Consider the following 83,805-nt stretch of genomic DNA (forward strand, 5'->3'; position numbering starts at 1 on the left):
CGGAGTCGTGACGGGTCGGTGGGACGGCAGCGCCGAGTACATCGCTTGAGCTGACCCGGTCGGACCTCCTCCGAGGTTCACCGCACGACGGAACGACGAAATTCGTGGACGGCGCGTCTCGGTCGTTTGGAAACATACGGCTGCGCCGTGCTTTGGAACCTGACATCTACTCAATACGATGGGAGTATGCCAACACCAACACCAACAGCGACGCCGACGCCGACGATCACCCCGCCGGTAAGCGTGGATCCGACCACCCTCACGACACCAATCCCAGTCGAGCTCATCTCGCACGCGCAGTGGTTTGATGCTTTCGTCAGCCCACTGGGGGCGCTGATCGGTGCAGCGCTCGGCGGTCTGATCGCCTTCATCAGTGTCCGGGCGAGCGACAACCGGAAGCGCGTCGCAGACGACCAACGCCGGTGGGATGAGCGTGTACTCGACATCTATCTTGAGGTGGACAACGCGACCGCTGCCTTCTACGAATCTCGGTCGTTCAACACCGGCGACGGGAAACATTTCACCGACCATGAGCCGAAGATGAGCGCCGCCTACAATCTGATCAAGTCGAAAAAGCCAATCTTACAGGTCGTCGCTGCCGGTTGCGTGCCCGCTCTAGAAGCTTTGATGCTCGCGGGTGAAGAGGCAATCGACGACGCTCGCCGCAATAAGCCAATGCAACGCGGGCCCTTCGACGCTGCGCACATGAACTTCCGATCGGCGGTGCAACGGCAGCTGCGCATCTCGTTGCACCTGGAGGGCGCATCGCCGACGGAAGAACAGGCCACCGAAGCTGGCTAGGAGTATGCCACGGAGGACCCCTGGACGCACGAAGGCGTGATCGAATTCGCACTGTCTGCGAGGCGTTCGACCAACAGTGCCCGGACTATGCAGATATGGTCTGCCAGGCACGGTCGAGTCCTTCTGACCCGAGCGCATTGAGATACCTCAGATCGGGTCGAAGGAGCCTGCTCTGGCGCGGCGGATTGCTTTCGCCCCTGCGGTGCGCTTCTTGCATCCACATGGGCGCGACCCGAGGCCTACTTCTTGCGGTTACGTCCGTGCCAGGTTGCCTGCACTTTGCCTCCGAAGAGTCGAAGAGTCACTGATGCGGGCGGCTGGCGGTTCAATCCGTCGCTGGCACGGGTCAGTTCACGGAGCGCATCATGATGTTCGTCCAGCAGGTGGACCATCTCGAGTCGTGCATCGGCAGCGTCCCGCCGTCGCGTTTCAACACCGATCGCGGAGCTGAGCAGGAGCAGGCCGACCCATTGCACTAGCGCGAACACGAATACGCAGAACTCTGCGTACTCGCTCCCTGGCGCTGAAGACACGCCGAAAGTTACCCCGCGAACGAACACCGCCGCCGCCGAGTACACGCCCTGCAGGATCCGAAGGGTGACGACAGGTGGACGGCCCTGTTTCTGCTGACGTCTCAGGCGCGAATCGATCCGTCGTTCCACTCCTATCGCGATCATCGGCAGGAGCACGGCTATGGTCACTAACAGCGTCATCCCGAACTGGTCCCCTGGGGACTTCGGGGCCACATCAGTCGAGGACGCCCTCGCGCAGCTGAACGAGATCACGCCGCCGAACATCCAAAAGATGACACCGGAGAGTATGTTCACGCGGGCAAACTGAGGCACTCCGTGGGGTCGACACTCACACTTCTCCTATCGGACGGCACCGACACTCCGGAAGGCATCCGACGAACTACGGCTCACATTCGGCGCTCGGCATTTGGGCTGCCTGAACCGTCCGTCAGGACGGGGGATCTTGCCCAGGGACAGAACTTTCGGCACCTGCTGGCTTCGCGATACTCCGAAGCAGTTCAGCCCCGGTGTCGGTCAACCGATACTCCTCATCAGCCTCGACACTGGTGTCCTCAAGCTCGTCCTGTATGTCGGCCGTCGCTCGGCGGACCGTTGCATCCTCAAGACGCCATTCCTGGTTGTGGACTATGAGTCCGAAGCTTGCGAGGTCTATCGCGGATGTTCGCACCTGCGAGGAGGGCAGCTGAGGCTCCCTGGCGTTCACCCGCTTCTCCACCCTGCTTGGCGACACCGACGTGAACCGTCCCGACGTCGTCGTGCCCAGGGCACGGATAGCCGCGAGTACACGCACGTGGTGGTCATCAAGCCGGTCGACGAGTCGCAGGGTCACTTCCGGATCGACGCACTCGTCACTGGCGCCGGCGACAAGTGCCCGACGAAGGCGGCGGCGCCGCACCTCCGATGCCGTCTCTTGCGAGCGGCGAACCGCGAACTGCAGCCCTGCGAGGAACGCCTCCGACGTCAGCGCACCCTCAACGTCGCCGATGCGACCGGCCGCGATCGCCTGTTCCAACTCAGTCCGGATAGCATGGATGTCCCGCTCGAAACGGCGCATTTGAGCGGAGCCGGCGAAGAAGGACACCCCCGCTTGCAGAAGCGGTCCGACAATCGGAACAGCTCCCGCCGTGATCGCGGCCAGGGACGTCGCGACGTCCTCGACGGAATCCTTCCAGCGATCGTCCATCACCGAAGTCTAGAGATCACCCACGCGCCGCACATCGGCTTAGGCTCAAGCGCCCGACAACGTCCGAGGGCAAGCTAACGTCGGAGGCATGAGCGACAGTGCGTCCCCTGGCTTGGATCCGACGACGCAGCTGCTCTTGACGATCTTCGGGGCGGCGTTCCTGACCGCCCTGGCTGGATTCGCCGGTGCCTGGTTGCAGGGCCGGCGAGAGCATCGTCGATGGCTGCGGCAGGAACGGCTCGGCGCCTACCTGACTTTTCTGCGGTTCGTCCATCGCCAGTGGAGCGCCGCCGATGACCTCGAGCGGACGCAAGCTCGGTCCCTGCAATTCCATGCTGATCTGACCCAAGTCCGCGAGCAGATCGCAGCGGCGTCGGACGACGCGGCACGAGCAGCCCTCATCACCGAGCAGGAGCGGCTAGATACCGTTCACACCGACCTGCTCGTCGAAGTCGAACGGCTACAAGCGGAGATGGGCATGCAACTCAAGGAGGTCATCGACGCCGGTGCGGCCTGCTTCCTCCTCGGTCCGCGCTCGGTCGTCGACAACGCCCACCGCGTCGCCGAAGGAATGATGTTCGGCAGTGAGGCGATGGCACGCCGGATCGAAACGATGGAGACGGCCATGCGGCGGGCACTCAACATCAAAGTGTGACCCTGAAACTTTGACGCTCGGCACGGGCACAAGTCGCCCGACGAGCACAAACACCGGCGTTCATTTCCCCCAAAATGCGCCTCTGAGACGTTAAGGCTCGGTCTGGACGCAGCCCAAGGCGCGGCATACGCAACCCAACCCAGATGAGTCGGGATGCTCGCAGGCGCTCGAACGTGGCCCTGAACAGGACTTTCCTAACCGGGGGGAATCCCGCCACCTCCCGGGGGGAACCCGGGTTCAGGCGCCCGGGCAGCCCCAACAGCTGCAAGGCATGCAGGGAAAACGCAAAGAGCCCGCCAACGCAAAGAGCCCCAGATCCCCGTCACAACGGGGATCTGGGGCTCTTTCGCTCTGTCCCGGGAAGGTGTGAGCAACCGCAACTTCCGGGCCGTTACTCGGTGGCCGTCGTCTTCCTCGACGAAGGTGACACCCGACTCCGTTGCGGTCGTGGGCTCCGGAACTTGCGATAGGTGGCACTATGCGTTGGTTTGAGTCCCACCCTTTGAAGTGACCTGATGCTGCGTCTGTCTGCGGATATCGACGACGTCGATCGCTCCGGCGGTGTTCGGTCGAGTGCCCGCGGCTCCTAGGCTCGACGCATGGGGATGCACAGGGACCAACGACTCGCCGTGATCATCGGGAGCGCCACGGCGGTGCTCGTCGGTGGCGGGCTGGTCATCGCAGTGGCTCTCGGCCTGATCGGCTCGTAGCCTGAGCAGCGAGCACGAGGAGGGGTGATGGCGCAGACGGCAGAACCGCCGGCGGCCGCGGATGGTCATCAGCAGCTCGGCTCGAGGCACAAGAACGGCGATCGTCGCTTCGGTGTCGCGGGGCTCATGGCAGGTGTGTACGCCGGCCGAGGAACGCCGATGCTGTCGAGCCTGTACCACTCGACGGTCACCGAGCACATCGGATCAGTCCGCGTCGGCGACGAGCTCCACGTCGAGTGGCGAGGGACCCACTGGTGGGCGTCGTCGGACGAAGGCGCCGTCGGCCGGCTCTCCTGGTCGAAGGGGCTTCGCGAGCAGACGGCGTACGCACCGGACGGGCCCAGCCCCTACGACTTCGACGACGGGACGCTGTACGTGCAGCACGTCACGGTGAACGCCGCCGGCGAGGTCGTCGACTGCGGCGGGTACGTCGTTCCGGACAACTACGAGCCGTCGGACTGGCCGATGACGCCGATCCCGGACCCTGCGGAGCGCGAGCTGACCATCACGATCGGCGCGCCGGCGCCCATGACTCGGCCCGTGCCGGCGGCGGGGGAGTCACCACCCCAGGCGAGTAGCGAGACCACTACGCGCTCCGGCTGGCTTCGGCGGCTGCGCGGGCGCGGCTGAGAGGGAGATCAACCGATGACGACGTACACACCGCGAGAGCTGGCAGCCGAGCTCGGCTACACGAACGAGTCTCGTCCGGGGCGGGCCGTGCGGGCCTACCTGCGGGAGCGTTACCCGGAGCACACCGGATTCTGGGTGCTCGACGAGGCGCAGGCCGACGACGTGCGCGCGAACGTGCCCCGCGCGTCGTGACGTGCGTCAGCCGCTGCGACGGTGCAGATCTCGCCCGTCCGAGGGCTTCACGGCGCGGCATTCGGACACGTCATCGGAAGCCGACGAAGGTATCCACTTCGCTGGTGCTGCGCGTCCAGGACCGATAGACAAGGAGCTCCGGGGAACGAAGGAGTTGCCGATGCTGGTTCAGGTTTGTGGTCTTCCCGGCGCAGGGAAGTCGACGCTGTCTGCTGCGATCGCGGAGCTGACGCCTTCACTGACGCTTCGCGTTGATGCGATCGAGGGCGCGATGTGGAAGTACCAGATTCCGCCCGAGCAGTCCGGGATCACCGCCTACTCGATCATGCACGCCATCGCGGTGCCGAATCTGCTTCGCGGACAGGTGGTCATCGCCGACGCGGTGAGTGGTGTCGAACCCGCTCGGGCTGGATGGGCGTCGACAGCGGAAGCCGCCGGGGTTCCGCTGCGCGTGATCGAGGTCGTGTGTGCGGACGTCAACGAGCACCGTCGCCGGGTGGAGCAGCGTGCGAACGACCTGCCCGGGTTCATCTTGCCGACGTGGGACGAGGTACAGCGGGCCGCCGACGAGTACGAGCCCCGCACGGACGATCGACTCGTCATCGACAGCACCCGCCCGCTTGAAGAGACGGTGCGCCGGGCCCTCGACTACCTCGAGCTCCACGTCCGGTAACGGACAGTTCGACGGTCCGGCAGGAGTGACGGGTGCGCGGCTACTTCCTCTCGTACCTGCTCCAGGAGCGCGCGAGCGCCGCCTGACCCGGTCGCGCCGTTGTGAACAGGAGCAGAGCAAACCCGACGAAGATGACGAGAACCGCCGCCAGACGGTCGAACCTGCCGGCCGAGTGGGCCATCAACACGAAGCCGATGATGATGACCAGCAGCCCCAGCGTCATGAGTACAACGCGTCGAGGGGTCACGAGTGCGAACCCATCGTCGCCGTACCCGGAGGCGTCCGTGGTGAGCAACAGCAGCGAGTACGGCAGCGGTTCACGCACCTGCCACTTCCGGTTCACGGGCCTGCGCCACGCTTCTGCTCTGTGTCACCGAATCGTGTGACCACGCCCCGAGTGGAGAGAACGCCATGCGCCGGTTCCAGATCGCTGTTCCCAGACGTCGGGCCCGCACGGTGCTGGGGGTCCTGGCGGTCGCGTGCGCTGTGTCCTTGATCGCTCCGGCGGGAGCGTCCGCGGCGACATCGCGGACCGCGCCGCGTCCAGGGGCCTACGGGTACTTCGTCGACACCTACAAGACGAACACCCCTGCTGCCACGACGCCGGAGACGAACGCTGCGACCGGGGTGCTGTCGCAGTTCGGCACCCTGTGGCGCCCGGGATCGTCGTGGGACAACGGGGTCGCAACCAGTGCCGCAGCGCAGCGGATCCTGGACTCGAACATCGCGCAGGCAGCGCGGACCACACAGACCCGCACGGATGCGCAGGGGCACGAGGCGTACCTGATCGACCGACGGAACCAGAGCTACTCGGCCATCGCGGGGTTCGGTGACCTGTCCGACGCGGTGCGGACCGCGACGAACGCCGGTACCACGATCCCCGACGAGATCCCGGCGGATGCCACGACGAAGCAGTACGTCGACCAGGGCAACGCGAAGGGCTCGTGGGCGGACACCGATTCGGAACTCGGCGACGTCGTCCAGCTGGTGAACACGCTGCGGGGCGACTACTCCTCTGCCAGCAACGCGAAGAAGTACTACCAGTACCCGCGGCCGTACCGGCAGAGCCAGGACGTCAAGGTGCTGCCGCAGCTCGTCCCCGAGAAGTCCCCGACGCCCGCCACCGACGGCGGGTTCCCCAGCGGACACACCAACGCCGGCTACCTGGCCTCCCTGGCGTTCGCGTACGCGTACCCGGAGAAGTACACCGAGCTCCTCGCCAACGGCTCGGAGATCGGCAACAGTCGGATCGTCGCGGGGATGCACTCACCGCTCGACGTCATGGGTGGGCGGGTCCTGGCGACTGCGCTGGCAGCGGCCATCCTGGACGACCCGGCCAACACGCAGCTCGAGCAGCAGGCGCACCAGCAGGCGGAGAAGGTGCTCACCGCCGCCAGCCCGAGCGCCGTCGATCGCTACGCGGACTACGCGTCGGACAAGAAGGACTACCGCGGGCGTCTGACGTACGGGTTCACGCGGACCGGCACGAAGACGATCCCCGCCACGGTGCCGAAGGGTGCTGAAGCGCTCCTGCGGACCCGCCTGCCGTACCTCAGCGACGACCAGATCCGAGAGGTGCTCCGGACGACCGCGCTGCCGTCGGGCTACCCCCTGCTGGACGACGCGGAAGGGTGGGGGCGACTCGACCTCTTCTCGGCAGCGTCCGGCTACGGAGCGTTCGACAGCGCGGTGACCGTCTCGATGGACGCCGCCGAGAAGGGCCTGGACGCCGCCGACACCTGGCGCAACAACATCGGCGGGAACGGGTCACTGACCAAGCGGGGGACCGGCACCCTCGCCCTCGCCGGCTCGAACCGCTACACCGGCGGCACCGTCGTCCGCGGTGGGACGCTGATCGCGGACTCCGCTGCTGCCCTGGGCAAGGGGTCGGTGACCACTGTCTCCGGCACGCTCGCCGAGGCCAGCAAGAGGGTGATCCGCATCGGCGGCAACCTGACGCAGCGCTCGCACGCCGCACTGTCGCTGAGCGTCTCCGGGCCCCGTCCCTCCCTGCGCGTCGAGGGCACCGCGTCGTTCGGCGGAACGCTGCGGGTGCACGTCGCCAAGGGCACGGCCGTGGCGAACGACGTGGTCCTGATCACGGCGGACCGGATCGCGAAGGGTTCGAGCTTCAGCCGGGTCCGCGTCGCCGGCCTGCCCGCCGGGTACGAGCCCGTGGTGGAGCGCCACGGCAACGAACTGCACCTCGTCAACGCCAACGCGACGAAGCACGGCCACGGGCACAGCCGGGGCCACGGCGCCGCCTGAAGCGGAGCGCGTCAGGTCGGCTCCGAGTGCGGCCAGCAGGGCGGACTGTGCTCAGGCCGCCCCGTCACCGAGGCCGAGCAGCAGCTTCCGGAGGAGCCCGGCCAGCTGCTGCTCCTCGTCGCTGCTCAGCGTGCCGAGCAGCTCTCGTTCGTTCTCGACGTGCCGGGCAAGCGCCGCGTCCACCACCGTCAGGCCGTGATCGGTCAACGTGACGAGCACACTTCGTCGGTTCGAGGGGTCGGTCTCCCGCGTGACGTAGCCCTTCGCGACGAGCCGGTTCAAGCGGTTCGTGACGGCGCCCGAGGTCACCATCGTGGCGGCGAGCATCTGCCCGACGGTCAGCCGATGTGGTGATCCCGAACGTCGGAGGGTCGCGAGCAGGTCGAACTCACCCGGCAGCAGGTCGTGCTCAGCGAGGACGGCACCGACCCTCCGGTCGAGGATCGCTTCGGCGCGCCCGATGCGCCCGATCACCGCCATCGCACGAACGTCGAGGTCCGGTCGTTCCCGGCCCCACTGGGCCACGACTCGATCGACGGCATCCTCCATCAGAGCACTCCTTCACGCTGAACTGTTTGACGCGAGCCTATCGGGGCCATAATGTCTCAACGTTGAGAAGTTCAGCATGAAGGAAACGAGGCTCCGGTGACCGATCGCTCGCTGTCCACGTCGGCGGCGGCCGGCCTCACGCTCAGCGCGGCAGTGGCACCGATCGTGTGGGGGTCGACCTACGTGGTCACCACCGAGCTCCTGCCCGCCGATCACCCGATGACGGCGAGTGTCCTCCGTGCGCTCCCGGCCGGCCTGCTGCTGCTCGCGCTCCGGCCGGGAGTCCCACCGCGGGGCTGGCGCCTCCGGACGTTCGTGCTCGGCATGCTCAACATCGGGTGCTTCTTCCCGATGCTGTTCGTCGCGGCCGACCGGCTGCCGGGTGGCTTGGCGGCCATCGTCGGTGCGCTCCAGCCGCTCGTCGTCGTGGCCCTCACCCTGGCGCTGCGGTGGGGGCGGCCCGCGATCACCCACGTGGTGTGGGGAGTCGTGGCCCTGGTGGGCGTCGCGCTCGTCTCCCTCAGCGGAGGTGCCGTGTTCGACGTGCTCGGGCTCGCGGCGGCGGCACTCGGCACGGTGTCCATGGCGCTGGGGCTCCTGCTCACTCGTCGGTGGGGCACCCCGGAGGGCACACACCCCCTGACCTCGACCGCGTGGCAACTCATTGTCGGGGGCGTGGTGATCGCCCCGCTCATCCCGATCGTCGACAGCGGGCCGTGGCAGCCGACCGCCGCTGGGTACGCGGGGTACGCCTGGCTCACGCTGGTCGGTGGTGCCCTGGCCTACAGCGTCTGGTTCCGAGGCGCACGGGCGCTGCCGTCGGCCCGGATCGCGTTGTTGGGCGTCCTCAGCCCGTTGACCGCTGCGGTGCTCGGGTGGGTCGTCCTCGGCCAGGCGCTGTCGCCGCTGCAGATCGTCGGCTTCGTCGTCGCGCTCCTCGGTTCCCTGGGTGGGCAGCTCGGACGAGCGGTGTCTCGGGGGCCTTCCTCCGAGCCGCTCAGCCGTAGATCGAGTCCGGGATCTCCGGGCAGGCGGTGACGAGCTCGTAGTACTGGGACTGCGGCAGATCGACCGACCGGTACGGCGACCACGCCCCGTCGCTGTCGACGAACTCCTGCTCGCTCGGCCCACGCTCCACCGAGATGCCGTGGTCCTGCAGGCACTTCGTGAGCTCGCCCGTGGAGTAGCGGTAGAGCCACTCCAGCTGGGACTCGTTGAAGGCCGTTCGGTACTTCGCGGCCATGGGGTACTCGACACCGCACGTGTACTCGGCGACCGCGAACGGCTCGGACTGTTCCGCCGGCACCTGTCCGGAGACGAGGCTCGCGTCGGGCATCGCCTTCGCCTGCGGGAACCCCGCGGCGCTCATGCAGCGTTCCTGCGTCGGGGCCCAGTCGGCGTGCGAGACGGTCCGGACGCGGTCGACCACCGGCCGCTCGAGCCCCGGATGGTGGGACGCGACCAGCTGCCATGCCTGATCGGCACTCGCGTCGAGGATGGTCTCGGCTCGCACTGCGCTCAGCGCATCGGGCTCCGGTCCGGAGGCAGCCCCAGGCGTGGCACATGCGGACAATCCGGTGACCACTGCGATGCAGACCACGCCCGCCGCTGCGGTGAGGAGCTGATGGTTTCGTCGTCGCAAGTGTCCCCCTGGAGCTGCGATCGTCAGAACTGCCGGTTCGCCACATCCGCCCGGTGCGACACCGCCAGTATGTCCCGCAGCCGCGCGGCGGGCAATGGTGCTCCCTGATCCGCCAGGTAGTCCGCCGCGAATCCCTCGGCACTCGCCGCGTAGATCCCCGTGTACGCCCCGGACTCCGGCTCGAAGCGCCACGAGTCGGCCAGGGTGCCGGCGTCCACGGTGTCGAACCCGAGCAGCTGCACGAGGTCGGCGACCACGGCCTTGGCCTGCTCGTCGTCGCCCGCGATCGGCAGTGCGGTGCGGGGCGCGGAGCCGGCGAGGTTCGGGATGTGGTGCGCGACGATGTTGTTGAACGCCTTGACGATCCGCGTGCCGGGCAGGAGCGTCTGCTCGTACTCCGCCGTGGTCGTCGCGAGGCTGTCGAGCTGCTCGATCCTGCCGTCGCGACCGGGGTAGTAGTTGCCCGTCGACAGCACGGTCCGCCCGGCGAAGGCGTCGAGGTCGGGGGCGAGTGCCGGGTAGGCGGTGAGCGGGATCGCGAGGACGGGCACGTCGCCGAACTCGACGGCCTGTCGCACGGTGCCGGCCTGGGCGTGCGGGCCGAGCTCGGCGACGAGGTCCTGCAGCGACTCGGGGCCGCGCGAGTTCGCGATGAGGACGTCGAGGTCGGCGGCGACGGCCAGGCGTGCGATCGCGGTGCCGATGGCTCCGCTGCCGATGATGCCGATGCGGTTCATGTGGTGCCCTTTCAAGGAGGTGGACGTCAAGGGAGGACCGGGGCTTCCCAGCCCCGCCGCGACAGGGCGGAGAGCGCGGCGGACGACGAGTCGTCGGCCATCGCGGCACCCCGGACCCAGCTGGTCGCCAGCGCGGCGAGGAACAGGTCCCGCGCGCGGACGTCGGCACGCGCACGACCGGAACGCTGCGCGGCGCGGAGGAACTCGTCCGTGGTGGTGATGAACCCCTGGCACGTCAGGGCGAGCGGCGACGAGTCGGACGACGCGGCGGCACGGAGCGGTTCGGGCAGTCCGTCGAACGTGCCGGCCCACTCGGTGACCGCGTCGAGCCAGCCGTGCAGGGCGTCGCCGGTGTCCACGGAGCCGTCGCGCAGTGCTTCGCGACGGGCCACCAGGTGCTCGTCGCGCGCGGCGAGGAGCTCGGCGAGCAGGGCCTCGCGCGTGGGGAAGTGCCGGTACAGGGTGCCGGCGCCGACGCCGGCCTGCTTGGCGATCGCGTCGAGCGAGCCGGTCACGCCGTGCTCGGCGAACGCGCGCTCCGCGACCCGCAGGATGTGGTCCCGGTTCCGCAGCGCGTCAGCACGCGGCGCGCGCCCGGCGGGAGCGGTCTGCTCGGGCATGGCGGGCCTCCAGGCTGTGGTGTCGAGTACCGGAGAGGCTCTCCGGAATCACCACAGTACAGGAGACCCTCTCCGTTTCGACGCTGCAGCGCGACGCCCGGGCGTCAGGACTCCTCGGCAGCCTCCGCCGCGTCCGCCAGGTCCGACCGCGTGTTCGCGTGGATCGGCTCGCTGTGCCCGAAGGTCTTCGCGGCGGCGCGCAGCCGCCCGACGAACTCCCCGTTGTCCATCTCGAGTTCGTCCTCTTCCGCGTCCTCGATGACGATCTCGCTCGACGGCCCGATGAGGATCTTCGTGGTGGTCATCGTCCCGTCGTCGGCGACGGCGGGCACGTCGACGGTGTCCGCTCGGTCCCCGCCTGCGAGAGCCGCGGCGTACTCGATCACGGCGTCGGCGACGTCGTCACCGACCAGGATCGTGGTGGCGTCGTAGTGGATGTGCTTCATCGCGTACTCCTTCCCGGACCCATACAAACGCGCGGCGCGGGAACCGGCTTCAGGATGACCGCTGCACGCGGTGGTCCGGGGCCGGGGACTCCAGGGCGTTCCACACGTCGCCCCAGATCAGCTCGAAGTCGACGGGGCGGATGCGGTCGGCCCGGAGCGCCTGCTCCAGGATCGACAGCGCGTCCAGGGAGCCGGTGAGCAGGCGTTCGTCGCCGTGGACCTCGCGGCGGCCGTCGCCCAGGAACGTCGTCACGGTGACGGACCGCACCCGCGGTCGCAATGTGCGGGTGGCGCGGGCGAGGACCGCGAAGCCGCCGCCGTAGAGGAGCAGCGCGGTGGTCGTGCCGACGGCGGGGACCGAGACGGCGAGCACCAGGGTGGCGAGGGCGACGACCGCCCCGACGGCCGGCCAGACGTGCCAGGCACGCAGCAGCAGGCGCTCGCCGGTGGTCGTGCCGGGCGGGAACACGACGAGGGTCCGCGAGCTCCACAGCGTCCGCCCGACGGGTCGGATCGTGTACCGGCCCCACAGGTGGGTGCCGTCGAGCAGCCGGGTGCGGACCGGCAGCGCCGTGGTCATCGATCGACCGGCGCGAGTTCCGTGCGCACCGGCGCGAGTTCCGCCCGGACCGGCGCGAGTTCCGCCCGGACCGGCTCGATGACGTCGCGGTGCCGGACGGTCGCCAGGCACGGGAAGCAGACCAGGTCGCCTTCGCGGACGTCGGCGGGCAACGGAGCCGGGAGGCGGTGGAACGGACCGTCGGCCTGACCGTCACAGCGGGTGACGACGTACATCGGGGAGAGGGGAGCGGTGCTCCGGCGTCCGATCAGGCGCACCTGGTCGAGCACGGCACAGGTCGGCAGGACCGCGTCCAGTTCCAGGAGCACCACCCCGGTGCGCGGTCGCCGCACGCGGGTGACCGACGCGACGGCGACGCTCACGTCCCGGGGTGCCCAGCCGCGCGGGCGGTACCGGGGCGGGGACTGCTCGGCGGTGTGCACGGTCGGGGTGCCGGTGAGGTCGGCGAGCCGGACCATCGAGATCGCCGAGACCAGCAGGTCGTCGGTGGTCGCGACGGTGTGAGCCGGCCAGAGGAACGGGTCCATCGGATCGGGGAGCGACGCGCGGAGCGTCGGCATGATCGCAGTCAGTGTCACGACCACACGCTCTCGCGGGCTCGAGCAGCGCGGAAGGCCTCCTGACGGAACCCCTACGGCCGGAGGCGGAGTCCTGACGGAGCGCTCACCGGCGGGTGGCCGAGCGGAGTGCCGCGGTCCACCCGAGGGAGATCACGCCGGCGCCGATCAGGGTCTTCACCACACCACCGAGGACGAACGGGTACAGCCCGTACTGCAGGGTCTGCTGCAGGTCGAGGCCGAGTGCCACCGCGAGCCAGGCCATCCCGGCGACGAAGCCGACGATGTACCCGCCAGAGGGGCCGACGAGCACGCCGACCCCGGCCGAACCGTCCGCGAAGACCGGCAGCCCGACGACGCCGAGCAGTGCGTAGACGAGCATCGACAGGGCACCGCGACGGGCACCGAGGGCACTGCCGACGAGCAGCACGGCCAGGGTCTGCCCGGTGATCGGGACGGGCCAGATCGGCACGGACACCTGCGCGGCACCGGCGGTCAGCAGCGCGCCGCCGAGGACCAGGGCGGTGCTGACGACGGCGGTGCGGGGGAGCAGGGCGTCGGCGAGCGGACGGTGTGCGGCGGGGGTGATCGTGGTCATGGTGACTCCTTGCAGAGGGGAGAGGGAGGGTCAGACCGCGACGGTGGCCAGCAGGGACTCGGCGTCGCGCCGGGCCTCGGCCACGGCGGCGGTGTCGAGGCCGCAGGCGCGCAGGCAGGTCGCGACGAGGGCGTCGCGATCGGCGTCCTGCACGGGGCCGGACCGGCGGAGCTGGATGACGGTCTCGGTGATCTGGATGAGCACCGCACCGAGGCGCGACGGCGAGACACCGGCGGCGACGTCCGGGGCGGCAGCGCGCGAGCCGAGGCGCCCGTAGGCCTCCTGCAGTTCGACGCGCTCGGCCCGGAACCCGTCGTAGCGCTCGCCCTGCACCTCGGGCAGCAGGTAGAGCGTGCCGATGTTGTGCGGCGTGCGGGCGAGGGTGTCCACGTCGGCGACGACCAGCGCGGCGAGGGCCCCGGCTGCAGAGGCCGACTCCGGCACGAGCTGCTCGAGGCCGCGGACCAGCTCGAGGCTCGGGCGCACCGAGGTCGTGAGCAGCTCGACGAGCATGTCGTCCTTGCCGGCGAAGTGGTAGTACAGCGAGGCCTGCCGGATCCCGACCCGTTCGGCGATCGCCCGGGTCGAGGTCGCGCTGATGCCGTTCTCGACGAACAGCGCGGCGGCGGCGTCGAGGATCTGGTCGCGCGGGCTCAGCGCGGAGTCGGCGTTCGGCACGACCCGCGGTCGGCCGGGGCGCACGGGCCGGTCGTCGGGGGACATGCCCCCATCCTGACAGCCGGTGTCCGTCACGACTGCTCCCGGTACGCGCGCCAGCCGCCGTGGTGGGTGATGTCCTCGGCCCCCTCGACCGCGAACGGCTCGACCAGGAACCCGGTGACCTCGGTGCCGTCGTCGAGTGCCACGGTGCCGATCGCCATCGGTGCCGGCAGGGCCGCGACGAAGGTGCCGAAGCCGGCGGCGGGCAGACGCCAGACCTCCCCGACGATGCCCGAGCCCGAGCCCGAGCCCGAGCCCGAGCCCGAGCCCGAGCCCGAGCCGGAGCCGGAGCCCGGCGCGGCGGCGCCGGACGCGACCGGACCCACGCGGACCAGCCCGGGCTTGGGCGGCACCGTGTCGAGTGCGTACAGCCGGTAGTCGGACGCGGTGCGGGCCTCCCGGACGAACGATCCGCCGGACGCGACCAGCTGTCCGTTCAGCGGCTGACCGCGCAGGTGCGCCCCGACGACCAGCAGGTCGACGGTCGGGGCGACGAACGCGGCGGCCAACGCCGCCAGGCGCCGGTCGCTGAACGCCGGGCCGGTGAGCATGACGCCGAACGGCAGGCCGTCGACGAAGCCGGCGGGCACGGCGAGCGAGGCCATGTCGAGCAGGTTCGCGAAGTTCGTGTACCGACCCATCCGGCTGTTCGCGCCGATCGGGTCGGCCGCGACCTGCTCGAGCGTCGGGTGCCACGTCGTCGTCGGGGTGAGCAGTGCCGTGGTCCCCTCGAGTGCGGCGCGACCCGCTGCCCCGAACGCGTCGAGTCGTTCCTGGTCGGCGAAGAGCTCCGCGGCGGTCGGCCGTGCGCCACCGAGCACGATCGCGGCGACCGACGGGTCGAGGTCGGCACCGACCTCGTCGCGGTGGGCCTCGATGTGGGCACCGACGGCCGCGTACCGTTCGGCGACGAACGCGCCGTCGTAGAGCAGCGACGCGGCGTCGAGCAGCGGTGCGATGTCGACCTCGACCACCTGGTGTCCGAGCGCACGGAAGCGATTGACGGCCGCGGCGAACGCCTCGGCCCAGCCGGGTGCGAGCCCCTGGAGCTGCGACGGCAGCGGCACCGCGATGCGCGGGACGGCGGGCAGGTCGGCGAGGGCGAGGTCGGGCCGCGCGAGCGGGTCGACGCCGTCCGGACCGGCCATCAGCTCCGCCGCCGTGCGCGCCAGGTCGAGCGACCGGGCGAACACCGTGACGCAGTCCTGCGAACGGCAGGCGGGGACGACCCCGGTGTTCGGCACGAGCCCCTTCGTCGGCTTCACCCCGACCAGGTTGCCGAGCGCGGCGGGCACCCGGCCGGACCCGGCGGTGTCGGTGCCGAGCGCGAAGTCCACGATGCCGAGGGCGACCGCCGTGGCGGAACCACTCGACGACCCGCCGGAGACCCGCGTCGGGTCCCAGGCGTTCCGGACCGCGCCGAACGGCGACCGGGTGCCGACCAGGCCGGTGGCGAACTGGTCGAGGTTCGTCTTGCCGACGACGACCGCTCCGGCGGCGCGGAGCCGGGCGACGGCGGTGGCGTCGGCGGCGGGGTCGTGGGCGTAGGAGCGGGCGGCTGCGGTGGTGGGCAGGCCGGCGACGTCGATGTTGTCCTTCACGGCGAACAGCAGGCCGGCCAGGGGCAGCGACGGGTCGACCGCTTCGGCCTCGGCCAGCACGTCGGCACGGTCGCGCAGGGTGATCCAGACCTCGGGGCGGTCGACGGCGTCGATGCGGGCGAAGGCGTCGCGGACGCGGGCGGCGGCAGTGGCGGTCGCGGTGGCGGCGGTCCCGCCGGCGCTCGCCGCGCTCGTCCCGCTCACGCTGCCGCTCCGATCGCGGCGAGGACCTGGCCCGGCGCGACCTGGTCGCCCGGCTTGATGTACACCTCGAGCACGTGGCCCGGCACCGGTGCGTGCACCATCGACTCCATCTTCATCGCCTCCACGGCCAGCAGCTTCTGCCCCTCGTCCACGCGGTCACCCGGGCGGACGTCCACCTGCCACACGGTCGAGGTGAAGGGGGCGTACACGGCGGTCGACCCCTCGGGCACGGTCACGGCGTCGGCCACCACGGCGGCCGGTTCGTCACGGACGTCGAACTCGCCCGATGCCCGCCACCGCTCCTTCTCCTCGCCGAACGCCTGCGCCTGCTGCGCCCGGAAGTCGGCGATGGACCCGGCGTTGTCGGCCAGGAACCGGTTGTACGACGCGATCGAGAACTCGCCCTCGACGGTCTCGAACGAGCCCCGTCCGGCGTCCGTCTCGGCGCGCAGCTCGAGCAGCTCGTCGGCACCGACCGGGTACCACTCGATCCGGTCGAAGAACCGCAGCGCCCACGGGTTCTCCTGGAACAGCCCGCCCCGGCGGAACCGGTTCCAGATCTGCACCGTGCGGCCGACGAACTGGTAGCCGCCGGGACCCTCCATGCCGTAGATGCACAGGTACGCGCCACCGATGCCGACGGAGTTCTCGGCGGTCCAGGTGCGGGCCGGGTTGTACTTCGTCGTGACCAGGCGGTGCCGGGGGTCGAGCGGGGTCGCGACCGGGGCGCCGAGGTACACGTCGCCCAGGCCGAGCACCAGGTAGCTCGCGTCGAACACGGTGCGGAAGACGTCGTCGACGCTCTCGAGCCCGTTGATGCGACGGATGAACTCGATGTTCCACGGCGTCCACGGGGCGTCGTTCCGGACGCCGTTCATGTACCGCTCGATCGCCAGCCGGGTGGCCGGGTCGTCCCACGACAGCGGCAGCTTCACGGTGCGCGACGGCACGACGAGCTGGTCGGTCGGCGGGATCTCGTCCTCGAGTTCGCGGAGCAGCCCCGCCACGTCGCGCGCCTTGAGCACGGACGCGTCGGTGTGCACCTGCAGCGAGCGGATGCCCGGCGTGATGTCGAGGATCCCCTTCGGCGTGTGCTCCTGCAGCTTCGTCATGAGCGCGTGCACGCGCATCCGCAGCGCGATGTCGAGGGTCATGTCGCCGTACTCGACGAGCACGTTGTCGTCGCCGTCGCGTCGGTACGCGACGCTCGGCCGCACGTCGGTCGCGTCCAGGCGGGCGATCACGCCGTCGTCGCCGTCGCCTCCGGTGCGCGGCACCGTCCTGGAGGCCCGGTGCGCGTCGAGCGCGGCGGCGTCGGCTTCGCGGACGGGGACGAACCGGACCGTGTCACCCGGTCGGAGCTGGCCCAGCTTCCACAGGTCGCCGCTGGCGACCACGGCGGGGCAGACGAAGCCGCCGAGCGACGGCCCGTCCGGTCCGAGGATGATCGGGGTGTCCCCGGTGAAGTCGATCGCACCGACCGCGTAGGGGGTGTCGTGGATGTTCGACGGGTGCAGACCGGCCTCGCCGCCGTCGGTCCGCGCCCACTCCGGCCGCGGCCCGATGAGCCGGATGCCGGTGCGTGCCGAGTTGTGGTGCACGGCGTAGTCGGTGGCGTAGAAGACGTCGAGGTCGGCGCGGGTGAAGAAGTCCGGTGCGGCGTGCGGCCCCTCGGTGACGGCGATCTCCCACGCGTCGGTCAGCGCGGTGCGGCGGTCGGCCGGGGTCGGACCGCCCACCAGGCCCAGACGGGTGCCGGACGGGAACGCCGGGTGCGGGGCGTCCGAGTCCGGGGATCCCGGGCGCAGGACGTCGCCGGCGAGCAGGGCCCGACCGGCGTGACCGCCGAAGCCACCGAGCGTGAAGGTCGCGGTCGAGCCGAGGTAGGTCGGCACGTCGAAGCCGCCGCGGACCGCCAGGTAGGTGCGGAGGCCCGGACCGGGGGCCGTGCCGATCGCCAGGGTCTGCCCGGCGCCGACCTCGACCGGCTCCCACAGCGCCACGGGTTCGCCGTCGAGGGTGACCGGCGCCGGCGCACCCGTGAGCGCGACCACCGCGGCGGCCGAGAACCGGAGCGTCGGGCCGGTGGCGGTGACCTCGAGCGCGGGGGCACCGTCCGGGTTGCCCACGGCGCGGTTCGCCTCGGCGAAGGACGCCGCGTCGAACGGGCCGCTCGGCGGGACGCCCACCTGCCAGTACCCGACCCGGCCCGGCAGGTCCTGGATCATCGTCATGGTGCCGGGCGCGACGACGTCGATGCGCGGGTCCGGGTCCTCGGTCGCGTCGAGCGTCGAGGTGGAGTGCGTGGCGGTGCGGAGCTCGAGGTCGTCGGTCAGCGCGCGGAGCAGCCCGGCGTTCGTGACGATGCCGTCGATGCGGGTGGCCGCGAGTCCGTCGCGCAGCAGGTCGAGGGCGTCGTCGCGGGTCTCCCCGGTGGCGATCACCTTGGCGAGCATCGGGTCGTAGAACGCGGACACCTCGGAGCCGGTCTCGACCCAGCCGTCGACGCGGATGCCGGTGCGCTCGCCGGATGCCGTGGTCGCGCTCGGGAACACGGCCTGGGTGACGAGGCCGCTCGAGGGCAGCGAGCCCTTCGCCGGGTCCTCGGCATAGACGCGGGCCTCGACGGCGTGGCCGTTCGGCGTCCAGGTGCGGTCGAACACGTCGGGGTCGATGCCGGCGGCACCGTCGCGGGCCAGGCGGAGCATGAGCTCGACGAGGTCGACGCCGAACACTTCCTCGGTGACCGGGTGCTCGACCTGCAGGCGGGTGTTCACCTCGAGGAACGACGCCTCTTCGCGCACCGGGTCGTAGACGAACTCGACGGTGCCGGCGCTGCGGTACCCGACGCTCTCGGCCAGGCGGCGGGCGGACGCGTGCAGCTCGGCGCGGACGTGCTCGGGGAGCGCCGGTGCCGGGGCCTCCTCGATGACCTTCTGGTTGCGGCGCTGCAGGGAGCAGTCGCGGTCGCCGATCACCGCGACGCGGCCTTCGCCGTCGCCGAAGAGCTGGACCTCGACGTGCCGTGCCGGCCGCACGAGCCGCTCGAGGAAGATGCCGGCCGACCCGAAGTTCGCGGTCGCCAGGCGGACGACGCTCGTGTACGCCTCGCGGACCTCGTCGAGGGTGGAACACGCCTGCATGCCGATCCCGCCGCCACCCCCGGTGGCCTTGAGCATGACGGGTAGGCCGATGCGCTCGGCCTCGGCCACGGCGTCGTCGACGCTGGCGAGCAGCCCGGTGCCGGCGAGCATCGGGACCCCGGCGGCGGCGGCCAGCTCGCGGGCGGTGTGCTTCGCGCCGAACCGGACGATCTGGTCGGCGGTCGGCCCGACGAACCGGATGCCGGCGTCCTCGCAGGCCTGGGCGAAGTCGGTGTTCTCGGACAGGAACCCGTAGCCGGGGTGCACGAGTCCGGCGCCGGTGTCCTTCGCGGCCTGCACCACCGCGTCGATGCGCAGGTACGAGTCGCGGGCGGGTGCGGGTCCGAGCCGGACGGCGGTGTCGGCCTCGCGGACGTGGGGTGCCGCGCGGTCGGCGTCGGAGTAGACGGCGACGGTGCGCATGCCGAGTGCCTTGGCGGACCGGATGATGCGACGGGCGATCTCACCGCGGTTCGCGACGAGGACGGTGTCCGTGCTGAGGGCAGGGGTCTGGTTCACGGTGGCGGTCCCGGTGGGGTCGGGCGCGGCGGTCACGGCTGGACCACGATCATGCGCAGCGGTGTGCAGGAGAAGTCGTTGCAGGGGTTGTTCATCTGCGGGCAGTTCGAGACGACGACGAGCACGTCCCGCTCGGCCCGGATCGCGACCCGCTTGCCGGGAGCGCTCATGCCGTCGACGATCCCGAGGGCACCGTCGGCCTCGACCGGCACGTTCATGAACCAGTTGAGGTTCGACACGATGTCGCGGGCACCGAGTCCGTGGCGGCCTGCCTCGGCCAGGAAGTTCTCGCGGCAGCCGTGCTGGTACTGGGTGTGGTGCCCGTACCGCAGGGTGTTCGACTCCTTCGAGCACGCGCCGCCGATGGTGTCCTGCCGGTCGATCTCGTTCGCGACGACGGTCATCAGCGGGCGGCCCTCGTTCGACATCAGCACGGTGCCGGTCCGGACGTACGCGTTGCCCTGTGCGGCGAGGGTGTCCGGCACGCTGTACCGCTCGTCGGGGTCGTGGGCGTCGTAGAGCAGGCAGTCGGCGCTCTGGTTGCCGCCGACGTCGACGATGGTGAGCACCTCGCCGGCGCGGACCACGGCGGACCACGGTGCGAGCGGGGCGACCCGGTCGTCGCGGACCACGGTGCCCGGCACCAGGGACTCGCTCCAGTCGAGGGCGACGTCCGGGTCGTGGACGGCTCCGACCGGGACGGTGGAGGTGGAGGTGGGGGTGTGGGTCGTCGTGTCGGTCATCACAGGCCTCGGGCTTCCGCGTGGTCGATCGAGTTCAGGTAGGCGCGGGTGAGCTCCGGCGTCGCGGTGAACCGCTCGTCGGCCGCGGTCGTCGGGGCCCCGCGCCAGGCGTGCACCCGCAGTGGTCCGACCAGGTAGTCCGGGCGGGGGTCGATCGGGTGCGCGACGTTCGCGACCAGCACGAGCAGCGGCAGCTCGGCGACGAGCGTGACGTGGGTGCCCGCGCCGGCCGAACCGGTGAAGGTCATCGCCCCCTCGGCGTCGATCCGCACGCCCTGGAAGAACGAGATGCTCGGCGGCAGGTCCCGCTTGGTGAGCCCGTGCTTGGCGGCGGCCTTCGCGAACAGCGACCGACCGCTCGGGGTGCGCCCCTCGGGTGCCGCGTCGCCGTACTTCCGCTCGTTCCAGGCGTCGGTCGAGGTGCCGCAGAACGCGTCGTGGTGCCCCGAGGTGTCCTCGAGCACGGTCGCCAGCGCCCGACCGTCCCCGCTCAGCAGCGGCGAACCCTGGCCCAGGTACGCCTGCCACGGGATCTTCTGGGTGTCGGCGACGTTGAGCCGCTCCCACGGTTCGAGCGCGTTGAACACCAGGACGTTGGCGCAGGCCTGACCCGTCGGGTCGTCGAACCGCAGCCGTGACCCGCGGGCCAGCACCTTGTGCGTGTACCCGCCCGGCGCCACCGTCTCAGCCCAGACGAGTTCTGCGGGGTCGACGCCCTCGGGGGCGAACGGTGACGACGACGCCGGCAGGTACGGCATGTACTCGGACTGCGAGCCGGCCTGGGCGCGTGCGTCGGACCGGGAGGCGAGCACGCTGTCGGTCTGGTGGAGGTCACGCATGGGGTTCCTTCCGGATCAGGCTTCGACGGAGGCGGCGGTCGGGCTCGCCACAGTCGCGGCTGCGGGGACGGGTACCGCCGCGGTGGTGGGCACCTCGGCCAGGGTGATCGGCCCGTGTGTGCGGTGCCGCCAGCTCGACCACGCCCAGCCGACGAGCAGCACGCCGCCGATGAACAGCAGGGCGCTGTACTGCAGCCACCACGAGGTGCCGGTCAGGTCGTAGATCTCCGGCCGGGGCCAGATGAGGTTGATCGCCATGCCGATCTGGAACGCCACGGCCAGGGCGTTCAGCGGGATGCCCCAGCGACCGAGGGTGAACAGCGGCTTGCCGTCCTCGTCGACCCCGGTCGGCAGCCCGGTACGACGGAGCTTGATCCGCTGGACCAGCAGCGGCCCGGTGACGCCGAGGTAGGCCAGGTAGAGCATCGCGATGCACAGGCTCGACAGGGCGGTGAAGATCGCGGACTGCCCGATGTTGACGGCGAGGGCCAGCCCGGCGCCGACCCCGACGACGATCGACGCGGCGATCGGGGTGCCGGTGCGGGGCGAGACCCGGGCGAGGGTGCGGTGGAAGGGCAGCGCCTTCTCGCGGGCCATCGAGTAGACCATCCGGGCGCCGGCGGTCTGCACGGCGAGGGTGCAGGCGAAGACGGCGACGGCGACGGTGCAGAGCAGGAGCCGGCCGAAGACGTCGCCGAGGGTCGAGGTGATCACCCAGGCGAGCCCCTGGGTGGCGAGCTTGCCGTCGGTCAGGCTCGGGGCGGCGACGAGGGCACCGATGATGAGCAGCCCGCCGCCGAGGCCCGAGACCGTGAGTGCCCGGACGATCGTCTTCGGGGTGGTCCGGCGCGGGTTGTGGGTCTCCTCCGCGAGCTCACCGGCCGAGTCGAAGCCGACCATCACGTACGCGGCCATCAGCGAGGAGGCCAGGAACGCCCACACGTACGGCTCGGTGCTCGTCGACCCGGCGGTCGTGAACACCACGGACGCGCTGCGGTGCGGCAGGAGGAACAGGGCGCCGATGAGCACGACCACGCCGATGATCTCGATGAGCACGCCGAAGCTCGTCACGCGGGCCATCAGCCGGACGCTCGTGATGTTCACGATCGTCGTCACGGCGAGCATCACCAGCCCGAGGACCACCGCGTTCGCGGCACCGGTCGGCGACGCGACGGACGGGTCCGCGCCCGGACCGCCGACGACCTGGAACCCGTCCCAGATCGCGGGGAGCACGGCCTGCACGGCGATGGCCGCCACCGCGACGGTGAGGATCTGGCCGATGATCATCGTCCAGCCGGTGAACCACCCGAACCGGGCTCCGGCCAGGCGGCTCGACCACTGGAAGATCGCGCCGGAGATGGGCCAGCGGGCCGCGAGCTGCGCGAAGTTCAGCGCGACGAGCAGCTGGCCGCCGAAGACGAGCGGCCACGCCCAGAAGAACGCAGCACCGCCCAGCCCGAAGCCGAGTCCGAACAGCTGGAAGACCGTGGTGAGGATCGAGACGAAGGAGAAGCCCGCCGCGAAGGAGGAGAACGAGCCGACTCCGCGGTGGAGTTCCTGCTCGTAGCCGAGGCGGGCGAGCCCCTGGGTGTCGACGTCGGACGTGGCGCGCGGTGCGTGGAGCGGTGCTTGCGGAGAACGCATGACTGCAGACCTTTCGCGGAGTACCTGTCGGGTGACAGGTAGTGCGACAAGTGTCTTGCGGCCCTGTGTCGGCGCCGTTGCCCGTCTGTTTCGAGTGCGTGACGGCAGGCCCCGGCGTGTAAACGTTCCGAGTCGGCGGGCGGATCAGCGGCGGGGGATCACTGGCGAGTAATCACCGGGGTCACTCGACGTCGACGTCCCGCTTGCCGCGGCGGACGATGAGCGGGTCCGGCTTGCCGATGACGTCGGCGGCCTTGTCCGGGTAGTCGAACTGCGTCAGGAAGTACCGCATCGCGTTGAGCCGCGCGCGCTTCTTGTCGTTCGACCGCACGATCGTCCACGGTGCGTAGCGCTTGCTCGTCCGGGTGAACATCGCCGTCTTCGCCTCGGTGTAGTCCTCCCACCGGTCGAGCGACAGCAGGTCGATGTCGGACAGCTTCCACCGCCGCACCGGGTCGAGCTGGCGCATCGCGAACCGGGTCCGCTGCTCGCGCCGGGTCACCGAGAACCAGAACTTCGTCAGGTGGATGCCGGAGTCCACGAGCATCCGCTCGAACTGCGGCACCTGGGTCATGAACGACTCGTACTCGTCGTCGCTGCAGAATCCCATCACCCGTTCGACGCCGGCACGGTTGTACCAGGAGCGGTCGAACAGGACCATCTCGCCGGCGGCCGGCAGGTGCTGCACGTACCGCTGGAAGTACCACTCACCGCGCTCGCGCTCGGTCGGCTTGCTCAGCGCGACGACCCGCGAGGTCCGGGGGTTCAGGTGCTCCGTGAACCGCTTGATCGTGCCGCCCTTGCCCGCGGCGTCACGCCCCTCGAAGAGCACCACGACCTTCTGGCCGGTGTCCTCGAGCCAGTACTGGCACTTCAGCAGCTCGATCTGCAGCAGGTACTTCTGGTACTCGTACTCGTCCCGCGGCAGGCGCTCCGAGTACGGGTAGTCGTCCTGCCAGGTGAGCACCGGGTTGCCGTGCGGGTCGATCAGCTCCGGGTCGGCCGTCTGACCGTCCGCGACGCTGTACCCCTCGGTCCGCAGCTGTTCGATGTACTCCCGCAACGGCTGCGAGTACGGCGCTGTGTCCACGGTGTCCTCCCTCTGCGAGCCGATCGGCTGTCGGCCCCAGGGCCATCCTGGCCCGGCCACCCGCGCGACCGCCCCACGCCTCGCCCTGGACGCGACCCGATGACGGCCGGGAGGCGCGGTGCGGGCCCGCCCCGTGCCTCCCGACCGCATGTGGCCCTTCACAGGCATGATGGGGCCATGACGGACCAGGCCGAGATGATCCACCCCGAGATCGCACCGAGCGGAGACGGGTGCGTCGAGTGCGACGCGACCGGTTCGTGGTGGGTGCACCTGCGCCGCTGCGCGGCGTGCGGCCACGTCGGCTGCTGCGACGACTCCCTCAACACGCACGCGACGCGGCACTGGGAGGAGACCGGGCACGCGGTCATCCAGAGCTACGAGCCCGGCGAGACCTGGGCCTGGGACTACCGCGACGACACCCGCTCCGAGGGGCTCGAGCTCGCAGCCCCCACCAGCCACCCCGTGACGCAGGCAGTCCCCGGGCCGGCGGATCGCCTTCCCGGGGACTGGTTGGAACTGCTCGGCGGATCGCGCTGATCCGCGGCGGTCGTCAGGTCAGTTCAGCCCGACCTGCGTCGCCGCGTACTCGGCCTGCGGCTGCGTGAACTGGTTCCCTGCGGACGACGTGAGCTGTGCGATGAGGCTCGCGCGCGAGAAGCCCATGCCCGAGGACATGTAGCCCTCCGCGGCGGTGACCGCCTGTGCGTTCCAGTCGGCCCCGGCCTTCGCGACGGCGTCCTGCGCCTGCTCCGGGGTGAACTGGTTGCCGGCGCTCGACGTCAGCTGACCGTTCAGGCTGGCCTCGGAGAACCCCATGCCCGAGTCGAGGTACCCCTTGGCTGCGGCGAGTGCCTGCGCGTTCCAGTCGGCACCGGAGTGGTCGATGGCCCACTGTGCGTCCGCCTGGGCGAACCCGTTGCCCGCGCTCGAGGTCAGCTGCTGGAGCAGGCTGGCGGCGGAGAAGCCCATGCCGGAGTCGAGGTAGCTCTTCGCAGCGGCAGCTGCCTGCAGCTGTCCGACGGTTCCGGATGCCTCGGCGGGCTTCTCGGCGGCGGCCTTCTCGGGGGTCTTCGGCTTCTCCGCCTTCTTCGACTCCTCGGTCGCAGCGGCCGGGCTGGCAGCGGCGACCTCGGTGGCGGCGGGAGCGTCAGGGGCAGCAGAGTCGTCGGAGGAGCCGTTGTAGACGCCCGCGAGCATGCTGCCGAGGATCACTGCGACAGCGCCGACGACGGTCCCCGCGACGGCACGGCGCCCCTTGCGACGGATGCCGATGATGCCGAGCACCACCGCGACGACGCCGAGGAAGATGCCGAACCCGTTGGTCGGCGGGATCACCGCGAAGAGGATCCCGAGGACCCCGAGGACGACCGCTGCGGTGCCGAGGCGGCCTCGTGCCGGACGCGGCTCGGGAGCCGCGGGAACGTAGGCAGGAGGCTGCTCGGTGGGGGTGGTCTCGGGCATGTCGGGTTCTCCGGAAGTTCTGAGGATCAGCAAAGGCGAGCAAACGTTACAACCGGTCCGGACCCCGGTGCACCGCAGAGATCGAGTCAGCTCTGAACCTTGCGCGAACCCGCAGCGATGTGGTTCGGCGACCACCCAGAACTGGGGGACCACGCCGCTTTCGCCGCTCGCGTTCGGCGGACACGGCAAAAGGAAGAGGCACGGAGCCAGCTGGCTCCGTGCCTCTCGATCGTTCGTCAGGTCAGACGGCCGCGGTCGCCTCGTCGCGGTGCGGGAGCTTCCAGCCCGGACGCACGAAGTGGCAGGTGTAGCCATGCGGGTTCTTCTCGAGGTAGTCCTGGTGCTCGTCCTCGGCCTCCCAGAACGGGCCGGCCGCGGTGACCTCGGTGACGACCTTGCCGGGCCAGATGCCCGACGCGTCGACGTCCGCGATGGTGTCGAGCGCGACCTGCTTCTGCTCGTCCGAGGTGAAGAAGATCGCCGAACGGTAGCTCCGACCGATGTCGTTGCCCTGGCGGTCCTTCGTCGACGGGTCATGGATCTGGAAGAAGAACTCCAGCAGGTCCCGGTACGAGATCTGGGACGGGTCGAAGACGATCTCGACCGACTCGGCGTGGTCGCCGTGGTTGCGGTACGTCGCGTTCGGCACGTCGCCGCCGGAGTAGCCGACGCGGGTGCTGACGATGCCGGGACGACGACGGAGGAGCTGCTGCGCTCCCCAGAAGCATCCGCCGGCGAGGATGGCGGTCTCGGTGGTGGTCATGGTGGCCTCCTGGGCTCTCGTGTCACTGGCTGCGACACCGTGTGGTGCAACCGGCAACAGGGACGATCTGTTCCCGTCGTCAGGTCCGCTGTGGGGCGCGGACCCACCCGGGTGTGCGGTCGGTACGACTCGACCCTACGAGCCCGTGCTCCGTGTCACCCCTGCGGTACGGTCGGGCCACATGAAGCGGTCATCGGTGCACGACGAAGTCCAGCGCCGTCAGGAGACGAACGCGTGCGGCAGCCGCTCCGTCGCTGAGCTCCTCGGCGACGCCGGTACCGCAGACGGCGACCTCACGGCACGGCTGCGATTCCTCTGATGAGCCAGCAGTTGTGGCAGGTCTTGTTCAGCATGCTCGTGTTCGGGGGCGCTGTTTCGTCGGGTATCGCGGTCCTGAGTTCCGCTCGGCGCGCACGGAGTCGGCCACGAGGGCAGAAGCATCGCAACACCCCGATCGAGATCGTGCTGATCTGCCTTGGGTTCCTCTTCATCGTCACGGCGTTCTCCGTCGCGGTGACGAAGGCCTACGCATGACACCCTCGACTCGACGTGATCAGCATCGCAGCGGAATGACCTTGCTCGTGGAAACACGTGGACGTCTGTCGCGTTCGCGGTCGAGGGTGCCCAGAGACTCTCTCGGGAGACGTCGGCGCGGTACGGTCAGCCTCACATGAAGCGGTCATCCATCGACGAAGTCCAGCGCCGTCCACGTGGTTGGCGGCTGCTCGGACTCGCGTTCTGTTTCCTCGTCTTCCTCGAGGTGTTCGTGGCGATCGGCTCGCTGCCGGGGATGCTCGCCGCGCAGCTGCAGTACACCCCGTGTGGCTCCGACGAGACGATGCGGTGTTCGTACGCCGTCGGGGAGACCGCACAGTTCCTCGTGCCGCTCCTCGCACTCGTCGTCGCGATCACGACCTGGGTCATCGGGGCGTCCGGTGCTCCCACGGTGCGGCGACAGGTGCTGATACCCACGATCGGCCTCGTGGTCATCGTCCTGATCTTCGTGCTCGGTGTCGTCGCGATCGATCTGTCGATCCGATGACGGTCGTGAACCGTAATCGCCGCCCCACCCTCCCGAGGACCTGATGCCGTTCACTCCAGAAGAAGCCGCCGAGCAGTCGGCGATCCTGGCCGACCTCCGAGCGCTGGGGTACGACTTCTCGAACCTGTCCGCCTTCGCCCAGGCCGGTGTCCGGTACAAGGACGCGGTACCGACGCTGATCGAGTGGCTAGGGAAGGCGCGGACGCCGATGATGCAGCGGGCAGTCGCTCGTACGCTGACGAACCCGTCGGCAAAGGGCGCAGCCATGCCCGCGCTGGTCGAGGCGTTCCGGAACTTCACCGACGAAGCGGGCACGCGCTGGGCGGTGGGGAACTCGATCGAGACCGCGTACGTGGACACGTACTTCGATGACGTGGCAGCGCTCGCGCTCGATCCGCAGTACGGAGGAGCACGGCAGATGGTGGCCCTCGCGCTGGGGAAGTCGAAGCGGCCCGAAGCGGTCGATGTCCTCCTGCAGCTCATGGACGACCACGACATCAGCGGGCATGCGGTGTTCGCGTTGAGCAAGCGGCCGAACCCGCGAGCGCGGGCGGCGTTCGAGGAGAAGTTGACCGACGACCGCCCGTGGGTGCGGAAGAAGGCTGCGCTCGGGCTGCGGAAGATCGGATGAAGCGCGCCGCGCTTGCGAAAGGAACCGTAGGAATGCCGGATGACACCGTCGTCACGCACGACAACCCAGTGCTCGGAGTCGAGAAGGTCGTCCGTGTGGAGCTTGATCCGTCGTGGGACCCGATCCGCTACGAAGACCTGACGATCATCGTCCTCGACGACGGCCGCAACGTCGTCAGCTGCGTCCCCTTGTTCGCGAAGGACGTCCATCTCGGAGACATCATCGACACGGTCGAGAACACTTCAACCGGACAGCTTGAGTACGGAGGTCGTGTCGAACGGGGACAGTCGTGGGTCTTCAGGGTCAGCCCTCGTGATGCACGCGCCTTCCGCATCGCTCACGATGTCATCCACGAATTCGGCGGAGCCGTCGAGACGTGGGGCTCGATCACAGGAGTAGCGATCCGAGGGGATGCGGCCGCCGACCAGTTCGCGGACCGGTTGCAGCGGCTGGAAGACGACGGACTCATCGAGTACGACAGCGCAGAGCGCTGAGCGGGCGGGCGCGCCACGGGCTGGCGAGCCCTTGAATCGGTGCAGGACGCCGGACGGGAGGCGCGGTGCCAGCTGGCACCGCGCCTCCCGTCCGGGGTAGGGCCGCGTCAGCTCGCGGTGTCCTCGAGCGCGTCGAGCGCGGCCACGTCCTCGGCGGCGAGCACGAAGTCGACGTCGGCGTTCTCGGAGATGCGCGACGGGGTCGTGGACTTCGGCAGGGGCAGGACGTCCTTCTCGAGCAGGTAGCGGATCGCGACCTGGGCGACGGTCTTGTCGTACTTCGCCGCGATCTCGGCGATCTGCTCGTTCTCGAGCAGGCCGCCGGTGGCGAGCGGGGAGTATCCCTCGGTCAGGATGTCGTGCTCGCGGTCGAAGGCGGTCGTCTCGTCCTGGGTGTTGCCGATGAACCAGCGGATCTGGTTGGCGTGCGGGACGACGTCCGTGCGGCCGAGCAGGTCCTCGAGGTCGGCGACGGCGAAGTTCGAGACACCGATGCTCTTGGTGCGGCCGGCGTCGTAGAGCTCCTCGAAGACCTTCCACACCTCGACGTTGCCGTCGCGGTGGTCGGAGCCCATGTCGCTCCAGGGCCACGGCGCGTGGATCAGGTACAGGTCGACGTGTCCGAGGTCGAGGTTGCGGCTCGACTCCTCGAAGGCGTCGCGGGCGCCCGAAGCCGTCTTGATCTCAGCCGGCAGCTTCGTGGTGATGAAGAGCTCGTCGCGGGGGATGCCGCTGTCGCGGACGGCCTCGCCGACGCTCGCCTCGTTGCCGTACGCCAGGGCGGTGTCGATGTGGCGGTAGCCGAGGTCGAGGGCGGTCTTCGTGGCGTCGTACGCGTCGGAGCCGGACGGGATCTGCCAGGTGCCGAAGCCGATCTTCGGGATGTGCAGACCGTTGGACAGGGTGAACGTGTCGATGAGTGCGGGCATGCAGCGGACAGTACGCCGGTCGGGTTCAGCCACGGTCACGGTGCGGAACTCGGTGCCGCCGCGCATCGCGCCCCTGTTCGGGCATCGCGCCCCGACTCACACGGGCGCGATGCCTGCCAGGGGGCGCGAACGGGGCCAGCGACGGACGGGAGGCCCGTGGCGGTGTCGCCACGGGCCTCCCGTCCGTCGTGTGCTGCGGTTCAGCGCGCGGTGCGCGTGCCGATCCGCGGCAGGACGAAGCCGAGCACGATCATCGCGACGGCCAGGAAGGCGTGCAGCACGTTGTCCGCGCTGTTCAGCGGCACGAAGTTCGCGCCACCGGCCATGCCCGCGGTGAAGAGCCCGTAGACGAAGAGCACCGCGTAGACGATGCCGCCGGCGACGAGGTACAGGCGTGCGGAGGCTGCGCGGCGGGCGGCGAGCAGCCCGACGATGCCGAAGAGCAGGTGCACGATGTTGTGCAGGACGGACACCTGGAACAGGCCCAGGAGCAGGGCCATGGAGCCGTGGCCGGCCATGGACATCGAGCCCATGTCCATGGTGAGTCCGGGGATGAACCCGGCGATGCCGACGATCAGGAAGACGACACCGAAGACGAACGCGCCCCGCTGGGTCCACGTCGAACCGGAGGTGGTGCGTGCGGTTGCTGCGCTGCTGGTCATGATCAGCCCTCTTTTCTGTACGCGCCGCAGTGTGCGGCACACATGACATTCGGAGCGCTTCCCCGGTCGGTTTGCAGGTCAGCGCTCGGCGGTCACGGCGGCGGTCACCGCCGCGGTCACCGCGGTGGTCAATCCGCGCACCAGCAACGCCCGCGATCGGGCGGTCGCGGTGCCGTCCGGATCGCTCCACGCGGCGCGGGCGAGCCCGTCCACCAGGGTGATCACGGCGTCGGCGACCACGGGCACCGGCTCGGACGGCGTCGCCCCGTGCCGTGCGGTCCAGCGGTCGATCCCGGCCACCACGCCGTCGCGCCAGAGCCGTCGTTCGGCGTCGAGCAGGTCCCCGTCGCCGTCCGGGGCGAGGGACGTCGCGCTCAGGGCTTCGAGCACCCGGAACCGCTCGGGCTCGCGCCGCACCAGGTCGAGGTACGCCGAGATCCCCGCCTCGAGCGCCGCGGCGAGGTCGTCGTGCTCGTCGGCGGCCGCGAGCACCGGCGGCAGGACCGCACGTGCCTGCCGTTCGAGCAGCGCGACGACCAGGTTGCGTCGAGCACTGAAGACGTAGTGCACGACACCGTGGGCGACGCCGGCGCGAGCGGCGACGGCCCGGGTGGTGAGGCCGCGCAGGCCGTCGTCCCGCACGACCAGGGCCGCGGCGTCGAGCAGTTCCGCGCGGCGGTCCTGTCGGCTGCGGTACCCGCGCGACTGCTGGTCCTCGGTCATCACAGGAAGCGTACGGGGCGCGTGCAGGACCAGCCGGGAAGATGAAGTCGGCCACGTGGCCAAATCAACGAGCACCCGAGGAGTCAGCATGGAGACCGTCGTCCGAGCAGCAGGACCCGCCGAGCTCGAGGCGGCCGCGGCCGTCCTCGCCGAGGCCTTCGCCGACGACCCGGTCCTCGCCGAGTTCCGGCCGCCGCGATCCGGTGAGGACCGCTCCGCCGTGCTGACCGGGCTGTTCGCCGCGCTCATCCGGTCGGTGCCGATGCCCGCGCGGCGGGTGGACGTCGCCACGATCGGTGACCGCGTGGTCGGCGCCGCCTTCTGGCAGGCACCCGGTCGGCAGCCCGGTGGCGTCCGCGCCTTCGTGCGGCAGGTACCGGCGTTCCTCCGGACCCTGGGGCTCGGCGGGGCGCTCCGCGCGGTGGCCCACCTGCGGCGCATGGAGCGCGCCCGACCGGTCACCCCGCACTGGTACCTCGCCGAGATCGGGGTGTCGGCGTCAGCACGTGGTCGGGGCATCGGCGGACTGCTGCTCGGCCACGCACTCGAGCGCGCGGACCGGACGTCGGACGGCGCGTACCTGGAGTCCTCCACCCCGGTGAACCGCCGGCTGTACCGACGGCACGGGTTCGCGGACGGCGCGCCGATCGCGGGGTTCCGCGCGGCGACCCCGATCAGCATGTGGCGTCCGGCCGCCGGCTGACCCGACCCCGGGGGACACCGACCCTGTACCGGCGTGCACGAGCCCTGCCTACCGTCCACGGCACACCACGACGAGAGGAAACACCATGGCAAGTGGAGTCGCAGCAGTCTGGGTCCCGGTCAGCGACATGGAGCGCGCCGTCGCGTTCTACCGCGACACGCTCGGTCTCACCGTCAAGGACCAGTCCGACGACTGGAGCGAGATCGACGCCGGCGGCCTGATGATCGGCCTGAACGGGCGCGAGTCCGCCAGCCAGGCGAGCGACGGCGGCGCCGTCGTGTCGTTCCAGCCGGACGGCAGCATCGAAGACGAGGTCGCCGCGCTCAAGGAGCGCGGCGCGGACATCCAGGGCGAGATCAGTGAGCACCCGTGGGGCAAGATCATCCCCTTCAAGGACAGCGAGGGCAACGACCTGCAGCTCTACTCGCCGCCGCAGGGCTGACCCAGCGGGTGCGAGACGCACCCACGGACGGACGGGAGGCCCGTGGCGACGCCGCCACGGGCCTCCCGTCCGTTCTGCGGCCGGCTACGCGGACCCGCGCCAGACGACCTCCGTCGGCAACAGCAGACCGCGTGGACCGTCGTCGGTGCCGCCGATCTGTTCGAGGACCTGGTGTGCCGCCTGCTCGCCGAGCAGGCGCGCCGGCTGCCGCACCGTCGACAGCTGCGGGTCGCACCGCAGCGCCCAGGCGCTGTCGTCGAACCCGACCACACCGACGTCACCCGGCACGCTCCGGCCGCTGCGCTGCAGGACGTCCATCGCACCGGCGGCGACCGCGTCCGACGCGGCGAACACGCCGTCGATGTCCGGGGCCCGCTCGAGCAGCTCGCGCATGCCCTCGGCGCCGGCGGTGTAGCTGAACAGGGGGTTCCGGGCGACGAGGTCGGGGTCGAAGCGCTCGCCGAGTGCCGCGGTGAACCCCGCCAGGCGGTCCTGCCCGGAGTCGCGGTCGAGCCCCGACGCGAGCATCCCGATCCGGCGTCGACCGGTGTCGACCAGCCGTCGGGTGATCTGCTCGGCGGCGGCGCGGTTGTCGATGCCGATGTACGAGATGTTCGCGGCGTCGGACGGGTGCCCGACGAAGCACGCGGGCATGCCGATCTCCTCGATCGCGCCGGTGATCGGGTCGCCGTCACGGGCGGACAGCACGATGGCGCCGTCGACGAAGCCGCCGCGCAGGTACTCGACCACGCGCTCGCTGTCGCGGGCGGAGTCGACCATGATCGTGACGAGCTGCTGGTCGGCGTCGGACAGGACGGCGTTCGTGCCGATCAGGATGTTGCCGATGTTGGGGTCGTCGAGCACCACGACCGAGGGTTCGTGGACGATGAGCGCGATCGCCCCGGACCGCCGGGTGACCAGGCTGCGGGCGGCGGCGCTGCGCACGTAGCCGACGCGTCGGACGGCGTCCTGCACGGCCTCGCGCGCCTTCGGTGACACGTACGGCTCGTCGTTGAGCACCCGTGAGACGGTGCCGCGGGACATCCCCGCTTCGTCGGCGACGTCCTGGATCGTGGCGCGCTGACGAGCGGATCGGACCTCGGACATGGGGCAACCATATCCGCCACTGAGGAGCCCTCGGAACGCCTCGCAGTTGACAGGGTGCAGCCGCTGGTGTTTGATCTGGGAGCGCTCCCAGAAATGTCCGGCCCCGATCGGCCGGCGTGGACTGGGAGCGCTCCCAGAACACTGGGTGGCCTTCGCCGTCGAAGGGGTCGCACGCGACCGAGGCGGCCGGGGTCGCCCCGATCAGCGAGGATCCCCGTGACGACCACCACCCTGCCGACGACCGCCACCGGCGCGCTCGGCCTCGGCTCGACGGGCCTCGCGTTCGGGTGCGACTACAACCCCGAGCAGTGGGACCCCGAGGTGTGGGTCGAGGACGTCCGGCTCATGCGCGAGGCCGGCGTGAACCTCGTCGCGATCAACGTCTTCGGCTGGTCGCACGTCGAACCCCGCCAGGGCGAGTACGACTTCGCCGCGCTCGACACCGTCATCGAGCTGCTGCACGGCGCGGGCATCGGGGTCGACCTGGGCACCGGCACCGCCTCGACGCCGCCGTGGCTCACCACCCGGTACCCCGAGGTCCTGCCCGTCGTCGCCGACGGCACCACCCGCTGGCCCGGTGGCCGCCAGGCGTTCTGCCCGAGCTCGCCGATCTACCGCGAGCACGCCCTCGCCCTGGTCCGCGCCACCGCCGAGCGCTACGGCGACCACCCCGCCGTGCGGCTCTGGCACGTGTCGAACGAGCTCGGCTGCCACAACGCACACTGCTACTGCGACGTCTCCGCCCAGGCGTTCCGCGGCTGGCTGCAGGCCCGGTACGGCACGGTCGACGCACTCAACGCCGCCTGGGGCACCTCGTTCTGGAGCCAGCGCTACTCGGCGTGGGAGCAGGTGCTGCCGCCCCGCGCGACGCTGTCGTTCACGAACCCGGCGCAGACCATCGACTTCGACCGGTTCTCGTCCGACGAGCTCCTCGGCCACCACCGCGCCGAGGCCGCCGTCCTGCGCGAGCTGAGCGACAAGCCCGTCACGACGAACTTCATGGTCGCCGCGCACATCACGGCGCTCGACTACTGGTCGTGGGCCGGCGACATGGACCTGATCGCGAACGACCACTACCTGGACCACCGTCTGCCCCGGCCGCACGTCGAGCTCGCCTTCGCCGCCGACACCACCCGTGGCCTGGCCGGCGGCGCCCCCTGGCTGCTCATGGAGCACTCGACGGGCGCCGTCAACTGGCAGCCGCACAACGTCGCGAAGGCCCCGGGGGAGATGCTCCGGAACACCGCGGCGCACATCGCCCGCGGTGCCGACGGGGTCTGCTTCTTCCAGTGGCGCGCGTCCGTGCAGGGCAGCGAGAAGTTCCACTCGGCGCTGCTGCCGCACGCCGGCACCGAGTCGGGGACGTGGCACGACGTGGTCGCGCTCGGCGCCCTGGTCGAGCGGCTCGGCGAACTGCGCGGGTCACGCGTGGTCGCCGACGTCGCGCTCGTCTTCAGCTGGGAGAACCAGTGGGCGGCCGACCTGGAGGCCCACCCCAGCACCGCGCTCCGCTACCTGGAGCAGGTCCACGCCTTCCACGCCGCGCTCTGGGACCTCGGCGTGACCGTCGACGTCGTCGCCCCCGGGGCACCGCTCGACGGGTACGCGCTCGTCGTCGTCCCCGAGCTGTACCTGGTGCGCGACGAGCACGCGGCCGTCATCGCCGACCACGTCGCCGGCGGCGGGCACGCGATCGTCAGCTGCTTCAGCGGCATCGTCGACGAGCGCGACCGGGTCCGCACCGGCGGCTACCCGGGCGCCTTCCGTGAGCTGCTCGGCGTGCGGGTGGACGAGTTCCTCCCGCTCGCCGCCGACGCCACGATCGCACTGTCCGACGGCACGACCGGCAGCGTCTGGTCGGAGCCGGTCGAGCTGCGCGGTGCGACGAGCGTCGTCGACTACGCCGAGGGCTCGCTCGCCGGCCGCCCGGCCGTCACCCGCAACGAGCACGGCGCCGGGACCGCCTGGTACACGTCCACGGTGCTCGACGCCGGTGCGCTGGGCGGCTTCGTCCACCGCGTCCTCGACGAGGCCGGGGTGCACGCCGACCCCGCCGTCCGCCCCGGACTCGAGGTCGTGCGACGCCGGGACGACACCCACGAGTGGGTCTTCCTGCTGAACCACTCCGACCGCACCGTCGAGCACCACGAGGCCGGCCACGAACTCGTCGCCGACCGCCCCGTCACCGGGACCACCGCCATCGCCCCCGGCGGGACCCAGATCATCCGCACCGACAGGAACCGCTCATGACCACCACCGCACAGTCGCCCAGCGCGACCCGACGACGCCGGGGCGGCGGGTTCCGCTACCGCCGCGCCATCGCGATCTTCGTCCTGCCGTTCGCCGTCCTGTTCACGGCGTTCTACCTGGTCCCCATCCTCTACGCCGTGTGGGAGTCGCTGCAGAAGATCGAGCGGCAGGGCACGTTCGGCGCCCCGACGCAGGTGTTCGGCGGTCTGAGCCAGTACGCCCTGGTGTTCCAGGACGGCGAGTTCTGGAGCTCCGTGCTCCGCGTGCTGCTGTTCGGTGTCGTGCAGGTGCCGGTGATGCTCGGGCTCGCGCTCCTGTTCGCCCTGCTGCTCGACTCCCCGCTGCTGCGCGGCAAGCGGTTCTTCCGCCTGGCGTTCTTCGCGCCGTACGCGGTGCCCGGCGTCATCGCCGCGATCATGTGGGGCTACCTCTACGCCCCCGACCTGTCGCCGTTCTCCGCGGTGACCTCGCGGGTCGACCTGCTCGGCGGCAGCACCGTGCTGTGGGCCGTGGCCAACGTCGTGACCTGGGTCTACGTCGGCTACAACATGCTCATCATCTACTCGTCGCTCCTCGCGATCCCCGCCGAGGTGTACGAGGCGGCGAAGCTCGACGGTGCGTCCCAGCTCCGGATCGCCCTGTCGATCAAGATCCCGCTCGTGGTGCCGGCCATCGTCCTCACCGCGGTGTTCTCCGTCATCGGCACCCTGCAGCTGCTGACCGAGCCGACCGTGTTCCGCCAGTTCACCTCGACCATCTCGTCGACGTTCACGCCGAACATGCTCGTCTACTCGACGTCCTCGGTGCCGAACTTCAACCTCGCCGCGGCGTTCTCGGTCGTCCTCGCCGTCGCCACGTTCGTCCTGTCGATCGGGTTCCTCCGACTGACCCAGCGGAAGGCCGCCGAATGACCGTCAACGCCCCGTCCCAAGGTGACCTCGTCCGCGACGTCGGCCGACCGCTCGAGCCGAACCGGGCCTCCCGTCCGCACCAGCGCGGAGCGCGTGGTCCCCGTGAGAGCGTCATCTCGCGCAGCGCCGCGATGATCGTGATGGGGGTCTTCACCCTCTACTTCCTGCTGCCGATCTTCTGGCTGCTGGTCTCGTCCACCAAGACCGCCGCGAACTTCAACTCGACGTTCTCGCTGTGGTTCAGCGCCACCTCGGTGCAGGACTTCTTCGGCAACCTCGTCGAGCTGTTCACGCGGCAGGACGGCATCTACCTGCGCTGGCTGCTGAACAGCATCGCCTACGCCGGGGTGGCCGGCCTGCTCGGCACCGTGCTCTCCGCGATGTGCGGGTACGCCCTGGCCAAGTACCGGTTCCGCGGCCGCGAGGTCCTGTTCAACGTGTTCCTCGGCGGCGTGCTCGTGCCGGCGACCGCCCTGGCCCTGCCGCTGTTCCTCATCTTCAGCCAGGTCGACCTGACCGACACGTTCTGGTCGGTGTTCCTGCCGAGCATCGTCAGCCCGTTCGGCGTCTACCTGTCGCGGTTGTTCGCGGCGTCGAGCGTGCCCGACGAGATCATCGAGGCCGCCCGCATCGACGGCTCCGGCGAGGTCCGGACGTTCTTCACCGTGGCCGTGCGGCTCATGTCGCCCGCGCTCGTGACGATCTTCCTGTTCCAGTTCGTCGCCGTGTGGAACAACTTCTTCCTGCCGCTCGTGATGCTCCGCGACTCGTCGCTGTTCCCCGTCACCCTCGGCCTCTACACGTGGAACTCGAGCGTGAACCAGTACCCGGACCTGCGCACCCTCGTGCTCATCGGGTCGTTCGTCTCGATCATCCCGCTGCTCATCGCCTTCCTGAGCCTGCAGCGCTTCTGGCGCTCCGGCCTGGGTTCCGGCGGCCTGAAGTAGCCCCTCGACCCGCACCCCTTCCCGCACCAGCTCTCCCCACACCACATCCGAACGGAAACAGCATGAAGACAACGAAGTTCCTCAGCGTCGCCGCGATCGCCGTGGCCGCCACCGTGGCCCTCGCCGGCTGCAGCACCGGTGGCAGCAGCAGCGGCGGTGGATCCGACACCGCGGCCGCGAGCTGCAAGCCCTCGGACGGCAAGGTCACCCTCGACTTCACGACCTGGGTGCCGAACATGGACAAGGTCGTCGCGATCTGGAACAAGGCCAACCCGGACATCCAGGTCAAGGTCTCGATCGTCGCGAACGGCAACAGCGGCACCTACCAGAACTTCTTCAACCAGCTGAAGGCCAAGCAGGCGCCGGACATCGGCCAGGTCGAGTACGACACCCTGCCGGCGTTCCGCGTGCAGGGCGGCCTCGAGGACATCGGCGCGTGCGCCGGCATCAGCGACGCGAAGAAGGACTTCTCCGACGGCCTGTGGAACCAGGTCACCTTCGGTGAGTCGAAGTCGGTCTACGCCGTGCCGCAGGACTCCGGCCCGATGGCGCTGTACTACCGCAAGGACCTGTTCGAGAAGGCCGGCCTCGACGCCCCGAAGACGTGGGAGGAGTACGCCGAGGACGCCGTCAAGATCAAGAAGCTCGGCGGCAACATCACCAACTTCGCCAAGGGTGACGTCAACCAGTTCGCCGGGCTCGTCTCGCAGGCCGGCGGCCAGTGGTTCGAGAACTCCGGCCAGGACTGGAAGGTCAACCTGGACGACGCCGCGTCGAAGAAGGTCGCCGACTACTGGCAGGACCTGATCGACAAGAAGCTCGTCAACACCCTGCCGAGCTTCACCGACCAGTGGAACAACGCCTACGACAGCGGCAAGGACTGGACCTGGGTCTCCGCGGTCTGGGGTGCGAACACCATCTCGAGCGGCGCGCCGTCGACCTCGGGCAAGTGGGCCGTCGCTCCGATGCCGCAGTGGAAGTCCGGCGAGACCAAGTCGGCCGCCTGGGGCGGTTCGTCGAACGTCGTCTTCGCGGGCAGCAAGCACCCGGCCGAGGCGTCGAAGTTCCTGGTCTGGCTGAACACCTCGACCGAGGCGCTCTCCGCACTGAACAAGGAGGCCAACCTGTACCCGGCCTCGACCACCGGCGCCGACCTGCCGGCCCTGACCGAGGGGCTCGACTTCTACGGTGGCCAGAAGATCTACGAGGAGTTCGCCACCGCGGCGAAGGACATCCAGCCCTTCACCTGGGGTCCGACGATGACGCAGACCTACTCGGACGTGTCCGACGGCTTCGGGCAGGCGGCGTCCGGCTCGGGCACCCTGAGCGAGGCGCTCGAGTCCGGGCAGTCCAAGACCATCGCAGCGCTCAAGGCGCAGTCGATCCCGGTCAAGGGCTGACGGACGGCGGCTGACGTCGCGCGGTCCACGCGTTGACGACGGACAGGAGGCCCGTGGCGGGATCGCCACGGGCCTCCTGTTGCGTCTCGGGGTCGTGTTCCGGACCCCGCCGCGCGCTCGCAGCGCGCTCGTCGCTCGCTCGTCGCTACGCGACCGCGATCTCGTTGGGCACGCCCGGCAGCTCGTCGCTCGAGGCGATGACCTTCCCGGTGGTGAGGTCGACGGCGTGGATCTTCCGCTCGGCGGGGTCGGTGACGTAGGCGACGTCACCCTCGACCTTCAGGGCCGGGTGGGCGTCCTGCCACTCGGTCGGGCCCTCCCACGCGTCGATCACCGGGTACGACTCCAGCTGCTCGCCGGTCGTCTCGTCGAAGCTGTGCAGCGCACCGTCGTCGCCGAGCACGACGGCCTCGTCACCGGGGCCGCGGGCGAGGTCGCGGAACGTGAAGCCGACGCCGTCGGGCATGTCCGCGACGGTGTACTTCCCCGAGGCCGCGTCGATCAGGGCGATCTGGTCGAGCAGGTACCCCTCGCTGTCGGGGTCGTCGTTGTAGTCGCCGACGGCGACGGACGAGTCCTCGGTGGTGAACAGGTTGCCGGTGCGGCCGTACTCGGTCGGGGCGTCGATCTTCTCGAACGCGCCGTCCTGGTAGACCAGGGCGCCGTCGGTGCAGCCGAACACCGCGACCTCACCCTTGACCGCACCCTCGCCGTGCACGTCGGGGCACTCCTCGGACCGGGTGATCTCCGTGCCGTCGGCGTCCAGGGCGCGCACGCCGGAGCGGCTCTCCTCGGTGCCGATGGTCGTCAGGAGCGTGCCGTCCTCGAGCTCGATCGCGACGCCGTGGTGGGCGGCCTCGGACTTCGTCGTCTCGACCTCGGGCAGGTCGGCGCCGTCGAGCTCGGTGTGGTCGAACGTCGTCACGTCGCCGGTGCCGTCGGCGAACAGGGCGGTGCGGTCGCCGTGGACGACCGCGTGGCCACCGGTGTCGGCGGGGAAGACCGCGTCGGTCAGGGCCGGCTCGGCCTGCGTGTCGAGGACCCGGAAGCCCTCGGGCACGGTGACGAGCACGTGGCGTCCGTCACCGGCGGGGTTGACCCGGGTGAAGCCGTCGATCGCGTCGTCGGCCACCACTCGCAGGTCCTGGTCGAGGACGAGCAGGCCGCCGTCGTAGGTCAGGGTGATGCGGGTCCCGTCGGCCTTCGGGGTCGCAGTGGTGTCGGACCCGGCGTCGGTGTTCGTGGCGCACCCGGTCAGGGCCAGGGCGGCCGCGCCGAGCAGGGCGGCGGGCCACGCGGCCCGGAGCGTGATCGTGTTCGTCATGTCGCTCACTGTATTGATTCTCATTCTCAATTACCAGTCGACAGGCCGTCGACGATGGCCTCGGTGTTCGAGCGCATCATGCCGAGGTAGGTGGAGGCGTCGCCGTCCTCCGTGAGGGACTCCGTCGCCAGCGGTCGGATCTCGACGTGCAGGTCGACCTCTTCCGCGAGCACCTCGGCCAGTCGCGCGGGCTGCGAGGCGTCGGCGAAGATCGTCCGGACCCCCGCCTCGTCGATGGCGTCGGCCAGGTCACGCAGGTCGGCGGCGCTCGGGGAGGCCAGGGTGGTCCCGCTCGGGATCACCGCCCCGACGACCCGGAAGCCGTAGTGGTCGGCCAGGTACCCGAACACGTGGTGGTTCGTGACGAGCGCCCGGCGTTCCTCGGGCACGGTCCGGAACGCGGTCGTCATCGTGTCGTCCAGGTCGCGGAGCTCGTCCAGGTAGGCATCGGTGCCGGTCGGCTCGATGCCGGCGTCGCGCAGGTCCTGGTCGAGGGCCTCGACCACGTCGACCATCCGGGCGGGGTCGGTCCAGAAGTGCGGGTCGGGGCCGCTGTCGTCCTCGGTGGTCCACTCCAGCGGGTCGAACGCGTCCCCGGCGGTGGAGACCGGCACACCGTCCTCGGCTGCCGCTGCGACGTGACGGGCGACCCCTTCTTCGAGTCCGAGCCCGTTCTCGACCACCAGGTCGGCGCTCCGCAGTCGTGCGGCTTCCTGCGCGGAGACCTCGAACGAGTGGGGGTCGGCGCCCGGGGGCATGAGGACCATGACGTCGGCCTGGTCCCCGACGACTTCGCTGACGACGTCGCCGAGGATGTTCGTCGTCACCGCGACGAGGGGCCGGTCCGAGCCGGCGGTGGTGCACCCCGTGGCGACGAGGGCGACGATCGCGGCGACGAGACCCGCGGTCAGGATCCTGGTGCCGGTCACAGTCCGACCTCGGCGAAGGCGACGGGGGCGGCGGGGAGTTCGATCGTGCGGGCGACCCGGGCGCCGTCGGCGAAGTCGATCTCGTGCACGGTGCCGTCCGCGGGGTCGGCCACGTAGGCGCGCTGGGCGTCGAGCTGCAGCATCGGCGCGGGGTCGTCTGCGCCGATGTCGATGAGCGCCGTCGTCGTGGCCACCTTCCCCGTCGAGGCGGTCACGACGACCACCCGCCCGGAGTCGTCGACCCCGACCACGTGCTCGTCCTCGTCGTCCACCGCGACCACGGCGCGCAGGGGCCGTTCGGTCGGCACGAGCCGCCACGAGCCCTGTCGCACGTCGAGCAACCAGAACCCGGTGGTGCCGGCCAGTCCGGCGACGGTGGGCCGGCCGGCGCGTGCGGCGAAGGCCGTCGGGCGCTCGGCACCGTCGGGCAGTTCGACGAACGAGGGCTCGCCGGCGTCGTCCACCACGACCGCTCCGTCGGCGCAGCCCACGACGGCACCGGCGCGGGTGACGATCCCGCCGGCGGGGTCGGTGCACGCTTGCTCGGCGGCGGCGCCGGCGGCGGTTGCTTCGCCGTCCGCGTCGAGCACGCGGACCGTGTCGCCGTCGGCCGCCACGAGATGCTCGCCCATCGGCAGCAGGACGCTCGCGTCGATCCGTGCGGTCTCGTCGACCTCGCCCTGACCCAGCGCCTCGCGGTCGAGCACGACGGCCTCGGCGCGGTCCGGCCAGGTGATCGTCGTCATGGTCTCGGACGAGTGCACCTCGACCCGGCCGCCACTGTCGATCGTGCCCACCACCCGGGGCTCGGCTGCGTAGTAGTGCGTGTGGTCGCCGTGGTCGACGGTCCAGGACCCGCCGTCGACGATCGTCGTGCGGTCGGCATCGCTCGTCACGAGGAACCGGCCGTCGGTCGCCGAGTCCTCCGGTGCGTCCACGTCGTCGAGTTCGGTGGTCTCCTCGGTGAGCAGGTCGTGCAGCGCGGTCGCGCCGGTCGCCGACACGGCCAGGAGGCGCACCTGGGGTTCCTGGGACTCGCTCGCGCCCGCCACGTAACCGTGGGGACGGGCGGTGCCGGTCGAGCTGTCGGCCGACGGGGTGCCCGTGGAACAGGCGGTGACGGTGAGGGCCAGGCCGGTGGCGAGGCCGATGGTGGGCAGGAGGCGCGCGGGGGCGCGGCTGGTGGTCGAGTGCTTCATGCTCCCTCTCGAGACGGTGCGGCGGATCGTGGTGCTGCCGGCGCGGCCGCGCGCGCCGGTGTGGGGATCGGGGTGCGCCGCAGGACGACGGCGGCCAGGGCGCGTGAGGCCACGACGCCGCCGACGGCGACCGCGGCGATGCTCGCGCCGGCGGCGGTGCCGGCATGCCAGGAGACGAGCAGCCCGACGAGGACGGCGGCGGCACCGATGCCGGCGCCGAGGAGCATCGTCGAGGCCACGTGCCGGGTCCAGGCGCGGGCGGCGGCCGCCGGCGCGAGCAGCAGGCCCACGACCAGCAGGGTGCCGACGGCCCGGTACGAGGCGACGACCGCCAGGGTGACGAGCCCGATGAGCACGACCTCGGCCAGTCGTGGGTGCAGTCCGAGCGTCGTGGCCTTGCGGGTGTCGAACGCCAGTGCGGTGAAGGGCCGGTGGAACGCCGCGGCGACGGCCAGGGCCACGGCTGCGGCGATCGCGAGGCCGCCGACGTCGGCCCGGGTGACGGCGAGGACGTCGCCGAACAGGATCGCGGTGACGTCGGTGGCGAACGACCGCGAGGACGACACGATGATCACGCCGAGTGCGAGCATCCCGACGAAGAGCAGGCCGATCGAGGTGTCGTACGACAGTCGGGCACGACGACGCAGCGCCCCGACGCCGAGCACCATCACGCCCGCGCTCACCGCGGCACCGAGCACCGGCGGGATCCCGGTCAGGGTGGCGATCGCGACGCCGGGCAGCATGCCGTGCGAGAGCGCCTCGCCCAGGAACGCCATGCCCCGGACCAGCACCCACGTGCCGACCACGGCGCAGAGGACCGCCGCCAGGGAGCCGCCGACCAGGGCGCGCAGCATGAAGTCGACGGAGAACGGATCGGTCAGCCAGGTCACGGTCCGAGACGCTACATGAAAACGAGTATCGATACTGATAGCGTGCTGAGGTGCCTGCGACCGAGCCGACCGACCCCGCCGAGCCCCGATCCGCCGTCCACCTGGACCGGGTGACGGCCGTCCTCGGCGACCGGACCGTCCTCGACATGCTCGACGTGACGTTCCCCGCCGGGGTCGTCACCGCGCTCACCGGACCGAACGGATCCGGCAAGTCGACGCTGCTCGACGTGGTCGCGGACGTCGTGCGGCCGACCGCCGGGCGGGTGACGGGCCTCCCGTCCGACGGCGTCGCCTACGTGACCCAGTCCGTACCGCCGACCACGCTCCCGCTCACCGTCCGCGCGGCCGTCACGATGGGGCGGTGGCGGCACCGCGCGTGGTGGCGGCCGCTCGGACGCGCTGACCGGGCTGTCGTCGACGCGCAGCTCGAGCGGATGGCGATCACGGAGCTCGCCGATCGGCCGATCGAGGAGCTCTCGGGCGGGCAGCGGCAGCGCACGCTCGTCGCGCTCGGGCTGGCGCAGCGTGCCGGGGTGCTGCTGGTCGACGAACCGACCGCGGGGGTCGATGCGGAGTCCGCGGCGCTCGTGGTGGCGGCGCTCGCCGACGAGGCCGCGGCCGGCGTCGTGGTGGTGCACGCGGCCCACGACCCGGTGGCGATCGCCGCAGCCGACCGCATCGTCACGCTGACCTGACCCTGCTTCCGTCGGGTCGATTCCGCAAAACACCGGTGTTCACCCGTCGAACCGCGGTTTGCGCGTGTTCAGAGCACGAACACCGGTGTTTTGCGGGCCCCGGAACGGCGGTCAGGGGCACGCGACGGCCACCGGGCCGGTCGGCGTCGGGTCGGCCGCGACCGGCTCGACCGCCGGCACGGCGCTCGACTTCCGCAGCCCCATCGCGACGAGCACCACGGCACCGACGATCGCGACCCCGCCGGCCAGCCAGAAGTCGGCAGCCAGACCGAACGACGACACCGCGGCACCGCCGAGCACCGAACCGGCGGCGATCGCGAGCTGGATCGTCGTGACGAACAGCGCGAGCCCGGTCTCGGACCCGGCCGGCGACGCCGTCGACATCCACGTCTGCATCCCGAGCGGCAGCGCACCCCACACCAGGCCCCACACGACGAGCAGCACGAAGACCCCCACGACGGAGTGGGCGAGCAGCGGGAGCAGGACGACGGCCGCCGCGAGCACGAACTTCGACGCCCCGATGGTGCCGAGGACACTGCGGTCGAGCGTGAAGCCGGCGGCGAAGTTCCCGACGATGCCCGCGACGCCGAACACCAGCAGCGCGATCGTCACGGTGTCCGGGCCGACACCGACGAGCTGCTGCAGGTACGGCGCGATGTAGGTGTACGCGGCGAACTGGGCCGCGAAGACGAAGGCTGCGGCGATGAGCCCGACCCGGGCACGGGGCACGCGGAGCAGCGACCCGAGCGTGGCGAACCGCACCCGCTGCTGCGCGGGGATCCTCGGCAGCATCGCCAGCTGCAGGACGAGCGCGACGAGGCCGAGCGCCCCACCGATCACGAAGCCGAGGCGCCAGCTGGCGAGCGACGACACGAGGGCGCCGAGCGGCAGGCTCACGACGGTCGCGACGGAGACGCCGGCCGTGATGAGCGAGGTCGCGCGGATCGTCAGCTCCGGCCGGACGAGTCGCCCGGCGATCCCGGCACCGATGGCCCAAAAGCCACCGATGCCGACCCCGAGCAGCATCCGTGCGATCAACAGCACCCAGAACGACGGCGCGATCGCGGCGAGGCCGTCGGCGACGACGAGCAGCACGGTCAGGGACACGAGCACCACCCGGCGGTCGAGTCGCGAGGTCAGGACGGTGACGACCGGTGCCGCGACGGCGCCGACGAGTCCGGTGGCGACGACCATCAGGCCGGCGGTGCCGATGCCGACGTCCAGGTCGTCGGCGATGGCGGGGAGCAGTCCGATGGGCAGGAACTCGGACAGGACGAGCACGAACGACCCGAGTGCGACGGACGTGACGCTGAGCCACCCGCGGCGCGCTGCTGACGATGTCATGGGGGCATCAAGCCCCGGAGTGCGACGATCCATTCCCGGCCTCGCCGAGTCCGCTCCACAGGTGCGCTATCGTCGCCGCACCGTCGAGCAGGGTGCGCAGGTCGACGCTCTCGTCGCTGGCGTGCCAGTGGTCCTCCGGCAGCCCCGTGCCGACGAACAGGACGGGGGCGTCGAACACCCGGCCGAGCAGCTCCGCGGGACCGCCCCCGGCGTTGCCCATCCGGCCGGCGGTCTCGGTGCCGTGCCCGAGTTCCATCGCCCGCACGAGCGCGTCGAGCTCGGGGCCCGACGGGGTCACGTACGGGTCCTGCCCGGTCTCCTCGGGGATCGTCAGCTCGTAGGTCACTCCGTCGGGCATCGTGTCCCGGACGAACCGGCGCAGCTGCTCGGCGACGGCCTGCACCTGCTGCCCCGGCACGGTCCGGATGCTGATCTCGGCCGTTGCCTCACGCGGGACCACGGCTCGTGGGAACCCGGTGGGGTCGCCTGCGAGCAGGGTCAGCACCTCGATCGACGGTCGTGCCCAGAGCCGCTCCTCGACCGAGTACCCCGCCTCGCCGGTGATCGCCCGGGTCTCGGTTCGCTCGACCCAGACGTCGGGGTCGAAGTCGAGCGCCTGCAACTCGGCACGGCGTTCGTCCGTGAGCGCGTCGACGTCGTCCAGGAACCCGGGGATCGTGATGCGGCCCTGGTCGTCGTGCAGGGCCGCGAGCACGGTGACGAGCGCGTGCACCGGGTTCGGCGCGGGGCCGGACACGGCGCCGCTGTGGACGTCGCGCGCTGGCCCGGTGACGGTGAGGGTCGCGCCCGTCATGCCACGCATCGACGTGACGACGGCGGGATTGCCGGCCTTCCACTGCAGCGTGTCCGAGAACACGACGACGTCGCACGCCAGCCGCTCCTGCTCGGCGTCGAGCAGGTCGGCGAAGTGGCTGGAGCCGAGCTCCTCTTCTCCTTCGACGAGGAACTTGAGGTTCACGGCCGGGGTGCCGTCCGGTCGGGTGGCGAGGTGCGCGCGCAGCCCCCACAGGTGGGCGAGCACCTGCCCCTTCGCGTCGGACGCCCCGCGCCCGTACAGGCGTCCGTCACGGAACACGGGTTCCCACGGCGAGGTCTCGTGCCACTCCTCGGGCTTCGCGTGCCGCACGTCGTGGTGGCTGTAGACGAGCACGGTCGGCAGCGCCGGGTCGACGTGCAGCTCGGCGTACATGGCCGGTGCGGGACCGGCCTGCAGGATCTCGGTCTCGAGGCCGAGCTCGCGCATCGCTCCGGCCAGCCAGTGCGCGGACCGGTCGACGTCGATCGCGCGCTCGGGTTGCGATGCGACGGACGGGATCCGCACCCACTCGCTGAGTTGCCGCACCAGGTGTTCGCGGTGCTCCTCGAGGAACCGCGCGACCTCGGCGCGACGGGTGTCGGGTTCGGTGCTGTCGGTCACGGGAGCGGACACGGTTCTCCGTTCGGTCAGGTGGTGCCGACCGTAGGAGCGGGTCCCTACGGGTGGTCCCGGATTGGCCTGGAGGCGCGGTGTGCGTCCGCTACGCGCCGCACCTCGGACCCGGTGCGGGTCCGGAGCCCGGTGTGGGTCCGGGACTCGGCGCGGGTCCGGAACGACTCAGGCGTCGAGCGCGCGCCGTGCGGCCGCGACGACCTCGGCGTCGGTGACGAAGTGCGCGGAGCCGTCGTCCCCGGCGCCCATCGGCACCCCGGTGTGCGTGCTGTCCGCGGCCGGACGCTTGGCCGACAGGTGCACGGCGGCGGCACCGGTGGCGAGCAGTGCGCGGACGTCGGCGGGGGTGACCCCGGCGCCGGCCATCACCTGCACGGGCCCGGCGGCCTCGACCATGCGGGCGATCGTCTCGGCGCCGGCGACCGCGGTGGGGGCGGCACCCGAGGTCAGGACGCGGGTGAAGCCGAGCGCCGCGAGCGACCCGGCTGCGGCGACGGGGTCGGTCGCGTGGTCGATCGCGCGGTGCAGGGTGACCTCGGCGGTGGCGCTGACCGAGCGGGCGGCGTCCACGAAGCGGCGGAGGGCGTCCTCGTCCAGGGTCCGGTCGGGGCGCAGGGCACCGACCACGACACCGGCGGCCCCGGAGCGCAGGACCGTGCGGACCTCGCGCACCATGAGCTCGACCTCGTCGGGGGAGTGCACGAACCCGCCCGGGCGGCAGCGGACCAGCGCGTGCGCCGGGATCCCGGTCTCGTGGGTCGTCTCGACCAGGGCCTGGGACGGGGTGAGCCCGCCGAGCTCGAGCCCGACGCAGAGTTCGACGCGGTCGGCGCCGCCGTCCCGCGCGGTGATCGCACCCGCCGGAGAGGTCACGGCGATCTCGAGTGCGGCGGTGGTGCTCATGCAGGGGCTCCGAGCGGTTCGTTGGAGGCGGGGACGATGCGGGCGCGGAGGTCCGGTGCCGTCGGGAACACTCGATCGTAGGGGAACATCGGCCGCTCTATCCTGTGGTGCCCGAGGCGCAGCAGGTCCTGGTCGACACCGCCCGGGGTGAGCGCGAGCATCCAGTCGGCGGACATGTCGAACAGCTCCGGTTCGAGGTACCCGATCTTCACGATGACGACGTCCGCCTGCCGCGGCGCCAGGTCGAGGTCGGTGAAGTCGTGCTCGTGGTGGTACGGCTTCCGCAGCTTCGTCAGGATCGCGAAGACGCTGCCGACCTGCAGCACGACCTCGGTCTCGGCGTCTCGGTCGCCGTGCTTGATCGCGTGCACCCGCCCGGTCATCGTGATCGGGCCGGCATGCACGTGGTCCACCGACGCACCGGCGGTCACGGTGATCGTCGCACCGACGCCGGCGTCCACCGCCGCGGCGACCGCGGCCGGTCCGGGCACGCTCGCGTAGATGACGGTCGGGCCGGACGGGTCCTGGAACTCGGGGCGGGCGAGCACCTGCGTCAGGCCCCAGGTCATGTCCCCGGAACCGCCCGCCGTGGGGTTGTCGCCCGAGTCCGAGACGAAGTACGGCTTCGCGGCGCCCGGGGCGAGCGCGGCGTCGAGGCACTCCTCGAACGTGCCGGTGGGGGCGACGAACACGAAGTCCTCGCGGACGTCCCAGAACGCCGCCGCGAGCCGTTCGGCACCGGCGGTGACGGCTGCCTCGTCCCACCCGGTGACGACGGTGACGGCCTGGTCGCGGGGCTGGTCGGCCCACGCGTACCCGACCCAGATCGCGGCGTCGAGCACGCCCTCGGTCTGCTCGACGAGCGGGACCTGCGCGTACAGGGACTTCGCCGGCTCGAGACGGGTCGAGGTCTGCTCGCCGGGCAGCAGGACGGGGATCGGGATCCAGGCCTTCACGGGTCGCTGCGCACCGACCGGGCGTTCGGTGAGCACGTCGACGAGGTTCCGGACGGCGCGCTCCTTCGTCTCGAGGGTGTCCTCGTGCGGGGCCATCCGGTAGCAGGTGACGAGGTCGACCTGGTGGGCGAGCTCGCGCGTGACGTTGCCGTGCAGGTCCATCGACGCGGACACGATGACGTCGGGGCCGACGACCGCGCGGATGCGACCGAGCAGGTCCGTCTCGGCGTCGTCGAGCCCCTCGACCACCATCGCGCCGTGGATGTCGTACCAGAGCCCGTCGACCGGACCCATCGCACCCAACCGCTCGACGATCTCGTCGGCCAGGGCTTCGTACGACGCCCGGTCGACGATCCCGCCGGGCAGCGCGTGCCCGATGAGCGCCCCGCGGAAGTCCGCCCGGTCCGCCATGGCCGCCAGGAACGGGTACCGGGCGACGGCCTCGTCGCCGCGGTCCGGGTGGAACGCGGGGGCGTGGGTCCGGGTCGGCGTGAACGTCGACGTCTCGATGGCGAGCCCGGCGATGGCGATGACCGGGCGACGGGCACCAGCGGCGCTGGCGGGGACGGCGGGGGTGACGGGACCGGTCTCAGACACGGACGCTCCTGTTCCTGGTGGTGGACTGGGGGATGGGCGCGGAGAGCTCCTCGAGCGAGGCGGCGAGGCCCCGCTGCAGCGCGAACTGCCCGGCGCCGACGAGCCCGGCGTCGGCGCCGAGCGACACCGGCTCGATGGCCAGGTGCTGGGTCATCAACGGGTGGCAGCTCTCGTAGAGCTGGCTCCGCACGGCGGCGATGAACGGGTCGAGGGTCGACAGGATGCCGCCCAGGTAGACGGCGTCCGGGTTGAAGAAGTTCACGTTGGCGGCGAGCACCTCGCCCAGGTACTTGCCCGCCATCCGCACGGCACGGGTGGCCTCGGGGTGCGCGTCCGAGGCGAGCCGGACGACGTCGGCGGTCGACGCGACGTCGACCCCGGCGTTCGACAGGATCCGGACCAGGGCGGCCCCGGACGCCACCGTCTCCAGGCATCCGGTGTTGCCGCACGAGCACGGGGTGTCCCCGGCGGCGTCGATCCGCACGTGCGTGATGTCCCCGGCCGCGCCGGTCGACCCCCGGTAGAGCCGGCCGTCGATGACGATGCCCGCGCCGATCGCCGACCCGGCCTTGATCGTGATGGTCTGGCGTCGAGCCGGATCCTGCACGGTCTGCTCACCCGCCGCCATGCAGTTCGCGTCGTTGTCGACGATCGCCGGCAGGCCGAACCGGTCGCTCAGCCACGCGGCCACGGGGAACCCGTTCCACCCCGGCATCCGGCTCGGCAGGTCCACGACCCCGGCGACGACGTCGACGGGCCCGGGCAGGCTGAGCCCGACGCCCCGCAGCCCTTCGCGACCACGGTCGTCGGCGAGCCGCTCGAGCAGCGCGGCCAGGCGCTGGAGCCCGGCGGTCGGACCGTCGGACAGCGCGAACGGGACGTTGGCGACCGACTCGAGCGCGCCTCCGGGCAGGACCACGCCGATGCGCGCGTGCCCGCCACCGACGTCCGCGGCGACCGCGTACTCGTCGACGCCGCCGATGCGGAGCACCTTGCGGGGGCGCCCGCCGGTCGAGACGTCCGTACCTTCCTCGGCGAGGATCCCGTGCTCCAGGAGCTGGCCGACGACGTGCGAGACGGTCGACGGGGCGGCTCCGAGCACCTTCGCGATCTCGGTCCGGCTGGCGGCCTGCCCCGATGCGACGAGCTCGAGGACGCGGGCGCTGAGATCGGCCACGACTTTCTCCAATCCGGGCGGAACGGGAGCGGAACACCGGTCGATGGTCCGTTCTGCCGCGAGCCTACGGGGCGGATCGAGCGGTCCACCCTTTCGTCCGTTCCGCAGTAACGCAGTTTTTACATCGAGATGTTTGTTTTTCCAATCGCTTTGGTCCTTGACTGTCCTCGTGCCGCTCGGCACCCGTGCTCCACCTCCCCGAAGTCCCTCGCACAAGGAGACACCGCATGTCCAAGCCCCGTCGCTGGGCGCTCCTCACCGGAGCTGCGATCGCCGTGAGCGCGCTGCTCGCCGGCTGTTCCGGAGGCGGCAACGCCTCGCAGGGATCGACCGACGAGATCGACTACGCGCTCCCCGCCAACTTCACGCCGAACTGGATCCTGCCGATCGGCACCGCCGCGCACCTCAACACGAACAACGGCTCCATCGCCCAGTCGCTGTACGAGCCGCTCGTCGCCTACGACGGCTCCACCGGCAAGATCGCCTGGAACAAGGCCGGCTCCGTCGCCACCGACGCGAAGTTCGCCGACGACGGCAAGAGCGTCACCATGACGCTCGGCGACCGGCACTGGTCGGACGGCGAGGCGATCACGAGCCGCGACGTCGGGTTCTGGTTCAACCTGATCAAGGCGAACAAGGACCAGTGGGGCTCGTACTCCAAGGGCAAGGCACCGGACAACTGGACCTCGTTCAAGGCCGTCGACGACACGCACTTCACCATCACGTTCGACAAGGCATACAACTCGGACTGGATGCTCGCCAACCAGCTGAGCCACATCATCCCGCTGCCCCAGCACGCCTGGGACAAGACCAGCGCGACCGCGAAGGTGACCGACGCCGACGAGACCACCGCCGGCGCGAAGCAGGTGTGGAAGTACCTCAACACCGCCGCCGGCAAGATCTCCGACTACGCCACCGACGACCTGTGGAAGACCATCTCCGGCCCCTACGGCGTCAAGACCTTCACCACGGCCGGCAAGGTCACCCTGACGGCGAACAAGAAGTACGACGGTGGTGAGAAGCCGTCGATCGCGACGGTGAACCTGCTGCCCTTCACCACGGCCGACGCCGAAGTGAACGCCGTCCGCTCGGGCGAGGTCGACTACGGCTACATCAACGCCACCGACATGGACCAGAAGTCCGCGTTCACGGCGAAGGGCTACTCCGTCGAGCCCTGGACCGGCTGGGCCATCACGTACATGCCGTACAACTTCAACAACCCGACGATGGGCGCCGTCTTCAAGCAGCTGTACGCCCGTCAGGCCGTCCAGATGTCGATCGACCAGACGTCGCTGTCGAAGGTCGTCTTCAACGGCACCGCCACCTCGACCTACGGTCCGATCCCGCAGGCGCAGGAGTCCGACTACGTCTCCGACGTGCAGAAGTCGAACCCGTACCCGTTCAGCACCTCGAAGGCCAAGGACCTGCTGACCAGCCACGGTTGGGAGGAGCAGGGCGGCACGATGGTCTGCACCGACCCGGGCACGTCCGCCAGCCAGTGCGGCGAGGGGGTCAAGGAGGGCACGAAGTTCTCGATGCAGGTCCTGTCGCAGTCCGGCTCGACCGTGACCGACAACATGATGAGCGCGATCCAGTCCTCGCTCGCGAAGACCGGCATCGACTTCACCATCAAGACCGCGCCGGTGTCGAGCGTGCTGTCGCAGACCCCGACCTGCACCTCGGACGAGGCCAGCTGCGACTGGGACCTGTCGTTCTTCGGCACCGCGGGCAGCTGGTACTTCCCGGCCTACCCGACCGGTGAGTCGCTGTTCCAGACCGGCGGTTCGGCGAACTTCGGCAGCTACTCGAACAAGGAGGTCGACTCCCTGATCGACGCGACCACCACCTCGACCGACGCCACCGCCGTGCAGGACTACAGCGCAGCGGTCGCGAAGGACCTGCCGGTGATCTGGCTGCCGAGCCCCGACTACCAGATCTCGGTCGTCAAGAAGGGCCTGTCCGGCTTCGACCAGGACTCGCTCGCCAACTTCCACCCGGCCCAGTGGAAGTGGACCAAGTAGGAAACCGACCCTGGAGGCGCGGTGCGCGACCGACGCGCACCGCGCCTCCTCCCCGGCTCACGTCTCCAATCCGACCATCGGAAGCCGCATGACCACAGCTCTCTACCTCACCAGGCGCGTCCTGCAGGCGCTCGCGGTGATCCTCATCGTCACCGTCGTGGTGTTCTGCCTGTTGCACGCGCTGCCCGGCGGCCCCGCCCGCGGCGTGCTCGGCGTCTCCGCGACCCCCACGCAGATCGCCCAGTTCAACCAGGCGCAGGGGCTCGACCAGCCGCTGCCCGTGCAGTACCTGCGGTTCCTCGGTCGTCTGCTGACCGGCGACCTCGGCACCTCGTACACGCTCAACGAGCCGGTCTCGCAGCTCATCGCCGAGCGCCTGCCGAAGACCCTCGTGCTCACCGGCATCTCCGCGGTGCTCGGACTCGTCGTCGCGATCCCGGTCGGGATGCTCCAGGCGGCCCGCCGCAACGGTGCGGTCGACTACGCCGCCACCGCCCTGGCGTTCGTCTTCTACTCGACGCCGGCGTTCTTCCTCGGCCTCGTCCTGATCATCGTCTTCAGCCAGCAGCTGCCGTGGCTGCCGTCCCAGGCCCCGAGCGGCACCACCCTGGCCGAGGTGTTCCAGGACCCGGCCGGACTCGTGCTGCCCGTGGTGACCGGAGCCCTCGCGATGATCGCGGTGTTCAGTCGGTACATGCGCGCCTCGACGCTCGAGAACCTGCAGGAGGACTACGTCCGCACCGCCCGTGCCGGCGGCGCCTCGACCGCGACGATCCTGCGGCGGCACGTGTTCCGGAACTCGCTGACCCCGGTCGTCGCGATGCTCGGGTACTACCTGCCGGTGCTGTTCGGTGGCGCGCTGGTGACCGAGCAGCTGTTCAACTACCCCGGCATGGGGCTGCTGTTCTGGAACGCCGCACAGTCCTCCGACTACCCGACGCTGCTCGGCTGCGTGCTCGTCATCTCCATCGCGACCGTCATCGGCACCCTGCTCGCCGACGTCGCACAGTCCCTCATCGACCCGCGAGTGAAGGCGAGCCGCGCATGACCGCCGTCCAGATGGCCCCCGAAGCCCCGGGCGCCCCCGTCACCGTCGCGGCCACCGGGTTCCGGCTCGCCGCCCGCCGGTTCCGGAGCAACACCCTCGCCGTGATCGGCCTCGCCCTGATCGTCGTCATCGTGCTGTTCTGCTTCGTCGGCCCGTTCGTGTACCCGACCGACCAGACCCACACGCTGCTCGAGCAGGCCAACCAGGGCCCGAGCGCCGCGCACTGGCTCGGCACCGACGCCGTCGGCCACGACGTCCTCGGCCGCCTGATGTACGGCGGCAAGGTCTCCCTGATGGTGGGCATCGCCGCCGGGGTCCTGGCCACCGTCGTCGGCACCCTGTGGGGTTCCGTCGCCGGGTACGTCGGCGGCTGGGTCGACGCCCTGATGATGCGCGTCGTCGACGCCGGCATCGCGATCCCGGCCCTGTTCATCCTGCTCGTCATCTCGGCGATCACGAACCCCGGCGTCGGCGGTCTCATCGTCATCCTCGGTCTGGTGTCGTGGCTCGTGCCCTCCCGCCTGATCCGCGCCGAGACCCTGACGCTCAAGAACCGCGACTACGTCCTGACACTGCGCGCGATCGGCGGCTCGCACGCCCGCGCCATCGGCAAGCACCTGCTGCCGAACTCGGTGTCGACGATCGTCGTCGCGGCGACGTTCCAGGTCGCCGACGCGATCCTGCTGGTCGCCTACGTCTCGTACCTCGGGCTCGGTGTGCAGCCGCCCGCGACGGACTGGGGCGGCATGCTCTCGGCGGGACTCACCGCCGCCTACTCCGGACGCTGGTGGCTCATCGTGCCGCCGGGTCTGGCCGTGATCCTGGTCGTCTGCGCGTTCAACGCGGTGGGCGACGGACTGCGGGACGCCTTCGACGTGCGGGGCCGCTGATGACCAACGAACCGATCCTGCGGACGACCGACCTCGGCGTCTCCTTCAGCACCGAGTCCGGCACCGTCGACGCCGTGCGCGGGGTGTCCCTGTCGGTCGCCCCCGGCGAGACCCTCGCCCTGGTCGGCGAGTCCGGCTCCGGCAAGTCCACCGTCGCCCTCGCCGCGATGGGCCTGCTCTCCGGCAACGCGACGGCCTCGGGCAGCGCCGTCGTCGCCGGACACGAGGTCGTCGGCGCCCCCGAGCCCGAACTCCGGGCCCTGCGCGGCTCGACCGTCTCGATGGTCTTCCAGGAGCCCGCGACCGCCCTCGACCCGCTCACCCGCGTCGGTGCCCAGATCGCCGAGGTGATCCGGAACCACCGTGACGTCTCCGCGTCCGCCGCCGCGGCCGAGGCCGTCGACCTGCTGCGCCGGGTCGGCATCCCCGACCCCGAGTCGCGCACCCGGTCGTTCCCGTTCCAGCTGTCGGGTGGGCAGCGTCAGCGCGTGGTCATCGCGATGGCGATCGCGAACGCGCCGAAGCTGCTCATCGCGGACGAGCCGACCACCGCCCTCGACGTCACCGTGCAGGCCGAGATCCTCGAGCTCCTCCGTGCGCTCGCCGTCGAGACCGGCACCGGCGTGCTGCTCGTCACGCACAACATGGGGGTCGTCGCGGACTTCGCCGACCGGGTCGCGGTCATGCTCCAGGGCGAGATCGTCGAGACCGGTGGGGTCGAGGACGTCCTGCTCCGCCCCGAGCACGAGTACACCAAGCGGCTCCTCGCGGCGGTGCCGCGGCTCGACGTGGCGGGCGATCGTCCGTCGGCTCCCGTCACCGACGCGGAGACCGAGCCGGCCGGGAGGCCCGGTGCGGCCCCGGTGGTCGACCTGCGGGACGTCTCGGTGACGTTCGGGCGCGGGGCGCGCGCCGTCCACGCGCTCGCGGGCATCGACATCGCGGTGCACGCCGGTGAGACCGTCGGCCTGGTCGGCGAGTCCGGCTCCGGCAAGTCGACCGCGGCCCGGGTGGCGCTCGGGCTCGTCAAGCCGACGTCCGGCACGGTGTCGCTGTTCGGGCAGGACCTGCGGACCGCGAAGGGCCGTGACCGACGTGCACTCCGCTCCGGCATCGGCGTCGTGCTGCAGGACCCGGTGGCGTCCCTCGACGCCCGGATGTCGGTGGCCGAGTGCATCGCGGAGCCCCTCGCCGTGCACCGTCGCGGGATGTCCTCGGCCGATCGTCGTCGTCGCATCGACGAGGTGCTCGACGCCGTCCGGCTGCCGCGGACCCTGGCGTCCCGTGCCCCCCGAGAGCTCTCCGGCGGGCAGCGCCAGCGGGTCTCGCTCGCTCGGGCTCTGGTGCTCGAACCGCGGTTGCTCGTCGCCGACGAACCGACGTCGGCGCTCGACGTCAGCGTGCAGGAGACCGTGCTCGAGGTCCTCGGCGAGCTGCAGGACGACCTCGGCTTCGCGTGCCTGTTCGTCTCGCACGACCTGGCCGTCGTGCAGCACTTCGCCGAGCGCGTCGTCGTGATGCGCCAGGGCGTCGTCGAGGAGCAGGGCACCACCGGCACGACGCTGCTGCACCCCACCACCGACTACACCCGGCGTCTGCTCGCCGCGGTGCCGGTGCCCGACCCCGTGCTGCAACGGCAGCGTCGGACGGAGCGCCTCGCCTCACTCGCGGCGGTGACCGCGTGACCCGGGTCCTGGCCGGGGTCGACGTCGGCGGTACGAACACGAAGGTCGTCCTGACCACGCCCGACCTCGAGGTCATCGACCGCCTCGACCTGCCGACGCCCGCCCACGCGGGCGGGGCGGCGATCGTGACGGCCGCACTCGGGGCCGTGACGGGTCTGCTCGAGACGCACCGGGCCTCCTTGGCGGGTGTCGGGGTGGGCGCGGCCGGCGTCGTCGACCGGACCACGGGGACCGTCCTGGTCACCGGCAACTCGTTCACGGGATGGGCCGGGTACGGCGTGACCCGCGCGGTGACGGACGCCCTCGGCGTCCCCGCGACCCTGGACAACGACGTGAACGCGTTCCTGCTCGGCGAGATCGCCACCGGCGCGGTCGTGGGGGAGTCCGACGTGCTCGGGATGACCCTCGGCACCGGCGTCGGCGGCGCGCTCGTGCTCGACGGGCGGCTCTTCGCCGGCCCGCGCGGTGCCGCCGGCGAGATCGGCCACGTCCCCGGCTTCGGCGACGCCCGGTGCACCTGCGGGCAGACCGGGCACCTGGAGACCATCGCGGGCGCGCGCGGCATCGCCGACCGCTACGCCGAACGCTCCGGGCGGATGCTCTCGGCACGGGACGTCGCCGTCGCCGCACGCGGTGGGGACGCCGACGCGGCCGCCGTCTTCGCCACCGCGGGGTGGGGCCTGGCGCGGGCCGCACTGCTGACCGCGGGGATCCTCGACGTCACCACCGTCCTGATCGGCGGCGGGATCGCTCGGTCCTGGGACCTGCTCGAACCGGCCATCTCGGCGGCGATCGCCGCGGAACCACCCGTCAGCGGGGCGACGATCCGGCTCGCGCAGTCGACGCTCGGGTCCGACGCCGTGGCACTCGGCGCAGCGGCGCAGGTGCGGGCGCGCGTCCTGGAGCCGGAGACCGCGTAGCGGGGGAGCGCCCGGTCAGGGCACCCAGACGACGATGCCGCGCAGGTCGTGGAGCACGGCGGCGAGTCCGGCGCGCAGGCCGCGGGCCGCGCGGTCCTCGGTGAAGGTCTCCGGGTCGTAGTGACTCGACGGCCCGAGGCCCTCGCCGCGGAACCCGCCGCCCGTCCAGTCCGCCGCCGTGACGTTCGACGTCGGCTCCGCGATCTCGGCACCGACGACCAGGAACTGCTGGTGGAGCGCGGTCGGCGAGACGGCCGCGAGCGGGTCGACCATGTGGTTGCCGACGGTGATGACCAGGTCGGGCTCGGCGTCGACGGCGCGCAGGACCGCGGCGATCCGGTCGTCGGGGCCCTTCGCCGAGACCGGGTTGACGGTGACGTCCTCGTCCGCGGCCCACGACTCGACGGCGTCGAGCAGGGTCCGGGTCGGAGCGTCGGCGGCGTCACCCGCGTCGGAGAGCAGCACGACGTCGTAGCCGGCGGGGGCGTGCACCCCGGACCACGAACCGGGCTCGGGGTGGATGGTGGCCTCGGGTGCCGGCGGCTGGTCGGGGTCGGAGAACCCGGTGCCCAGGACCCCGGCCGAGGCGTGCGCCGACGCGGTCGCCGTCGGGGCGGTGCCGGTACCGCCGGTGGTGCCGTTCGACGCCCCGGAGCAGCCGGCCAGCAGCGCGGTGCCGGCCGCGGCGAGGGCGACGGCGGTCAACAGGGAGGTCGTCCGGGTGGCGGGGCGGATCACGGCACCATGCAAGCACGCCCGACGGCCGCTCCGGGCTGGTACGGGGACCTGTCCGACCGCCGTCCCGTTGCTGGTCACCGGTTGTTCACCTGCCGGTCGTCTGCGGGCCGGATCGTCTGCGCGTGCCCTCCGGAACCACCGCCGCGCTCCTGCGCGCCCGCCCTGCCCGCTCCCTCCCCCTGTTCGCGCTCGTCGGACGGGTCGTCGCCGCGCTCGTGCTGCTCGGGGTGGTCGTGATCGGCGTGCTCGCGGGCGCGGCACCGGCGTCGGCGCACGGCTTCAGCTCGGTGGTCTACGCCGACGTCACGTCCACGAAGCCGACCGTCGTGCAGGCGAAGCTCGGGCTCGAGTACGACCTGATGCTCGTCTCGGTGGCCACGAGCGAGCACGACGACGCGCTGCACGAGCAGGGGCAGCAGGCCTGGGACGACGGGGACTTCCCCGGCATGGTCTCGGCTGCCGAAGCCCACACCGACGCGATCGGGAAGTACGTGTTCGACCGGTTCCGGGTGACCGGAGCCGGTGGGCAGGCCTGCACGGGCACGCTCGACGACACCGTCACGGTCGACCTGCAGGACGAGGTGCCGTACGCCCACGTGACCGCGGACTTCACCTGTCCGGAACCGTCGGAGACGCAGTCCGGGCACGTGGTGTCGTCGGAGCTCTTCCCCGACGACGAGACCTTCGTGCGCGACACCAAGACGATCGTCACCTACGACGTCGACGACCGGACGGGTTCGGCCACCCTCGACGCCTCGCAGCGCACGTTCTCGACCGAGCAGTCCGCGGGTGAGCGCTTCTGGGAGTTCTTCCGGCTCGGCGCCGAGCACCTGCTGACCGGGATCGACCACATCCTGTTCCTCGTGGCGCTCATCGCCGGGTCGCGTCGCCTGCGCGAGGTCGTCTACACGGCGTCCGCGTTCACGATCGCCCACTCGATCACGTTCATCCTCGCCGCCCTCGGTGTGGTCAGCCCGCCCGCGATCGTCGTCGAGCCGCTCATCGCCCTGTCGATCGCCGCGGTCGCCGGCTGGTACCTGTGGCGGCTCTGGCGTCGTCGATCGCGGGCCGACGAACTGGTGGTCGGCGAGCACGGACACTTCTCGCTCGACCGCGCCGGCTGGACCCGCCTGGCCGTCGTCTTCGCCTTCGGGCTCATCCACGGGCTCGGGTTCGCCGGGGCCCTCGGCATCCACGAGGCGTTCTCGTGGCAGCTGCTGGTCTCGCTCCTCATCTTCAACGTCGGCATCGAGGCCGTGCAGCTCGCGATCATCGTCATCGTCTTCCCGCCGCTCTCGCTGCTGCGGCGGAAGGCGCACCGGGTGTCGCTCTGGGTGACGGGCGCCGTGACCGCCGGCGTGTTCGTGATGGGGATGATCTGGTTCGTCGAGCGGCTCGCGGCTGGCTGATGCTCGCCACCGAACTGCTGGCACGTCGCGTTCGTTCCTGAACAGCGACGAACTGTCACTCAGCGTTTACCAAGACGTTTTGCAGTGCATGCAGAGTCTTCCGTGCTGCACCATCCCACGTCTGAGAAACGGACCAACATGAGTCTCCTGTCCGGCGCCACTACCCGGCGCAGAACCACCACCCTCCGCGTCTGCGGGGCCGTCCTCGGGGCCGCGCTCATCGCCGGTGCCTCGATGGTCGGCACGAACGCCGCCACCGCTGCGACGAACACCCCCACCACCAACATCTCGACCGGTGGCCCGATCCACATCCTGCTCGGCGTCGGCGCGACCGAGAGCCAGCGCATCGCCTCGTGGTACTTCCCCACGAACGTCGCGCAGTCGCTCGAGATCCAGAAGACCGCGTCCATGACGGACGGCGTCTTCACGGACGCCAAGCAGACGGTCGCCGCCTCGGAGGCCGCGAACACCGCAGCCGACTCGAGCGCGACCGACTCGAACACCAAGAGCATCCCGGGCATCGCCGCCGAGTCGGGCTACATCAACGCCCACGCGACGATCTCGGCCCTCGAGCCGAACACCTCGTACACGTACCACGTCGGTGCGGCGGACGGCTCGGCCTGGTCCGCGTCGTACACCTTCACCACGAAGAGCTTCTCCGGCGACTTCGACTTCCTGTTCTTCGGTGACCCGCAGATCGGTTCGTCCGGCTTCACCGACGACGACGGCGCCGGCTGGGCGGACACGCTCAAGTACGCCACGTCGACCGAGCCGGACGCCGAGCTCCTGGTTTCTGGTGGTGACCAGGTCGAGCACGCCAACAACGAGTACGAGTGGGGCGCGTTCGCGGACAGCAGCGACGTGCTGAAGCGCTACCCGTGGGCCTCGACCATCGGCAACCACGACGTGGGTGGCAAGGCCTACGAGCAGCACAACCAGGTGCCGAACTCCCTCAAGGTGCCGGACTTCTACCCGGGCGGCAACACGACCGCGAACTCGGGTGGCGACTACTGGTACATGTACAAGGGCGTCCTGTTCATCGACATCAACTCGAACGCCTACGCGGCCGGTTCGGACGCTGCCCACGTGAACTACGTGCGCGACGTCATCAACCGCTACGGCGACGACGCGAAGTGGACGACGCTGGTCTACCACCACTCGATCTACTCGCCGGCCGACCACGCGAACGACCGTGACAACCAGCAGCGCCGGTTCGACTTCACGCGTTCGTTCTCGGACATGGGTGTCGACCTCGTCCTGCAGGGCCACGACCACTCCTACTCGCGCAGCTACGCGATCAAGAACGGCAAGAAGGCCAACGTCAACGAGCAGCCCGCTGCTCCCGAGGTCTTCTCCGGCCCCGGCGGCGTCATCTACATGACGGCGAACTCGGCCTCCGGTTCGAAGTACTACGACCTCACCACCCCGGACGCCACCCAGGGCTACGGCGCGGACCCGCTCGACCCCAGGGGTGAGCGTCACTTCGCCAACTCGGTCGAGAACCAGGAGCACGTCCGCACCTTCGTGAAGGTCTCGGTCACCGACGACAAGCTCGCCGTCGAGAACATCCGCGCCAGCGACTGCACCACGCTCAACTCGGCGGTGCAGCACGGCAAGGTGGACAGCTGCGGTGTGACCCTCCAGCCGACGGCCACGGCCGACCCGGCTGCGATCGGTTCGACGGTCGACAAGTTCAACCTGCACGCCACGCTGCCGACGACGACCACCACGCTCACCGCGTCGGCCGCCGAGCAGACCTACGGCACCGCCAAGCCGGCCACGGTCACCGCGACCATCGCCGGTGGCATCGGTACCCAGCAGGGCACGGTGACGTTCAAGGACGGCAGCAAGGTCCTCGGCACCGCCCCGGTCAAGGACGGCGCGGCCAGCATGACGCTGCCGAAGACGCTCGCCATCGGCAAGCACGCGGTCACGGCCTCGTTCGTCAACGCGGACCCGGTCTACTCGGGAACGGACTCGAAGACGGCGAAGGCCATGACGGTCACCGTCGAGAAGGCCCCGTCCCGCACCGCCATCAAGTACAGCGGTGGCAAGGCGACCGTCCAGGTGAAGGCCACCGGCTTCAGCGTCGACGGCACCGCCCGGATCTACCAGGGCTCGAAGCGCCTCGCCACCGTCACGGTGGACAACGGCGTGGTCACGTCGAAGCTCCCGCTGAAGAAGGGCACGCACAACCTGCACGCCGTCTTCGCCGGGACCTCGGAGCTCAGCACGAGCACCAGCCCGACCATCAAGGTCGTCATCAAGTAGCACCCGGCACCAGCAAGGGCCCCGCGATCCCGATCGCGGGGCCCTTCGCCGTGTGTCCGGGGGTGGGCGACCGGTCCTACCCGGGACCGGCGCCGCACCGGCTGACGGGAGACCCGAACTCCCTACCCGTCCGCTGGTGAGAGCGGCCGGTCAACCTGTGGTGAGCATGCGCTCACAGGCCGGGATCGCCTAGGCAGCCAGGCCAACTGCCAGGCTTTGGGCGAATGTTCAGACATTCCTAGGTAATCACTGTGGAGAAGCGCATACTTCGAGCCACCGAGAATGCGCGCTCGTCGCCGACGTCACCCCGCCTCTCCTTGCAGGAAGCGGTCGGACCGTGCAGGCTCGCCATCTCAGACGCAGTTCCCTCCTGGTCGTGTCGGCGGCTGCCGTCGCCGCGCTGGTCACCCTCGGGACCGGTGGCGGAGCATCCGCCGCGACGGTCATCGACGGTCCGGTCAACCTCGGCACCGCATCGACCTACGGTGTCCTCGGCGCGAGCGCGGTCACGAACACCGGCCCCTCCGTGATCAACGGCGACCTCGGGTTGTCGCCGGGCACGTCCATCACCGGCTTCGGCGGCGCACCGAACGGCGTCGTCAACGGCACCACGCACCAGACCGACGCCGCGGCCGCACAGGCCCAGCGCGACACCACCACCGCGTACAACGTCGCCGCGTCGCTCTCCCCGACCCAGACCGGTCTGACCGAGCTGAACGGCCTCTCGCTCTCACCCGGCGTGTACTCCGGCGGCGCCCTCGCCCTGGCGAACAACGGTGCGCTGACCCTCGCCGGCAGCGCGAACTCCGTCTGGGTGTTCCAGGCCGCGTCGACCCTGACCATCGGGTCCGCCAGCCAGATCGTGATCACCGGCGGCGCCAGCTCGTGCAACGTGTTCTGGCAGGTCGGCAGCTCCGCCACCGTCGGCACCGGCGCCCAGTTCCAGGGCACCGTCCTGGCGCAGCAGTCCGTGACCGCCACCACCGGCGCGACCGTGCAGGGCCGCCTGCTGGCCCGCACCGGCGCCGTGACCCTCGACACGAACACGATCACGGCCTCCAACGGCTGCCCCGCACCGGGCACGCCGTCCGAGTCGCCCACCATCACCTCGGGCACCCCGTCCGACGGCACCGTGGACGTGCCCTACTCGTCCACCGTCACCGCGACCGGCACCCCGAACCCGACCTTCACCGCCACGGGCCTGCCCGACGGCCTGACGATCGACAGCACCACCGGCGTCATCTCCGGCACCCCGACCACCCCGGGTACCTCGACCGTGACGATCACCGCGTCGAACGGCACCAGCCCGGACGACACCCAGACGGTCACCATCACGGTCCGCGCCCCGGCACCGGTGCCCACCGCGACACCCACCCCGACGGCACCCGCAGTGGTGCCCACCGCCACCCCGAGCGGCCCCGCAGGCGCCGGCGGCGGCGGTGGCGGCGGAACCGACCAGCCCACCGGTGAGCTCGCGTTCACCGGCTCGGACCCGACCGTCCCGCTGAGCATCGCCGCGGCACTGCTCGCCGCGGGTGCCACGCTCATGGTCCTGCTGCGTCGTCGTCGCCGCACCGTCGGCCGCATCTGATCGACCCGCACGATCGACGGCCCCGCGACCCTGGTCGCGGGGCCGTCTGCGTGCCGTCACCGGCCTTGCGGTCGGTCCACGTGCCCGATTGCATGGGGGCATGCGGACCGACTGTGTCTTCGACGACGTGCCACGGGCCTCCCGGCTCGTCGAGGACGACCTGGTCGTCGCGCTGCTGGACCTGAACCCGGTCTCGCCCGGGCACAGCCTGGTCGTCCCGAAGCGCCACGTGGTGTCGTGGTTCGACGCCACCACGGACGAGGTCGCCGCGATGACGCGGCTCGTGCGCGCACTCAAGCTGGTGCTCGACGACCGGTACCGACCCGACGGGTACAACGTCGGGTTCAACGACGGCGCGGCAGCCGGGCAGACGGTGTTCCACGCCCACCTGCACGTGATCCCGCGGTACGGCGGCGACGTGCCGGACCCGGCCGGCGGCATCCGGCACACGGTGCCGGGCCGGGGCCACTACTCGCCCGGCACCCGGTGGTCGCACCCGTGAGGACCCTCAGGTACTGAGCCGTCACCTCATCCTCCAGGACGATCCGCGGCGAGCAGCGCGCTCCCTACTGTTGGCGACGGAGCGTGCGGTGGCGCATGCCCGTCGCACCAGGGGAGATCCGACGTGAACCGTTCGCCGAGACGCCGTTCCACCATCGCGCTGCAGATCGCGTGTTCGACACTCATCGCCGGGGCGCTCGCCGTCTCCGGCACGATCGCGGCGTTGCCGGCCACGGCCGCGCCGGGCGACGGGTCCACCGCCGCGACGGGGACGACCACGATCACGACCCCGGGCACGCCCGTCGCGCAGGGTGACGACTGGACGGTCACGCCGACCGACGGCGGGTACACCGTCGTCCTGACCCTCGCCGACCCCCTGCCGCTCCGTGCGGCGGCCCCCGTCCTGCTCGTGGACGGCACCGACATCGGCGTCGCGCAGACGAGCCTCGACCAGCGGCAGCTGACGGTCACCACGACCGACCCCGCGGTCGCCGATGCCCGCAGCGTCGAGCTCGGCTGGACGGGCGAGACCGACCTGCAGGGCAACCGGCAGGCCGCCACCGCGCCGCAGACGGTCGCGCCGAGCGAAGCCCCGGCACCCCTGACCGACGACCCGGCGGCCGCAGGCCAGTACGCGGTCACCCGGGCCGACTACGACCTGGGCAACGAAGCCGAGACGATCAAGGGCTTCGGGCGCAAGGGCGAGATGCGTGCCGCCGTCTTCGTGCCGAAGGACGCCCCGGGCAAGCGCCCGGTCGTGGTGTTCCTGCACGGCCGCCACGAGGCGTGCTACGGCGGCACGTACAACCCGAAGGCGTGGCCGTGCGGGAAGGGACAGACCGACATCCCGAGCTACCTCGGCTACAACGCAGCGGCGACCGCGCTGGCGAGCCACGGCAACGTCGTCGTGTCGATCTCCGCGAACGCGATCAACGCCCTCGACGGCAGCTACTCGGACGACGGCGGAGCGGTGGCCCGCGGGCAGCTCGTCCTCGACCACCTCAGCCTGCTGCAGCGGGCGGACGCCGGACAGGAGCCCCGGCTCTCGCCGCTGCTCACCGGCAAGCTCGACCTGCAGGACGTCGGCCTCATGGGCCACTCGCGCGGCGGTGACGGCGTGGTCCGCGCGGCCCTGCTCAACACGCAGCGCACGAACCCCTTCGGCATCCGTGCCGTCCTGCCCCTGGCACCGACCGACTTCGGGCGCATGACCCTGCCGGACACGAACACGGCGGTCGTCCTGCCGTACTGCGACGGCGACGTGTCCGACCTGCAGGGACAGCACTTCTACGACGACTCCCGCACCGCCTTCGGGGACGACGTGCTGCGCTCCTCGGTGCTGGTGATGGGTGCGAACCACAACTTCTTCAACACGACGTGGACGCCCGGCAAGTACGCGAAGGCGTCGTCGGACGACTGGTACGACGAGTCCGACGCGGTCTGCGGGGCGAAGGCGAAGCACACCACGCGGCTGTCGTCCGACCAGCAGTACGCCGTCGGCACGAGCCTGATCAGTGGCTTCTTCCGCCTGACGCTGGACGGTGAGCAGCAGTTCCTGCCGATGTTCGACGGCACCAACCGCCAGCCCGCCGCCCTGGGCACGGCCGACATCCGGGTGAGCGCCTCCCAGCCCGGCGCGAGCCGGCGTGACCTCGCCCTGTTCGACACCGCGAACCCGGCGATCACCACGACCGGGGCCCTGACGGCGAAGACCTGCGCGAGCACCGACAACCTGCCCGCGAAGCAGATCCTGCCGGCGTGCGTCTCGATCTCGTCCAACGCCCCGGACTACACACCGGCGTACCTGGCGTCGTCGGTGCCGGCCACCCCCGCCCTGCACGTCTCGCCCACCAAGGCGGCGACCGGCGGACAGGTGCACGTCCCGGTGGCTCCGGCGGCCGGTGACTTCACGGGGTTCCAGGCGCTGTCGCTCCGCCTCACCCCGGACGACACCGCGACGACGAACGCGAACGTCTCGATCACCCTCCGCGACGCGACCGGTGCCGTGGCGACCCGACGCCTGTCCGACACCAGCCGTGCCGGACAGCTGCTCCCCGGTACCCGGATGGCCCCGCGCAAGACGATCCTGCAACAGGCGCGCATCCCCCTCGACACGTTCACCGGCATCGACCTGACGTCGGTGCGCGAGGTGACCATCGACGTCCCGCAGAAGAACAGCGGGGTCCTGCTGAGCGACCTGTCGCTCGTGCCCGCTGCGACCCTCGGTACCCCGGTGGTCACGAAGCGTCCCGCCGCACGCATCGCGGACCGGTTCGTCGACGAGGGCCGCACGCGCACGGTGGTGCGGGCAGCGGTCGTGCTCTCCCGACCGGCCGAGCAGGCCACCACCGTGTACTTCGACCTCGACCAGGCGTACGACGGGCGCATCCGCCCGGCGGTGCAGCCCGTCACGTTCCAGCCCGGTGAGGTCTGCCGCGCGGTCGCGGTCTCGGTGAACGGTGACCGCACCCCGTCGTTCTCGCGGACGTCGGACTACGCGATGACCCTCAGCAACACCCAGGGCGGATCGGTGATCGGTGACTCGGTCGGCACGATGCGCATCCGCGAGGACGACGGCGTGCGCAGCGTGAACGGACGGCCGGCCGCGTCCGCTCCGGCGGTCGGGACCCCGGGTGACGCGTGCGCCGAGGCGCAGGCGTCCAGCACGGCCATCGCCGTGACGCCGACGAGCAGCCGGAAGGGTGCCAAGGTCGCGATCTCGGCGACGGGGTTCCGCGCCGGGGAGTCGGTCACCGTCAGCATCGACGGCGGTCGCGCCACCCGCACGACGGCCAACGCGGACGGCAAGGTCCGCCTGAAGATCACGAAGGCCGTGGCGGCGCTGGCACCGGGCACGCACGTGGTGCACGCCCGTGGCTACGGCTCGGACCAGCGGGCCCGGGGCACCTTCACGACGACGAAGTAGTCGTGCGCGGTCCGGAGCGTCCCGAGCGAACCCTCAGGACGCTCCGGCCCCGATGAGGTCGGCGAGTGGGACGTCGTCGCGCGCCACGGCGGCGGCGACCTGGCTCAGCGAGCGCTGGTGGGCGCGGGCGTAGCGACGGATCATGCCGAAGGCCTGCTCGACGTCGACCCCGGCCGCACGTGCGAGGTACCCCTTGGCCTGCTCGATGGCGACCCGGCTGTCGAGCGCACGCTGGAGCTGCTCCGCGGTGAGGGTCGCGTGCTCGAGGGTCCGTTGCTGCAACAGGCTGATGGTCGCGACGTCGGCGAGGGCCTGCGCGGCTCGGGCATCGGCTCCGTTCAGCGCCCCCTCGGTCTCGCGGAACAGGTTCAGCGACCCGACGGTGGTGTCCCGCAGCCGGAGCGGGATGGCGTGGACCCCCGCGTACCCGCGCGCCCGCGAGGCCTCGGCGAACCGCGGCCAGTGCTGCCGCAGGTCGTCGGCGTTCTCCGACGTCACCAACCGGCCGGTGGTCACGGCGGTGATGCAGGGCCCCTCGCCGGCGTTGAGCTGGAGCAGACCGATGAAGCTGCTGCGCTCGCTCGTCGAGGCGACGACCCGCAGCTCGTCGTGCTTGTCGAGCAGGTGGATGGCACCCGCGGCGGCGTCGAACAGCTCGACGGCCCGGTCGACCAGCGTCTGCAGGACGTCGACCACGTCGTAGTCCGCCACCAGGCTGTCGGTGAGGGTCACGAACGTCTCGACCAGTCGTGCTTCGCGTACGTCGGTCATGTGGGGAACGGTCCTTCCGTCGAGCAGGCGGGACAACCGTAGCCGAGCAGCGGACACGCGGACCTGTGGCTTGCACCGAGGAGCGCGGCGGCTCTAGCGTTGGACCAGCAGCCCAAGACCCCGGCCGCCGGAACGATCCTCCATTCCGATGACGACCAGGGAATCCATGACCACGCAGCACGCCGGTACCAGCCCGCAGCGGGAGACCAGCTCGAAACCCCTCACCGGCGGCTACCGGAAGACCGGCTCCCCGGCCGGGCCGCGGACCGGCGGCACCTCGTCCTACTCCGCGCTGTTGGCGCAGGTGAAGGAAGCCGGGCTGCTCGAGCGCCGTCGGGGGTTCTACTGGGCGCTGTTCTCCGCGCTCGTCGTGGCGACGGCCGCGTGCTGGGTCGCGTTCGCGTTCCTGGGTGACTCGTGGTTCCAGCTGATCGTGGCCGGTGCGCTGGGTGTGCTGTTCACGCAGTTCGCGTTCCTGTCGCACGAGGCCGCGCACCGTCAGGTGTTCGCGTCCCAGAAGTGGAACGACCGTGCTGGCCGCTGGGTCGGGACGTTCCTGGTGGGCCTCAGCTACTCGTGGTGGATGAACAAGCACACGCGTCACCACGGCAACCCGAACACCGTCGGCAAGGACCCGGACATCGCGCCGGACGTGATCCGGTTCCTGCCGGAGGAAGCCGCCGCCGTCAAGAACGGGCCGCTCCGGGTGTTCGTGCAGTACCAGGGCTGGCTGTTCTTCCCGTTGCTCACGCTCGAGGGCATCAACCTGCATCGGGCTGCGGTCATGTCGGTGCTCCGCGGGACGGGTGGGCGCAATGACGTCCGGGGGCGGGTCCTCGAAGGCGCCTTGCTCGTTGCCCGTTTCGCGATCTACCTGACGGTGGTGTTCTGGTTCCTGCCGTTCGGGATGGCGTGTGCGTTCCTCGGGGTGCAGCTGGCCGTGTTCGGCGTGATGATGGGTGCCTCGTTCGCCCCGAACCACAAGGGCATGCCGACCATCGCCCACGACGCAAAGGTCGACTTCTTCTCCCGCCAGGTGCGCACGTCGCGCAACATCCGTGGCGGCTGGTGGGTGTCGTTCCTGATGGGTGGCCTGAACTACCAGGTCGAGCACCACCTGTTCCCGTCGATGCCGCGTCCGGCGCTGAAGCAGGCTCGCCTGCTCGTCCGTGACCACTGCGACACCCTCGACGTGCCGTACACCGAGACCACGTTGCTGCGCTCGTACGGGATCGTCGTCCGGTACCTCAACCGCGTCGGCCTCGGCGCCCGCGACCCCTTCGTCTGCCCGATGGTCACCGAACTCCGCATCCACTGACCGCCGCCCCGTGCCGAACCTCCCGAACGAACCGCAGCAGCTCCGAGCGGCGGTGGTCGTGAACCCGACCAAGATCGACCCAGCCCGCCTCCGAGCGGTGCTCGGCGCCGAGGAGCGCGCGCACGGATGGGCCGAGTCGCTCTGGTTCGAGACGAGCGCTGACGACGACGGACGGGCGGCTGCCCGGGCCGCGCGCGACGCCCACCCGAGCGTCGTCCTCGTCGCCGGTGGTGACGGCACGCTCCGGGTCGTCGCCGCGGAACTCCGCGGCACCGGGATCCCGGTGGCGCTCCTCCCCAGCGGCACCGGCAACCTGTTCGCGCGGAACCTCGGTCTGCCCCTCGGCGACCTGGTGCGGTCCGTCCGAGCGGGCTTCAGCGGGACGGACCGCCCGATCGACGTCGGGTTGGCCGACCTGACCGACCCGGCGGGCACCACGACGTCGCACGCGTTCCTGGTGATGACCGGCATCGGGCTCGATGCGAGCATGGCCGCGGACACGAACGCGTGGGTGAAGAAGCGGTTGGGGTGGGTGGCCTACTCGGATCCCATCGCCCGGTCCGTGATCGGCAACCGGCAGATCCCGGTGCACTACGGGATCGACGACGGCCCACTCCGCAGCATGAGCGCCCACACGATCATCGTCGGGAACTGCGGCACCCTGACCGCGGGCATCCTGCTGCTCCCCGCGGCGCGACCGGACGACGGCATCCTCGACGCCGTGGCGTTCCGGCCGGCCGGGTGGTTCGGCTGGACCAAGGTCGGGTACGCCCTGACGCTCAACCGCTTCTTCGCGCGCACCCGGTTCGGGCGACTCCTGGCGCGGGTGCTGCCGACCTCACGCGCACTCCGGTACACCCGGGCACGGACGCTGCGGCTGACCGTCGACACCCCGGAGCGGGTGCAGCTCGACGGCGACGCGTTCGGCGAGGTGGTCGCGGTGACGCTCACCACCGACCACCACGGCCTGGTGCTGCGGACGGAGCCGGACGGGCTGCGGACCCGACGGGCCTAGCCGGTGCTGCCGAGGTCGGCGCCCCGGTGCACGACGTCCTCCGCCATGGCCCGGATCCCGCGGCCCGCACCGGCAGCAGCACGTCGCAGGATCTGGAACGCCTCGTCCATCCGGATGCCCCGTCGGTACGCGAGTGCGCCCTTGGCCTGTTCGAGGAGCTCCCGGGCCTCGAGCGCGTCCTCGACCTGTTCCTCGATCGTGGTCGACACCCCGCGGTCGCGCTGTCGGACCAGGGCAGCCGAAGCCGCGTCGGCGAGCAGCTGCATCAGCACGACGTCCTGGTCACTGTGCCCGCGGGTGTGGTCGGCGAAGACGCACAGGGAGCCGATGGTCCGGTCCCGCAGACGGATCGGCTCGGCGAACGTGCCGTGCAGCCCGCGTTCGCGCATCGTCGCCGAGAACGCCGGCCACTCCGACTCGTGCGTCGACACGTCGGGCACGTCGATCGTCTCGCCGGTCCGGTAGCAGTCGAGACACGAGCCCTCGTTCGTCCCGAGCTGCGCTTCCTCGGCCTCGCTGCTGCGCTCGCTCGTCGAGGCGATGACCTGCAACGCACCGGACCGGTCCGCGAGCACGACCCCCGCCTCCGTCGCCGAGGTCCCCTCCACGCACGCCGCGATGACACGGTCCATGGCGTCGAGCACCTCGAGGTCAGGGTCCAGGGCCGGAGTCAACCGATCCGGCAGGTTGATCGCGTCACTGGTCGTCATGCTTCGACGCTACGACCAGACCGATGGCGCACGGCTCAGCCAGTTCGCGTACCGGATCACGGCGTTCGAGTCCGCAAGCAGCCGCGTCCGTCGAAGTGCGGACTGGTGCGACCCCTGGACAGGGGGTCAGGATGACGCATCAGTTGCACAGAGCAACTGGCAGGTGCTTCACCGACAGAGGAGTCGTCATGAAGAAGTCCATCGCAGCCGCGTTCGCCGCGGTCGCCGTCATCACCGCCGGCGTGTTCGCCGCTTCGCCCGCGTCCGCGCTGCCCGTCAGCACGAAGGTCGTCGGCGGCGAGAAGGCCCCCACCACCTCGTGGGCGGTGCAGCTCGAAGCCTCCGGCGGGAGCATCCCCTCGGGCTACGTCAGCAACTGCACCGGCGAGCAGCTCAACGCCTCGTGGATCCTCACCGCCCGGCACTGCATCGACGGCATCGGCGCGATGAACGTGTACCACTCGAACTCCACCGTCAACCGCGGCACGGCCGTCGCCGTCGACCGCGTCAGCGCCTCGCCGGCGGGTGACATCGCGCTCGTGCACCTGCGGACCGCCTACTCGCTGTCCACCTACGCACCCCTCGACCTCACCGCGACGGCCAAGTCGAGCGGCACCGGCACCATCCAGGGCTACGGCCTGCGTGCGAACGCGACCCAGTCCGACGGCCTGTACCAGGCCACCGTCTCGCTCACCGGCGCGAGCACCGACGCCTTCAGCGGTCGTGCCCAACACCTCACCGGCGTGACCGGTGCCTCGAACCACGGCGACTCGGGCGGCCCGCTGCTCGTCAACGGCAAGGTCGTCGCCGTCTGCTCCACCGGCGACAGCGCCGACCCCGGCGCGAACACCAAGGCCGGCTCGAACTACGCCCTGCTGTCGCAGGCCTCGTCCTGGATCCGGACCACGGCCGGCGTCTGAACCACCTGACGGACTGGAGGCGCGGTGTCAGCTGGCACCGCGCCTCCAGTCCGTCCCCGCCCGTCTCCAGAACCGGGGTCGCCTGCTCGGCGTCCGTCACCCACCAGCTGAGCGCCCGTGCGGGCGCCGCGACGACAGTGGGGCCATGAGCCAGTACGAGAAGCGCGATCCGAACACCCTCTACCCGGCACCGCCGTACCCGAAGCAGGAGCAGTCGCTGCCGGGCGCCGCGTGGAAGATGGACCCGAAGCCCGACCACGGCGAGGAGAGCTACGTCGGGCTCGGACGGCTGAAGGGGTACCGCGGTATCATCACCGGTGCCGATTCCGGCATCGGCCGTGCCGCCGCCATCGCCCTGTCGCGCGAAGGTGCGGACCTGGTGCTCTCGTACCTGCCGGACGAGCAGGAGGACGCGGAACAGGTCCGCGACCTGCTCGAGTCCGAGGGTCGTCGGGCCGTGCTGTTCCCCGGCGACATCTCCGACGAGCAGTACTGCACGGACCTGGTGCAGAAGGGCGTCGACGAGTTCGGCGGTCTCGACACCCTGGTCATGGTCGCGGGGCGCATGGAGAGCAACGAGGACATCCTCACGCTCGACACCTCGATGTTCGACTCCACCTTCAAGACGAACATCTACTCGCTGTTCTGGCTGACCAAGGCCGCCGTGCCGCACCTCGAGCCCGGTTCGACCATCGTGACGACCGGTTCGATCCAGGCGTCCACGCCCTCGCCGGACAAGATCGACTACGCCGTGTCGAAGGGCGCGATCAAGCTCTTCACCGAGGCCGTCGCGCAGCAGCTCGCGCCGAAGGGCATCCGTGTGAACTCCGTCGCGCCGGGGCCGGTGTGGACGCCGCTGCAGCCGGGTTCCGACGACGCCGAGACGGTGTCGCACTTCGGTGAGAGCTCGCCGTTCGGGCGTCCCGGGCAGCCCGCTGAGCTCGGTGCCGCCTACGTGCACCTGGTCAGCCCGGAGTCGAGCTACCAGTCTGGGTCGACGATCACGATCGCGGGCGGGACGCCGGCGTTCTGATCTGCCGTTCTGGGCTTTTGGCGTTTTCGCATTCTTGCGTTCGAGGAAGGGGACCACGTGTCCGGAGTGACGCACACCGTGCTGGTCGAGTGGGACGGGGAGGACCGGTCGTCCGAGGCCTCGGCCCTGTCGCGTGAGCACCTGCCGCGGGTCGAGGGGGTCGAGTCGGTGCAGGCCGGCACGAGCGTGAGCACCGAGGGGTTGGAGGGCGGGTTCCACTGGATGCTCGTCGTCCGGTTCCGCGATCGTGCCGCGCTCACCGGGTACCTGCCGCACCCGGAGCACCGGCCGGTGGCCGAGTTCATCGGTGCGGCGAGTGCGCGGGTCGTCGTGTTCGACGTCGAGGACGCCGCCTGATCGCTGCGCCGGAAGCTGTGTAACGCTCTGGTTGCGATGGGGGACGAGGGGTTCCGTTCCTCGTGGAGGCTCGACGTACGGTGGATCGGCCATCGCAACGGCGCGGGGGTCATCGGCTGGCGCTGCGGCTCTCCGGAGCGCGCGCCGGTCGGGTCCCCGCCTGCGGGCGGGGACCCTTCGACATCCGCCGACGGAGGGAAACAGACGATGCCCGGCAACCCGAACCCGTTCGTCCACGACGGCGCGAAGATCCTGCTCGGCGAGGCGGGAGCGGCGCACTGCGACGAGTGCGGTGACGCCGTCCGGCTCGACCCGCGGATCGGCAGCTGGAGGACCGTGCAGCAACCCGGCCCCCAGCTCCCGCCTGACCGGCAGCGGCGCAGTGCGGCGGGGGCCGCGTGAACGGCACCGCCCGGACTGCCGGGGTGACCCTCGGGCTCATCGCAGCGATGGCGCTGACCGCCTGTTCCGGCACACCGGCCGCGACGCCGACCCGGACCGTGACCGCGACTGCCACCGCGACCCCGGAGGCGCCGGCTGACCCCGACACCCCGACCCCCGCTGCGACCCCGACCGCGACGGACACGGCCTTCAGCCTGTCGGATCCCGCGACGTGGACCATCTCGACCGAGGAGGTCGGACCGATCGCCCTCGGTGGTCCGGTGCAGGGCGAGATCGACGACCTGGCAGCCGCCTACACCCGGAGTACGGATGCGTGCCCGGCCAGCCCGGAGACGACCTTCTGGGAGCGGTCCGACACCCCCGGCCTCATCGTCATCCCCCGCGACGGCAAGGTCGCCGGAGTGACCATCGGTGGGGTGGGGTCGGACCCGGTGACGACGAACTCGCCCGAGACCGACGCCGGGATCGGCATCGGAGCACCCCTGACCGAGGTGCGCTCCGCGTACCCGGACCTGCAGTACACCGGCACCTACGGTGAGGACCAGGGGCCGTACTCGATGTGGAGCGTGCAGGCCGACGGGCGCTACATGACGTTCCAGCTGGGGACGGACGGCACCACCGTGGGGGCGATCTGGGTGGGGTCGGTCGCGATGTTGCCGTACGAGTACTGCGCCTGACGCCACCGAAGGTCGAACGTCGCTGCTGGCAGGATGACCGGTATGGCCAGCGCAGTCCGTCTCATCCGGTCCGACGTCCTGAGCGACGCGGCGCAGTACGCGTACGCATCCACCGTGCCGGCCGGGACGCGGCTCGTGTTCCTCGCCGGGGCCTGCCCGCTCGCCGCGGACGGGTCGACCGTCGCGGTCGGCGACTACGCGGGCCAGGCTGCCCGGTGCATCGAGACGATGCAGGAGGCGCTGCGTGCCGCAGGTGCGTCCATCGAGGACGTCGTGAGCACCCGGGTGCTCGTGGCGTCCTCACGGCAGGCCGACCTCGTCGCCGCATGGCAGGTGGTGCACGATGCCTTCGGCGAGCACGACGTGCCGAGCACCCTGCTCGGGGTCACGGTGCTCGGCTACGACGACCAGCTGGTCGAGATCGAAGCCGTCGCAGCCGTCGCCGACGGCCGGCCCACGTGACGACGCGAGGTGTCGAGGTTCCCGCGCTCGCGCGCCTCGCGCACGCTCGCCTCAGAAGCCCGGACCTGCTTTGACCAGTGCGATGCCGACACCGACGAGCGCGAGGACGAGGCCGGCCACGAACGTCCGCGGGGACGGGTTCTCCCCGCGGAGTCTGGCCACGACGGGCCCGAGGAGCGCGAGCCGGACCACGAGGTACGCGATCGCGATGATCTCGGCCGCGAGCCCGGATGTGCCGGTCAGCCAGGCGTAGGCGAGGACGGCAGCCGGCAGGAGACCGGAGGTGAGGATGGGCAGCGAATCTCGCAGCTCGGCGCGGACGGTCTCCCCGGTGAGGCGGTGGTCGCTCCGCGCACGTCGTCCGACCGACTCGGCGAAGGTGTGTGCAAGGAAGGTCGAGAACGCGGTGGCGAGGACGTACCAGAGCCCCCGACCGCTCTCGGCGGTGTCCGGGAGCATGGGTGCGATCGTGCCGAGGATCACGATGTTGCCGTACACGAACGCGGTGATGCGGCTCGAGGCGTCCTCACGCGACAGGCGGCTCCGGCCCACGGAAGTCCTCTCGTGCGGGCTCAGTAGTACTCACCCTGCCGGTAGTCCCAGCTCGTGAACGTGTCCGCGAGCAGCCCCATGATCCGGTCGACGTCGAGCCCCTTGCGGATCAGCGTCGGTGCGGGGACGACCGATCGGCGTCCGTCCTGCAGCGGGATCAGGGCTCCGGCGCTGTCGACCATCGACACCATGACGCCCTGCTCGTAGCGGGTCTCGGCACTCTGCTCCGGCTGGATGGACGCGACGTAGTCGTCCGCCTCGACGATCACGTCGGCGCGCTCGGCGATGCGCTCGCCGATGCCGTCCACCACGCCACGGTTGCCGGTGCCCGACGGGTTGGCCGAGCTCGCGAAGGCGAACTTGCCGTGCTCGGTCCAGAGCTCGCGGGCGGCGAGCTCACCGGGGACGCCGAACTTGATGACGAAGCAGGACGTCCCGCGGGTGTCCATCATGAGTTCGTCGGAGCCGTCCGCCGGCAGTGCCGCTCGACCCTCGTCGCTCCAGGGCAGGATGCACCCGAGCAGGACGTCCTCGTCCCAGCACCGCTGGTACAGGGCGTCGATCTCGGGGGTGAGCTGCGCGATGCTCCGGAGCATCTCGAGCGAGCTCACGAGCACGACGCCCGGCTTGTTGCGGTTGCGTTCCTTCGCGTCGAACTTGCGCTCCAGACCCGCGCGGTCCGAGGTCATCAGGATGTAGCCGACCCTGGTCGGGACCACCGCCAGCCCGCCGTCGTGCAGCAGCGCGTCCACCGCACTGCGCGGCACGCCACCGTCCCAGTGCACCCGGTTCATGCTGACCTGCGTGTCGTCGTTCATGCCCGTCCTCGTCCCGTTCTGGAGTCAGACGATCGTCTGACAGCGGGAGCCTATGGACGACGTCCGAGCCGGACAAGGGCGAAGGGCGCGACCTGTGGGCCTTCTCCGAAGGGTTCAGGCGGGCTCGCAGCGAAGGACCGAGGGGCCCAGCACGCGCTGGGCCCCTCGGTCGTTCATCGGTGGTGGGTCAGGATCGCTTCCGACGACGGGCCTGCAGCGCGATCACGCCGACGCCGGTCAGCGCGAGTCCCGCAGCCCACGGCAGCAGGTGCATCGCGTCGCTCCCGGTGTAGGCCAGCTGGCCGGTCGGGACGGCGGCGGAGACCGCGCTCGTCGGAGCGACAGGGGTCGCCACCGTCGAAGCGGTCGGACGGACGTCCACCGTGAACGCCGTCGCGAAGCTGCTCGACGCCACGGTCAGGGCGTGGGTCGACGCGTGCGGGAACGTCACTTCGGCACCTGCCCACGGGTCGGTGTTCGGGACGATGACGTCAGAGGTGTGGTCGGACGTCACCGTGAACGGTGCCGGGTAGCCGTCGGCGCCGTCGACCTCGTTGCCGAAGCGGTCGACGAGGCTCCCGCCGACCAGGAGCGTGCCGCCCTGGTCGATGGTCGGCTGCCCGCCCTCGAAGCCCACGCCCAAGGTGCTGTAACCGCCGTCGGGCTCGGGCGTGGTCTCGTTCTGGAAGGTCCAGACGGTGCCGTCGCGCTCGATGACCCAGCTCGTGGAATGAGCGGTGAGGAACGTGTCCTTGTCCTCGGCCGTCACCCGCACGCCGAGCGGCGTCGAGGCGTCCGTCGTGAGGTTCACGTACTGCGATGCGGTCGTCGTGCCGCTGGTCGCGACGATGCGGAAGGCGTACGTGCCCGAGTAGTCAGAGGTGCCGGACAGCACCCCGGTGGAGTGGTCGAGCGACAGACCGTAGGGAAGGTAACCGGATTCGTCTTGATCGGTCTCGTCGGCGTACGGGTCGTCGAGCGAGAAGTACTCCACCGAGTACGTCGGCTTCGGGAACCCGTCCGCGGCGAACGTGTGGGTGAACCGTTCCCCGGCCGTCGTGGACAGCATGACCGGCTCGTCTTCGGTGGTCGCCTCGGGGAACGAGGCGGCCTGTGTCACCGCAGCGGTCGACGCCGTTGCTGTCTGGTCGTCGTCGCCCGTGATCGTGACTGCGATGACCTTGCCGGCGTCCGAAGGGAGGACGAGGTAGGACTCGGTCGTGACGGGGAGCGTGGTGCCGTCACCCGTCCACACGTAGGAGAGCGTGCCGGTGAAGCCCGTCCCCGTCGCGGTGAGGGTGCTGCCCACGGTCGCATCCCCGGCGATGGTCGCGGTGGGGTCGGCGACGGCGGGAGCAGACGTCGCCGGGGCGGCCGGAGCGCTGCTGGGCGCGGTGGTCTCGTCCGCGGGCACCTCCGTGTCCTCGGCGGCATCCGGAACCGGGACGACAGGAGTCGTCGCGTCGGGCGACGCTGCTGCGGTCTCCTCATCGGTGCCGGTGCCGGTGCCGGTGCCGGTGCCGAAGTCCGTGCCGGTTCCGGGCGCGGTGTCCTCGGTGGGGGCCGCGGCCGAGCCGGCTGACGCGGTCGCCGGTGCTGCTTCCGGCAGTTCTGCCGCCGAGGCAGACAGCGCCCCGAAGCCGGTGCTCAGGCCGATGACGGCGATCGTCGCGCCGATCGCGCATGCGCGTCGGAGTGTTGCGGTGCTGTGTGGCACGGGTTGTCCCCTCGGGTGTGCCGTCCGACAACGGCCGGACGAGTGCGATCGCCGGAAGCCGGCGCCCTCGGATCGTAGCCAACCTGTGAGGCGTCTTTGAGCCCGAGGGCAGGCATCACCCGCGAAGTGGGGGAGCCAGCGACGGCGGATGAATGAGGACATCGCTCGGTCGTGGCTGACCGTGTCCCTAAGCTGAAGCAATGTCAGCAGCGCCCGCCGGTTGGTACGACGATAAAGACCCTGGTTTCGTCCGTTACTGGGACGGGCGAGCATGGACCCAACATGTGCAGCCCAAGAAATCTGCTCCAGCAGGCGCTGATCCTATGCCGTCAGCAGCTGTCGAGCCGACGACTCGACGGGCGGCCCGATCCGCTGAGCAAGCAGCTGCACCAACTGCCGCTGCGAAGCAGAGCAAGCCCATCGAGAAGCTGTCGAAGCGTGAGGCGCGGGAGCGGCTCCGTGCTGCAGAGGCGCAAATCGAGGCGGGCGAAGCCGTCGTTGCCCGCTACCAGATGCGCGCATTTGACGACGTTGACGCCTACCGAATTGAGCAGGAGAGCCAACTCGGCGCGCTTCGGGCAGAGTTCGAGGCTGAGCAATCAGATGCCCGCGAGTTGCTCGTCAGAGAGCAGTCGCAGGAACGCGAGCGGTTTGCCGCTGAACAGGCAGCTGAGCGCTCGAAGGTGGAGCAAGCCGTGCGGAGCGGGCAGGAACGTGTCCGGGCGGCGGAACAGCAGGCTGAGGAAGCGCGGGCGACCCGTGACGAGCTCAATCGAGGAATCGGCGCCCGTAGAACCGAACTGGTGGACCTCACCGCCGCAGTGGAGCTGCAGGCTGTTGGACTGTTCGACTTCGACCATCCAGCAGCATCGTCGACCGAGTTGGCTTCCAAGTTGGAGGCGCTTCGTTACCGCATCAAGAACGCCGTCCGGGACAAGCGTGCGGTGACCACTGCGCCGCGCTTCCGCTTCAACGACTCCGAAGCGCAGGGCCGGAAGTTCATGACCGACATGGCGAAGGTACTCCTGCGCGCATACAACGCAGAAGCAGAGAACGCGGTCAAGGCAACCCGCGCGGGCAACCTGCACGTCGCCCAGACTCGTCTGAGCCGAGCGGCGGAGCAGATCGCCAAGAGTGGCACGATGATCGACCTCCGAATCGAGCCGAGCTACCACCAGATGCGGCTTGAAGAGATCGCCCTCGCGAACGAGCACCTCCAGGTGGTGCAAGCGGAGAAGGAACGTGAGCGAGAGCGACGAGCCGAACTTCGCGAACAGCAGCGTGCTGCCGCCGAACTGCAGGCTGAACACGACCGGCTGGAGAAAGAGCGCCAGCACTACCTAGCGACTCTCGCCGCGTTGGAAGCGAACGGAGATGTTGAAGGCGCGGCACGAGTGCAGGCGAGGCTTGTTGATGTCGATCGAGCCATCAACGACGTGGACTACCGAGCTGCCAACGTCCGCGCAGGCTACGTGTACGTGATCTCCAACGTCGGGGCATTCGGTGAGCGCATGGTGAAGATCGGCATGACTCGTCGTTTGAAGCCAATGGACCGCGTCATCGAGCTCGGCGACGCATCCGTCCCGTTCCGGTTCGACGTGCACGCTCTGTTCTTCGCTGATGATGCCGTCGGAGTGGAGACGATGTTGCATCAGACCTTTGCAACTCAGCGCGTGAACAAGGTCAACCTGCGGCGAGAGTTCTTCTACGTGACGCCGGCCGAAGTCCTGGACGCACTCAAGAGCCACGCCGTCGAGGTCGTCGAGTACACAGTTGAACCGGTCGCGGAGGAATTCCGCACGAGTGAGCTCGCGACTGACCTACCGGCCTCGTCTTCGGCCGGAGCCGCAGTCGCGAGCGCTGGTACGTTCACATCGAATTAACGGCCTGACGGGAACCCTTAGTTTCGGCCTGCGACGGTGCGGCTGATGGTTGTGTCCTGTACGGCGCAGCGGGAGGACAACCGCACAACCAAAGCCGCCCCCGCGCCACGTGGTCGCGCGGTTCGAGGTCACTGTGGTTGTGCGAGGCACACAGAAGTCGCCCGCCCTCGCCTCACTCCACCAATGACTGCGTCCCCACCACGATCGCCAGCGCCAGACGCTCCGCGTCCACTGAACCGGGCTCGGCCGTGTACGCCAGGATCCGCAGGTCCTCCGGCCCGACGACCAGGGTGTCGCAGTCGAGCGTGATCAGCCCGACGTCCGGGTGGTCGATCACCTTCCGGCGGGCGGTCTCGCCGAGCGCGGTCGCGCCCGAGTCCCACAGCTCGACGAACCGCGGGCTCGCCGCCCGAAGGTCCCGCACGAGCTGCTGCAGCTGGCGGTCGAGCGGGTAGCGCGCCGCGGTCATCCGGAGCCCCGCCACCAGGTTCGCCTCGAACGCCGCCTGCTCCTCGGGCGTGTGCACGGCGCGGCTGCCGGACCCCACCAGGTGCCGCCACGCGGTGTTCCGGTCGTTCCCGCGCAGCGCGCCGATCGGCCCCATCAGTGCGTCGTACGGGGCGTTGGCGACGAGCAGGTTCCCCGCGGCGTCGAGCACCGCGACCGGGGTGTCCGCCAGGCGGTCGAGCAGTCGCTGCACGCTCGGTGGGATCCTCGACGGCACCACGTCGGCGCCGGGGACCGCGTGCCCGGCGAGTCGGTAGAGCAGCTCGCGGTCGGCATCGGCGACCCGCAGCGCCCGCGCGAGCGCCTCGACGACCTGGGCGGACGGCGAGGTCGCCCGCCCCTGCTCGAGCCGGGTCAGGTAGTCGGCGGAGATCCCCGCCAGCCCGGCCAGCTCCTCGCGCCGCAGACCGGTCGCACGCCGACGCGGCCCGACGACCACTCCCGCCGCCTCGGGGGAGACGTGGTCGCGCAGTCGCCGCAGGGTGTGCCCGAAGTCCGTGTCCGCCATGTCCCCAGTCTGCGTGTCGAGGGGCGCCCGGGTCCTGGCCCTGCTGGTCCCACCGATGAGAGGATCAGCAGCGTCTCCCGCCGCCCGAACACCCGAGGTCAGCACCGTGAAGTCGTACACGATCGGTCCGAGCCCGTTCGGGCCCGGCGAGGACGCAGTGCTGCGGGGTCCGTGGGACCCGAAGATCGGCAAGCTCGTCCGGTCCGGCAAGGTGCAGGGGCTCCGCATCGGCGCGGGGTTCCCCGACACGCACATCGAGTTCGTCCGGGACCTCCCGCTCCGGCGCTTCTTGATGATCGCTCGGCACGTGGACGACGTCTCGGCGCTCGGGACGCTGCACGACCTGGAGTTCCTCCACCTGCACGCCGGGTTGCAGGTGCGGATCGACCTCGCGGCGTTCCCGCGGCTGCGCCGTCTCGCCGTCGCCTTCTGGAAGTACCTGGACGGCGGGGTCACGAACGCGGCGCCGCTCGACGACCTCTACGCGGGGCACTACTCGGCGGACGACCTGCAGCCGCTCTCCGCGATGACCTCGCTCCGCAAGCTCCGTCTCGACGACTGGCCGAGCCTGCGGTCGTTGCACGGGGTGGAATCACTGATCGGTTTGGACGACCTGACCGTGGCCGTCGCCCGACGACTCAGCGACGTCAGCGGAGTCCGAGGTCTCGCGGCGAACCTGCGGCGGTTGGACCTCGAGAGCAACCGGAAGATCCCGGACCTGGACCCCGTGGCCGGTCTGACACGGCTCCGTCATCTCAATGCCGCGAACTGCGGCGACTTCCCGACCCTCGACCCACTCCGGGGATTGACCGCTCTCGAGACGCTGCACCTGTACGAGTCGACTCGGATCGTCGACGGCGACCTGCGCGTGCTGCTCGAACTGCCCGCGCTGCGGGACGTCCGGATCTCGAACCGCCGCCACTACGTGCCGACGGTCAGAGCGGTGCACGAGGCGCTCGACGCTCGGCAGTCTGCCTGACCCTGACCCTGGCCCTGCCGGTCCTACGACAACCGGGCGACTCCCTGCGGTCGCCGCCGAGCACGACGCTGGACCCATGACAACGACACTCATCACCGGGGCCACCCGCGGCCTCGGCAAGGAAACCGCCCGCCAGCTCGTCGAGGCGGGCCACACCGTCTGGATCGGCGCACGCGACGCCGACCAGGGCACCACGGTCGCCGCCGAGATCGGCGCTCGCTCCGTCCAGCTCGACGTCCGCGACGACGACTCGGTCGCCGCGGCCTTCGCCCACGTCGACGCGAACGGCGGACTCGACGTACTGGTCAACAACGCCGGCATCGCCGTCTGGGGGCAGAGCGGGCCCGAGGCGCTCGCCGTCTTCGACACGAACGCCGTCGGCACGATCCGCGCGACCGAGGCCGCGCTGCCGCTCCTGCATCGCTCCGCGAACCCGATCGTGGTGAACCTGTCGAGTGCGCTCGGCTCCTTCACCGCCACCCATGACCCGTCGAAGCCCGCGTTCACCGTGCCTGCCGTGGTCTACGGCGCGTCCAAGGCCGCCGTCTCGATGCTGACGGTGCAGTACGCACGCGTCGTGCCCGAGGTGCACTTCGTCGCGATCGAGCCCGGTTACACGGCCACCGAGTTCGGTGGCATGCCGAACCCGCACGGTCGCCCCGTCGAGGTCAGCGCCGCGACGATCGCGGCCGCCGCGAGCGCGGGCCCGGAGGGCCCCACCGGCGTGTTCCTGGAGGACGGCCAGACGCTCGGGTGGTGACGAAAAGGCGGCCTGGAGGCGCGGTGCCAGCTGGCACCGCGCCTCCAGGCCGTCGTCCGCTCGCGTCTACAGCAGCTGGCGCGCGTTGGTGGACGCGAGGTCCAGCAGCTCGTCACCGCGACCCGACAGCACCGTGCGGATGGCGTAGAGCGTGAAGCCCTTCGCCTGCTCGAGCGTCACCGCCGGGGGCATGGAGAGCTCCTGGCGGTTCGCGCGGACCGACACGAGCGCGGGACCGTCGTGCGCGAGCGCGGCGGCCATCGCGTCCTCGAAGTCGTCGGACACGTCGACGTGGAACCCCTTGATGCCGATCGCCTCGGCGACGGCGGCGAAGTCCGGGTTCTGCAGCTCGGTGCCGTAGTTCACGAAGCCGGCGGCCTTCATCTCGAGCTCGACGAAGTTGAGCGACGAGTTGTCGAACACGACGATCTTCACCGGCAGCTTGTTCTGCACGATCGTGATGAGCTCACCGAGGAGCATCGTCAGCCCGCCGTCACCGGCCAGGGCGATCACCTGCCGGTCCGGGAACGCGGTCTGCGCACCGATCGCCTGCGGGACGGCGTTCGCCATCGTGCCGTGCACGAACGAGCCGATCAGTCGGCGCTTGCCGTTCATGGTGAGGTAGCGCGAGGCCCAGACGACGGGGGAGCCGACGTCGGGGATGAAGACGGCGTCCTCGGCGGCGAGCCGGTCGAGCACCCGGGCGACGTACTGCGGGTGCAGGGGCTTCTTCTTCCCGGCGGGGACCGCCAGGTCGTCGAGCTTCTCGCGGGTCTTCCGGTAGTGCTTCAGGGAGTCCTCGAGGTGCTTCGTCGGGTGCGAGCCGGTCAGCAGCGGGATGAGCGCGAGTGCGGTGTCCTTGACGGTGCCGACCAGCCCGATGTCGACGGGGTGCCGCCGGCCGAGCTGCGAGCCGCGGATGTCGACCTGCACGTGCTTCGCCTTCGCGGGGAAGAACTGCTGGTAGGGGAAGTCGGTGCCGAGCATGAGCACGACGTCGGCGTCCTCCATCGCGCGGTACCCCGAGGCGAAGCCGAGCAGCCCCGTCATGCCGACGTCGTACGGGTTGTCGTACTCGATGTACTCCTTGCCACGCAGCGCGTGCACGATCGGGGCCTGCAGCCGCTCGGCCAGGGCGACGACCTCGTCGTGGGCGTCCGCGACGCCGGCTCCGGCCAGGATCGTGATCCGGTCGGCACCGTTCAGCAGGTCGGCGGTGCGCTGCAGCTCGGCCTCGCTCGGCACGATGCGCGGGGTGGCCCGCTCGATGCGGGTGGTGCGGTCGTCCTTCGCCTCGGCGAGCAGCACGTCGCCCGGGATCACGAGCACGGCGACGCCGCGCTTCTCGATCGCCTCGCGCATCGCGATCTCGAGCAGGCGGGGCATCTGAACGGGGTCGGCGACGTACTCGACGTAGACGGAGCACTCGCGGAACAGCTCCTGCGGGTGCGTCTCCTGGAAGTAACCGGAGCCGATCTCGGCCGTGGGGATGTGGGCGGCGATCGCCAGCACCGGCACCCGCGAACGGTTCGCGTCGTACAGGCCGTTGATCAGGTGCAGGTTGCCGGGCCCGCAGCTGCCGGCGCAGACGGTCAGGTCACCGGTCAGGGCGGCCTCGGCAGAGGCGGCGAACGCGGCCGCCTCCTCGTGCCGGACGTGCTCCCACCGCATCGTGCCGTCCTTGCGCAGGGCGTCGGTGAAGCCGTTCAGGGAGTCCCCGGGCAGGCCGTAGACCCGGTGGATGTCGTTGGCGCGGAGGGTGGCGACGATGTTCTCGGCAACGGTTGGCATGCGTCCTGTCTACTCCCGACCGCCGCGCTGAACGCTTTCGGAGTTTTGTGAGGCTCACTCGCCCTGGGATGCCGGGGTCGGACTGCGACGATGGCGGGATGACCGACGACGCGCCGCTCCTCCGTCCCCGCCGACGGGAGCCCGCCGCGGACGGGATCCTCGAGCGCTCGCCGTACCCGCTCGTCTCGGTGGCGATCGCCGTCATCGCGGTCGTCGTCATCACCATCGTCGGGTTCACCCTCGGCACCGTGGACCTCGGGCTCTCCAAGGCCCTCAATACGCTGCACACCGGGTTCATCGGGGCGTTCAGCACGGCGGTCTACCACGTGATCAGTCCGGCACCGGCGATCGGGATCACGGTCGTCGTCGTCGCCGTGATCTGGTGGCGCACGCGCGACCTGCGCCCGGCCCTGGCGTTCGGCGGCACCATCGCGATCACGTGGGTGCCGTCCGCGATCGTGAAGGAGATCGTGCACCGCGCCCGGCCCGACGTCGCTGTGCTGCCGCACCCGTTCCCCGTGCAGCCCGACCCCGGGTACCCGAGCGGGCACACGGTCTACATCACGGCGTTCGTCATCGCCCTGATCTGGCTGCTCCGCGAGACCCGGTGGCACCGGCTCGCCCTGACGCTCGGCGTCGTGGCCATCGTGATCGTGTTCTTCGCGGTGTCGATCGACGCGGTCCACTACCCGACCGACGCCGCTGCCTCGATCCTGTGGGCGCTCGCCGTGGCGCCGGGGGTGCGGGTGGTGTGGGTCGACTGGCTCATGCCGCGGGTGCCGTTCCTGCGGCCGGGGCGGGGCTGACGCCGGGCGGGTT

At 70.7% G+C, this 83,805-nt stretch carries 83 protein-coding genes; 42 read left to right on the plus strand and 41 right to left on the minus strand.

Annotated elements, in window-relative coordinates:
• The first annotated feature begins 186 nt into the window (after positions 1-186).
• Positions 187-801: a hypothetical protein gene (locus DEJ01_RS09930; protein WP_146247589.1), complete on the plus strand. Its 615-nt coding sequence runs from the start codon at positions 187-189 to the stop codon at positions 799-801.
• A gap of 239 nt (positions 802-1,040) precedes the next feature.
• Here the strand turns inward: DEJ01_RS09930 and DEJ01_RS17915 are convergent, their stop codons facing one another.
• Complete coding sequence (locus tag DEJ01_RS17915) at positions 1,041-1,628, minus strand: hypothetical protein (protein ID WP_146247590.1); 588 nt, start codon at positions 1,626-1,628, stop codon at positions 1,041-1,043.
• Positions 1,629-1,761: 133 nt separating this feature from the next.
• Positions 1,762-2,517: a hypothetical protein gene (locus tag DEJ01_RS09935; RefSeq protein ID WP_111092868.1), complete on the minus strand. Its 756-nt coding sequence runs from the start codon at positions 2,515-2,517 to the stop codon at positions 1,762-1,764.
• A gap of 88 nt (positions 2,518-2,605) precedes the next feature.
• Between DEJ01_RS09935 and DEJ01_RS09940 the strand changes: the two genes are divergently transcribed.
• From DEJ01_RS09940 to DEJ01_RS09950, 4 genes are all read left to right on the plus strand, one after another.
• A complete protein-coding gene (locus DEJ01_RS09940; RefSeq protein ID WP_111092869.1) occupies positions 2,606-3,172 on the plus strand; it encodes a hypothetical protein in 567 nt (188 codons plus the stop codon).
• 737 nt (positions 3,173-3,909) lie between these two features.
• Entirely contained in the window at positions 3,910-4,512 is a 603-nt protein-coding gene (locus tag DEJ01_RS09945) for a hypothetical protein (RefSeq protein WP_146247591.1), read from the plus strand.
• A gap of 15 nt (positions 4,513-4,527) precedes the next feature.
• Positions 4,528-4,704 (plus strand): hypothetical protein, encoded by a 177-nt coding sequence (locus DEJ01_RS18145; RefSeq protein WP_159557109.1) that lies wholly within the window; start codon positions 4,528-4,530, stop codon positions 4,702-4,704.
• 160 nt (positions 4,705-4,864) lie between these two features.
• Positions 4,865-5,377: an ATP-binding protein gene (locus tag DEJ01_RS09950; RefSeq protein WP_111092871.1), complete on the plus strand. Its 513-nt coding sequence runs from the start codon at positions 4,865-4,867 to the stop codon at positions 5,375-5,377.
• Positions 5,378-5,417: 40 nt separating this feature from the next.
• Here the strand turns inward: DEJ01_RS09950 and DEJ01_RS09955 are convergent, their stop codons facing one another.
• On the minus strand, positions 5,418-5,720 hold the full coding sequence (locus tag DEJ01_RS09955; protein WP_111092872.1) for a hypothetical protein: 303 nt from the start codon (positions 5,718-5,720) through the stop codon (positions 5,418-5,420).
• 143 nt (positions 5,721-5,863) lie between these two features.
• On the opposite strand from DEJ01_RS09955, the gene DEJ01_RS18525 reads away from it, so the two are divergent.
• Positions 5,864-7,645, plus strand: coding sequence for a phosphatase PAP2 family protein (locus DEJ01_RS18525; RefSeq protein ID WP_309147060.1), 1,782 nt, complete (start codon positions 5,864-5,866; stop codon positions 7,643-7,645).
• 51 nt (positions 7,646-7,696) lie between these two features.
• Here DEJ01_RS18525 and DEJ01_RS09965 read toward each other — a convergent pair whose 3' ends face one another.
• Positions 7,697-8,194 (minus strand): MarR family winged helix-turn-helix transcriptional regulator, encoded by a 498-nt coding sequence (locus tag DEJ01_RS09965; RefSeq protein WP_111092873.1) that lies wholly within the window; start codon positions 8,192-8,194, stop codon positions 7,697-7,699.
• Positions 8,195-8,290: 96 nt separating this feature from the next.
• Between DEJ01_RS09965 and DEJ01_RS09970 the strand changes: the two genes are divergently transcribed.
• Positions 8,291-9,232 carry an EamA family transporter gene (locus DEJ01_RS09970; RefSeq protein ID WP_111092874.1) on the plus strand — a complete coding sequence of 314 codons (942 nt, stop codon included), beginning with the start codon at positions 8,291-8,293 and terminating at the stop codon, positions 9,230-9,232.
• On the opposite strand, the gene DEJ01_RS09975 is transcribed toward DEJ01_RS09970, so the two are convergent.
• The 14 genes from DEJ01_RS09975 to ppk2 form a co-directional block, all read right to left on the minus strand.
• Complete coding sequence (locus DEJ01_RS09975) at positions 9,192-9,707, minus strand: hypothetical protein (protein ID WP_111092875.1); 516 nt, start codon at positions 9,705-9,707, stop codon at positions 9,192-9,194. The two genes, DEJ01_RS09970 and DEJ01_RS09975, sit on opposite strands and share 41 nt — an antisense overlap.
• 152 nt (positions 9,708-9,859) lie before the next feature.
• Positions 9,860-10,573, minus strand: a complete 714-nt coding sequence (locus tag DEJ01_RS09980; protein WP_111092876.1) for an NADPH-dependent F420 reductase — start codon at positions 10,571-10,573, stop codon at positions 9,860-9,862.
• A 26-nt stretch (positions 10,574-10,599) separates the two neighbouring features.
• Complete coding sequence (locus tag DEJ01_RS09985; RefSeq protein ID WP_111092877.1) at positions 10,600-11,193, minus strand: TetR/AcrR family transcriptional regulator; 594 nt, start codon at positions 11,191-11,193, stop codon at positions 10,600-10,602.
• 104 nt (positions 11,194-11,297) lie between these two features.
• Positions 11,298-11,639 (minus strand): hypothetical protein, encoded by a 342-nt coding sequence (locus DEJ01_RS09990; RefSeq protein WP_071404752.1) that lies wholly within the window; start codon positions 11,637-11,639, stop codon positions 11,298-11,300.
• 49 nt (positions 11,640-11,688) lie between these two features.
• Positions 11,689-12,219: a DUF6611 family protein gene (locus DEJ01_RS09995; protein WP_111092878.1), complete on the minus strand. Its 531-nt coding sequence runs from the start codon at positions 12,217-12,219 to the stop codon at positions 11,689-11,691.
• Complete coding sequence (locus DEJ01_RS10000) at positions 12,216-12,797, minus strand: hypothetical protein (RefSeq protein ID WP_146247592.1); 582 nt, start codon at positions 12,795-12,797, stop codon at positions 12,216-12,218. Before DEJ01_RS10000 ends, DEJ01_RS09995 begins: the two co-directional genes overlap by 4 nt.
• Positions 12,798-12,882: 85 nt before the next feature.
• The gene (locus tag DEJ01_RS10005; protein WP_111092880.1) at positions 12,883-13,374 is read right to left on the minus strand and encodes a biotin transporter BioY; all 492 of its coding nucleotides are present in this window, start codon (positions 13,372-13,374) and stop codon (positions 12,883-12,885) included.
• Between the two features lie 30 nt (positions 13,375-13,404).
• Complete coding sequence (locus DEJ01_RS10010) at positions 13,405-14,097, minus strand: TetR/AcrR family transcriptional regulator (RefSeq protein ID WP_111092881.1); 693 nt, start codon at positions 14,095-14,097, stop codon at positions 13,405-13,407.
• A gap of 26 nt (positions 14,098-14,123) precedes the next feature.
• The gene (gene atzF, locus DEJ01_RS10015; protein ID WP_111092882.1) at positions 14,124-15,899 is read right to left on the minus strand and encodes an allophanate hydrolase; all 1,776 of its coding nucleotides are present in this window, start codon (positions 15,897-15,899) and stop codon (positions 14,124-14,126) included.
• On the minus strand, positions 15,896-19,597 hold the full coding sequence (gene uca, locus DEJ01_RS10020; protein WP_375342380.1) for an urea carboxylase: 3,702 nt from the start codon (positions 19,595-19,597) through the stop codon (positions 15,896-15,898). Before uca ends, atzF begins: the two co-directional genes overlap by 4 nt.
• A complete protein-coding gene (locus DEJ01_RS10025) occupies positions 19,594-20,304 on the minus strand; it encodes an urea amidolyase associated protein UAAP2 (protein ID WP_111092883.1) in 711 nt (236 codons plus the stop codon). Before DEJ01_RS10025 ends, uca begins: the two co-directional genes overlap by 4 nt.
• The gene (locus tag DEJ01_RS10030) at positions 20,304-21,143 is read right to left on the minus strand and encodes an urea amidolyase associated protein UAAP1 (RefSeq protein ID WP_071404759.1); all 840 of its coding nucleotides are present in this window, start codon (positions 21,141-21,143) and stop codon (positions 20,304-20,306) included. Before DEJ01_RS10030 ends, DEJ01_RS10025 begins: the two co-directional genes overlap by 1 nt.
• A gap of 15 nt (positions 21,144-21,158) precedes the next feature.
• On the minus strand, positions 21,159-22,787 hold the full coding sequence (locus DEJ01_RS10035; RefSeq protein ID WP_111092884.1) for an APC family permease: 1,629 nt from the start codon (positions 22,785-22,787) through the stop codon (positions 21,159-21,161).
• 181 nt (positions 22,788-22,968) lie between these two features.
• Positions 22,969-23,877, minus strand: coding sequence for a polyphosphate kinase 2 (gene ppk2, locus DEJ01_RS10040; RefSeq protein WP_027467245.1), 909 nt, complete (start codon positions 23,875-23,877; stop codon positions 22,969-22,971).
• A 177-nt stretch (positions 23,878-24,054) separates the two neighbouring features.
• Between ppk2 and DEJ01_RS10045 the strand changes: the two genes are divergently transcribed.
• Entirely contained in the window at positions 24,055-24,414 is a 360-nt protein-coding gene (locus DEJ01_RS10045) for a UBP-type zinc finger domain-containing protein (RefSeq protein ID WP_071404761.1), read from the plus strand.
• Between the two features lie 18 nt (positions 24,415-24,432).
• Here DEJ01_RS10045 and DEJ01_RS18415 read toward each other — a convergent pair whose 3' ends face one another.
• Both DEJ01_RS18415 and msrA read right to left on the minus strand, forming a co-directional pair.
• Entirely contained in the window at positions 24,433-25,338 is a 906-nt protein-coding gene (locus DEJ01_RS18415; RefSeq protein WP_258375677.1) for an Ltp family lipoprotein, read from the minus strand.
• 241 nt (positions 25,339-25,579) lie between these two features.
• Positions 25,580-26,101 (minus strand): peptide-methionine (S)-S-oxide reductase MsrA, encoded by a 522-nt coding sequence (msrA, locus tag DEJ01_RS10055; RefSeq protein WP_071404762.1) that lies wholly within the window; start codon positions 26,099-26,101, stop codon positions 25,580-25,582.
• Positions 26,102-26,282: 181 nt separating this feature from the next.
• On the opposite strand from msrA, the gene DEJ01_RS18155 reads away from it, so the two are divergent.
• From DEJ01_RS18155 to DEJ01_RS10075, 5 genes are all read left to right on the plus strand, one after another.
• Positions 26,283-26,420, plus strand: a complete 138-nt coding sequence (locus DEJ01_RS18155) for a hypothetical protein (protein WP_181438412.1) — start codon at positions 26,283-26,285, stop codon at positions 26,418-26,420.
• Positions 26,420-26,635 (plus strand): hypothetical protein, encoded by a 216-nt coding sequence (locus DEJ01_RS10060; protein WP_111024047.1) that lies wholly within the window; start codon positions 26,420-26,422, stop codon positions 26,633-26,635. The genes DEJ01_RS18155 and DEJ01_RS10060 overlap by 1 nt, the downstream gene beginning before the upstream one ends.
• 136 nt (positions 26,636-26,771) lie before the next feature.
• Entirely contained in the window at positions 26,772-27,143 is a 372-nt protein-coding gene (locus DEJ01_RS10065; RefSeq protein WP_111092885.1) for a hypothetical protein, read from the plus strand.
• Between the two features lie 43 nt (positions 27,144-27,186).
• The gene (locus DEJ01_RS10070) at positions 27,187-27,774 is read left to right on the plus strand and encodes a HEAT repeat domain-containing protein (RefSeq protein WP_111092886.1); all 588 of its coding nucleotides are present in this window, start codon (positions 27,187-27,189) and stop codon (positions 27,772-27,774) included.
• 32 nt (positions 27,775-27,806) lie between these two features.
• Positions 27,807-28,268, plus strand: coding sequence for a DUF4265 domain-containing protein (locus DEJ01_RS10075; RefSeq protein ID WP_181438413.1), 462 nt, complete (start codon positions 27,807-27,809; stop codon positions 28,266-28,268).
• Positions 28,269-28,375: 107 nt separating this feature from the next.
• Here the strand turns inward: DEJ01_RS10075 and DEJ01_RS10080 are convergent, their stop codons facing one another.
• The 3 genes from DEJ01_RS10080 to DEJ01_RS10090 form a co-directional block, all read right to left on the minus strand.
• Positions 28,376-29,197 carry an aldo/keto reductase gene (locus DEJ01_RS10080; RefSeq protein ID WP_111092919.1) on the minus strand — a complete coding sequence of 274 codons (822 nt, stop codon included), beginning with the start codon at positions 29,195-29,197 and terminating at the stop codon, positions 28,376-28,378.
• Between the two features lie 200 nt (positions 29,198-29,397).
• Positions 29,398-29,859, minus strand: coding sequence for a DUF4383 domain-containing protein (locus DEJ01_RS10085; RefSeq protein ID WP_027467234.1), 462 nt, complete (start codon positions 29,857-29,859; stop codon positions 29,398-29,400).
• Between the two features lie 78 nt (positions 29,860-29,937).
• On the minus strand, positions 29,938-30,582 hold the full coding sequence (locus DEJ01_RS10090) for a TetR family transcriptional regulator (protein WP_181438414.1): 645 nt from the start codon (positions 30,580-30,582) through the stop codon (positions 29,938-29,940).
• 88 nt (positions 30,583-30,670) lie between these two features.
• Between DEJ01_RS10090 and DEJ01_RS10095 the strand changes: the two genes are divergently transcribed.
• Together DEJ01_RS10095 and DEJ01_RS10100 are read left to right on the plus strand one after the other, a co-directional pair.
• The gene (locus DEJ01_RS10095; RefSeq protein ID WP_111092888.1) at positions 30,671-31,285 is read left to right on the plus strand and encodes a GNAT family N-acetyltransferase; all 615 of its coding nucleotides are present in this window, start codon (positions 30,671-30,673) and stop codon (positions 31,283-31,285) included.
• 85 nt (positions 31,286-31,370) lie between these two features.
• On the plus strand, positions 31,371-31,727 hold the full coding sequence (locus tag DEJ01_RS10100) for a VOC family protein (RefSeq protein WP_027467232.1): 357 nt from the start codon (positions 31,371-31,373) through the stop codon (positions 31,725-31,727).
• A gap of 84 nt (positions 31,728-31,811) precedes the next feature.
• Here DEJ01_RS10100 and DEJ01_RS10105 read toward each other — a convergent pair whose 3' ends face one another.
• Positions 31,812-32,834, minus strand: coding sequence for a LacI family DNA-binding transcriptional regulator (locus DEJ01_RS10105; protein ID WP_071245173.1), 1,023 nt, complete (start codon positions 32,832-32,834; stop codon positions 31,812-31,814).
• A 216-nt stretch (positions 32,835-33,050) separates the two neighbouring features.
• Between DEJ01_RS10105 and DEJ01_RS10110 the strand changes: the two genes are divergently transcribed.
• The 4 genes from DEJ01_RS10110 to DEJ01_RS10125 all read left to right on the plus strand — a co-directional run bounded on the left by DEJ01_RS10110 (position 33,051) and on the right by DEJ01_RS10125 (position 38,342).
• A complete protein-coding gene (locus tag DEJ01_RS10110; RefSeq protein ID WP_111092889.1) occupies positions 33,051-35,084 on the plus strand; it encodes a beta-galactosidase in 2,034 nt (677 codons plus the stop codon).
• On the plus strand, positions 35,081-35,995 hold the full coding sequence (locus DEJ01_RS10115) for a carbohydrate ABC transporter permease (protein ID WP_027467229.1): 915 nt from the start codon (positions 35,081-35,083) through the stop codon (positions 35,993-35,995). Before DEJ01_RS10110 ends, DEJ01_RS10115 begins: the two co-directional genes overlap by 4 nt.
• Positions 35,992-36,942, plus strand: coding sequence for a carbohydrate ABC transporter permease (locus DEJ01_RS10120; RefSeq protein ID WP_228516621.1), 951 nt, complete (start codon positions 35,992-35,994; stop codon positions 36,940-36,942). The genes DEJ01_RS10115 and DEJ01_RS10120 overlap by 4 nt, the downstream gene beginning before the upstream one ends.
• A gap of 62 nt (positions 36,943-37,004) precedes the next feature.
• Positions 37,005-38,342: an ABC transporter substrate-binding protein gene (locus DEJ01_RS10125; protein WP_111028690.1), complete on the plus strand. Its 1,338-nt coding sequence runs from the start codon at positions 37,005-37,007 to the stop codon at positions 38,340-38,342.
• Between the two features lie 145 nt (positions 38,343-38,487).
• Here DEJ01_RS10125 and DEJ01_RS10130 read toward each other — a convergent pair whose 3' ends face one another.
• From DEJ01_RS10130 to aztB, 4 genes are read right to left on the minus strand one after another with little or no spacing between them, the layout of a single operon-like run.
• A complete protein-coding gene (locus tag DEJ01_RS10130) occupies positions 38,488-39,666 on the minus strand; it encodes a hypothetical protein (protein WP_111092920.1) in 1,179 nt (392 codons plus the stop codon).
• A gap of 26 nt (positions 39,667-39,692) precedes the next feature.
• Entirely contained in the window at positions 39,693-40,595 is a 903-nt protein-coding gene (locus DEJ01_RS10135; RefSeq protein ID WP_258375678.1) for a metal ABC transporter substrate-binding protein, read from the minus strand.
• On the minus strand, positions 40,592-41,794 hold the full coding sequence (locus DEJ01_RS18160) for a YncE family protein (protein WP_111092890.1): 1,203 nt from the start codon (positions 41,792-41,794) through the stop codon (positions 40,592-40,594). Before DEJ01_RS18160 ends, DEJ01_RS10135 begins: the two co-directional genes overlap by 4 nt.
• Positions 41,791-42,684 carry a zinc ABC transporter permease AztB gene (aztB, locus tag DEJ01_RS10145; RefSeq protein WP_111092891.1) on the minus strand — a complete coding sequence of 298 codons (894 nt, stop codon included), beginning with the start codon at positions 42,682-42,684 and terminating at the stop codon, positions 41,791-41,793. Before aztB ends, DEJ01_RS18160 begins: the two co-directional genes overlap by 4 nt.
• Before the next feature lie 50 nt (positions 42,685-42,734).
• Between aztB and DEJ01_RS10150 the strand changes: the two genes are divergently transcribed.
• Positions 42,735-43,379, plus strand: a complete 645-nt coding sequence (locus DEJ01_RS10150; protein ID WP_258375679.1) for an ATP-binding cassette domain-containing protein — start codon at positions 42,735-42,737, stop codon at positions 43,377-43,379.
• A gap of 111 nt (positions 43,380-43,490) precedes the next feature.
• Here DEJ01_RS10150 and DEJ01_RS10155 read toward each other — a convergent pair whose 3' ends face one another.
• From DEJ01_RS10155 to DEJ01_RS10175, 5 genes are all read right to left on the minus strand, one after another.
• On the minus strand, positions 43,491-44,723 hold the full coding sequence (locus tag DEJ01_RS10155; RefSeq protein WP_111092892.1) for an MFS transporter: 1,233 nt from the start codon (positions 44,721-44,723) through the stop codon (positions 43,491-43,493).
• A 7-nt stretch (positions 44,724-44,730) separates the two neighbouring features.
• Entirely contained in the window at positions 44,731-46,161 is a 1,431-nt protein-coding gene (locus DEJ01_RS10160) for a M20/M25/M40 family metallo-hydrolase (protein WP_111092893.1), read from the minus strand.
• Between the two features lie 177 nt (positions 46,162-46,338).
• Positions 46,339-47,076, minus strand: coding sequence for a copper homeostasis protein CutC (locus DEJ01_RS10165; protein ID WP_111047543.1), 738 nt, complete (start codon positions 47,074-47,076; stop codon positions 46,339-46,341).
• The gene (locus DEJ01_RS10170; RefSeq protein ID WP_111092894.1) at positions 47,073-48,629 is read right to left on the minus strand and encodes a M81 family metallopeptidase; all 1,557 of its coding nucleotides are present in this window, start codon (positions 48,627-48,629) and stop codon (positions 47,073-47,075) included. The genes DEJ01_RS10165 and DEJ01_RS10170 overlap by 4 nt, the downstream gene beginning before the upstream one ends.
• Positions 48,622-49,806 carry an ROK family protein gene (locus DEJ01_RS10175; RefSeq protein ID WP_083404204.1) on the minus strand — a complete coding sequence of 395 codons (1,185 nt, stop codon included), beginning with the start codon at positions 49,804-49,806 and terminating at the stop codon, positions 48,622-48,624. Before DEJ01_RS10175 ends, DEJ01_RS10170 begins: the two co-directional genes overlap by 8 nt.
• A gap of 227 nt (positions 49,807-50,033) precedes the next feature.
• Here DEJ01_RS10175 and DEJ01_RS10180 point away from each other — a divergent pair, with 227 nt between their 5' ends.
• From DEJ01_RS10180 to DEJ01_RS10200, 5 genes are all read left to right on the plus strand, one after another.
• Entirely contained in the window at positions 50,034-51,827 is a 1,794-nt protein-coding gene (locus DEJ01_RS10180) for a peptide ABC transporter substrate-binding protein (protein WP_111092895.1), read from the plus strand.
• An 88-nt stretch (positions 51,828-51,915) separates the two neighbouring features.
• On the plus strand, positions 51,916-52,875 hold the full coding sequence (locus DEJ01_RS10185) for an ABC transporter permease (protein ID WP_027467218.1): 960 nt from the start codon (positions 51,916-51,918) through the stop codon (positions 52,873-52,875).
• Complete coding sequence (locus DEJ01_RS10190) at positions 52,872-53,765, plus strand: ABC transporter permease (RefSeq protein ID WP_111024068.1); 894 nt, start codon at positions 52,872-52,874, stop codon at positions 53,763-53,765. Before DEJ01_RS10185 ends, DEJ01_RS10190 begins: the two co-directional genes overlap by 4 nt.
• Entirely contained in the window at positions 53,765-55,450 is a 1,686-nt protein-coding gene (locus tag DEJ01_RS10195) for an ABC transporter ATP-binding protein (protein ID WP_111054782.1), read from the plus strand. The genes DEJ01_RS10190 and DEJ01_RS10195 overlap by 1 nt, the downstream gene beginning before the upstream one ends.
• A complete protein-coding gene (locus tag DEJ01_RS10200) occupies positions 55,447-56,370 on the plus strand; it encodes an ROK family protein (protein WP_071404784.1) in 924 nt (307 codons plus the stop codon). Before DEJ01_RS10195 ends, DEJ01_RS10200 begins: the two co-directional genes overlap by 4 nt.
• A 15-nt stretch (positions 56,371-56,385) precedes the next feature.
• On the opposite strand, the gene DEJ01_RS10205 is transcribed toward DEJ01_RS10200, so the two are convergent.
• Entirely contained in the window at positions 56,386-57,108 is a 723-nt protein-coding gene (locus DEJ01_RS10205; RefSeq protein ID WP_111092896.1) for a hypothetical protein, read from the minus strand.
• Positions 57,109-57,230: 122 nt separating this feature from the next.
• Here DEJ01_RS10205 and DEJ01_RS10210 point away from each other — a divergent pair, with 122 nt between their 5' ends.
• From DEJ01_RS10210 to DEJ01_RS10230, 5 genes are all read left to right on the plus strand, one after another.
• Positions 57,231-58,517: a HupE/UreJ family protein gene (locus DEJ01_RS10210; RefSeq protein WP_181438415.1), complete on the plus strand. Its 1,287-nt coding sequence runs from the start codon at positions 57,231-57,233 to the stop codon at positions 58,515-58,517.
• Between the two features lie 138 nt (positions 58,518-58,655).
• Positions 58,656-60,788, plus strand: coding sequence for an Ig-like domain repeat protein (locus tag DEJ01_RS10215; RefSeq protein WP_111092897.1), 2,133 nt, complete (start codon positions 58,656-58,658; stop codon positions 60,786-60,788).
• 376 nt (positions 60,789-61,164) lie between these two features.
• A complete protein-coding gene (locus DEJ01_RS10220) occupies positions 61,165-62,379 on the plus strand; it encodes an ice-binding family protein (RefSeq protein ID WP_239001383.1) in 1,215 nt (404 codons plus the stop codon).
• Positions 62,380-62,479: 100 nt separating this feature from the next.
• Positions 62,480-62,881, plus strand: coding sequence for an HIT family protein (locus tag DEJ01_RS10225; protein WP_111092898.1), 402 nt, complete (start codon positions 62,480-62,482; stop codon positions 62,879-62,881).
• Positions 62,882-63,004: 123 nt separating this feature from the next.
• Complete coding sequence (locus tag DEJ01_RS10230; RefSeq protein WP_111092899.1) at positions 63,005-65,806, plus strand: hypothetical protein; 2,802 nt, start codon at positions 63,005-63,007, stop codon at positions 65,804-65,806.
• Positions 65,807-65,839: 33 nt separating this feature from the next.
• Here the strand turns inward: DEJ01_RS10230 and DEJ01_RS10235 are convergent, their stop codons facing one another.
• Positions 65,840-66,577: a GAF and ANTAR domain-containing protein gene (locus DEJ01_RS10235; RefSeq protein ID WP_111092900.1), complete on the minus strand. Its 738-nt coding sequence runs from the start codon at positions 66,575-66,577 to the stop codon at positions 65,840-65,842.
• A gap of 166 nt (positions 66,578-66,743) precedes the next feature.
• Here DEJ01_RS10235 and DEJ01_RS10240 point away from each other — a divergent pair, with 166 nt between their 5' ends.
• Positions 66,744-67,895 carry an acyl-CoA desaturase gene (locus tag DEJ01_RS10240; RefSeq protein WP_111092901.1) on the plus strand — a complete coding sequence of 384 codons (1,152 nt, stop codon included), beginning with the start codon at positions 66,744-66,746 and terminating at the stop codon, positions 67,893-67,895.
• Positions 67,896-67,905: 10 nt separating this feature from the next.
• Positions 67,906-68,910, plus strand: a complete 1,005-nt coding sequence (locus DEJ01_RS10245) for a diacylglycerol kinase family protein (RefSeq protein WP_111092902.1) — start codon at positions 67,906-67,908, stop codon at positions 68,908-68,910.
• Here the strand turns inward: DEJ01_RS10245 and DEJ01_RS10250 are convergent.
• A complete protein-coding gene (locus DEJ01_RS10250) occupies positions 68,907-69,620 on the minus strand; it encodes a GAF and ANTAR domain-containing protein (protein WP_111092903.1) in 714 nt (237 codons plus the stop codon). The genes DEJ01_RS10245 and DEJ01_RS10250 overlap by 4 nt on opposite strands.
• Before the next feature lie 188 nt (positions 69,621-69,808).
• On the opposite strand from DEJ01_RS10250, the gene DEJ01_RS10255 reads away from it, so the two are divergent.
• From DEJ01_RS10255 to DEJ01_RS10280, 6 genes are all read left to right on the plus strand, one after another.
• Entirely contained in the window at positions 69,809-70,540 is a 732-nt protein-coding gene (locus DEJ01_RS10255; protein WP_084740785.1) for a trypsin-like serine protease, read from the plus strand.
• Positions 70,541-70,685: 145 nt separating this feature from the next.
• Positions 70,686-71,573: an SDR family oxidoreductase gene (locus DEJ01_RS10260; RefSeq protein WP_111092904.1), complete on the plus strand. Its 888-nt coding sequence runs from the start codon at positions 70,686-70,688 to the stop codon at positions 71,571-71,573.
• A 57-nt stretch (positions 71,574-71,630) separates the two neighbouring features.
• Positions 71,631-71,930 carry a Dabb family protein gene (locus tag DEJ01_RS10265; protein ID WP_181438416.1) on the plus strand — a complete coding sequence of 100 codons (300 nt, stop codon included), beginning with the start codon at positions 71,631-71,633 and terminating at the stop codon, positions 71,928-71,930.
• A 207-nt stretch (positions 71,931-72,137) separates the two neighbouring features.
• Positions 72,138-72,332, plus strand: coding sequence for a hypothetical protein (locus tag DEJ01_RS10270; protein WP_071404793.1), 195 nt, complete (start codon positions 72,138-72,140; stop codon positions 72,330-72,332).
• Complete coding sequence (locus tag DEJ01_RS10275) at positions 72,329-73,009, plus strand: hypothetical protein (RefSeq protein ID WP_146247593.1); 681 nt, start codon at positions 72,329-72,331, stop codon at positions 73,007-73,009. Before DEJ01_RS10270 ends, DEJ01_RS10275 begins: the two co-directional genes overlap by 4 nt.
• A gap of 42 nt (positions 73,010-73,051) precedes the next feature.
• Positions 73,052-73,471 (plus strand): RidA family protein, encoded by a 420-nt coding sequence (locus DEJ01_RS10280; protein ID WP_111092907.1) that lies wholly within the window; start codon positions 73,052-73,054, stop codon positions 73,469-73,471.
• Between the two features lie 51 nt (positions 73,472-73,522).
• Here DEJ01_RS10280 and DEJ01_RS10285 read toward each other — a convergent pair whose 3' ends face one another.
• The 3 genes from DEJ01_RS10285 to DEJ01_RS10295 form a co-directional block, all read right to left on the minus strand.
• Positions 73,523-74,023: a hypothetical protein gene (locus tag DEJ01_RS10285; RefSeq protein WP_241660384.1), complete on the minus strand. Its 501-nt coding sequence runs from the start codon at positions 74,021-74,023 to the stop codon at positions 73,523-73,525.
• Between the two features lie 20 nt (positions 74,024-74,043).
• Positions 74,044-74,841, minus strand: coding sequence for an L-threonylcarbamoyladenylate synthase (locus DEJ01_RS10290; protein ID WP_111092908.1), 798 nt, complete (start codon positions 74,839-74,841; stop codon positions 74,044-74,046).
• A gap of 187 nt (positions 74,842-75,028) precedes the next feature.
• Positions 75,029-76,558 carry a putative Ig domain-containing protein gene (locus DEJ01_RS10295; RefSeq protein WP_181438417.1) on the minus strand — a complete coding sequence of 510 codons (1,530 nt, stop codon included), beginning with the start codon at positions 76,556-76,558 and terminating at the stop codon, positions 75,029-75,031.
• Positions 76,559-76,758: 200 nt separating this feature from the next.
• On the opposite strand from DEJ01_RS10295, the gene DEJ01_RS10300 reads away from it, so the two are divergent.
• The gene (locus DEJ01_RS10300) at positions 76,759-78,441 is read left to right on the plus strand and encodes a DUF4041 domain-containing protein (protein WP_111092910.1); all 1,683 of its coding nucleotides are present in this window, start codon (positions 76,759-76,761) and stop codon (positions 78,439-78,441) included.
• A gap of 172 nt (positions 78,442-78,613) precedes the next feature.
• Here the strand turns inward: DEJ01_RS10300 and DEJ01_RS10305 are convergent, their stop codons facing one another.
• On the minus strand, positions 78,614-79,456 hold the full coding sequence (locus DEJ01_RS10305; protein WP_111092911.1) for a helix-turn-helix transcriptional regulator: 843 nt from the start codon (positions 79,454-79,456) through the stop codon (positions 78,614-78,616).
• A 106-nt stretch (positions 79,457-79,562) separates the two neighbouring features.
• Between DEJ01_RS10305 and DEJ01_RS10310 the strand changes: the two genes are divergently transcribed.
• Together DEJ01_RS10310 and DEJ01_RS10315 are read left to right on the plus strand one after the other, a co-directional pair.
• The gene (locus DEJ01_RS10310) at positions 79,563-80,435 is read left to right on the plus strand and encodes a leucine-rich repeat domain-containing protein (protein ID WP_111092912.1); all 873 of its coding nucleotides are present in this window, start codon (positions 79,563-79,565) and stop codon (positions 80,433-80,435) included.
• A gap of 76 nt (positions 80,436-80,511) precedes the next feature.
• Positions 80,512-81,195 (plus strand): SDR family NAD(P)-dependent oxidoreductase, encoded by a 684-nt coding sequence (locus tag DEJ01_RS10315; protein ID WP_111092913.1) that lies wholly within the window; start codon positions 80,512-80,514, stop codon positions 81,193-81,195.
• 66 nt (positions 81,196-81,261) lie between these two features.
• Here the strand turns inward: DEJ01_RS10315 and poxB are convergent, their stop codons facing one another.
• A complete protein-coding gene (poxB, locus tag DEJ01_RS10320) occupies positions 81,262-82,986 on the minus strand; it encodes a ubiquinone-dependent pyruvate dehydrogenase (protein ID WP_111039725.1) in 1,725 nt (574 codons plus the stop codon).
• A 98-nt stretch (positions 82,987-83,084) separates the two neighbouring features.
• Here poxB and DEJ01_RS10325 point away from each other — a divergent pair, with 98 nt between their 5' ends.
• Positions 83,085-83,792, plus strand: a complete 708-nt coding sequence (locus DEJ01_RS10325; RefSeq protein ID WP_181438418.1) for a phosphatase PAP2 family protein — start codon at positions 83,085-83,087, stop codon at positions 83,790-83,792.
• The last annotated feature ends 13 nt before the right edge of the window (positions 83,793-83,805 follow it).

Origin of the sequence: Curtobacterium sp. MCLR17_040 (assembly GCF_003234735.1) — a bacterium.
Classification (GTDB): domain Bacteria; phylum Actinomycetota; class Actinomycetes; order Actinomycetales; family Microbacteriaceae; genus Curtobacterium; species Curtobacterium flaccumfaciens.

Bases quoted from the DNA above. Each gene is read 5' to 3' on its own strand.
- DEJ01_RS10100 (WP_027467232.1), top strand. From the start codon at position 31,371: ATGGCAAGTGGAGTCGCAGCAGTCTGGGTCCCGGTCAGCGACATGGAG.
- DEJ01_RS10060 (WP_111024047.1), top strand. From the start codon at position 26,420: ATGAGCCAGCAGTTGTGGCAGGTCTTGTTCAGCATGCTCGTGTTCGGG.
- DEJ01_RS18155 (WP_181438412.1), top strand. From the start codon at position 26,283: ATGAAGCGGTCATCGGTGCACGACGAAGTCCAGCGCCGTCAGGAGACG.
- DEJ01_RS10240 (WP_111092901.1), top strand. From the start codon at position 66,744: ATGACCACGCAGCACGCCGGTACCAGCCCGCAGCGGGAGACCAGCTCG.
- DEJ01_RS10120 (WP_228516621.1), top strand. From the start codon at position 35,992: ATGACCGTCAACGCCCCGTCCCAAGGTGACCTCGTCCGCGACGTCGGC.
- DEJ01_RS09985 (WP_111092877.1), bottom strand. From the start codon at position 11,193: ATGCCCGAGCAGACCGCTCCCGCCGGGCGCGCGCCGCGTGCTGACGCG.
- DEJ01_RS09945 (WP_146247591.1), top strand. From the start codon at position 3,910: ATGGCGCAGACGGCAGAACCGCCGGCGGCCGCGGATGGTCATCAGCAG.
- DEJ01_RS10225 (WP_111092898.1), top strand. From the start codon at position 62,480: ATGCGGACCGACTGTGTCTTCGACGACGTGCCACGGGCCTCCCGGCTC.
- DEJ01_RS10260 (WP_111092904.1), top strand. From the start codon at position 70,686: ATGAGCCAGTACGAGAAGCGCGATCCGAACACCCTCTACCCGGCACCG.
- DEJ01_RS10090 (WP_181438414.1), bottom strand. From the start codon at position 30,582: ATGACCGAGGACCAGCAGTCGCGCGGGTACCGCAGCCGACAGGACCGC.
- DEJ01_RS10095 (WP_111092888.1), top strand. From the start codon at position 30,671: ATGGAGACCGTCGTCCGAGCAGCAGGACCCGCCGAGCTCGAGGCGGCC.
- DEJ01_RS10005 (WP_111092880.1), bottom strand. From the start codon at position 13,374: ATGACCACGATCACCCCCGCCGCACACCGTCCGCTCGCCGACGCCCTG.
- DEJ01_RS10070 (WP_111092886.1), top strand. From the start codon at position 27,187: ATGCCGTTCACTCCAGAAGAAGCCGCCGAGCAGTCGGCGATCCTGGCC.
- msrA (WP_071404762.1), bottom strand. From the start codon at position 26,101: ATGACCACCACCGAGACCGCCATCCTCGCCGGCGGATGCTTCTGGGGA.
- DEJ01_RS10085 (WP_027467234.1), bottom strand. From the start codon at position 29,859: ATGACCAGCAGCGCAGCAACCGCACGCACCACCTCCGGTTCGACGTGG.
- DEJ01_RS10215 (WP_111092897.1), top strand. From the start codon at position 58,656: ATGAGTCTCCTGTCCGGCGCCACTACCCGGCGCAGAACCACCACCCTC.
- DEJ01_RS09940 (WP_111092869.1), top strand. From the start codon at position 2,606: ATGAGCGACAGTGCGTCCCCTGGCTTGGATCCGACGACGCAGCTGCTC.
- DEJ01_RS10255 (WP_084740785.1), top strand. From the start codon at position 69,809: ATGAAGAAGTCCATCGCAGCCGCGTTCGCCGCGGTCGCCGTCATCACC.
- DEJ01_RS10125 (WP_111028690.1), top strand. From the start codon at position 37,005: ATGAAGACAACGAAGTTCCTCAGCGTCGCCGCGATCGCCGTGGCCGCC.
- DEJ01_RS09995 (WP_111092878.1), bottom strand. From the start codon at position 12,219: ATGACCACGGCGCTGCCGGTCCGCACCCGGCTGCTCGACGGCACCCAC.
- DEJ01_RS10115 (WP_027467229.1), top strand. From the start codon at position 35,081: ATGACCACCACCGCACAGTCGCCCAGCGCGACCCGACGACGCCGGGGC.
- DEJ01_RS10315 (WP_111092913.1), top strand. From the start codon at position 80,512: ATGACAACGACACTCATCACCGGGGCCACCCGCGGCCTCGGCAAGGAA.
- DEJ01_RS18415 (WP_258375677.1), bottom strand. From the start codon at position 25,338: ATGCCCGAGACCACCCCCACCGAGCAGCCTCCTGCCTACGTTCCCGCG.
- DEJ01_RS10300 (WP_111092910.1), top strand. From the start codon at position 76,759: ATGTCAGCAGCGCCCGCCGGTTGGTACGACGATAAAGACCCTGGTTTC.
- DEJ01_RS10065 (WP_111092885.1), top strand. From the start codon at position 26,772: ATGAAGCGGTCATCCATCGACGAAGTCCAGCGCCGTCCACGTGGTTGG.
- DEJ01_RS10235 (WP_111092900.1), bottom strand. From the start codon at position 66,577: ATGACCGACGTACGCGAAGCACGACTGGTCGAGACGTTCGTGACCCTC.
- DEJ01_RS09980 (WP_111092876.1), bottom strand. From the start codon at position 10,573: ATGAACCGCATCGGCATCATCGGCAGCGGAGCCATCGGCACCGCGATC.
- DEJ01_RS10185 (WP_027467218.1), top strand. From the start codon at position 51,916: ATGACCACAGCTCTCTACCTCACCAGGCGCGTCCTGCAGGCGCTCGCG.
- DEJ01_RS10030 (WP_071404759.1), bottom strand. From the start codon at position 21,143: ATGCGTGACCTCCACCAGACCGACAGCGTGCTCGCCTCCCGGTCCGAC.
- DEJ01_RS10025 (WP_111092883.1), bottom strand. From the start codon at position 20,304: ATGACCGACACGACGACCCACACCCCCACCTCCACCTCCACCGTCCCG.
- DEJ01_RS10180 (WP_111092895.1), top strand. From the start codon at position 50,034: ATGTCCAAGCCCCGTCGCTGGGCGCTCCTCACCGGAGCTGCGATCGCC.
- DEJ01_RS10165 (WP_111047543.1), bottom strand. From the start codon at position 47,076: ATGAGCACCACCGCCGCACTCGAGATCGCCGTGACCTCTCCGGCGGGT.
- DEJ01_RS10105 (WP_071245173.1), bottom strand. From the start codon at position 32,834: ATGTCCGAGGTCCGATCCGCTCGTCAGCGCGCCACGATCCAGGACGTC.
- DEJ01_RS10195 (WP_111054782.1), top strand. From the start codon at position 53,765: ATGACCAACGAACCGATCCTGCGGACGACCGACCTCGGCGTCTCCTTC.
- DEJ01_RS10130 (WP_111092920.1), bottom strand. From the start codon at position 39,666: ATGACGAACACGATCACGCTCCGGGCCGCGTGGCCCGCCGCCCTGCTC.
- DEJ01_RS10190 (WP_111024068.1), top strand. From the start codon at position 52,872: ATGACCGCCGTCCAGATGGCCCCCGAAGCCCCGGGCGCCCCCGTCACC.
- DEJ01_RS10280 (WP_111092907.1), top strand. From the start codon at position 73,052: ATGGCCAGCGCAGTCCGTCTCATCCGGTCCGACGTCCTGAGCGACGCG.
- DEJ01_RS10010 (WP_111092881.1), bottom strand. From the start codon at position 14,097: ATGTCCCCCGACGACCGGCCCGTGCGCCCCGGCCGACCGCGGGTCGTG.
- DEJ01_RS18160 (WP_111092890.1), bottom strand. From the start codon at position 41,794: ATGAAGCACTCGACCACCAGCCGCGCCCCCGCGCGCCTCCTGCCCACC.
- DEJ01_RS10270 (WP_071404793.1), top strand. From the start codon at position 72,138: ATGCCCGGCAACCCGAACCCGTTCGTCCACGACGGCGCGAAGATCCTG.
- DEJ01_RS18145 (WP_159557109.1), top strand. From the start codon at position 4,528: ATGACGACGTACACACCGCGAGAGCTGGCAGCCGAGCTCGGCTACACG.
- DEJ01_RS10290 (WP_111092908.1), bottom strand. From the start codon at position 74,841: ATGAACGACGACACGCAGGTCAGCATGAACCGGGTGCACTGGGACGGT.
- DEJ01_RS10325 (WP_181438418.1), top strand. From the start codon at position 83,085: ATGACCGACGACGCGCCGCTCCTCCGTCCCCGCCGACGGGAGCCCGCC.
- DEJ01_RS09990 (WP_071404752.1), bottom strand. From the start codon at position 11,639: ATGAAGCACATCCACTACGACGCCACCACGATCCTGGTCGGTGACGAC.
- DEJ01_RS09950 (WP_111092871.1), top strand. From the start codon at position 4,865: ATGCTGGTTCAGGTTTGTGGTCTTCCCGGCGCAGGGAAGTCGACGCTG.
- DEJ01_RS10080 (WP_111092919.1), bottom strand. From the start codon at position 29,197: ATGCCCGCACTCATCGACACGTTCACCCTGTCCAACGGTCTGCACATC.
- DEJ01_RS09965 (WP_111092873.1), bottom strand. From the start codon at position 8,194: ATGGAGGATGCCGTCGATCGAGTCGTGGCCCAGTGGGGCCGGGAACGA.
- DEJ01_RS09935 (WP_111092868.1), bottom strand. From the start codon at position 2,517: ATGGACGATCGCTGGAAGGATTCCGTCGAGGACGTCGCGACGTCCCTG.
- DEJ01_RS10045 (WP_071404761.1), top strand. From the start codon at position 24,055: ATGACGGACCAGGCCGAGATGATCCACCCCGAGATCGCACCGAGCGGA.
- DEJ01_RS10035 (WP_111092884.1), bottom strand. From the start codon at position 22,787: ATGCGTTCTCCGCAAGCACCGCTCCACGCACCGCGCGCCACGTCCGAC.
- poxB (WP_111039725.1), bottom strand. From the start codon at position 82,986: ATGCCAACCGTTGCCGAGAACATCGTCGCCACCCTCCGCGCCAACGAC.
- DEJ01_RS09930 (WP_146247589.1), top strand. From the start codon at position 187: ATGCCAACACCAACACCAACAGCGACGCCGACGCCGACGATCACCCCG.
- DEJ01_RS10075 (WP_181438413.1), top strand. From the start codon at position 27,807: ATGCCGGATGACACCGTCGTCACGCACGACAACCCAGTGCTCGGAGTC.
- DEJ01_RS10155 (WP_111092892.1), bottom strand. From the start codon at position 44,723: ATGACATCGTCAGCAGCGCGCCGCGGGTGGCTCAGCGTCACGTCCGTC.
- DEJ01_RS10305 (WP_111092911.1), bottom strand. From the start codon at position 79,456: ATGGCGGACACGGACTTCGGGCACACCCTGCGGCGACTGCGCGACCAC.
- DEJ01_RS10250 (WP_111092903.1), bottom strand. From the start codon at position 69,620: ATGACGACCAGTGACGCGATCAACCTGCCGGATCGGTTGACTCCGGCC.